Source organism: Catellatospora coxensis (assembly GCF_016862635.1).
GTDB lineage: Bacteria > Actinomycetota > Actinomycetes > Mycobacteriales > Micromonosporaceae > Catellatospora > Catellatospora coxensis.
The window spans coordinates 1-112,269 of sequence record NZ_BONI01000010.1 but is presented as its reverse complement, the minus strand read 5'-3'; the positions used below and the strand labels follow the sequence as shown (position 1 = coordinate 112,269).

The following is a 112,269-nucleotide window of genomic DNA, read 5'->3' as shown; positions in this document are numbered from 1 at the left end:
GGAGACGTACTCGATCAGCGTGTCATGGTCGCCGCCCTTGATGTGCACGGTGCCGCTGAGCGTGCCGCCCGGCTGCACGACGGGGGTGGCGAGCACGGTGTCCACTGACGGTCCGCCGACGCCGAACGCGGCGAGCATCTTCTTGAAAACCACTGAACTGCATCTCCTCTGGGGTGCGGGTCCACTCGACCGACGCTCCCACCTTCCTAGCAGACGAGGTCCAGTCGCGCCCCCTGCCAGTGGCGGCGCAGCCACCGGTCGTGGCTGGCGACCACGATCGCGCCCGGCGCGCGGCCGAGCGCGTCCTCCAGCTCGTCGGCGAGCGCGGGGGACAGGTGGTTGGTGGGCTCGTCGAGCAGCAGCAGGTGCGGCGGGTCGGCGATGAGCAGGGCCAGGGCGACGCGGCGGCGCTGCCCGACGCTGAGCGCGCCGACGGGCCGGTCCAGGTCGCGCGGGGCGACCAGGCCCAGCTCGACCAGCGGCACCTCGGCGTGGCAGCGGTCGTACAGCGCCCGTGGGGTGGCCGCCGGGTCGTCGAACCGGTCGTCCTGGGCGAGCAGGCCGACCCGCAGCCCGCGGCGGCGGGTGACGCTGCCCTCGGCGGGGCGCAGCCGCCCGGCGAGCACCGACAGCAGCGTGGACTTGCCCGCCCCGTTCGGCCCGGTGACCAGCAGCCGCCCGTCGGCGGGCAGGTCGAGGCGGTCCAGCCGCAGCCGGCCGGGCACGTGCACGTCGCGCAGCGTCAGTGCGGTGTCCTCGCCGGCCGTGGTCAGCGCGGGGGCCTGGAAGCTCAGCAGCGCGGGCGGTCTGCTGATCGCGTCGCGTTCGAGCACGGCCAGGCGCTGCTCGGCGTTGCGGACCCGCCGCGACACCTGGGCCTGGACCCGTGCGCCGTGGAACTTGTAGCCCATCTTGTCGGCGTCGCGCGGGGCCCGGCCGGGGGCGACCTGCCGGGCCGTGGTCGCCGCGGACAGCCGCAGCGCCGCGAGTTCGGTCTGCTGGTCGGCGTACGCGCGCTCCCAGCGGGCCCGCCGCGCCCGTTTGGCCTGTACGTACTCGGTGTACGCGCCGCCGTAGCGGACCAGGCCGCCGGGGGAGTCGTCGCTGGGGTCCAGGTCGACGATGTCGGTGCAGACCTCGTCGAGGAACACCCGGTCGTGGCTGGCGACGACGACCGCGCCGGGCAGCTGCCGCAGCTGCTGTTCGACGAACGCCACGGCCTGGTCGTCGAGGTGGTTGGTGGGCTCGTCGAGCAGCAGCGCCGCGGGGCGGCGTACCAGCAGGGCGGCCAGGGCGACCCGGGAGCGCTGCCCGCCGGACAGGGTGCCCAGGGTGCGCTCGCGGGCGACGTCGGCCAGGCCGAGGCCGTGCAGGACCAGCTCGGCCCGGCGTTCGGCGTCCCACGCGTCGAGCTGCTCGGCGCGGGCCAGCGCGTGGCCGTAGGCGTCCAGCCGGTCCGCGTCGCTCAGGTCGCGGGCCAGCTCGTCGAGCAGGCCGAGCAGCTCGCGGCTCTCCCGCAGCGCCTCGGCGAGCACGTCGCCGACGGTGTCGCCGGGGGAGTACGGCAGCTCCTGGTGCAGCAGGCCGAGGTCGTCGGGGCGGGTGACGGTGCCGGAGTCCGGGGTGTCGGCCCCGGCGAGCAGGCGCAGCAGCGTGGACTTGCCCGCGCCGTTCTCGCCGACGAGGCCGACGCGGCGCCCGGCAGACACGGTGAGGCTGACGCCGTCGAGCACTCGACGGTCGCCGAAGATCTTGACAAGGTCGGTCGCGATGAGGGTTTGCGCAGGCATGAACACCACCGAGGGGAACTCGATAACGAAGCCTGCCGGGCGTCGCGCGACGCCCCCGCGTTGCGGTCGGGTCGTCGCAGCCTCAGGTCACAGGCCGGTCGGTGATGTCACAGCTCCATAGTGGGGCCAGCCTAACGGCCGGCCCCACCGTGCTGCCAGTGATTTACGCCCGCTCGATCAGCGGCAGGTACCGCGGGTTGTCCTCGACCCAGCGGCGTACGAAGGAGCACTGGGGCACCACGTGCACGCCGTCCTCGGCGGCCCCGGCCAGCGCCGCCGCGCACAGCATCGCGCCGATGCCGCGCCCGCGGGCCTCCGGCTCGACGCCGGTGTGGTCGAACACGATCGACCCCGGCTTGCGGTGGTACGTCAGCACGCCCAGCAGGCGGCCGCCCTCGCGGGCCTCGTACCGGCTGCTCTCGGGTACTTCGACGACCTCGACCCCGGTCACGGACCCTTCCCCCTTCGTCACAGCGTCGGCAGCGGCGCGAGCTTGTCCAGCTCGGCCAGCTCCGCCGCGGTCGGCTCCCAGTCGGCGGCGGCCGCGTTCGCGGCGACCTGCGCGGGGCTGGTCGCCCCGGCGATGACCGACCCGCAGCCCGGCTGCGCCGCCAGCCAGCCGATCGCGACCTTGCCCAGCTCGTGGCCGTTGGCCTCGGCCCAGCCCGCGAGCGCCTCGACGGTGTCGAGGCGCTCGTCGGTGATGAACCCGGCCTGGTCCTTGGCCAGCCGGCTGTCCGACGGCGCGTCCTGGCCGCGGCGCACCTTGCCGGTCAGCAGGCCGTTGGCGAGCGGGAAGAACGGCAGCACCCCCAGCCCGAAGTGCCGGGCGGCGGGCACGACCTCGATCTCGCTGCCGCGCTCCAGCATCGACCAGTGGTTCTGCGCGCTGACGAACGGCGTCACGCCCATCTGCTCGGCCAGCCGGGCCGCGTCGGCGATCTGCCAGCCCGCGAACTGCGAGCTGCCGATGTAGCGCACCTTGCCCTCGACGACCAGCTCGTGCAGCGCGGCCAGGGTCTCCGCCAGCGGCGTCACCGGGTCCGGAGTGTGCAGCTGGTACAGGTCGATGTGGTCGGTGTTCAGCCGCCGCAGCGACTCCTCGACCGCCCGGCGGATGTATGCCCGCCCGCCCTTGGCGCCCGCGGCCGGGCCGTAGCCCATGTCCGCGCCCTGGTGGCCGAACTTGGTCGCCAGCACGACCTGGTCACGGCGTCCCTTGAGGACCTCGCCCAGCATCGACTCCGACGCCCCGATCGCGGTGGCCCGGCCGTAGATGTCCGCGGTGTCGAAGAACGTGATGCCCGCGTCGATCGCGGCGTCGACCACGGCACGCGTGCCGTTCAGGTCCAGCCGCCACCCGAAGTTGTTGCAGCCCAGCCCGACCGCCGAGACGACCAGCCCTGACTTTCCCAGTGCCCGATAACGCATGATCGCCACACTATCTCGCCCGGTCCGGCTCCCACCCCCGCGTCCTTCGTCAGGGGATGAAGCGGGCCAGCAGGTCCTGGGCGGCGCGGTCCACGGCGGCGTCGTCGCCCGGGTCGGGGACCTTGATCCGCGCGCCGGTGACGGTGTACCACTCCTCGGCGCCCTTGTACTGCGCCCGCAGCGTGACCGTGCCGTCCTTGCCGACCTTCGGCTCCAGGGTCAGTTCCCCGGTGATCGTGCCGACCTCGTCCGTCATCACCCCGCCAGGCGGCGCCACCACATCCTTCGTCATGCCGCCCCCATACCCCGCCCCGCTCCGCCAAACCGGCGACGTCGTCCCAGCAGCCACGACCCTGCTGGATCGGGTGTGGTTATGCTCCCGCGGTGCCGTTGACGTTCCCCTCGCACCTGGCGCCGGTGCTGCCGCTGAAACTGTGGCGGCCACGCTGGTTCGACGGCGTGGCACTGGCTGCCGGCGCGGTCGCGCCCGACGTGGCCTACCTGGCGCTGGACGACGACGGGCGGCTGTTCGCCGACACGCACGCCTGGCCCGCGCTGCTGTGGTGGTGCCTGCCGGTCGCGGCGGCCTACACCTGGGTCGCCCGGCGCTCGATCGGCACGATCGCAGCCCACCTGCCCGACAGCCGACGTTTCACCTGGCAGGCGTACGCCGCGCTGGCCGGCCACCGCCACCGCTGGTGGATCACCGTGCTGTCGTGCCTGCTCGGCGCGGCCAGTCACCTCGCCTGGGACCGGCTGACCCACACCGACGGCTGGATCCAGGCCGTGTTCGGCGTGCGCTGGGCCGACGTCAGCCCGATCGCCTGGTGGACGGTGTCCGACCTGGCCAGTACCGTCCTCGGCGCGGCCGTCGTGCTCGCCGTCGCGGCCCGCGCCGGCCGGCGATCCGGTCGCGAACGGGCCGCCACGGGCCCGACCACCGGCGCGGCCGCCCGCGGCGGTGCCCGGCCGGCCGAAACCCGGCCCCGGATCTTCTGGTCCGCGTTGGCAGTCGCGGCGCTGGTCGGACTGGCCGTGGTGCCGTCGCTGCCCGGTGCCGGGCTTCCGGCGGCCACGGGGGTGCGACTGCTGCACGTCGCCGCCGGGGCGCTGCTGGTGGGGGTCCTGTGCGTGCGCATCGCCGTCCGCCGGGCCGCCGGCGCGTAGTGCCGCTGAGCGGATCAGAACCCGGCGGGCCGCCGGCGCGTCGCACCGCTCAGCGGATCAGAACCCGGCCACCGTGGCACACGATGGTCGGACCACTTCGCAGGCGCGGGTGACGGTCGCTTCCGCCGCCTCGACGGCGGACACGGTCGCCCGCTCCGGATCTAGCAGCTTTATGGTCGCTGGAACGACCATAAAGCTGCTAGATCCGGAAGGCGGAGCCGGATCGCCGCCCAGCGGCGGGTCAGGTGACCTTGCAGACGCCGGTCGGTTTGCCGATCACCACGTCGACGGTGGAGCCCGCCGCGACGACCGTGCCGCCCGCCGGGGTCTGCTCCAGGACGTGGCACTGGTCGAGCGTCGACCGGTACTCGATGTTCACCACCAGCCCGAGCCGGTCCATGGCCTCCCGCACCTCGACCTCCCGCCAGCTGAACATGCCGGGCACGGTGCGACTGGTGGACTGCGGGCTCGGCGATCCGGCGGGATTCGCCGTCTCAGCGGCAGGCTCCGGCGAGACGGCCGGGGCGTCCGACGGCTCGGTCCCGGCGGGCGCGGCGGGCGACGCGCGATGCGTCGGCGTGGCGCCCGCGACGGGCGTCGGCGCCGCGGTGGTGGCCGCGACGACGGAACCGGACGCCGTCACCGACGGGGACGCCGCGGAGCCCTGCGGCGGCGACTCCGGTTCCCCGGGCCGGGACAGCACGAACGCGGCGAGCCCCACCAGCGACAGCACCGCCACGGCGCCCACCAGCACGGGCCGCCGCCGGGCGACCGCGCCCAGCCGCCCGGACGCCCGCCGACCGGATGCCGCGACCCCCGCCGACGCGCCGCCGGCACCTGACGGGGCAGCGCTCGCGGTGGCCGGTGTGCCCGGTCCGGCAGCCGCCGAGGCAGCCGCCGACAGGGCCGCCGCGCTCGGCCACCGCTCGGCCGGGTCCTTCGCCAGCGCTCGCATGACGACCGCCCGGACCGGCTCCGGAACGCTGCCGGGAAGATCCGGCGGCGGCTCGTTGACATGCTGGAGCGCCACCGCGAGCGGGGTGTCCCCGGCGAACGGGCGGCGCTGCGTCAGCATCTCGTACGCGACCACCCCGAGGGCGTACACGTCGGTCGCCGGACCGATGTCACCCCCGGTCACCTGCTCCGGGGCCAGGTACGACGCGGTGCCGAAGATCTCGCCCGCGGCGGTGAGCCGGTCCGCGGCGACGATCCGGGCGATGCCGAAATCGGTCAGCGCCAGCCGCCCGTCCTGGCGCAGCAGCAGGTTCGCCGGCTTCACGTCCCGGTGCACGATGCCCTGCAGGTGCGCGGCGTGGATCGCGTCCGCGGCCCGGGCCAGCAGCCGCATCGCCCGCGCGGGCTCCAGCGGGCCGACCCGGCGCACCAGCGACAGCAGCGACTCGCCCTCCACGAACTGCATCACCAGGTACGCGATGCCGTCGGCCTGGCCGTAGTCGTAGATCTCGACGATGCCCGGGTCGCTGAGCGCCGCCATCGCCTGCGCCTCCGCCCGGAACCGGGCCGCGAACCCGGGATCGACGGCCAGGTTCGGCAGCAGCACCTTCACCGCCACCCGGCGGCCCAGCACCGTGTCCTCGGCGCGCCACACCTCACCCATGCCGCCGCGGGCGATCAGCACCTGCAACGTGTACCGGCCGCCGAGCGTCAACCCCGGATCAAGCATGGCCGCCAGCCTTCGGTATCAGCCGCCGTCAGTCAAACACCCTGGTCACCGTCCACACGCGGGAGTGCGGCAGCGGGGTGGATACTGTCGACATGCCGGGAGAGGATCAGACGACCGTCCACGAGACGCCATCCTTCGCCATGCTGCCGGCTCCGGTGGGCCGCGAGCCGGAGTTCGCACAGTGCCTGCGCGACCTGATCGTGTTGACCGGCGTCCAGCCGCCGGACGAACCGTCGTGGTGCCGACCGGAGACCCTGGCGCGTGAGGCACTGCGCCAGGTGTTCAACACCCGCCCGGCCGAGCCCGAATGGTTCGAGGCGCTGCTGCGTGCGGCGATCCACGACCCGAACCCCAGCTCCAACCGAACTTTCGTCAAGCCCATGCTGGCCGGCTACGGACTGCGCCGCGTGCAGCACGCACTGATCGAACGGCTCGCACATGGCAGCAGCTCCGAGCGGGCCGGCGCGGCGAGCGCGTGGTACTGGGCGCGCGGGCTCGGATTCGGCGACGACGACTACACGGTCATGCCCCAGCGGCCCGACGACGACCGGTGCGCCGACCTGGCCGTCGTCTGGCGGCACACCGCGCTGCGGGTGTTCGTCACCGACCCCGACCTCGACGCGCGCCGCAGCATCCTGCCCATGCTGCCGCTCGCCGCCGACGCCTACCCGCCTGAGCTGCATCCGCTGGTAGACGAGGCGATCCGCATCGCCCGCACCAGCTCGGACGAATACCTGCGGCACCGGGTCGAACACCAGGTCGGCGGGTGCGGGTCGCACGGATGACCGCAGCGGGCCGGGCGGTTCACTCGGCCAGTGCGGCCAGCGCGTCGTCGGACACGCGGTACACGGTCCAGTCGTCCATCGGCTTCGCGCCGATCGAGCGGTAGAAGTCGATCGCGGGAGTGTTCCAGTTCAGCACCCACCACTGCAGGCGGGTGTAGCCGCGCTCGCGGCAGATCCGGGCCAGCTCGCGCAGCAGGGCCTTGCCGTGGCCCCGACCCCGGGCCGTCGGGCGCACGTACAGGTCCTCCAGGTAGATGCCGTGCACGCCGTGCCAGGTGGAGAAGTTCAGGAACCACATGGCCATGCCGACCGGCTCGCCGGACTCGTCGTCGACGGCCATGTGCGCGAACGCGGCCGGGTGCGGCCCGAACAGCGCCTCGTGCAGCTGCGCCGGGGTCGCCTTCGCCTCCTGCGGGGCCTTCTCGTACTCGGCCAGTTCGCGGATCAGGTCGATGAGCACCGGGACGTCGGCCGGCACAGCGGGGCGGATCATGGCGGCGACGATACTCGGTGGCCGTCCAGGTGAGGACGGCTAGGCTGGCCGGATGGGCACCGTACTCTCCGTGAACCTCGGCAGATCCAAGCGCTGTGACGCCGCCGACGTCGGCGTCACCGGGATCGACAAGCACCCGGTCGCCGGGTCGGTCGAGCTGCGCGCGCCCGGGCCGAAGGAGGGCGGGCTGGGCAGCGGCGTGGTCGGTGACGAGATCTGCGACCGGCGCCACCACGGCGGCGACGACCAGGCCGTTTACGCGTACGCCCGGGAGGACCTCGACGGCTGGGCGGCGGAGCTGGGCCGCGACATCGCCGGCGGTGTGTTCGGCGAGAACCTGACCACGGCCGGCGTCGACGTCAACGGGGCGCGCATCGGCGAGCGGTGGCAGGTCGGCGACGAGGTGGTGCTGGAGGTGTCGCTGCCGCGCATCCCGTGCCGTACGTTCGCCGACCAGATGCGCGAGCAGGGCTGGATCAAGACGTTCACGCAGCGCGCCCTGCCGGGGGCGTACCTGCGCGTGATCGTCCCGGGCCTGGTGAAGGAAGGCGACCCGGTGACCGTGCTGCATCGCCCGGACCACGACGTGACCGTGGCGCTGACGTTTCGTGCTTTGACTCTGGAGCCCGAGCTGCTGCCGAGCCTGCTGGTGGCCGACGCTCTGCCGGAGAAGATCCTCAACAAGGCCCGCCTGCGTACGGCTGGGTGATTGCCGATGCGGGTCATACCGCTATAGCCTAACTGGTATGACCGCCAAGTTCACCATCAGTCTGCCGGATGACCTCGCCGAGGCGGTGCGGGCCCATGGCAACGCCTCCGGATACATCGCGGAGGCCGTGCGGATGAGACAGCGGCTGGACGCGACGCGCAAGGCGCTCGCCGCCGTCGGCGTCGAAGAGGTGCCGCGCGAGGAGTACGAGCGGATCGCACGATCGGTCGCTGAAGCAGACGCGCGGCGCGCGGACCCGGAACGGCGGCGTCGGCTCGACGCGCGTCTGGCCGAACTGGCGCGGCGGGAGCGGTGACCCAGGCGATCCGCGTTCTCGACACAGGCGCGCTACTCGCCTACGCGGAGGGTACCGATATTCAGGTTGCTTACCAGCTGTCCTTCTGCGCCGACCTCGGCCGCAGCATGACGACGTCGGTCCTGTGCGTCGCCGAGGCCTACCAGGGCGCCGACAGCGATACCGCCGACCTGTTGGATGTGCTTCTGGACCTGCCGACAGTCGAAGTCGTCGAGTGCCGGCCGCAGGACGGTTTCATGGTCGGGACCATCGCGAAGCGCACCGGTCGGCTAAGCCTGGCGCACTCGTGCCTGCTGGTGCTGGCTGCGGACGTTCCGTTGATGACCAGGGACAAGGCCGGTGCCGGCACGGTGCTGGAGGAACCGATGATCTGGGCGGTGGGCTGATCAGGCGTGCAGGGTGCCGTCGAGGACGGTGACGGCGCGGCCGGTCAGTTCGACGCGGTCGCCGCGCAGGGCGGTGCGGACCAGCCCGGAGCGGGCCGACGCCTGCAGCCCGACCAGGTCGTCACGGCCCAGCCGGCCGGCCCACAGCGGGGACAGCGCGGTGTGGGCGCTGCCGGTCACCGGGTCCTCCGGCACGCCGACGGCCGGGCCGAAGAAGCGGGACACGAAGTCGTACCCGGACGACGGGTCGGCGGCGGCAGCCGTGACGATCACCCCGCGGGTGGCCAGCGCCGCGACCAGGCCGAGGTCCGGCCGCAGGGTGCGTACCGTCTGCTCGTCGGCGACCTCGACCAGCAGGTCGCCCAGCGCCGGCCCGGTCTCCCACGCGGCGAGCACCGGCGTGCCCAGCGCCTCGGCGACTCCCACGGGCTCGGTGGGCGTCAGCGGCGAAACCGGGAAGTCCAGGGTGATGGCCCCGTCGCCGGCGACGGCGGCGGTCAGCACCCCGCTGCGGCTGTCGAACGCGACCAGGTCGCCGATCAGCTGGTCCTCGACCAGGGCGTGGGCGGTGGCCAGGGTGGCGTGGCCGCACAGGTTCACCTCGCACAGCGGCGTGAACCAGCGCAGCGCCCAGTCCTGCCCGCCGCGCGGGTGCGCGAACGCGGTCTCGGCCAGGTTCATCTCGGCGGCGACGCGCTGCATCCACGCCTCGTCAGGGAACGTGTCCGTGTCCAGTACGACGACCCCGGCCGGGTTGCCGCCGAACGGCCGGTCGGTGAACGCGTCGATGATCCTGATCCGCATACCGGCACCCTAACCCGGTCGGCGGGGCCCGCGGCACGGCCAATCCCAGGCCGGTGGATCCGGATGCGTCAGAACTGCTGCCGCCACAGCTCGACGCCGTCGTGCCCGGCGTCGAGGCAGGACAGGTCCGGCGCGGGGCGGCCGGACCGGCGGGCGAACTCGGCCACGGCCGCGCCGAATCCCTCGTCGCTGTCGAGCACGGTCACGTAGTGGCCGTACACGAGGTCGATGGTCAGTTCGAGGTGGTCGACGCCGGCGATCTCGACCACGAACCGGGAGACCGTGGCGTAGTGGACGTCCTCCCACGGGATGGGTTCGACGACCGCGTCGCCGTGCACGACGTGCACACCGCGGTCGTCCACCACCACCGAGCGGCGCGGCGGCGGCACCGGGTCGGGGCGGGTGCCGGTGCGCAGCGGGCGGTAGTAGGAGTCGACGGCGGGCTGGCCGGTGTAGTTCGGGCCGGCCTGGTCGTCGGCTCCGGCGTACTCCAGCGGCAGGTCCAGCACCGTCGGGCCGGTGCGGGTGACGACGCGGCGGCGGGCGTCGTAGGCGACCCCGGCCTCGCGCAGCAGGCGGCGCACCAGCCGGGTCGCCGGGGTGCCGTCGGCCAGCTGGATGCTCGCCAGGTCCAGGTGCGCGGCGAACGTGCCGCCGGGCGACAGCCAGGTCAGCGCGCGGGCGAGCACGCCGAGCTTGTCGCCGACGTAGTGCAGCCCGTGCACGCAGGTGATCAGGTCGAAGGCGCGGTCCGGCCGCCACTGCGCGACCGAGGCGGTGACCAGGGTGAGCCCGTCCAGCGCGGACGCCCGCGAGTCGAAGTGGTCCACCAGGTCCACGCCGACGATCTCCAGTCCGTCCGGCGCCTGGCCGGCGGCCTCGGCCAGGGCCCGGCCCTGGCCGCAGCACAGGTCCAGCCACGCCGCCGCGCCGTGGTCGGCGAGCCTGGGCCGGAGCCGGTCCAGCGGATGCAGGCCCAGGTCGCGGGCATAGCTGTTGACGCCGTCGAGTCCGCGTTCGCGGTTCATCGCATTGTTCGCCACCACCGAGGACCGTTCGAGGGCCTCGTCGTCAAGAAGACGCACGACGCACCGCCGGTCAGCGCCAGCGGCGCATCAGCCAGCGGCGCAGCAGCGGCGGCACCACCCACGAGTAGACGCACAGCGCGAACCAGGCCACCGCGGCCACCGCCGACAGCGTCGGCAGGCCGAGGCTGCGCAGGCCGTAGATGACGACGATCGCCGCGATCCACGTCTTGACCGGCCCGAACCGGGTGAACGGGCGCAGCGGCACCAGCAGCGGGTGCAGCCCGATCCGCGCCTCGTACGCGGCCTGCGCGTAGTCGCGGTCGGTCGGGTCGTTGGCGACCGCCTGGCGCAGCCCCGAGTACGCCGACCGGACCTGCCCGCGGGCCGCGCTGGTGCCGCCGAGCAGCGCGTGCGCCTGCGCGTTCTCGGGGTGCGCGGCGACGAACTCGCGGCTGATCCGCTGGGCGAGCACGTCGTCGCCGCCGGCGTGGGCGAGCTGGACCCGGGTCGAGTACACGATCGGCGCGTCGGGGTCCTGCGCCGCGGCCAGCTCCACCAGGCGGCGGCCCTTGTCGAGCTGGCCGTGCTCCAGGCACAGCCGGGCGTACACGCACAGCAGGCTGACGTCCTCCGGTGCGATGGCCAGCCCGTCGAGCAGCGCCCGCTCGGCGGTCTCGGGCCGGCCGAGCCGGTGTTCGGCGAGGCCGAGCTGGCAGAGCAGGTCCGGGTCGGGGCCGCCCGCGGCCAGGCCCGCACGGGCCGCGTCGCCCGCCTCGGACCAGCGTTCGAGCTGGAGCAGCGCGGCCGCGCGCAGCTCGAACACGAGCGCCGACCCGGCGTCGGACTCGGGCAGCACGGCGAGTTCGCGCAGCGCGTCCTCGGGCCGGTCGGCGGACAGCAGCGCGTGCGCGCGCAGCAGCGCCGGGGCGTGGGCGTGCTCGGTCATCAGTCCACCACCACCGCGATCAGGATGTTCTCCAGCAGGCCGCAGCCGATGACGGCGGCCAGGCCGGGGCCGAACAGGCTTGCCGGTTCACCGGAGCCGTACTCGTACGCCCGGAATGCCTTCTTCTGGGTGGCGTTGACGACGCCCCAGACCAGCAGGCCGAATACCGTGCCCAGGATGCGGGCCTGAGTCTGCCCGAGCAGGGCCGTCATGGCCAGCCGCGCCGCGACGGCGGCGAGCCCGGCGGCGGCGACGGCCAGCTGCTGGTTCCGGCCCAGCGACAGCCGGCGCGCGTTGAGCACCCCGAGCACCGCCACGGCCAGCGGGCCGCCGAGGAACGCCGGGTAGACGATCGAGGAGGGCCGCCACGGGGGTGCGCCGGCGGCCACGGGCGCGGCGGTGATCGTCGGGCGGAACAGGTCGTCGTTCATGTGGTCCTCGGGGTGGGGGTGTCACGTCGGCGCGTGGCCGGGTCGGCACAGCATAGTGACTTCGCCGCTGCTCTGGGGGTCGATGTTCCAGCCGGCCCGAACCGGCGGGTAGGGGCACCACGACCTGGGACGAGCCAGCATAATGGCACGCCATGAGCTCCTCGCTGATCGAAAGTCTGCTCGCGGCCGTAGCCGCCCGCCCCGACGACCTGCCGCTGCGGTTGCACGTCGCCGAGCTGCTGGTCGCCGCGGACCGGCCCGGGGAGGCGATCGCTCAGCTCGCGGCGGTGCTGGCACTGCAGCCGCAGCACGAGCAGGCCCAGGCGCTGATGGCCCGCGCCCTCGGCGGCCCCGCCGCGGTGTCGCAGCCCGCGGACCCGCTGCCCGAGCAGCCGGCGGCGGCGACGCCGGAAGCCCCCGCCGCCGGGCAGCCCGCGGCGGGCGGCGAGCTGAACTGGCTGGCCCTGGAGGCGCAGTTCGCCGACTCGGTGCCGCTGCGCTTCGCCTCCGCCGACGACGAGCCCGAGGCCGTCAAGGGCGACGGCGACCGGGTCTTCGACGTGGAGAGCAGCGACGTGCGCCTGGCCGACGTCGGCGGCATGACCGACGTGAAGAAGCGCCTGGAGCTGTCGTTCCTCGCGCCGATGAAGAACAAGAAGCTGCGCGAGCTGTACGGCAAGAGCCTGCGCGGCGGCCTGCTGCTCTACGGCCCGCCCGGCTGCGGCAAGACGTTCCTGGCCCGCGCGGTCGCCGGGGAGATGGGCGCCAAGTTCACCACGATCTCGCTGGTCGACGTGCTGAACATGTGGATCGGCGAGTCCGAGCGCAACCTGCACGAGATCTTCGAGACCGCCCGGCGCAACGCCCCCTGCGTGATCTTCCTTGACGAGGTCGACGCGCTCGGGCACAAGCGCAGCCAGATGAAGTCCTCGGCGATGCGTACCCTCGGCAACCAGCTGCTGGCCGAGCTGGACGGCATGGAGGGCGCCAACGAGGGCGTGTTCGTGCTCGCCGCGACCAACGCCCCGTGGGACGTCGACCCGGCGCTGCGCCGCCCCGGCCGGCTGGACCGCACGGTGCTGGTCGCGCCGCCGGACGCCGCCGCCCGGCGCTCGATCATCGAGTACCACCTGCGGCAGCGCCCCATCGCGGGCATCGACCTGAAGAAGCTGGCCGGGTCGACTGAGCAGTTCTCCGGCGCGGACCTGGCGCACCTGTGCGAGACCGCCACCGAGTACGCCATGCACGACTCCATCACCAGCGGCGACCTGCGGATGATCGAGCAGCGTGACTTCGAGGCCGCGCTGCGCGAGGTGCGCCCGTCCACCGGGCCGTGGTTCACCACCGCCCGCAACGTGGCGATGTTCGCCAACGAGGGCGGCGCGTACGACGAACTGGTCTCCTACCTGAAGAAGCAGAAACTGCTCTGACCTCACCGCCTGGCGTGCTCCCGCCACCGTCTGCGTGATCATCGACATGACGGGGGCGTTCCTCACCCACCGCATGGCACGCCGGCTCTGCGATGATCCATCGCGCGAAGGAAGCCGCCGGACCGTCAGCCCGCGCGGGGTTTCGGCGGGCACAGCGCGTCGCCCGCCGGGCCGCCGCAGGGGCGCAGCCGGATCTCCGTGATGGCGTGCCGGTCCACCGAGGTCACCTGCGCCGTCCACCCGTCCAGGTGCACGATCTCGCCGGTCCGGGTCGGCACGTGCCCCAGCATCGCGATGACCAGCCCGGCGATGGTGATGTAGTCGCCGCCGGGCCGCTCGTCCAGGTTGACCCCGATGTCGGGCAGGTCGTGGATCGGGAACGTGCCCGGCAGCAGCATGTCGCCGTCGTCGCCCTGCTGCACGGCCATCACGTCCCGGTCGGTCTCGTCGTAGATCTCGCCGACGACCTCCTCCAGCAGGTCCTCCAGCGTCACGATGCCGTCGACCGCCCCGTGCTCGTCGACGACCAGCGCGAACTGCTGGTGTTCGAGCTTGAACCGGCGCAGCGCGTCCGCGGCGTGCAGGGAGTCGGGCAGCAGCAGGGCGGGGCGGACCAGGTCGGCCAGGCCGGCCGCGTCGTCTGCGAGCAGGTCGCGCAGGTGGACCACGCCGAGCGTGTCGTCGAGGTTGCGCCGCCGTACGACGGGGGCGCGGGAGTAACCCGAGCCGGCGAGCTCCTTGCGGGCCACCTCGACGGGCATGTCGGCGTCGAGGGTGAAGACATTGCGGCGCGGGATCAGCACCTCGCGCAGGACCCGCTCGGTGATCTCCACGGCCCCGGCGATGATCAGCCGCTGCTCGGCGGTGAAGCCGCGGTGCACGCTGACCATGTCGCGCACCTCGGCAGGGGTGATCTCGTCGCCGCGGTGCCGGTGCGGGTCGCCGCCCATCAGGCGTACGCCCAGGTCGGTGGCTTTGCTCAGCACCCAGACGAACGGCCGGGAGATGCTCGCGAGCACGGTCAGCGGGCGGCCCGCGACGCGGGCCCACCGCTCGGCGTGCTGCATGGCGACGCGTTTGGGCGCGAGCTCGCCGAAGACCAGGGTGAGGAACGTCAGCACCAGGGTCACGCCGACGACGGCGACGGGCCGCGCGGCGCGGCCGAGGAAGCCGAGCGCGGGCTGCAGCACCTCGGCGAGGGCGATGGCGGCGGTCGCCGAGGCCAGGAACCCGGCCAGGGTGATGCCGATCTGAATGGTGGCCAGGAACCGGTTCGGGTCCCGGGCCAGCGCCGCGGCGGCCGCGGCGCCGCCACCCTGCTGCTCCATCCGGCGCAGCTGGCCCTCACGCAGGGAGACCAGCGCCATCTCGCTGCCGGCGAACAGCGCGTTCAACACGATCAGTACGGCTACCAGAACCAGCTGTATCCAGTGGTCGCCCACCATCGATCACCTGGGGCCCGCCTGGAGTGACAGCCGGTACGCGCAGGCCGGGCGTCGGCCCGGCCTGGTATCACAGCCTTCCATTCGGTCAACGGTAGCAGCAGGTCACGGCCCTGGGGCCGGGTCTGCCGGACCGGTCAGCGGCCGCCGCGGGGCTGGTTGCCCTTCTTCAGGCGCATCACACCGGACTGGCCGACCGACATCTGCGTACGGGTGGCCTTCTCCCGCGCCGCCATGGCGCGCTGGCGCGACTGCTCCTGCGCGTGCTCGGACGCCCAGGCCGCGTGCTCGCCGGGCATGTGGTCGTGCTCGGCGTGCGGCGTTCCGGGCTGGTCCTGCTCGACGCGCGGCTTGTCCTGGCGCGGGTGCCGGCGGGACTGGTTGTTCTTGGGCATCGCTCCTCCTCGACGGATCACCTCCACGCTAAGGAGCGCGGACGGCGGGCGCAGGCGGTTGGCGAATCAGCACCCGATCAGGCGGGTCGCAGCAGGTCGGGCAGGGTTTCGAGGCCGTCGACGATGGTCGCGTGGCGGGCCGCCTCGGGCTTCTCCGAGCCGAGATAGCCCCACGGGCCGCGGCGGACCAGCACGGGCCGCATACCGGCGCGGGTGGCCGGCAGCACGTCGTTGTCGACCCGGTCGCCGACGTAGCAGATCGCCGCCGGGGCCAGCTCGGCGACCTCGGCGACCTTGGTGAAGAAGCTCGGGTGCGGCTTCTCGATGCCCCACTCGGCCGACGTGTAGATCGCGTCGACGGGCAGGTCCATGCGTTCCAGGGCGGCCTTGGCCTGCGGCGGCTGGTTGCCGGCGATGATCACGTTGAGGCCGCGGCGGCGCAGCTCGGCGAAGGCCGGGCGCACGTCGGGGTACAGGTCGGCCTCGTCGAAGTTCTCGCGCAGGCCGTCGGGGTCGTCGGCGGCCCAGGCGGCCATCTCGGCGTCCACGTCGAGGCCGGGGCGCAGCAGCGCGAACGCGTCGCCGTGCGGGCGGTCCATCGCAGCCATGCCACCGAGCAGCCCGAGCATGGCGAAGCGGGGCACGCCGAGGCGGTCGGCCCAGCGGCTCCAGATGCGGGTCTCGTCGATCAGCGTCTCGCCCACATCGAACACCACTGCCTTGATCATCTGCCCAGGATATCGGGCGCGGGGGCGCATACCCCGCACGGGTGCGACCCGGGTGCTGCCCGTCACCGGGGTGGGTGCGCCGGCCCGGGGAGGCCGTGCCGCCTAAGCCGCCAGGTTCGGGCGGCCGGCGCTCCCCGGACCGGCGCGAGGTGTCCGCGGAGCCCGGCACTACCCCAGTCACCGGGCTCCGCGGCGTATCAGCGCCGCCCGGCCAGGGCGGTCAGCGAGCGGCCCGCCGAGGCGGCCGCGGTGTTCACGAGGGTGTCCAGCAGGTCCGGGTAGGAGATCCCGGCGGCCTGCCAGATCCGCGGGTACTGCGACGCGGAGGTGAACCCGGGGAACGTGTTGACCTCGTTGAGGACCGGCTCGCCGCCGTCGGTGGGCAGGAAGAAGTCCACCCGCAGCAGGCCCCGGCACTCCAGCGCGGCGAACGCCTGCAGCGCCCGGCACTGCAGCAGCGCGATGACCCACGGGTCGAGCCGGGCCGGGATGTCGAACACCACCTCACCGGCGGTGTACTTGGCGTCGTAGTCGAAGAAGCCGTGCCCGTCGGCGACCCGGATCTCCAGCGGCGGCCCGGCCTGCAGCGTGCCGTCCGGGTGTTCGAGCACCGCCACGTCCACCTCGCGCCCGGCGACGCCGGCCTCGACGAGCACCTTGCCGTCGCATTCACGGGCCGCGGCCAGCGCCGCGGGCAGCTGCGCCCAGTCGTCGACGCGGGTGACCCCGATGCTCGACCCGGCGCGGGCCGGCTTGACGAAGACGGGCAGGCCCAGGCGCTCGCGGTCGGCCGGCGACACGTCGTCCTGGCCGGGCCGCAGCACGACGCCGTCGGCCACCCGCAGCCCGTCCGCGGCCAGGATCTTCTTCGTGAACTCCTTGTCCATGCCGGTGGCGCTGGCCAGCACGCCGCTGCCGACGTACGGCACGCCGACCAGCTCCAGCAGCGACTGCACCGTGCCGTCCTCGCCGTACGGCCCGTGCAGCGCCGGGAACACCACGTCGACGCCGCCCAGCGCCCGCAGCGCGTCCCCCATGCCCACCGCGACGCCGTCGACCTGCCAGCCCCCGTCGCGCCCGATGACCACCTCGGTGAGGTCGTACCGCCCCCGGTCCAGGTGGCTCAGGATGCTGCGCGCGCTCTTGCACGAGACCTCGTGCTCCCCGCTCCGCCCCCCGTAAACAACAGCGACCTTCATCAACGCTTCCCTTCCGTGGCGCAGGAAGGAAGGGCACCTTCTACACGGACGTCCGCTGTGAAGGTGCCCTTCCCATCGTGGTGGCGGGGCACGCGGGTGCCGATGCCGGTGAGGATCTCGTGCGGGTTGGTGGCCGCCCAGGCCGCCCAGTCGGCGGCGGTGGGTTCGCCGGCGTCGCCGGGGCCGAGCACGGTGACCGGGTCGCCGATGCGCACCTCCAGGTCGCCCGCGTCGACGACGCACTGGTCCATGGCGACGCGGCCGATGATCGGCGATCGCCGCCCCCCGAGCAGGACCTGTGCCCGGCCGTCGACGCCGCGCGGGATGCCGTCGGCGAAGCCGAGCGGGATCAGCGCGAGCGTGGTGGGCTGGTCGGTGACGTGGGTGTGCTGGTAGGAGACGCCGGTGCCGGCGGGCACCCGCTTGGTCATGATCACTTCGGTACGCAGCGTGAGTGCCGGTCGCAGCCCGAAGGCGCGACCGGGCACGGGCTCGACCCCGTACACCGCGATGCCGGCGCGGACCAGGTCGAAGTGGGTGTGCGGGGCGGTGAACGCGGCCGCCGAGTTCGCCAGATGCAGCAGTTCCGGCTCCAGCCCGGCGTCACGGGCGTACGCCACCGCCTCGCCGAACGCGGCCGTCTGCGCGCTCACGCCGGAAGGAGACGAGTCGGCGGTGGCCAGGTGCGACCACACGCCGCGCACGGCGAGCACGCCCTCCCGCTCGTACTTGCGGGCCCAGGCGACCAGCTCCGGCCAGCCCGCGGCGGTCGCGCCGTGCCGCGACATACCAGTATCGATCTTGAGGTGGACCCGCGCCGGGCGGCCGGCGGCGCGGGCTGCGGCGGCGACCGCGTCGAGCAGCTCCGGGGCGGCCACGGACACGTCGACGTCGGCGGCGGCCAGCGCGGCGAAGTCGGTGCGGGGGCCGTGCAGCCAGCTCAGCACCGGCGCGGTCAGCCCCGCCCGGCGCAGCTCCAGGGCCTCGGCGGCGCTGGTGACCCCGAGCCAGGCGGCGCCGCCGGCCAGCGCGGCCCGCGCCACCGGCACCGCGCCGTGGCCGAACCCGTCCGCCTTCACCACGGCCATCACCGCGGCGGTCGTGGCCCCGGCGATCCGTCCGACGTTGGCCTCGATCGCCGCGAGGTCGACGACCGCCTCAGCCAGCTCTCCAGTCACGGTGGGTAGCCAACCGCAGGGGGTGTGAGGGTGCCGAGAGGGATTTCACTAACACTGCGCTAACACCGCCCGTGCATACTTGGCGGTCGGTTCGTCGAGGAGGTGGCGGGGTGCGGGTCCTGGTCGTGGAGGACGAGGAACTGATGGCCGAGGCCGTCGCCGAGGGGCTGCGGCAGGAGGCGATCGCCGTCGACGTCGCCTACGACGGGGCGGCGGCGCTGGAGAAGCTCGCGGTCAACGCGTACGACGTGATGATCCTGGACCGGGACCTGCCGCGGGTGCACGGCGACGAGGTGTGCCGCCAGGTCGTGGCGCAGGGCCTGGACGTGCGGGTGCTGATGCTCACCGTGTCGGTGACGGTCGCCGAGCGGGTCGCCGGGCTGAGCCTGGGCGCCGACGACTACCTGCCCAAGCCGTTCGCGTTCGCCGAGCTGGTGGCCCGGGTGCGGGCGCTGGGCCGCCGGGCCCGCCCGGCCACGCCGCCGGTGCTGGAACGGGCCGGCATCCGGCTCGACCCGCACCACCGCGAGACCTACCGGGACGGGCGTTACGTGAGCCTGTCCCGCCGCGAGTTCGCGGTGCTGGAGGAGTTGCTGCGGGCCGAGGGCGCGGTGGTGTCGGCGGAGACGCTGCTGGAGAAGGTCTGGGACGAGAACATGGACCCGTTCACCACCATCGTCCGGGTCACCATCAGCGGCCTGCGCCGCAAGCTGGGCGAGCCGCAGCCGATCGAGACGGTCACCGCCGTCGGCTACCGGATCCGCTGATGGGCGAGTGGCGGGGCAATCTGCGGGTACGCCTGACCGTCGTGTTCAGCCTCGTGTTCGCCCTGGCGGGCGGTTCGGTGCTGGCCGGCGTGCTGATCCTGGTCGACAACGCCATGGAGTACAGCATGGGCATCCTGCTGTCCGACCAGCAGCGCGGCCCCGATCCGTTCGACTACACCAGCGTGGGGACGATCAAACCCGGCTCCATCGAGGCGTCCAAGCAGACGATCCTGGACTCGATGCAGGCCAACCTGCTGTTCAAGGGCGGTCTGACGCTGCTCGCGATGTGGGTGCTGGCCACCGCCGCGGGCTGGTTCGTGGCCGGGCGGCTGCTGCGCCCGCTCAGCATGATCACCGCGACCGCGCACCGGATCGCCGGTCGCACCCTGCACAAGCGCATCGACCTGGACGCCCCGCCCGGCGAGGTGAAGAGCCTCGCCGACTCGTTCGACAGCATGCTCGACCGCCTCGACGAGGCCTTCGCGGGCCAGGGCCGGTTCATCGCCAACGCCGCGCACGAGCTGAAGACCCCGATCGCGCTGAACCGCACCCTGGTCGAGGTCGCGATGAGCCGCCCGGACAGCCCGCCGCAGGTGCATCAGCTCGGCCAGAACCTGCTCGCCGTCAACCAGCGCCACGAGCGGCTCATCGACGCCCTGCTGACGCTCGCCCGCGCCGAGGACGCGGTGACCGAGCGCCGCCTGGTCGACATCGCCGAGCTGGCCACCATCGCCGCCGACACCACCGAGGCGCTGGCCGGGCGGCTGTCCGTGCAGATCGGCCGCGACCTGGCCCCGGCGCCGGTGACCGGCGACCCGATCCTGCTGGAGCAGCTGATCCGCAACCTGATCGACAACGCGACGCGGTACAACGTCGCGGGCGGCTGGGTGCGGGTGCAGACCATCGCCCGGCCCCGCCACGCCGAGATCGTGGTGAGCAACACCGGCGCGGTCATCTCGGCGTACGAGGTGCCGACGCTGTTCGAGCCGTTCCGGCGGCTCACCGACCGGGTCGGCTCCTCGCGCGGCAGCGGCCTCGGGCTGTCCATCGTGCGCGCGGTCGCGCAGGCCCACCGCGGCGACGCGGTCGCCGTGCCCCGCCCCGGCGGCGGCCTGGTGGTACGCGTGATCCTGCCCCGCTCCGCGCACCCGCTCGCCGAGCCGGTGATCGTGGCGCCGGGGCTGCCCGACGCCCACGACCCCGGCCACCCCTGACCGGCGCCCTCAGCGCAGCACGGGGCGGCCGGCCAGCACGGCGCGGTGGATCTCGTCCACGTCGACGTGGCCCTGCTCCGCCAGGAACTCCGCCCGCAGCGCCGCGGCGATGTCCTCGGCCGGGGCGTCGGCGGGACGCAGCGGGTTGTCGGGCGCGCCGAGGAAGCGGGTGCCGGGCTCCGGGTCGACGTAGATCGCGCCGCGGCCCCGGTCGTCCAGCCAGATCGGGCAGGTCAGCCGGTCCTTCACGACGAGGTGGCCCGCGTCGGTCAGCGAGGTCGCCAGCAGGCCGCCGACGTGCAGCGAACCGCCGACGAACAGGCAGCTGTCCCACAGGCAGACCAGGTCGTGCGCGGCGACGGTGCCGGTGACGTACAGCGACGTGTACACGTCGAGGTTGCGGAAGCCGAGCGGGCCGTGCACGGTGAGGTCGCCGTCGACGACGTACACGGTGTCCTCGTCCTCGCCGGGCATGTTGCCCAGGGCCAGCGGCCCGTCCACCACGAGGTCGCCGGAGTGGACGTGGAAGTGCTCCGGCTCGTCGCCGAACAGGTCCGCCAGGTGGACGCTGTCGTAGCTGGCCTCGCCGAGGTCGTAGCGCTGCGCCGCCTGGGCCAGCGGCAGGGGTCGCCAGTCGCCCGGCATGCCGTCGAAGAACATGAGGGGACGTTAGCCGCCCCCTCATGTTCTCCGGCCCGCGGTCCGGTGTGGTCAGACCAGGCCCAGGCCGAGCGTCAGGGTGCCCGCGGCCAGTGCTGCCCCGCCCAGCGGCACGAGCCAGATGAGCTTGTTCGGCCTGGTGTCGCTCGGGCGCACCACGGACAGGAAGAAGCCCAGCGACATCACGATCGGCGGGGCCACGAGCAGGGCGCGGACCAGGGTCTGCGTGCCCGCGCCGTAGCCGGTCTCGTCGAGGTAGGGCAGGGCGACCAGGGCGAAGATCACGAGCACGCCGGCGTGGGCGTGCCCGGCGGTCCACAGCGCCCGCCGGACCGGGTTGTCGAGGTAGCCGGGGATGCGCTTGACGATGCTCATCAGCAGCGACAGCCCGCCGAAGACGATGGTCGACACGGTGATGAGCAGGATGCCCGCGGTGAGCAGGGTGGCGTGGGACATGGCGAGCCTCTCTGGATAATGGACAGCGTCACTATCCGCCATGCTATGCGCCTTCGTCAATCGCCTTTCGCGCTGTGCTCCGGGCGGGTCAGCGGCCGCCGGAGACCTTGAGGGTCGCGCCGGTGGTGTACGAGGCCTCGTCGCTCAGCAGCCAGACGATGGCGTTCGCGACCTCCTCGGGCTGCCCCGAGCGGCCGAGCGGGGCGGCCGGGCCGAGCCGGTCCGCGCGGCCGGGCTCGCCGCTGCCGGCGTGGAACCCGGTGTGGATCACGCCGGGGGAGACCGTGTTGACCCTGATCCCGGCCGGGCCGAGTTCCTTGGACAGGCCGACGGTCAGCGTCTCGACGGCCGCCTTCGACGCGGCGTAGTGCACGTACTCGCCGGGGCTGCCCAGGGTCGCGGCGACCGAGGAGACGTTGACGATCGCGCCGCCGGGGCCCATCCGGCGGGCCGCCTCCTGCGCGCAGAGGATCGCGCCGATGACGTTGACCTCGACCACGCGGCGCAGGTCGGCTTCGGACAGCTCGGTGAACGGCCCGATGGCGCTGCTCACCGCCGCGTTGTTGACCAGGCCGGTGGGTGTGCCCAGCTCGGCCTGCGTACGGTCGAACAGCTCGCGCACCTGCGTGCCGTCGGACACGTCGACGCGGATCGCGAGCGCGCGCCGCCCCGCCGTGGCCACCTTCGCCACGACCTCGGCCGCCGCGTCGGCGTCCCCGCGGTAGCCGACCACGACGTCATGTCCCGCCGCGGCGAGCTTTACGCAGGTGGCAGCGCCGATGCCGCGGCTGCCGCCGGTCACGATGATGATCCCCATCGGTCCATTAGAACAACCGTCGTGCGACCGTGACAGACCGTGACACTGTCACCGCCGACACACCCGGTGCGCGGAGCGGGGCGGTACTGCGAAGATGTCCCCACTTTTCCGCATGGTGTCAGTGCCGTCGTTGTCGGTGGGCTCTGATAGAACATGCGTATCAAACATGTGTTCGGCGAGGGTATATGCGGTGGCCGTGCTGCCGCTGCTGGAGGGTGGGAGCGCGGTTATGACGGGACTGTCGACTCAGGAGTTGACGCAGATCCAGGAGACGCTTGCGTCCGGCAAGCGGCCCCGGGTCATGTTCACCGAGGCGGCCGGCCAGATCGCGGGCCAGCTGGGGCAGGTCGTGCAGCTCGACGACCCGGATACCCATGATGAGTGGATCATGGTGAAGTTCGGCAGCGACGTGCTGCCGTTCGCCCCCGGCGATCTCAGCATCCCGCCCAAGGGCGCCACGGGCCGCAAGCCCACGCCCGAGCCGGTGCCGGAGCCTGTCGCCCCGCCCGAGCCCGAGTTCATGATCATCCGCGAGAAGCCCGTCCGTCAGGAGCGACCAGTGTCCGTGAATCCCGAGGTGTCCGAACCGGAGACCCCCGCCGTGGCGCCCGCCCCGCGCAAACCCGCTGCCGGCAAGGGCCCCAAGGTCAAGCCGCCGGCCGGGCTGACCGTGACGCTGGCCTACACCGAGGGCGAGTGGACGGTCGGCGCGGTCCAGGGCACCAAGGCGCTCGCCAAGCCCTACATCATCAAGGCGCAGGAGGCGCTGAAGATGGTGTCGATGCTGGACGTGCCCGGTGTGCAGGAGGCCGTGGAGCACATCCTGGCCGCCGAGCGGGCCGAGGCCGAGGCGCACGCGCTCAAGCTGCGTGCCGAGCTGGCCGAGCTGGAGGCCAAGTTAGCCGAACTGGGCGCGGCGGGAGCCTGAGGTCAGACAGAAGCGGGGCGGCCGTCGACTCGGCCGCCCCGCTTCTTCGCGCCTGGTGCTTTCGCGGGTGGCGCGGCCCGCGATCCGGCGATGGGAGCCGGTCGCGGGCGGCCCGGTTGCCCGGCACCGCCCGCAACCGGCGATCAACGCCGGTGGAGAGCGGCGGCGCTCACAGCGCGGTGCACGAGACCGTGGTGCCCGTCGGCGCGCCGTTGGCCTGGAAGCCGAACTCCGCGTAGGCCCCCGCCGCCAGCTTGCCGTTGTAGCTCAGGTTGCTCACCTGGACCGTGCCGGTCGTCCCGGTGAACTGCCCGTTCCAGCCGTTGACGAGGCTCGCCCCGGACGGCAGCGCCAGCGCGACCCGCCAGCCGTTGACGCCGCCGCCGCCCGCGGTCACCCGCACCGCGGCGACGAACCCGCCGGTCCACGCGTTGCTCACGGTGAACACGGCCGTGCAGCCGCCGGGCGCCGGAGGCGAGCCGCTCGGCGACGGTGACGTGCTCGGCGACGGCGACGCGCTGGGCGACGGCGGGCGCGACGGCGAAGGCGACACCGACGGTGAGGCGCTCGGCGAAGCGGACGGGCTTGCCGACGGGCTGGCCGTGGTGTTCAGGCCGAAGAAGGCGACCGCGGCGCTGTACTGCACGGGCAGGTTGTGCGGGGTGTTGGCCATGCTGACCGCCTCGACCAGCACCTGGCCGGAGCCGTTGGCGTAGCGGGTGCGGGTCCAGCCCGACTGCGGGGTGTCGGTCGAGGTCGGCGTCTGGCTCAGGCCGTGCACGTCGGTCCACTGCTCGATCGCCTCGCCGAAGTTGACGTACGACAGGACCTCGTCGTTGACGCCGTGCCACAGCTGCATCCGCGGCCGCGCGCCGGTGTAGCCGGGGTACGCGTTGCGGACCAGGTCGCCCCACTGCTGCGGGGTCTTCACGACCTGCCCCTGGGCGCAGGCGCTGTTCCAGCTCTCGGTCCCGGCGAAGCAGCCGAACGGCACCCCGGCGAAGGCCGAGCCCGCCCGGTACACGTCCGGGTACGCGCCGAGCAGGACGTTGGTCATCATGCCGCCGGAGGAGACGCCGGTGACGTAGGTGCGGGCAGGGTCGGCGTTGAAGTTCTGCTGCACGTGCTTGGTCATCGAGACGATGCTCAGCGAGTCGCCGCCGCCGTTGTGGGTGAGCGTGGCGGCCGAGGCGACGTCGAAGCAGCCGTCGCTGCGGGTCACCGACGGGTAGACCACGATGAAGCCGTACTGGTCGGCGAGCCGGGCGTAGTCGGAGCCGTTGTACATCGCCTGCCCGTCGCCGTGGCACCAGTGCACCGCGACCAGCAGGGCCGGCCGCGGCGCGACGGTGTTCGGCACGTACAGGAACATGCGCAGGCTGCCGGGGTTCGCGCCGAAACCGGTGACCTCGGTGAGGGTCGCGGCTGCGGCCGGTGTGGCCACGGTGAGGATCACCGCGGCGATGAGCGGAACGACAGCGAGCCACAGGGCGTGCAGGGCTCTGCGTGGGGTCATGGAGCTTGCTCCTTGCCGAGGAATACGCGCAGATCCCGGCCATGGGCCGGAACGCGCGCGGGGTTCGCTGCCGCCACGCGGGCTCGGCCCGGTGCGCCCTCGGCAGTCGGATGCGGCCGCCCACCCGGGTGGACGGCGGTTGCTCCCGACCCGCGAGTCTAGTGGCGACGATGAATGCCTGTCAGCGCCGCATCGCCCAGCGGCACCCCCGCCGCGCCCAACGGCGAAGGAAGGGCACCTTCACATCGCTATCCGTTGTAGAAGGTGCCCTTCCCAACGCTGCGCGTGCGTGAGCTGGGCTTTCTTCAGACGGCACGGCCGCCGGAGGCCGGCGCCGGGGCCGGTTCCTCGGGGATGTGGCTCGTGCCGATGCGCCTGCGGAACACCCAGTACGTCCAGCCCTGGTAGAGCAGCACGAGCGGGGTGAACACCACCGCGACCCAGGTCATGATCTTCAGCGTGTACGGCGTTGACGACGCGTTGCCCACGGTCAGGCTGTTGGTCAGCGGATCCACCGTCGACGGCAGGACGAACGGGTACAGATCGGCGAACAGCGACGCCACGGCCAGCGCGATCGCCGCCGCGGTGCCCACGAAGGCCCAGCCCTCGCGGCGGCCCGCCGGGTCGGTGCGCGACGGCATCCGGTTCGCGATCAGGCCACCGATCAGGCACAGCGCGGCGAGCACGGCCAGCACCACGGCCGCCGGGGTGGCCCGCCGCAGCAGCGTCACCCCGAGGAACAGCGCCGCGGCGAGCACGGCGAACACGCCCAGGCGCTCGGCGAGCAGGTTGGCCCGGTGCCGGATGCCGCCGACGGTCTTCAGCGCGATGAAGATCGCACCGTGGGTCAGGAACAGCGCGACGGTGGTCAGGCCGCCGAGGACGGCGTACAGGTTGAGCAGGGTGAACAGGTTGCCGGTGTAGTCGTGCTCGGCGTTGAGCGGCACGCCGCGCACGATGTTGGCGAACGCGACGCCCCACAGGAACGCCGGCACCGCCGAGCCGAACACGATGCACCAGTCCCAGCGCCGCTTCCACGACGCGGCGGGGCGCTTGCCGCGGTACTCGAACGCCACCCCGCGCAGGATCAGCGCGAGCAGGATCAGCAGCAGCGGCAGGTAGAAGCCGGAGAACAGCGACGCGTACCACTCGGGGAACGCGGCGAACATCGCGCCGCCCGCGGTGATCAGCCAGACCTCGTTGCCGTCCCAGACCGGCCCGATCGTATTGATCATCACGCGGCGCTCGCGCTCGTCGCGGCCGAGCACGGGCAGCAGCATGCCGACGCCGAAGTCGAAGCCCTCCAGCACGAAGTACCCGATGAACAGCAGTGCGATCAGCAGGAACCACAGCGTCGACAACTCCATGGCGGTGCTCTCCTAGTACGCGAACGCCAGCGGCCGGTCCTCGTCGGACTCGGCCGGGGGCGGCGGGGTGACGTCGGGCAGCCCGGCACGGGCGTAGTGCAGCAGCAGGCCCACCTCGACGACCGCGAGCACGCCGTAGAGCACCGTGTACACGATCAGCGAAGTGATCACGTCACCGGAGGACGCGGCCGGGGACGCCGCGACCGCGGTCTTCATCTGCCCGAACACGATCCAGGGCTGCCGGCCCATCTCGGTGAAGATCCAGCCGAACGAGTTTGCGGCCAGCGGCATCAGCGGCAGCGTGATCATGGCCCACATCAGGAAACGGGTGCCGCGCCGCTCCGGAGCGGGGGAGCGGCCCTTGCGGATCGCCCACAGCGCCCACAGCGCGAACAGCGCGGCCAGCACCCCGAAACCGATCATGAGGCGGAACGACCAGTAGGTCACCGGGATGTTGGGCGCGTAGTTCCCCGGCCCGAACCGCGCCGCGTACTCGGCCTGCAGGTCGTTGACGCCCTGGACCCGGCCGTCGAAGGTGCCGGTGGCCAGGAACGACAGCACCCGCGGCACGTCCAGCGACCAGACCGGCCGGCTGCCGTCGAGCGTGCCGATGGTGAACAGGGAGAACGGGGCGGGCTGCTCGGTGGTGTAGAGGGCCTCGGCGGCGGCCATCTTCATCGGCTGCACCTCGGTCATGATCTTGCCCTGGACGTCGCCCGTGATGAGCAGCGCCGCCATCGCCACCAGCGTCGTCCACGAGCCGAGCTTGACCGCGCTGCGGAACGCGCCGGTGTCGCGCCCCGGACGCCGCACCAGGTGCCACATGGCCACGGCGGCGACCAGCGCGCCCGCGGTGAGGAACGCGCCCGCGACGGTGTGCGGGATGGTGATCAGAGCGACCTTGTTGGTCAGCACCGCCCCGAAGTCGGTCAGCTCGGCCCGCCCCCGCTCAGGATTGATCCGGAAGCCGACCGGGTTCTGCATCCACGAGTTCGCGGCCAGGATGAACGAGGCGCTGAGCACCGTGCCGACCGCGACGATCCAGATGCAGGCCAGATGGATCCTCTTGGGCAGCCGGTCCCAGCCGAAGATCCAGAGCCCCAGAAATGTCGACTCCAGGAAGAATGCGAGCAGCGCCTCCATCGCCAGGGGCGCGCCGAAGATGTCGCCGACGAAGCGCGAGTACCCACTCCAGTTCATGCCGAACTGGAACTCCTGCACCAGGCCGGTCACCACGCCCATCGCGAAGTTGATCAGCAGCAGCTTGCCGTAGAACTTCGTCAGCTTCAGCCACTTCTCGTCCCCGGTCCGCGACCAGGCCGTCTGGAACCCCGCGACGAGGAAGGACAGGCCGATCGTGATCGGGACGAACAGGAAGTGGTACACGGTGGTGATGCCGAACTGCCAGCGAGCCAGGTCAGTCGCGTCCATGGCGTGGAATCCCCGATCCGAAATCATCCCTTCCGCTGACGATAAGCACAGGTGGCGGGCCGGGAAGCCGACTTTGCGGACCCTGCGTCGAACAACTCCCCGGGACCTCGACGACGCATGGCAGGATCGTGGACCGTGAGCCCCTCCCAGACCTGGTCCCCGCCCCCGCTGCTGCGCTTCGCGATGCTGCTCGCCGAGGGCGCGGTGCGGCTGCTGACCCGCATGGAGGTCACCGGGGACATCCCCGCGGAGCTGCGCGGCCGCCCGCTGATCCTCGCGGCCAACCACATCAGCCCGTTCGACCCCGTCGCGGTCGCGGCGGCGTTCCGCAGGCTGGGCGTACACCCGCGGATCATGGCGAACGCGGGGCTGTTCCGCACGCCGGTGATCGGGCCGCTGATGCGCTGGCAGGGCCACATCCAGGTGGACCGGGGCGAGCCGACCGCGGGCAACGCCGTCACCGACAGCGTCACCGCGCTCAACGGCGGCGCACCGCTGATGATCTACCCCGAGGGCCGGATCGGCCTCGACCCCGGCATGTGGCCCGAGCGCGGCCGCACCGGCGTCGGCCGCCTCGTGCTGGCGACCGGCGCGCCCGTCGTGCCGATCGCGATCTGGGGCAGCCATGAGGTCATCCCGTACGCGGCGCCGACCGGCATGTGGCCGATGATCTGGCAGTCGCTGCGGCGCCGGCGGCGGGTGCGGGTGCACGTCGGCCCGCCGGTCGACCTGTCCGGCATCGACGCGGCCCGGCCGGGCGCGGCGCAGCGTATCGCCGACCGCATCATCGACGCGATCACGGCCGAGCTGGCCCCGCTGCGCGCCGACGAACCCGGCGCGCCCCGCTTCACCGACCCGTCCCGCCCCACCGAGACCCGCCGCGCGAGGCCGCGTACCGCGCGCTGAGCCGCGTCAACCCCGGCGCGAGCGGTAGGCGGCCACCAGTTCGCGGGTGGTGGCCAGGCCCAGCTCCTGGCGTAGGTCGGCGATGCGGCGGTTGGCCGTGCGCAGTGACAGGTACTCCGCGGCGGCCGCCGCGGCTATCGTCGCGCCGTCAGCCAGCCGGTCCAGCAGCGCACGCTGGACCGGGGACAGCTGCCGCAGCCAGTCCACTGGGTCGTCGTCGGCCACCTGAGCACCCCTTCATCACTTCAGACTCCGCTAGTGGCTCGTCCCGGCGATCGCCTGGACGGCGATTCGCCGTGGACTCCCCACCAGCGGTCCTGGATAGATCGATTTGTTTCGACGCGGTGGTGCGGACATTCTCACCGATGTCGCCCGTTGTTGGCGAGCGGTCAGTACGCGGGCCATCCATCCGCACCCGGCAGTGGCAAGCTTTCCCAGATGGAGACGCCGCAGGGTCACCCCCATCCGTATCTCGCCGCGCCGCCGCTCGCCTTCGCCCATCGGGGTGGCGCGGCGGAAGGCGACGAGAACACCGCCGACGCGTTCGACCGGGCGGTGAAAGCCGGCTACCGGTACGTCGAGACCGATGTGCACGCCACCCGCGACGGGGTGGCCGTCGTCCTGCACGACGCGAACCTGCGCCGCGTCGCCGGCGAGCCGCAGGCGGTCGCCACCATGACCTGGAAAGACCTGCAGACGGTGCGGGTCGCCGGGGCGGCCGCCGTGCCGCGGCTCGACGAGGTCCTCGACGCCTGGCCCGAGATCCGGTTCAACATCGACATCAAGGCCGACGCGGCCGTCGCGCCGACCGTCGCCGCGGTGCACGACCGGGCCACCCCGGAGCAGGTGCTGCTGGCGTCCTTCGCCGACGCCCGCCTGCAGCGGACCCGGCAACTCGCCGGTCCGGCGTACGCCACCTCGCTGGCGCAGCGGGAGACGGCCCGGCTGTGGCTGGCCTCGCGAATGCGGCGGCGCATCGTGCTGCCGCCGTCGGTCGTGGCTGCTCAGGTGCCGATCCGCTTCGGCGCGGTGCGCGTGGTGGACCGCCGGTTCGTGAACCACGCGCACGCGCTGGGGCTTCAGGTCCACGTGTGGACGGTCGACGATCCTGCCGTGATGGAGGGGTTACTTGATCTCGGTGTGGATGGCATCATGACCGATCGCATCGACGTGTTACGGGAAGTTTTCACACACCGGGGCCTCTGGAAGGACCTTGCATGAGGGAGCGCAGCGAACGAATCAGCGGGCTTAGCCATGCCGCCGACGAGCGAAGCGAGGAGAAGGCATGACCGCTGATGTCAGCGCACCTCCTGCTCCTGCAGAGGGCTATGGCGAGAGCACCAAACGGGAGCGGGTCGGCTGGTACTTCTACGACTGGGCGAACTCGGCGTTCTCCACGACCGTGGTCACGGCGTTCCTCGGGCCCTACCTGACCGCGATCGCCGAGAACGGGGCCGACGCCGCGGGTGATGTGCACCTGCTCGGCATGTCGTTCAAGGCGGGCTCGCTGTTCGCGTACACCACCTCTTTGTCGGTGGTTTTGCAGGTCCTGCTGCTGCCGGTGGTCGGCGCGATCGCCGACCGGGCGGCACGCAAGAAGATCTGGCTCGCGATCTTCGCGTACGTCGGCGCCGCGGCGACCTGCGGTCTGGTGTTCCTCACCGGTGACCGCTACCAGCTCGGCGCGGGGCTGTTCCTGGTGGCGAACCTGGCCTTCGGCGCGAGCATCGTGGTCTACAACTCGTTCCTGCCGCAGATCGCCGACGAGAACGAGCGCGACGGGGTGTCCAGCCGCGGCTGGGCCTTCGGCTACCTCGGCGGCGGCCTGCTGCTCCTGCTCAACGTGATCGTGGTGCTGATCGGCGGCGAGGAGAACCAGGGCGAGATCGCCCGCTGGTCGCTGGTGTCGGCGGGCGTGTGGTGGGCGGCGTTCACCACGCTGCCGCTGCTGTGGCTGCGCGACCGCCCGTCCCCGGCGGGCACCGCGCGCGGCTCGGTGCTGATCGACGGCTTCAAGCAGCTCGGGCACACGCTCAAGGAGATGCGGGCGTTCCCGCTGACACTGTTCTTCCTCGGCGCGTTCCTCATCTACAACGACGGCATCCAGACCGTCATCGCGATGGCCGGCACGTACGGCTCCAAGCAGCTCGGCTTCGACAACACCGTGCTCATGCCGACCATCCTGATGGTGCAGTTCCTGGCCTTCGCGGGCGCGATGCTGCTGGGCAGGCTGGCCAAGCGCTACGGCGCGTGGAAGACGGTGCTCGGCAGCCTGGTCGGCTGGACGGCGATCCTCATCGCCGCGTTCTTCCTGCCGTACGGCCAGGCGGTCCCGTTCGTGATCCTCGGCGGCGCGATCGGCATCGTGCTCGGCGGCAGCCAGGCGCTGAGTCGCTCGCTGTTCAGCCAGCTGATCCCGCGCGGCAAGGAGGGCGAGTACTTCGGCCTGTACGAGATCTCCGACAAGGGCACCAGCTGGCTCGGCCCGCTGCTGTTCGGCCTCGCGTACGACCTGACCGGTTCGTACCGGGTCGCGATCATCTCGCTGATCGTGTTCTTCGTCGCCGGGTTCATCATGCTGCTGATGGTGCCGATGGCGCGGGCCATCGCCGTGGTCGGCAACACGCCGCCCGAGAAGCTCTGACACGCCCGGCGATCAGCGAATCGCCGGGATGGATTCCCGGTTGCGGTGGGGCAGCCACTAGGCTGCCCCACCGTGACCGCTGCTGACGAACCCACCATCGCCCCGGCGCACTGCCAGTCCGCGGGGGACGGCCGACTGCGCCACGGCGCGGCCCTGAAGTTCTTCTGGGGCCCGATGGACTGCGGCAAGTCGACCCTGGCCCTGCAGATGGATCACAACCACGGCCGCCAGGGCCGCCGCGGCCTCGTGCTGACCCGCAACGACCGGTCGATGGGTCCGCAGGTCACCACGCGGATCGGGCTGGCCCACGCGGCCGTCGAGGTCACCGACGACCTGGACCTCATCGCGCTGGTGCGCAAGGAGTGGGGCGACGGAGCCCGCATCGACTACCTGATCTGCGACGAGGCGTGCTTCTACACCGTCGAGCAGATCGAGCAGCTGGCCGACCTGGTCGACTCGTACGACGTCGACGTGTACGCGTTCGGGCTGGCGTCGGACTTCCGGTCGTACCTGTTCCCGGCCGCGCAGCGGCTGTTCGAGCTGGCCGACGAGGTGAACCGGCTGCAGGTCGAGGTGCTGTGCTGGTGCGGCCGCGAGGGCCTGCTCAACGCCCGCATCGTCGGGGGCTCGGTGGCCCGCGAGGGCGAGCAGGTCGTCATCGGCGACACCGCCGCCGTCGACCAGTCCGAGATCCGCTACCAGGTGCTCTGCCGCCGCCACTACCGCTCGGGCGACCTGGGCCAGTAGCCGCCGGACCGCTGTCGGCGCTGCGCCGAGCCTCGGCCGCTGAGGCTGGGCCTCGGCTGACGCCTGCCGTGCTCCGGCAGTGCTGCCGCGATCTCCACGCCGGTTTCGGGAGGATCCGCAGTGACCTCCTCGTCGCCGTCCCGTACGGCGATCACGAGGACGCCGGCGGCGACCGCGGCGACGGCCGGGAAGGCGATCAGCGCGGGCAGCTGGTAGGAGATCTCGGCGTACTTGGCGGCGAACGCGGCGGTCCGGCCGGTGTGCGCGAGCGCGCTCCCGGCCACGGCGAGCGCGGCGGCCACGGCGGCGGACCGGTGCAGCCGTACGCAGGCCGCCACGGCGAGGCCCCACGGCAGCGAGTACAGCAGGGCGTGCGTCGCGATCTTCATCGTCAGGAAGTCCCGTTCGACGATGCCCAGCGCGGGCAGGACGGCGACCGCGACTGTCGCGGCGAGCAGCAGCCCGCGACGCCAGGGGCCGTCCAGGACGGCGGGGCGCCACACGCCGCTGCGGCGTACGACGGCCAGGCAGGCGAGCGTCGCGACGGCTGCGCTCGCGGCCATGACCAGGGCCAAGGCTTGGACCTGGCCGAGGTTGGCCTCGGGGTAGCCGACCATGCCGATCATCGGCCGCCAGTGCCGGGCTGCCCAGACCCCGATGGCGCACAGCTGCGCCCCGGTGATCGCGCCCGCCACTGCGGCCGCTCCCGCGAGCCGTTCCCGCCGCGCGGCCGCCAGTAGCAGTCCGCAGACCACCAGCAGACCCACCAGGATCTTGTGGTGTGCTGTGTACAGCGTGCCGGTGTTGCTCGGGCCGCCGCGACCCGGCACCGCCATGACGGCGGCGGCCGCCCCGGCCGCCGCGAGCGCGATCACGGCCATGGCGATGCGGAACACGTGCCGGGCGTGCGGGCCTTCGCGCCGTGCGCTATCGATCATGGCGACCTCCGTCGATGGGTGCGCTCATCCTCGCGGATCGCGAGGACTCCCGCGGCCCCCGCCCACCCCGACACCCGCACAGCGCGGTGCGGTGCCGTGCGGTGCGGTGCGGCACCGCACCAAGGTCCTCCGACTTGCCAGGCACCTGTGCGTATCTTGAGCAGCCATTCGCCCGGTTGCCTGGCAAGTCGGACGATCATGGGGGGCCGGGGTTCGGCGGCACGGGCCCCGGTCGGCGGGTATGCCGCCGTTTCGCCCCGCGGCGTGGCCGGGGCAGGTCACTATGGTGACGAAACGGACTTTGTGAGGTGACGCGGGATGTCCGAGCGCGAGCCGGCGGACGACGAGACGCCCGGCGACGCCCCGCAGGAGCGGCCCGGCCGCGCCGAGCGCGACGTGTACCGGATGAAGGTGCAGGAGCTGCGCGCCCTGCTGCGCGAGGCGGGCGTGCCCGGGACCTCGCACATGCACAAGGACGAGCTGGTCCGCGAGCTGGTCAAGACCATGCACTCCGATCAGCGGGCGCGCCCCATCGCGAAGGTCGCCACGGGCAAGAAGAGCGTGGTGCCGCCGGACGACGGCGCGCCGAGCTCGAAGGCGCCGAAGCCGCAGCGCCCGGCCAAGCGGGTGCCCCCGGCGGCCGAGCCGATGCCGCCCGACGAGCACGGCGACGTGATCGACATCTTGCTGGTGCAGCATCAGCAGCTCGGCGACCTGTTCGACGAGCTGGACGGCGCGCGCGGCGCGCGCCGCCGGGACCTGTTCGCCGAGCTGGTACGCCTGCTCGCGGTGCACGAGAGCATCGAGCAGTTGCTGGTCCACCCGCTGGCGCGGGCGCGGCTGTCCGACGGCGACGCCGTGGTGGACGCCCGCACCGAGGAGGAGGACCAGGCCGAGCAGGACCTGCTGGAGCTGTACGAGCTGGGCCTGGAGCACGACGACTTCGCCGACAAGCTGGCCAACCTGCGCGACGCCGTGATCGAGCACGGTGAACTGGAGGAGGAGGAAGAGTTCGACGCGCTGCGCGAGCAGGTGCCCGCCGAGGAGCTGACCCGCCTGGCGGCGATCGCGATGGCGGCCACCGACGCCGTCACCTCCGCCGACGACGCCGCCGCGCCCGACGAGATCTTCGCCCTCGCCCGCGAGTCCTTCCCCGAACCCTGACCCGCCGCGCCGCCCGCCGCTTGATCGCCCGACTTGCCGGGCACCTGTGCGTATCTTGACCGCGCTTACGCCCACGTGCCTGGCAGGTCGGGCGATCTCTGCGCGCCGGGTGGCGTGCGCGGCACGCAGAGTAATTCATCGGCATCTATTGACTTCGGAAGGGTCCACAGTAAAGTCTGTTTCTTGAGAGCGCTCTCACGCCCTGAACCGTCCCACCCCCGAAGGACTCGACGTGAGACTCACTGCGCTGACCAGCGCGGCGGTGCTCGCCGTGGCGCTGATCGCCCCCGCACCCGCCTCCGCCGCCCCCACCACCGACCCCGCTCCCGGCATGGAGCAGGCACTGCAACGCGACCTGGGCCTGACCGCCACCCAGGCCCGGGTCCGCCAGGCGCACGAAGCCGGCGCGCCCGTCGTCGAGCGCGCCGTGCGCGCCCGGCTCGGCAGCCGCTTCGCCGGCGCCTGGTACTCGCCCGAGGACGGCCGGCTCAAGGTCGGCGTGCTCGACGAGGCCGCCGCCGCGCAGGCCCGCGCCGCGGGCGCGCTGCCCGTACGGGTGGCCCGCACCGAGCGGCAGCTCGACACCAGCAAGGCGGCACTGGACCGCAAGGCCGCCGCGGCCGGCTCCGACGTGCACGGCTGGTACGTCGACGTCGCCGCCAACACCGTGACCGTCAGCGCGACGAGCGAGGCCGCCGCGCGCCGCTTCGTCGCCGCGAGCGGCGTGCCCGCCGCCGAGGTGCGGATCGTCACCGGCCAGGCCCCCCGCCCGCTGTACGACATCCGCGGCGGCGACCAGTACGTCATCAACGGCAACACGCTGTGCTCGGTCGGCTTCTCCGTCAACAACGGCGGCTTCGTCACCGCCGGGCACTGCGGCGGCGCGGGCAGCCCCACGCTCGGCTACAACAACGTCAGCCAGGGCACCTTCGCCGGGTCGTCGTTCCCGAACAACGACTACGCCTGGGTGCGCACCAACGCCAACTGGACCCCGCGCCCCTGGGTCAACAACTACGCGGGCGGCAACGCCGCCGTCGCCGGGTCGCAGGAGGCCGCGATCGGCGCGTCGATCTGCCGTTCCGGGCGCACCACCGGCTGGCGCTGCGGCGTCATCCAGGCCAAGAACGTGACCGTCAACTACTCCGGCGGCCGGACCGTGTACGGCCTCACCCAGACCACGGCCTGCGCCGAGGGCGGCGACTCCGGCGGCGCGTGGCTGAGCGGCAACCAGGCCCAGGGCGTCACCTCCGGCGGCTCGGGCAACTGCTCCACCGGCGGCACCACCTTCTACCAGCCCGTCAACGAGATCCTCGGCGCGTACGGGCTCACGCTCACCACGACCGGGGGCGGCGGCTCGACCAGCCGCATCATCGGCTGGCAGGACAAGTGCATCGACGTGCCGAACTCGAACTTCGTCGACGGCCAGCGCCTGCAGCTGTGGGACTGCAACGGCACCAACGCGCAGAACTGGACCTTCCCCGGTGACGGCACCATCCGCACCGTCAACGGGCTGTGCATGGACGTCGCCTGGGGTTCGACCGCGGCCGGCGCGGCCATCCAGATCGTCGGCTGCAGCGGCAACCCGGCCCAGCAGTTCGTGCTCACCGGCGCGGGCGACCTGGTGAACCCGCAGGCCAACAAGTGCGTGGACGTCACCGCCTGGGGCGGCACCGGAACCCCGCTGCAGACCTGGGACTGCACGGGCGGCGCCAACCAGAAGTGGCGTCGCGGCTGATGCGCTGACCGGCCCGCGCGCTTCACCGCGGCGCGCGGGCCGGTGCTCACCGGCGCGGGACTCCCGCCGCGTCCAGCAGCCCGTGCAGGGTGGCGGCGTCGAGGGCAGGATTCAAGGCGGCGTACGGCACCTGTGCGCCGTCGAGCAGTTCCCGCAGGCGTTCGGCGGGCAGCCGGGGATGGGCGATGGCAGCCTTCGCCACCTGATCGTCCGGATCGGACAAGAACCCCTCGACCACGTCTTCGGGCACCTCGGGATCGAGCAGCGCCAGCAGCCGCACCGCGGGATCCGGGTCGCGGGCGAAGCGGGCCAGGCCGATGACCGGGAAGCCGGGCCGTGTCGTCAGGTGGAGCCGGTCCGGCCGGTCGTACTCCAGGTAGCAGCGCAGTAGCAGGGCCGGTGGCGGAGCCGGATGGCAGAGCGCGAGCCGCACGCGTACCCCCGGGTCGGGATCTTCGGCGAGCCGGGCCGCGACGGCCTGCGGCAGCCCGGGTTCGCGCGCGGCGCTACGGCGCAGCAGCGGATTCACCGAGTACGCGTGGGCGATGCTGACGGCGGGTTCCGGCATCGGCCCCGGATTGAGGCGGTCGAAGGAGTCGCGAGGCCAGCAGTCGACGGCGATCGCCGCGCGTTCGGACTCGCTCAGCGCGGGGTGCGTGGACACCGAGATCCGCACCGACTCCGCAGGGTCGGCGGCCAGCCGGGCCAGCTGGTCGGCGGTCAGGTCGTCGCGCTGGGCGGCCGCGCCGCGCACGCCCTCGTCCGGATGGGACACCAGCAGCTCCACCACATCCGGTGGCAGGTAGGGGTTGAGCGCCAGGAAGGCCAGGTCGTTCAGGTCGTTTCCGGTCGTCAGCTGATCGAGCACCGCCCGCGACAGCCGCCGGGCCTGCAGCAGCTGCCAGTGGTAGTGACCGCGGTAAGGGGCCATCTCGGACGGTTGGACCAGGTGGGCGTCGTGGGCGATCACCTCGGCCGCGGCGGCCCGCACCTCCGGGTCGGGATCGTGCTGGAGGGCGGACCACAGCTGGTCGGGGAGTATGCGGTGGTATCCGCAGGCTCTGGCGCGTACCTCGGGCAGCGGGTGGCCGGCCGCGACCTTGACCGTATGCCTGGCGAAACGGGTGAAGGTCAGCTCGTCGAGCAATTCCCCGGGCGTCATGAACACCACCGGGGGAGCGGCGAGCAGCCGCCGGAGCGCGTCGTCGGGCAGCGGGCGCGGGCTGGTGCCGACTGGCCAGTTCCGGGGGCCACGGACCAGGGAGGCGGCGGTCTTCGGCTCGGGGTCGTCGAGCAGACGGGCCCGCTGCGCCGGGTCGAGGTACGGGTTGAAGCCGATGCGGCGGCGCACCTTGGAATCGGGATGGGCCAGGACGGCGTCGACGAGTTCCGGGGGCAGGTCGCGTTCCGTGCACAGGGCCTCCCAGCAGGCCTGCGCCTCGACCGCCAGCAACCGCAGCAGGACGTCGACCGGCGCCCCGGCGTTCATCGCCACCCCGCACAGGATCTGCTCGTGCACCTGGCCGCCTCCCCGCTGGTTCCAGCGGGCAAGTGTCGCATCCAGGCCGTTTCGCCGCTGCCCGCAGGAGCGGTAAAGGCAAGCGGGGTGTCGCGCGTAGTCCATGCGAGAGTTCCTTTCCCCGGCCACAGGTGGTGTCGATGGACGATTTCGGCGAGTTCTACGCGGCGCGCAAGGACGCCGTCTACCGGGCGGTCCTGGTCGCCACGCGCGGGCAGCCCGGTGCCGAGGATGCCGTCGCGGAGGCTTTCACCAGGGCGTACGCCCGCTGGGACGCGGTGCGGACGCATCCGAACCCGACGGCGTGGGTGCTGCGCACCGCGCTGAACGAGCAGCGGTCCTGGTGGCGGCGGCTGCGCCGGGAGCTGCCGGGCGACCCACCGGACGTCGGCACCGTGGCCGACCGCGCTCCGGGCGGGCTCGACGCGCGGCTGCGTGCCCTGGTCATGGCGCTGCCCACCCGGCAGCGCGAGGTGGTGGCGCTGCGGCTGCTGGCCGACCTGTCGGCCGAGGAGACCGGGCGCACGCTGCGTATCGGCGCGGCGACCGTGCACGTCCACCTGCACCGTGCGCTGGCGACCCTGCGCACCCGACTCGCCGCCGTGCCGGGCGACGGCCCGCTGGTCCGGGAGAAGCTGTGATGACGGAACTCGACGATGAGCGACTGGCCGACCTGATCCGCGAGGCGCACCGGGACACGTTTCTGGCCGTGCCGCTGACCCGGGTGACCGGCGCGCGGGCCCGGCGACCGTTTCCGCTGCTGCTGGCGGCGACGGCCGTGGTGGCGGCACTGGTCACCGTGATCATGCTCGGTGCGGCCTGGGTGATGCTGGGCGGCGCGCCGCTGCCGGTGGAACCCGCGGTGCCCTCGGAGTCCGCGCTGCCCATGGGCAAGCCGCCGCGGCCCAGCAGCAGCGCGACCACGGCGCGGGGGCGCTGCGCTGACTTCGCCGTGCCGGAGCTGGCCCAGGAGGGCTTGACCGAGCTGCCGCCGCTCCGCTTCGAGGTGGAGCCGGTGCCGGGGCGGCTGAAGCTGCTCGTGTACGCCGACGACCGGGGCAGCACGGCGTGCTGGCTGGGGGAGGAGCAGCACTCGGTGCAGGTCGGCGCCTCCGACCTGACGACGGCGATGCGGACCTCGTTCCCGCCGGGCCGGTTGAGCAACGCCTCGTCGGCGTACGGGTCCAACCCTGCGGCGGCGTACACCTTCGGGCGCGCGCCGGCGGGCGCGACCCGGGTCGAGGTGCACTTCCCGGGCGGGGTGGTGCGCGAGGCGCAGGTCGACGGCGAGTGGTATCTGCTGACCGGCGCGGGCCAGGAGTCCCACGAATTCTCCGAGATCACGAAGATCGTCGCGGTCACCCCCGGCGGCCGGGAGGAGCTGCCGGTGGAGCACGGCTGACCGCGCCCCCGGCTGTGCAGCGGGCCTGGTGCTCTCATGGCACACTGTCGCCTCGCGGACAGTTCATGTTTCGCGTTCATCCCCGGACGAAGGACCCCCTCGTGGATCTGGCCACCCTGCAAGCGCAGCAGACGCTGTTCATCAAGCAGCGCTTCACCATGATGATCAACCGGTACGAGGTCACCTCGGTGCAGCCCGACGGCACCCCCGGCACGCAGCTGGCGTTCGTCGAGCAGAAGCGCATGGCCTTCAAGGAGCAGGTCACGCTGTACCGCGACGACAGCAAGACCGGCGTGTTCGCCGCGTTCAAGGCCCGCAGCGTGATCGACCTCGGCGCGACGTACGACGTCACCGACGAGAACGGCGCTCCGATCGGTCTGTTCAAGAAGGACTTCGCCAAGTCGCTGCTGCGCTCGACCTGGCACGTGGAGCCCGCCGGCGGCGCGCGTTTCACCGGCCAGGAGCGCAGCCTGCCCATCGCGCTGCTGCGCCGCTTCGCGGACCTGACCTTCTGGCCCTACCACTTCGACTTCGTGCGCGACGGCCAGCCCGTGTTCTCCGTCGTGAAGAAGTTCGCGCTGGTGCGCGACAAGTACACCGTCCAGATCCACGACCCGGCCATCGACCGCCGCCTGGTCGTGGCGATGGCGGTGGCGCTCGACGCGCTCCAGGCGCGCTGACCCCGGACCGCTCCCGTGGGGGCGTCGGCTGCGGCCGGCGTCCCCACGCCCGTATGCAGGGTGTTTCGGCGGTGCCCGAATAGCCTCGACCGCGGCGGCGCGGTCCAGCATCATCCCTGCGGGGAACCGGCGCATGGTCGGGCGCCGCAGGGTCCCGCCGCGGCGCTCGATCCGCGCGGGCTTGGCCGCAACGGGGGAGGCCAATCCCGCGCGCCGGTTCGCGCCGCGGCCGCACTCGCCCCCCGCTCGACGCCATCACGTTCGGTGACCAGGTGCCATTGGTGCGGTGAAGATCGCATGTCAGGTCAAGGTTCGGTAACGCAGCCCGGCATATCCGACATATCAGTCGGCGACCTGTTGAGTAACCGGGCACGGCGTCCTACTTTTGATCGCCAACGACCCGTTGAGCTGCGCCCCGAGCGGCTCGTCATGCGGCGTTGTCGATGCGAGGGGTCCCGCATGCTCAACGATGAGGCGCTCGTCGAGCGCTGGCTCGTGCCCGGCGGGCCGGAGTTGCAGTCCGAGGTCATCCGGCGGTTGCGGGCGGGGGAGCGCCTCGACGGCCTGGCCCTGGACCGCATCGACGGCCGCTGGGACCTGCGCGGGCTCGGTGCGCCCGAGCCGCGCCCCGCCGACCTGGACAGCACCACCCGGCAGGCCGGCGGGATGTCGTTCACCTTCGAGTTCTCCGACGTCGCGGCGACCCTGGAGTTCCAGCGGGCCCGCCTTGTCGACCTCGACCTGCGTGGCGCGCACCTGCCGCGGCTGCGGCTGTTCGGCTGCGTCATCGACAACAGCCTGTTCGACGGCGCGCACTGCGTCGGCCTGCGCATGTGGGCCACCGACGTCGGCGACACCTCGTTCCTCGCCGCGGACCTTGCCCGCTCGTCGGTCGGCGGCTGGTACGCCGGGCGCGGCAACCGGCTGCGCAACGTCGACTTCCGCCACGCCGACCTGTCCCGCCTCGGCTGCGGCGTCGCCTCGTTCACCGACGTCGACTTCGCCCACGCGCAGCTCGAATGCACCAACTTCTGGCAGGCCAGCCTGGTCCGCTGCCGGTTCGCCGGGGTGCTGCGCGAGGTCGTGTTCGACGGCCGGGTGCTCGAACCCGAGCGCGACCTCGGCCCCAACCCGATGCAGGACGTCGACATGCGCGGCGTGACCGCGTTCGACGACGTCGACTTCCGCGGCGTCAACTTCGACCGGGTCACCCTGCCCGACCACCCGGCCCTGGTCGTGGTCCGCGGCGTAGCCCGGGTCGAGGCAGGCCTGCAGCGCCTGGCCGACCGCGACGACCACGCCGCCCAGGAGGCCCGCGGCCGCCTGCAGCACCTGCGCAAGTTCATGGGTGTCGCCGGCGGCGCCGACCAGGCCCTCATCGACATGCGCACCCTCATCGACCCCGAAGCCGCCCTCCTCCTCCGCGTCCTCCTGACCTGAGCCCTCCCGCCCGGCCCTCCCGGCCCGGCCCCCTGGCGAGGAGGGCGGGTCAGCCGTCGAGGCGGCGGATCATGTTCATGAGGGATTCGAGTTGAAGGCCGCCCTTGATGGGGTAGTTGGTGTAGCCGAGGTAGCCCCACCAGTCCCAGCAGCCGTACGGGTTCACGCCGGAGGCGGTGGCCTGGGGGTACAGGACGACGGTGTTGTTGGTGTCGGCGTACTGGTTGAGGTTGGCGCGGTCGACGAACGCCGTGCCGACCGCGTCGTAGCCCTGCGAGCAGCCGTGCAGCGCGACGAGCAGGCGGCAGCTCTGCCCGGCCGCGCAGCTGCTCGGCACGTACGCGAAGCCGCTGCCGCCCATGCTCAGCCCGGCCGCGAACCCGTTGATGGCGAACGTGTTCTGGTCGAAGCGGATCAGCGAACCGGTGAGCGGGCCGGTGTTGCGGGGGTTCACCGCGCCGTACAGCTTGGCGAACATGGCGTTCTGCGGATCCGTGCCGCAGTCGTTGAGGTACGGCGACGCGGTGGCCGTGCAGCCGCCCGTGCCGTACGGCGTGACCCAGGCGTGCCCGGCCGAGCTGCCCGAGCTGTAGGACACGCTCGCGCCGAAGTGCTGGTAGTAGCGCACCAGGTCGTCGGTGACGGACTTCTTCACGGTGCTGTCGTTGTCGCCGTGGAAGACGTACACCGGGTCGCCGGACAGCTGCGACGGCGGGTCGATCCAGCCGTAGCCGGACCACAGCGAGGTGTACGACTTCAGGCTGCTCAGCTGCGTCGACCACAGGTTGTCGCCGCACGCGTAGAGCGCCCGGCTCGCGTTGTACTGCGCGCAGTAGTAGGGCCCGGCGGCGAACACGGCCGCGCCCTTGATCCGGCCCGAGTAGGCCACGTGCAGCTGGGTCGCCAGGTAGCCGCCGGAGGAGACGCCGGCGACGTACACGCTGGAGATGTTGTAGGTCTGCAGGGTGCCCGCGACGGGCGGCACCGTGTAGGGGGTCGCGGCGGTGGCGGGTGCGGCGGATCCGAAAACGACCAGCAGCGTGGCGAGGACCGCGACGCCGGCGCGGACACGTGGTGACATGCCGACTCCTTCCGGTAACGGGGGTGGCGTCACCGTAGGCGCGGCTCACGGCCGCCTCCAGCCGCGCCGTCCACATGTTTCGATGTCGCAGGGTGGCGGCCTTCGCCATGCCGCTATATCGCTGGCCCGGTCGGCGCGTGGCCGGGCATCCTGTGGCCCATGGGAATGCTCGACAGTGTCGCCGCGCGGGTGGCCGCGGGGGCGACGGTGCGGTTCCGGCCCACCGGCAACTCGATGATCCCGCTGGTCCGCAGCCGCGACCTGGTGACCGTCGCGCCGGTGGACCCCGCGGCGGTCCAGGTCGGCGACATCGTGCTGGCCCGCGTCGCGGGCACCGTCTACCTGCACCTGGTGTCGGCGGTGGACGCCGCGGGCGGGCGGGTGCAGATCAGCAACAACCGCGGCCGGGTCAACGGCTGGACCGGCCAGGCCCGCGTCTTCGGCATCTGCACCGAGGTCGAGGGGGTGGCGCGACCGCGGCTGGACGGAAAGCTCAGGTAGCCACGAGGAAGCCATAGACAAATGCAAGTATGGCATTGACCGCGCCGAACCCTCGGGTCCAGTATTAGGAAAGTTTCCTAATAACAGGAGGGCACATGCGCAAGATCCGCTCCCTTGCCGCGATCCTCGCCATAGCCGTCACCGCCCTGGCGCTGCCCGGGGTCGCGGCAGCCGCCCCGGCCGGGCTCACCGCCACCTTCTCCAGCACCGACAACGGTTCGTGGTTCATGGACAAGTTCGTCGTCGCGAACCCCACCAGCGCCGCGATCACCGGCTGGACCCTGGAGTTCGACCTGCCCGCGGGCGTGACCATGAGCAACTTCTACAACGGCACGGCCAGCCAGTCCGGCAGCCACGTCACCGTCGTCAACGCGCACTACAACGGCACGGTCGCCGCCGAGGCGAGCACCGAGCCCTACAGCCCCTGGTTCATCGCGTACGGCTCCGGCGCGGCCCCGCTGAACTGCCGGATCAACGGCAACAAGTGCGACGGCACCCCCGACCGCGCCCCGGGCGCGCCCACCGGCGTGACCGTCACCGGCCGCACCACCCGCACCGTCTCGCTGACCTGGACCGCCGCCGCGGTGACGGACTTCCCGATCGCGGGCTACGACGTGCTGTCCGGCAGCACGGTCGTGGCCACGAGCACCACCACGAGCGCGACCGTCACCGGCCTGACCCCGAACACCGGGTACACCTTCACCGTGCGGGCCCGGGACACCCGGGGCAACCTGTCCGCGCTCAGCACGCCGGTCAGCGCCACGACCCTGAACCCGGCCAACGACACCACGCCGCCGACCGTGCCCGGCAACCTGCGCTCGACCGCGAAGTCGGCCACCTCGGTCACCCTGGCCTGGAACGCGGCCACCGACGCCAGCGGCATCGCGGGCTACGACGTGTACACCGGAACGACCCTGCGGGCCAGCGTCACCGGCCTGACGGCGGTGGTCGGCGGGCTGTCGCCGATGACCGGGTACACCTTCACGGTCAAGGCCCGCGACACCTACGACAACGCCTCCGCCGCCTCGAACGCCGTCACCGTCACCACCGACGACGTCGTGGGCTCGGGCAGCTACGCGAAGGTCGGCTACTTCGTGCAGTGGGGCATCTACGGCCGCCAGTACTTCGTCCGCAACCTCGACACCAGCGGCTCGGCGGCCAAGCTGACCCACCTCAACTACGCGTTCGCCAACATCGACCCGGTCAACCTGACCTGCCTGCAGGGGGTCACCCGGGGCACCACCGCCAACCCGCAGGACCCCGACCAGGGCACCGGCGCCGGTGACGCCGACGCCGACTACGGCCGCCCGATGGCCGCGTCGCAGTCCGTCGACGGGGTCGGCGACACCGGCTGGGAGCCGCTGCGCGGCAACTTCAACCAGCTGCGCAAGCTCAAGGCCAAGCACCCGCACCTGAAGGTGCTGATCTCGATCGGCGGCTGGACGTACTCGAAGTACTTCTCCGACGTCGCGGCCACGCCGGCGGCCCGGGAGAAGTTCGTCCGGTCCTGCATCGACATCTACATCAAGGGCAACCTGCCGACCTACAACGGCGCGGGCGGGCCGGGCAGCGCCGCGAACATCTTCGACGGCATCGACCTGGACTGGGAGTGGCCGGGCGCGGAGGGCCACCCGGGCAACCACGTCAGCCCGGCGGACAAGGCCAACAACACGGCGCTGACCGCCGAGTTCCGCCGCCAGCTCGACGCGCTGACCACGACCACCGGCAAGCGCTACCTGATCACCGCGTTCACCCCGGCCGACCCGGCGAAGATCGCGGCGGGCTGGGACATCGGGCCGAACGGCGTGTTCAACTACATGGACTTCGCCAACGTGCAGGGCTACGACTTCCACGGGTCCGGCTCGGACAACTCGTGGGAGCCGAACCGCACCGGCCACCAGGCCAACCTGTACCGCGACACGCAGGACCCGTACGCGTTCGAGTTCAGCGTGGACAAGGCGATCCAGACGTACCTCGACGCCGGGGTCAGCCCGCGGCGGCTCACCGTCGGCGTGGCCTTCTACGGGCGCGGCTGGCAGGGTGTCGCGGCGGGCGGGGTCAACGGCGAGTGGCAGACCGCGACCGGCGCGGCCCCGGGCCAGTTCGCCGAGGAGGCCGGCACCCGGGGGTACGCCAACCTGCTGTCCGGTGTGCCGGGCTGCACGGTGTACCACGACGTGCAGTCGGTCTCCACGTACTGCTACACCGGGACCGGCGGGCAGTGGTGGAGCTTCGACGATGCCTGGTCGATCGGCCAGAAGACCGCCTGGATCAAGCAGAAGGGCCTGCTCGGCGGCATGATCTGGGAGATGTCCGGGGACACCGCGGCGGGCACCCTGATGTCGGCGGTGCACTCGGGCCTGTGACGGACCGCCGCGCGGCGCGCCCCCGCCCGGACGCGCGCCGCGCGGCCTCCTGTCGCATCGATGTCTGTTGTGCCCGTTGCGGAGGGAAGCCGGGTGATCTGGTTAACATAAGTCGTTTTCGACGGTCTGTTGTGGAAACATGTCGGCCCCGACCGATGCGCGATCTTCGCGCTGAACCATTGGAGGACCGCATGCGCGTTTGGGCGCGACGGCTGGCGATCTCGGCTCTGACGGTGACGATGGCGGTGACGGCGCTCGGCTCGCCCGCGCAGGCCGCGACCAACCCCTACAGCGCTGCCGGGGCCTGCGCCACCGACTTCGGCGGCTCCTGGGCGTACGCGTCCGACGGCCACCGCACGATCTACGCCGACGGCACCAAGGTCGGCGACGTTTACCTGATGTACAACGGCGCGACCGCGTACAACTGCGTCGTCACGCTCAAGGCGGTCGCCGTCGGCTCGTACAGCGGGGTGGCCGCCTGGATCCGCGTCGAGGGCGGCTCGTGGGTCGCCGACTCCGGCAACTACAAGTACTACGCCGCCATCCAGCGCTCCGCGCGGGACAAGTGCGTCATGTACAGCGGTGAGGTTCTCAACGGCACCATGTGGGCCGAGAACGGCCGCTCCAGCTGGGGCAACTGCGGCTGACCATCCGTGACCGGCGCATCGGCCCGCAAGATGGGGCCGATGCGCCGTGGCGTTTCTCAGCGGCCGGCGCGGCGGCGCATGCCCGCGGCCAGCGGGGCCTGGTCCAGGTCGCCCGCAGCGACGCGCTTGGCGATGGTGCGCCGCACGATCGCGCCGGTCACCGAAGGCAGGTGCCGGGCCAGGAACAGCTCGAACCGGCCGCGCCCGGTAGTGGCGACGTCGCGCGGGGCCTTACGGGCGGTCGCGGCGCGCAGGATCGCGGCCACCACACCCTCGACGGGCTCGTACCGGGACACGCCCTGCAGCGACAGGCCGGCCTGGGCGGAGGCGTCGTGGATCGGGGACGCGACCATGCTCGGGTAGACGACGCTGACGCCGATGTGCGTGCCGACCTCCAGCCGCAGCGCGTCGGCGTACGCGACCAGGGCGCGCTTGCTGACGCCGTACGCTGCGGCCAGCGGCAGCGGCAGCAGCGCCATGCGGCTGGACACGAACACCACCCGGCCCCGGCTGCGCTCCAGGGCGGGCACGGCCGCGGCGGTGGTGTGCCAGGCGGCCATCAGGTTCACGTCGAGCTGCCGCCGGGCGGCGTCGCCGGGGGCCAGCTCGGCCGGGGCGGGCCCGCCGACGCCGGCGTTGTTGATGAGCAGGTCGAGACCGCCGAGCGTCTCCACCGCCTGCGCCACCGCGCCGGGGACCGCGGAGCCGTCGGTCAGGTCGCAGGCGATGACCGGCGACGTGCCGACGGTGTCGGCGCGCAGGTCGAGGCCGACGACCCGGGCCCCGGCCAGCTCGAGCCGCGCGCACAGCAGCCGGCCGAAGGTGCCGTTCGCGCCGGTGACGATGACGCGTTTGCCGTCAAGGGTGCTCATCGGGCGGTCTCCTCGGTGTCGTGCGGTGTGCGTGCCAGGCGGCCGGTGGGCGTGCTCATCGGACGGTCGCCGGACTGGTCCAGGTGACGCCCTGGCCGCGGCGGGCGCGGGTCGCCCCGTTGGTCAGCTCCTTCGCGGCGAGCGCGAGGTAGGCGTCGAAGTCGATGCGCATGGCCGGGCGGCGCTCGCCCCAGCGGTCGCGGGCCGCGCGGTGCTCGGCGGCGATGTCGGCGGCCTGGCCGGCGGCGTCGGGCAGGGCGTACTGCCCGGCCACGTGCGCGGCGGCGAGCCTGGCCTGGGCCTCGACGACGGGCAGTGCCGAGCCGGTGGACTGCATCAGGCCGACGAACATCAGCCCGGGGGCCTGCTGGTGGAACACGTGCCGGAACAGCGGCAGCCGGTCCGCGCCGTCGCCGAGCAGCGCCGGGTCGAGGAACGGCAGGTCGATGTCGTAGCCGGTGCACCAGACGACGAGGTCGATCTCGTCGGCGGCCCCGTCGGTGAAGTGCACCCGGTCGCCGTCGAACCGGGCGATGGCGGGCCGTACGCCGATCTCACCGTGGGTGATGCGCGACAGCAGCGAGTCCGACAGGGTCGGGTGGTCCTGCAGGAAGCCGTGCTCCGGGGCGGGCAGGCCGTACGCGGCGGGGCGGCCGACGGCGAAGCGCAGCATGGTCTGGCTGATGCGCTGGCGCAGCCGCCACGGCAGGCGCTTGGCCAGCGCCCCGTTGAGGGTGTCGGACGGCTTGCCGAGCAGGTGCTTGGGCACGATCCAGACGCCGCGGCGCAGCGACAGCAGGGTGCGCGGGGCGACGTACGAGGCGTCGACGGCGATGTCCATGGCCGAGTTGCCGCCGCCGACGACCAGCACCCGCCGCCCGGCGAGCTGCTCCGGGCCGCGGTAGTCGTGACTGTGCAGCTGCTCGACGCCCAGCTCGCCGGGGTAGGCGGGCGACGGCAGCTTGGGGCGGCTGTTGTGCCCGTTGGCGACCACGACGGCCTCGACGTGCACGGTGGTGGTGCCGTCCGGGCCGAGCGCGGTGACCCGCCAGCCTGCGCCGTCGCGCACGACCTCGGTGACCGTGTGCCGCAGCTGAACGGATTCCAGCAGGCCGAAGCGCTGGGCGTAGTCGTGCAGGTAACCGGCGATGCGGCCGTGGTCGGGGTAGTCGGGCCAGTCGGTGGGCATGGGCAGGTCGGCGAACTCGGTGCGGGTCCGCGAGGTGTTCAGGTGCAGCGTGCGGTACGCCGACGAGTGCGGTGCGCCGTACACCCACAGGCCGCCGACCTGCGCCGCGGCGTCGAAGGCGACGGCGGGCACGCCCCGGTCGGCCAGTGCCTTGAGCGTGGCCAGCCCGGCCGGCCCGGCTCCGATCACGGCGACCCGTGGCGTCATGCGTACCCTCCCGAATATCCAACGTCCGTTGGATATTGCGTCGGCCGGGGCCCCCGCGTCAAGCGGCCGGGGGCCCGAGATCGCTCGACTTGCCCGGCAGGTGTGCGAATCATGGACGCGCATTCGCCCAGTCGCCTGGCAAGTCGGGTGATCACGGCGGTCAGGCGGGTGGCGGGTACATGCGGTCCAGCCAGCGGTGGGCGAAGGCGCGGAACTCGCGGCGCTGGCGGGCGCCGTTCGCGCCGGAGAGCAGGCCGACGACGTGCGCGTGCACGGACCAGACCAGGCTGCGTACGGCCAGGTGCGGTTGCGGTTCGCTGAGCACGCCGGCCGCGTCGGCCTCGGCCAGCACCTGCTCGACGGCCCGGTAGAGCGGCTCGCTGTAGCGCTGGTCGAGTTCGGCGTGCCGGTCGGGCTCCAGCCAGCGGCGCAGCCACAGGCCGGTGACCTCGGGCCGGTCCTCCAGGAAGTCGATGAACACGTCGACCAGCTCGTGCAGCGCGGCCATGGCCGGGCCGGGTCCGGCGGCGAGACCGTCCCGGGCCGTGGCGACGGCCCTGGTCAGCGCCTCGCTCTCGGCGGCGAAGACGCGCGCGAAGCAGCACTCGTACAGCGCGGCCTTGGTGCCGACGTGGTGGTGCACCGTGGCCACGTCCACGCCGCATGCCGCGGCGACCTCGCGCATGCCGACCGCGTCGAAGCCGCGCCGCGCGAACAGGCCCGCCGCCGCCTCGATGATCACGTCGGGGGTGGCGCGCTGGTCCGCGCGCCGGGGGCGGCCCGGTCCCCGTCGGGGTGTAGTCATGCGCTCCATCGTGCCCTACTATCCAGCAAACGTTGGATTACATGCGCGTAAGAGCGAGGAGAGGGTGTGACTCCACCCACGCGTGAACGCGCGGGCTTCCTGCGTCGGTGGCTAGCCGCCGGCGCAGAGGACCAGCCCGGTCCTGTAGAGAACGTTGAGCGCGCCTACCCGGTCGGCGTGTTCGACCAGACCGCAGTTGACGCACTCGAACTCGGCTTGGTTGACGCGGTTTTCCTTCGCGACGTGCCCGCAGCCGCCGATCTGGGGCGGGCAGGTGCGGGAGGTGTTGCGGGCGTCCACTGGAATCGTTCGGCGACCGGCGCTCTCAGCCTTGTTCGCGAGGATTGCCAGGAACTGTCCCCAACCTGCGTCGAGGATGGCGTGGTTGAGCCCGGACTTGGCGGCGGCCTGGTTGGGCAGGAACACGCCGTCGTTTCCGGGATCGGGCTTGGGCGCGGGCTTGCTGGTCATACCCGCGATGTTCAGGTTCTCGTGCCCGATCACGTCGTGCCGGCGCACCAGCCTCAAGGCCGTCTTGTGGTGATGGTCGAGCCGCCTGCGCGCGATCTTGCGGTGCAGGTCGGCGACCTTGCGGGCGGCGGCCCGGTGCTTTCTCGTGCGGCGTCTGGTGCGCTGCGGATACGTCGAAAGGTGCTGCTGGGCTGCGGCCAGCTCGCCGGCCGTCGTGCGCAGGAACTTCGGGTTCGGCTCGTGCGTACCGTTGGAGTCGGTGAGAAAGTGCACGGTGCCGACGTCGACTCCGACGATGCTGCCCGTGGGTGGCAGCGGCTGCGCAGCGACGTTGTCGCAGGACAGGACCAGGTACCAGCGGCGGCCTTCACGTTTGACCGATACGGTCTTCACACGGCCGTCGACCGGCCGGTGCTGGTGCACCCGAACGTGCCCCACACCCTGCAGACGGACCCTGCTCTGGGTGTCGTCTGGGGTGCTGTTCCAGCGGCAGCCGTCGCCGTCTTTCGGGAAGGTCACGGTGTTGAAGTGCCCGGCTCCTTTGAAGCGGGGGTAGCCGGGGGTCTTTCCGGCTTTGACGCGGCCGAAGAACGCGGCGAACGCCTTGTCCAGCCGCCGCAGGGTGGCCTGCTGGGAGGAGAACGACCAGCGGCCCTGCCGTTCGGGGTCGAACGCACGGATGTGTTTCAACTGGGCGGACTGATCGCCGTAGCGGATCGTGGTCTTCGACGCGTGCCGGTAGGCGTCACGACGTTCCTGCAGGGCGGCGTTGTACAGCGACCGGTGGTCGGCCAGCATCTCGGCCAAGGCCTGCTCCTGGCGCACGGTAGGTCGCAGGAGGAACTTGTAGGCGCGGATCACGACACGTCGCCCCGAATTTTCCTCCAGAGCCGCTCCCACTGGGCGCCGCTCACGGCGTCAACCGACGCGGCGAAGTGCGACGACGACCACAAGGTGGGCAGCTTCGAGCGCAGATGTAGGAACTCCTCGCGCAGGATGCGGGAAGAAAAGCCCTTGAACCGGTTCGCGACGTATGACGCGGAGTCCTTCGGGTGGTGCTTGACGAACAGGTGGACGTGGTCTGGCATCACCTCCAGCGCCACGATCTCCCACCCCCGTCCGTCTGCCTCGGCTCGGACCAACTCGTCCAGGCGTTACGCGACCCGGCCACCGAGGACCGGACGGCGGAACTTCGGGAACCACACGACGTGCAGCCCGGAGGTTCATACACACCGGAGAATCGGCAGACCTTCCTGGCCGCAGAAACACACCGAGTATACGAGCAATGTCCATTCACGAGTGAAGCCGACTTCGAAGCCTCACGCACGCATGGATGCGGCCGCCCCGCAGCGGCCTTCGATTCCCCCACCGGCTAAAGCCGGTGATCCCCTCAAGGAGGACTGATGGACGAGGCGGCGCGGCTGTCCCGCGGCGGCATGCTGGCCTTCGCGAGCGGGTCACTGGGCATGGGCACCTGGGTCACCGTACCGGGCCTGCTGCTGCTCTACTTCCTCACCGACGTGCTCGCCGTCGCTCCGCTGGTCGCCGGGTTCGTGCTGCTGCTGCCGAAGATCGCCGACGTGCTGCTGCACCCGTGGGTCGGCCACCTCTCCGACACCGACCTGGCCCGGCGCGGGCACCGCCGCGTCCTGATGATGCTCGGCTGCGGCTTGCCGCTCGCCTTCGCCGCCCTGTTCCTGGTGCCCGGCGGCCTGCTCGGCAACTCCGCCGCCGCCTGGGTCGCCGTCGCGTTCATCGCGGGCAACCTGCTCTTCGCCGCGTACCAGGTGCCCTACCTGTCCACGCCCGCCGACCTGGCCATCGGCTACCACGAGCGCACCCGCCTGATGGGCTTCCGGATGGTCGTGCTGACCGTCGGCATCCTGCTCAGCGGCGTGCTCGCGCCGATGCTCGCGGGCAAGGAGGACCCTACCCGCTCCGGGTACGCCCTGATGGGCCTGGTGCTCGGCGCGTCGATGCTGGTCACCATGCTGATCGGCATCGGCGGCGTGCGGCGGCTGACCGCGGCCGCCCCGAGCCCGGTGACCGCCGGGCACGGCAAGGCGGGGCTGCGTACCCTCCTGGTGGCGCTGCGCGACCCGCAGTTCCGCTGGCTCGTCGGCTCCTACCTGGCCATGTCCACCACCAGCCACCTGGTGCTGGCCGCCGTGCCCTACTTCGCCGAGTACGAACTCGGCCGCCCCGGCCTGACCACCGTGCTGGTCGCCGCGTTCGTCGCCCCGGCGCTGATCGCCACCCCGGTCTGGGTCGTGGTGGCCCGCCGCATCGGCAAGCAGCCCGGCCTGCTCATCGCCCAGGGCGCGTTCGTCGTCGGCTCGATCGTGCTCGCGTTCGGCAGCGCGGCGGGTCTGCCGGTGCTGATCGGTGCGGTCGCCGTGCTCGGCATCGCGTTCGCGGCGATGCAGCTGCTGCCGTTCTCGATGATGCCCGACGTGATCCGGGCGAGCGGCGCGGACGGCACCACCCGCGCCGGCACCTACACCGGCGTGTGGACCGCGGCCGAGGCCACCGGCGGCGCGCTCGGGCCGTACGTGTACGCGGCCTGCCTGGCCATCGGCGGCTTCGTCGCCAGCAGCGCGGGCACGGAGGTCGTGCAGTCCGATACCGCGCACACGATGATCCGCCTCGGCTTCGGCGTCGTCCCGGCGGTCCTGATGGTCGTCGCCATGCTGCTGCAGCGCCGCTACACCCTGGACCGCACGCTGCGCTGATCGGCGGGCGCTCATCGGATCACGCCGGACGAAGAGGCCGGCGGCGCCCGCCGGGCCGGCCGGGTTAGCATCCGGATCATGGGTCAGATCGCCGTCCGCGCCAGCCGTCCGCTGGCCTTCGCCGTCGCGCCGATCCTGCTCACGCAGGGTGTCCGGGTGCGCCGCCGGACGCCCGTGCTGCCTGAGGCGGCCGGGGAACGCCACGGCGTCGAGGGCGGACCGGGCCCGGACCCCTTGGCTGTGCTGGTGCTGGGAGAGTCGACGGCAGCCGGAGTCGGCGTGCCCAGCCAGGCCGACGGGCTCGCACCCGCGCTCGCGGCGGGACTCGCCCGGCACCGCGGCCGTCCCGTGGCCTGGCGGGTCACCGCCAACACCGGGTTCAGCGCGCGCAAGACCCTGACCCGGCTGGTCCCGCAGCTGCCCGACGAGACCTACGACGCCGTCGTGGTCGCGCTCGGCGTCAACGACGTGCTGGAGATGCGCTCCGGCCGCGCCTGGCAGGCCGACATCGGCGCGCTGATCACCGCGCTGCGGCCGCGGCTGCGCCCCAGTGGGCGCATCGTGCTCGCGGGCGTGCCGGACGTTGCGGGCTTCCCGACCCTGCCCCAGCCGACCCGGGCCCTGCTCGCACTGCACGCCCGGCACCTCGACCGCCGCCTGGCCCGCGCCGCCGCGAGCTCGCCGTCCGCGCTGCACGTGCCCAGCCCGCGCATCGACGAGCCCGGCCTGTACGCCGAGGACGGCTTCCACCCCAGCGCCGCCGGTTACCGGATGTGGGCGGCGCTGCTCGCGGACGCCCTCACGGCAGACGCCGCTGCCTGACCGCCGGGGTAGCGCGGTCGTGTCCGACCTCCGCGTTAGCCTGTGGTCGTGCGGCAGACGGCAGTGGGAAGGCGGATCGGTGGCTGACGCGGACGACGTACGCCGTCTGGCGCTCGGCCTGCCCGAGGTGGTCGAGATCGACAGCGAGGGCTTCGACTTCCGGGTCGCGAACAAGGGTTTCGTCTGGTCCTACCCCGAGCGCCGGCCGGGCAGGCCGCGCGTCATCCGCACCGACATCGCGGTGCTGTACGTCGGCGACGAGGCGGAGAAGCAGGCCCTGCTGCTCGGCGAGCCCGACCTGTTCTTCACCACACCGGGCTACGACGGGTTCCCGCTGGTCATGCTGCGGCTGCCCCGGGTCGACGTCGCCCGGCTCACGGAACTGGTCACCGACGCGTGGCGCATGCGCGCCCCGGACGACCTCGCCCGGCAACTCGACTAGTTCGGTGGGCCTACCGGGGCAGCGCGTCGTCGACCGCCGCGGCCCCGGCGACGTGGTGCACCGCGACCACGGCGCTGCGCGGCAGTGGACCGTACACGTGCGGGAAAACGCCGCGGTCGCGGGATTCCTCCCAGCGCAGCGACTCCTCGACCGCCTGCGTGTCCACGGCGACCACGACAAGCTCCGGCTCGTCGCCGAACACCCGCAGCGCGGTGGCCGCGACCTGCTTGCGCGAGGACAGGTGCACGAACCCGGACTCATGATCGAACGGCGAACCGTCGAACCGCCCCGCCCGCTCGAACGCCGCCCACTCCGCCGGCAGCAGGATCTTGTAGATCAGCACCGCACCACCATGCCAGACAGCTCCCGCAGCGCCACGGTCAGGCGCTCGCGGACCAGCTTCGGTACAGGGCCAGGGCGAGGCGTCGCTGCCAGGTCTCGCCGTCGCCGGTGACGGTCGGGTATTCGCGGGTGAAGTTCTCCCAGTCGACGGTCCAGTCCAGCACCGACTCGGCGGTGAAGGCGTCGGCCTGCTCGCCGGGTATCTCGAGCCGGAGCAGGTCGCGGACGAGTTCCAGGTCCACCGCCGTGTGCTCGGCGAGCAGGGCCGCGTCGTAGAGGTCCTTGCCCTGCGGATGTGTGTCGGTGGCCAGCCACATCAGCTTCCAGGCCAGCGACAGGGCGGGTGAGGCGGCCCGCATCGCCGTGTCGACGCCGTCGAGCGCGACCGCGACCGGCTCGGTCGGCAGGTGCTCGTTGAAAACGAAGTCGACCTGCACCGAGCCGTCGGGCACGCCCGGCGCGGTGAACGGGATCACCAGGCGGCGCCCGTCGGCGCGTTCGTAGGTCCAGATCTCGGCGTGGGCGGCCCGGCTCGGGTCGAGGCTCACGCCGGGCCGGGCGCGCAGCTCGTCGAGGATCGCGTCGAGCATCGCGGTGGCCTCGGCGCTCTTGCTGCTCATCCAGAACGGCTCGACGACGAAGTCGACGTCGCCGGGCTCGCGGGCCTCCGCGCCGAACCAGGCGGCCAGGACGGCGCTGCCCCGCAGCACGAGCTGCCCGGCGTACGGGGTGCGTTGCACCGCGTTCAGCAACTCGGTCATGGCCTGCCGGCGGGCGCGCGTCCACTGCCGGGCCGCGCCCGGGTCGTCGAACACGGGCTCGCTCGGCCGGTAGGCGCTGGTGTGCTGCATGTGTGCCGGGTCGAAGGCCACGCCCTGGGACACCCCGGGGGTGTCGGGCAGTGGTTGATAGGTGACCGGGTAGCCGGGCCCGCGGGGCGGTGCCGTACGCCGCTGGTCGTCTCGCCGTCGCGGTGCCGGAGCAGGCGCGAGCCAGCCCGCGTCAAGGGGGAGGTGGTTGTCGTACACGACGTACTCCTGCTCCACGGACGCGATCTCCCAGGAGGCCTCGCGCAGCGCGGCGACGAGCCGGTCGAGCCGGTCGCGGGCGGAGGTGAGGCCGACGCCGCGGCAGCGCTGGGTGAGGAAGCGCTCCTGCCGCCCGTCGTCGCGGACGCGGCGCGCGTTGCGGGACAGCCGCGCGTCGTGCTGCTCGGCCAGCGTGGCGACGGCCACCAGGGACGCCACGTCCCCGGCGGGCAGCACCAGCTTCACGTGGTGCTCGAAGTAGCGGCCGGGCGGCTCGGCAGCGGCGTCGGCGTCGGTGGCCGGCAGCCCCGTGCACCACGGCGCGGCCTCGATCTTCGTGCGTACCGGGTGCACCCTGGCGTCGCGCAGCCGCTTTCCCCACTCCGCGGCAAGGACGCGCTGGTCGGCCAGCGTTCCGCTGCCGGCCAGGGTCAGCATCGGCTGGGAGCGGGTCGTCCCGCGGTCCAGGACCACGTGCACGAACTTGACCTGGTGCCGCTCGGCGAAATCGGCCAGGGCGCGTGTCTCGTGTTCCGACACGGTCACATGGATCTCGAAGTCGCCGGTGATCTCGGGGTGCGCGGGCATGGGGGACACCATACAAGCGAAAGATCTTGTCTTGGCGGGGTGTTTTCGCGGACGGGCGTCCGTTACCACCGACGGAGATCGGGCGACCTCCCAGGGGGCTGCACGCACTGTCGGACCAGGCATGCATGATGCCGCGGTGAACGCGGACGGCGCGTTCGCCGCAAGGGAGGCGACATGGGCGGATCGGCCGCAACGGCGCAAGCGGACGCGTACGAGGAACTGACGGAGTTCCTGCTGCGCCCGGAGGACGACGCCCACCCCGTGCACGAGGTGCGCGAGTGCGTGTGCCGGTCCTGCGGCGGGCGGGTCTTCGAGGTCGCCGCCATGGCCGACGACACGGGTGCGGTACGCCGGACCTGCGTGGCCTGCGGAGTCCACGGGTTCATCGCCGACAGCGCGGAGTACTGGGACGACGAGGACGACGCCGAGGTCTGCGCGTGCAACTGCGGGCACGAGGAGTTCGCCGCCGCGGTCGGCTTCTCCCTGTACGACGACGAATCGGACGACGTGCGCTGGCTCTACGTCGCGCTGCGCTGCCAGTCCTGCGCGGAGATCGGCGTCTACGACGACTGGAAGATCGGCTACGGCCCGAGCGGGATGCTGCTCGACCAGGTCTGACCTGGACAGCGGGAGGGGGCGTGCCGCGGCACGCCCCCCTGGTCACCGGGTCCGGGTTCAGACGCGGCCGAAGAACCAGTTGCCGGGGGCGGTCTCGTCGGCTCCGATGTAGAACTGGCGTACGCCGAGCATCAGCTCCTCGATGGTGAGGTAGCCGTCCTCGTCGGCGTCGAGCTTGTCGAAGGCCAGGTTGATCTCGCCGACCGGGGTGCCGAAGGCGCGCTGCATGGTGGCGAACTCGTCCCGGCTGACCCGCCCGTCGTCGTCGGTGTCGGCCAGGTGCAGCACGGCCAGCGCGCCGGGGCGGAAGCTGCGGTCGAAGGCGTCGCCGTGCACGAACGCCTCGGTGAAGCCCTGGCGCCACTCCTGCGGGCTGAGCCGCTGGTCGTGGTCGACGTCCAGGGCCTTGGCCAGCTCCTGCCAGAAGGTGGCGAAGTCCTCGGCGATCCGCAGCGCCTTCGGCGCGTCGTGCGCGGTGCCGAACTCGGCCAGCAGGCGTACGCCCAGGTTGGTCAGGTCCTGCTGCTCGACGAAACCGCTGCGGTCGTTGTCGAGGTGGCCGAAGGCCTTGTCCAGCTTGCGGAGCTGCATCTCAGTAGCCATACCCGAAATCTATGGTGCACCAGCACATAAAGTCGATATCGGGCAAACACACTTCATTCGGAAGGGTGGCGGGCGGAAAGCCGGTTGCCAAGGCCCGCGGACGGCGTCGATGATCGTGCGATGCGAAGCGGTGTCCAGGTTGGGCGAGCAGCGGTGACGTGGTGGTGATCCGCCTGGCCGAGCAGTCCTGGCCGGTGCTCGTGAGCGCGGTCCGGCTCGGGAGCCGCTCCTACCGTGTCGTCCGCCCGGCCCGACCGCCCGCGTTCGCGGGTCTGCGCGAGGGCCGCCTCGGTCTGCAGTTCTGCGTGGACAAACACTCGGCCGCGATGTTCGCCCTGGCCTGGGGATTGGCCGCTCGGTCGCCGCACACCATCGTCCACCTGCCGCTGCGAGCGGCGGCCGCCGCCGATCCGTGCGACTGGGGCCGGCCGCTGGACCTGGTGCTGCTGCACCACAGCCTGGCGTTCCCGCCCTCGCGGTGGAAGGAGGTCCGCGCCCGGCTGGGCGCGGGCAGGCCGCACACCGTCACCCTGCCGCCCGGAACCTGGCCGAGCCGGCCGGTCGCCGACCATCGCCGGACCTGGCACCGGGAGTTCCGTGACCACCTGCTGTGGTCGGTCGCCGCTGACACGCTCGTGCTGACCGGCAGCCGGGAGGCGTACGAGCTGCGCGCCGAGCAGATTCGCGAACTCGCCGAGGACGGCCCGGCCCACCTCGCGCGGACGCCGGACGGGCACCGCTGCGCCGAGCTCCCGATCGGGAACAGCCGGTTCACGCAGCCGCACCGTCCCTACGCGGAACTGCACGTCCAGTACTGCCGGTGACCTCGCTCGCGCCGGGCCGTCACGCCTGCTGTCGGGGACTGATCGAGGGACAAGCGACCCGGGCCGCGCCGGCAGGACCGCCGACAGGTCACCGCGGTGTCTCGTGACCGGTACCGGCGATCCGGTCGATACGACATCGTCCACACCGGAGATTTCCAGAATGAGTCCGCTCGGCTACGCTCCGGGGGACAGGCACGGGAGAGCGCTCTCTCCGGCATTCGCTTTGGCGTGCCGGGCCTACCTCGCACAGGCGAGAGCGCGGTCATCCGTGCCGACCAGTCCCAGCAGAGAGGACCTGCACGCAATGATGAGCACGAGTCCCGGCAGTGCCACGGCACCGTCCGCGGGCCGCCGCGTACGCCGGAAGGTGACGCTCGGCCTGACGTCGGCGCTCGCCGCCGCCGTCGTGGTCGCCGGCAGCACCGGCCCGGCTGCCGCCGCGACCCCGTCGTCGTCCGGCACGCCGAACTTCGGCGCGAACGTCACCGTCTTCGACCCGAGCATGCCGGTCAGCCAGATCCAGGCCACCCTGGACGCGACGCACGCGGCTCAGGTCGACAACGAGATGGCTCCCAACCGGTACGCGTTCCTGTTCAAGCCGGGCACCTACGGCACCGCCGAGCAGCCGCTCCAGATCAAGGTGGGCTATTACACCGAGATCGCCGGCCTGGGCGCGTCGCCGACCGACGTGGTGATCAACGGCAAGATCGAGGTGTACAACCGCTGCCTGGCCGACGGCGGCACCAGCAACTGCCTCGCGCTGGTCAACTTCTGGCGCACCCTGTCCAACCTGACGGTCAACGTCAACGCCGCCGGGCAGGACGGCTGCCGCGCCTCGGCGAACTTCTGGGGTGTGTCGCAGGCGGTCTCGATGCGCCGGCTCAACATCACCGGTGCGAACCTGTCCCTGATGGACTACTGCACCGCGGGTCCGCAGTACGCCAGCGGCGGTTTCATCGCGGACTCGAAGCTGCCGTTCGTGGTCAGCGGCTCGCAGCAGCAGTGGCTGACCCGTAACAGCCAGGTCGACGGCTGGTCCAACGGCGTGTGGAACCAGGTGTTCACGGGAGTGGTCGGCGCGCCGACCGACGAGGCGTTCCCGAACCCGCCGTACACCACGCTGGACACCACCCCGGTCAGCCGGGAGAAGCCGTTCCTGTTCGTGGACGCCCAGGGTAGGTATCAGGTGCGGGTGCCCTCGGCGCGGTTCGACACCAAGGGCGTCTCGTGGGCCGACGGGATGACCCCCGGCCGCACCGTGCCGCTGAGCGACTTCTACATCGCGAAGCCGGGCGACTCCGTTGCCAAGATCAATGTTGCGCTCGCGCTGGGCAAGCACCTGCTGCTGACCCCGGGCGTGTACGACATCGCCCGCAGCATCGAGGTGTGGCGCCCCGACACCGTGGTGCTGGGACTGGGCCAGGCGACGCTGACGGCGGTCAACGGCTCCGTGCCGCTGGACGTCGCCGACGTGCCGGGCGTCATCATCGCCGGCGTCACCATCGACGCGGGCCTGCAGGAGTCGCCGGTGCTGCTGCGCGTCGGCCGCAAGCACAACCTGCTGCGCTGGTCCACGCCGAGCAACCCGACCACGCTGTCGGACGTGTACTTCCGCGTCGGCGGCCCGCACATCGGCAAGACCGACACCGCGCTGCAGGTCAACAGCAACGACGTGCTCATCGACCACACCTGGGTGTGGCGCGGCGACCACGGCGTGGAGGGCTTCACCGACACCGAGCGGTGGAACACCAACACCGGCCGGTTCGGCGCGGTCATCAACGGTGACCGGGTCAACGCCAACGGCCTGTTCGTCGAGCACTTCCAGAAGTACAACACCGTCTGGAACGGCGAGAACGGCCGCACCATCCTGTACCAGAACGAGCTGCCCTACGACCCGCCGACGCAGGCCGACTGGATGAACGGCGACGTCGAAGGCTACGCGGGTTACAAGGTCGGCGACCACGTGCGCACGCACACCCTGTACGGCGGCGGCGTGTACGTGTTCAACCAGAACAACCCGTCGATCCACACCGAGAACGGCTTCGAGGCGCCGAACCGGCCCGGTGTGAAGCTGCACCACATCATGACCGTCAACCTGAGCGCCGGCACGATCGACCACGTGGTCAACGGGCTCGGCGACCCGGCTGACACGACCCGCATCGGCGCGCCGGTGTACGTCGTGGACTACCCGGCTCCGTAGTCCAGGTGCCGCACGCTGTGGCCGGTCCGGGCACGTCCGGACCGGCCACAGCCGTGCCCGGCCGAGGCGAGGAACATTATGATCATCGGGTGCCCGACTCGATCCCCTTGACGATCCGTTCCGGCGGCCTGGACGATGTCGCCGCCGTGCTCGCCTTGATGGACCAGGCGACCGAGTGGCTGGTGTCGATCGGGCGGGAGGACCAGTGGGGCTCGGAGCCGCACTCCACCAACCCCAAGCGCATCGCCCAGATCGAGGGATTCGCCAGCGGCGGCGGACTGTGGATCGCCGAGCGCGACGCGGCCGTGGTCGGCGCGCTCTCGGTCGGCGAAGCCCTGCCGTACGTGCCCCCTGCCGAGGAGCCCGAACTCTACGTCCAGCTGCTGATCTCAAGTCGGTCCGTGTCGGGCCGGGGCGCCGGCGCCGTGCTGCTGGCACATGCGCGTGAACTGGCGGTCGCCCAGGGCGTCGCGCTGATCCGACTGGACTGCTTCGCCGGGGGCCAAGGGGCACTGGTGCGCTACTACGAGAAGCAGGGTTTCACCAGGGGAGACACCTTCTCCGTCGAGCAGCCCGGCCGTGAATGGCCGGGGCAGCTGCTGACCCTGCGCTGGTGAGCGCGGTTCTGCCTGCTCGGCTGGCGTGACCTGCTCAGGACTGCTCGCCGAGCGCATTTGCTCTGCACCCATTCGCTTGCTCTGCACCCACCCGCGCAACAGGGGTGTGGGCCTGTTGCGCCGACGGGTGCAGAGCAAGGCTTTGGGTGCAGAGCAAATGCGTTTCGCATGAGCACAGGTGCCGGCAAGTCGGGCAAACGTGCGGTGCATGGGCGGGTGGCCGAACATTTCTCCGACAAATGTTGGTGAAGTGCCGCTGAGCTGGCTAGTGTGGCGTGGTGGGAACAGGAGCTGAGGTCAGGGGGACGCACAGTCGCGACCCTCGGGCCGTACGCACCCGGGCCAGGCTCGCTGAGGCGTTCACCGCCGTGGCGGGACGGCACCCTGGTGCCCCGGTGTCGGTGAGCGAGATCGTGGCGGAGGCGGGCCTGAACCGGTCCTCCTTCTACGCGCACTTCGACACCACGGGCAGCCTGGCGGTGTACGTCCTGGAGCAGGCCCTGCGGGCGATCTCCGAGCAGGACGTGCAGGTGCGGCTGATCGGCGAGGCCACCGGGCGGCACGCCTCCCGGATCGTGCTCGGGCACATCCTCGACCAGGTCGAGGGCCAGCGCGTCGAGTTGCTGGCCGTGTTCGGCTCGGCCGAGGGCGGGGCCGCGACGGCCCGGTTCGGGCAGCAGCTCGCCGACAACATCGGGTACTACTTCCAGCGGTTGCGGATCGCGCCGGCGCGGCCGCCGGGTGAACTGGCGACGACCGCCGTGTTCCTCGGCCACGGCCTGGCCGCCGCGATCGTGCACTGGCTCACCGAGCCGAGCCCATGCCCGCGCGGCGACCTGGTCGACGTGCTCGTCGGCCTGGTCCCGGCCTGGGTGGACGACCCGGACCCACGCTGACGAAGAACCGCCTTGAACAGATCAACAGGGGGACTCATGGCGAAGAACTGGCTCATCACCGGGACCTCCAGCGGTTTCGGCTACGAACTCACCCGGGCCGTGCTTGAGCACGGCGACAACGTCGTCGCCACCGCCCGTCGGCCCGAAACCCTCGACGACCTGGTGCGCAAGTACGGCGACCAGATCCGGGCGGTGACCCTGGACGTCACCGACCCCGCGGCGTCCCGCGCCGCCGTGCAGGCCACCGTCGAGGCGTTCGGAAGTCTCGACATCCTGGTCAACAACGCCGGCTACGCGGTGTCCGGCTCGCTGGAGGAGACGCCGGACGAGGACTTCCGCGCCCAGATCGAGACGAACCTCTTCGGCGTCGTGAACGTCACCAAGGCCGCGCTGCCGGTGCTGCGTGCGCAGCGGCACGGCCACGTCATCCAGTTCTCGTCCATCGGCGGGCGGGCCGGCGGCACGCCGGGGCTGGGGGCGTACCAGACCGCGAAGTTCGGTGTCGAGGGCTACTCCGAGGTGCTCGCGAACGAGGTGAGGCCGTTCGGGGTGAAGGTCACCATCGTGGAGCCTGGCGGGTTCCGCACCAAGTGGAGCGGCGGGGCGTCCCAGCTCGCGGCCCCGGTCGGGCCGGACTACGAGCCGTCCGTCGGCGCGATGCTGAAATATCGGGCGGAGTACGTCGAACCCGGCGACCCGGTCCGGGCCGCCAAGGTGATCATCGACCTCGCCGACGCCGCCGATCCGCCGCTGCGGCTGCTGCTCGGCTCCGACGCACTGAACCGGGCCCGCGAGTCCGCGGCGTCCCGCGCCGCCGAGACGGAGAAGTGGGCCGACGTCACCGTCTCCACCGACTACCCGCCCCAGTCCTGACCGGGTCCGGTGGGCGCGCCGGCCTGCGCCGGTCGCAGGTTCGGGGAAACTGCGGCAATGCAGCGCCCGATTGCTGCAGTCTCCCCGAAACTGCGTTGCGCCCACCGGGCCGACCCGGTGGTCAGGCTGCGGCGTGGCCGGTTCGGGCCATGGCCGCGGCGAGCTGGTCTGCGGTGATCAGCTCCTCGTGGGTGCCGGCCGCGCCGCAGGCGAACGCGCCCGACACCGATCCGGCCAGTACGCACTCCTCGATCGGACGGCCGGTCAGCCAGCGGCTCATGAACGCGGTGCTGAACCCGTCGCCCGCCCCGTTGCTGTCGATCACGGGCCGTTCGGGTGCGACGGCCGGGAACCGGCGTACCCCCGGGGTGTCCCTGGTGGCGACGCGGCAGCCGGCCGCGCCGTCGGTCGCGACGACCACCTGCGCCCGGCCGGTGCCGAGCACCGCGAGCAGGATGTCGTCGATACGCTCCGGGGCCGCCTGGGCGCTGAGGAACACCAGGTCGGCGGCGCGGGCCAGCGGCCATACCCAGTCGAGTTCGCCGTCCCAGGAGTGCAGGTCGGTGGAGGTGGTCACGCCCAGCCGGTGGGCGTCGGCGAACGCGCCCGCGGCCCGCGGCGCGGCGATGTGCGCGTGCCGCGCCTGCCGCAGGTAGGGCAGGTAGAAGTCCTGCGGCAGCACCAGATCGGCGGGGTGGCGGTGGTCCATGAACGAGAACCGGTGGCCGGCCTTGTCGACGAGGTTCACGGCGCGCGGGGTGCCGTTCGGGGCGGTGACGTGGCTGAAGTCCAGGCCGAGTTCGGCGTAGCGGGCCAGCACCATCGCGCCGAGCATGTCGTCGCCGAGGAAGTCGATCAGTTTGGTACGCAGGCCCAGCGCGTGAAAGCCCAGCGCGACACCGTTGCCGGAGTGTGCGACGTAGTCGCGGATCGGCGACGCCGGCAGGAAGTCGCCCGGCGGGACCGCCAGCTCGGGCACCGGCACGATGGTGTCGACGCCGACACCGCCGAGCACCAGCACGTCATACGTGGACATGGCAGACCGCCTCCCCCGATGGATGATCGTGTACCCGGAGCGGCGGGCCTGCCCACCCTAACCGCACCTTGATCCTCTCGCAGCCCCTACGCCATGATGCCGCGGATCACGCATATCGAACGCTCCGTCCATGCCGTAGGCGGTGGCCTGCTCGGCGGCCGCGCAGGCTGGGCGCGATCGTGGCGTCGTGGGAGGCTGGGCGCATGACAGGACGGGTGCTCGGAGTCGATGCGTGCAAGGCGGGCTGGGTCGGGATCGTCCTCGCCGGCGACGAGGTCGCCGCGATATTCGCGCCGACGATCGCAGAACTGGTGCTGCTGGCAGATGCGGACGGCGTGGCACAGGTCGTTGCGATCGACATCCCGATCGGGTTGCCTGATCAGGGCGTTCGCGCCGCGGACGAACTCGCACGCCAGGCCGCGGGGCCCCGCTGGAAGTCGGTCTTTTCGACGCCGGCCCGGCAGGCGCTGCGGGCAGAGAACCACGCGACCGCGAACGCGCTGCACCGCGAAGCCGGAGCGAAGGGCATCTCGCAGCAGGCCTACGGGCTGCGCAAGAAGATCTTCGACGTTGACGATTGGGTACGCGGACAGCAGCGCCGCGTCGTCGAGGTGCACCCGGAGTTGTCGTTTGCGGCCATGGCGTCCGCGCCGCTGACCGACCGCAAGACGACGTGGGCGGGAGTGGAACGCCGCCGGGCCCTGCTGGCCGCCGAGGGTGTCCTGCCTGCCGGTGACCTCGGCGCGGCGGGCCATGTCGCAGGCGTCGACGACGTGTTGGACGCGGCAGCCGCTGCCTGGTCGGCCCGGCGGGTGTTGTGCGGCACGGCTGTCTGCCGCCCGGAGGAGCCCGAGGTCTTCAGCGATGGGCTGCGGTGTGCGATCTGGACCTGAGCAGGCGATTCCGCGGAGCCGCATAGGATCACGCGGGTAGTGCTCGGACCGAGGGGGCGATGTGGACGCTGTTCGGATGATCGTGCAGGTGGCGGCAACGGTGACGATGGGGATCATGGCGGGGGTGTTCGGCCTGTACGCCCACACCGTGATGCCCGGGCTCCGGCGTACCGACGACCGGACGTTCGTCGGCGCGTTCCAGGCCCTCGACCGGGCGATCATCAACCCGTGGTTCATGCTCGGCGGCTTCCTCGGCGCTTTTGTGTTCACGGCGGCGTCCGTCGTCCTGCTGCTGACAGGACCGGGCGGCGCGGCACTGGCTTGGGCGTTCGCCGCGCTGGTGCTGTACCTGCTGGTCTTGGTCATCACCGTCGCGGTCAACGTGCCGATGAACAATGCGATCAAGGCGGCCGGAGACCCCGACCGGATCACCGACCTGGCCGGCGTGCGGGCGAGGTTCGACGAGGCGAAGTGGGCGCGATGGAATCTCGTGCGCACGGTGGCGACCACCGCCGCCGTGGTCTGCCTGGCCGTCATGCTCGTGCAGAACGGCCGCTGAGCTGCTCCGTTTCCGGTGCCGGAGCGGCCCCCGGCCGGTCGGGCACCCGATGAGCGATCATGGTGACCATGGCACGAGCACGCAGGAAGCCCGACCCGCAGCCCGCCGTCTGCCCCTGCGGGACCGGCCGGCCGTATGAGGAGTGCTGCGGGCGCTGGCACCACGGCGGCGAAGCCCCGACCGCGGAGCAGCTGATGCGCTCGCGGTACAGCGCGTTCGCGCTCGGGGACGTGGCGTACCTGCTGCGCACCTGGCATTCCAGCACCCGGCCGACCGAGCTGGACCTGGCCGGCGGCCCGCGCTACACCGCGTTGGAGGTGCTCGCCACCGACCGAGGCTCGATGTTCGACACCGAGGGCGCGGTGCTGTTCCGGGCCCACTACCGCGACGGCGGCCGACCCGGCGTGCTGGAGGAGCACAGCCGCTTCCTGCGCGAAGCCGGCCACTGGCGGTACGTGAACCCCCTTTGATCGGGTCTGGCCCCGAACGGGGACCATCAGCGCGCAGAATAAATCAAGCACGCTTGACTTTTTTGTGGCCCGCAGGAAGGGTGGAACCGACTGGAGGGAGCACCCCGCATGGCGGAACTCGAGGCGCTGCTGGCCGATCTCGACGCCGAGAGCGCCGACGCCGACCGGCTCGTCGCGGATCTGGCACCGGACCGGTGGGCGGCGCCGACCCCGGCCGCCGGCTGGACCGTGGCGCACCAGATCGGCCATCTGCTGTGGACCGACGAGCGCTCCCTTCTCGCCGCGACCGATCCCGCCGGCTTCGCCGACGCGCTGCAGGAGATCGCCGACTCGCCGGACCCGCTGCGGTTCGTCGACGCCGGAGCCGACCGGCTCGCCGTGCTGCCACCCGAGCAGCTGCTCGGCCGCTGGCGGGAGACCCGGGGCAGGCTGCGGGCCGCGCTCGCCACCGTGCCGCCGGGCACCCGGCTGCCCTGGTACGGGCCGCCGATGAGCGCCGCGTCCATGGCCACCGCCCGCATCATGGAGACCTGGGCGCACGGCCAGGACCTCGCCGACACCTTCGGCGTCACCCGGACCCCGACCGGCCGGCTGCGCCACGTCGCCCACATCGGCGTACGCGCCCGCGACTTCGCCTACGCCGCCCACGGCCTCGACGCGCCGATCGCGCCGTTCCACGTCCGGCTCACCGGCCCGGACGGCGACGACTGGACCTGGGGACCGGAGGAGGCCGCGCAGCGGGTCACCGGCCCCGCCCTCGACTTCTGCCTGCTGGTCACGCAGCGGCGGCACCGCGCCGACCTCGCCGTACGCGCCGAGGGAGCCGACGCGGACCGCTGGCTCGACATCGCCCAGGCCTTCGCCGGCCCACCCGGCACGGGCCGCGCACCCGGCCAGTTCGCGGCGGAGGGCGTCGCATGAGCGGGCACGGGAACACCGAGGCCGATCGCGACGAACGGCCGGCGAGCGCGCCGCTGCGGATCGCGAACGTCTCGGGCTTCTACGGGGACCGGGCCTCGGCGATGCGGGAGATGCTCGAAGGCGGTCCGGTCGACGTGCTCACCGGCGACTACCTCGCCGAGCTGACCATGCTGATCCTGGCCCGCGACCGGATGAAGGACCCGGCCACCGGATACGCCAAGACGTTCCTGCGGCAGCTGGAGCAGTGCCTCGGCCCGGCCCTCGACCGGGGCGTCACGATCGTCGCCAACGCGGGCGGGCTCAACCCGGCCGGGCTCGCCCAGGCGCTCGGCGCGCTCGCCGGGCGGCTCGGGCTGAGCCCGCGCATCGCGTACGTGACCGGTGACGACCTGCTGGAACGCGCCGACGAGCTGGGGTTGGGCGCGCCGATCGCCGCGAACGCCTACCTCGGCGCGTGGGGCATAGCCCATGCCCTGCGGCAGGGAGCCGACATCGTGGTCACCGGGCGGGTGACCGACGCCTCGCTGGTCGTCGGCCCGGCGGCGGCCCACTTCGGCTGGGCGCGCGACGACTTCGACGCCCTCGCCGGTGCCGTCGCCGCCGGGCACGTGATCGAGTGCGGCGCGCAGGCCACCGGCGGCAACTACGCGTTCTTCACCGAGCACGCCATCGGCCTGCCCGGGTTCCCGATCGCCGAGGTGCACGCCGACGGCACCAGTGTGATCACCAAGCACCCGGGCACCGGCGGCGTCGTGAACACGGGCACGGTCACCGCGCAGCTGCTGTACGAGGTGGACGGCCCGCGCTACCTCGGCCCCGACGTCACCACGCGGCTGGACACGGTCGTGCTGGCCGAGGACGGCCCCGACCGGGTGCGCATCAGCGGGGTACGCGGTGAGGCGCCGCCGGCGACGCTGAAGGTCGGGCTGAACTCGCTCGGCGGGTTCCGCAACGACGTCACCTTCCTGATCACCGGACTCGACGTCGAGGCGAAGGCGGCGCTGGCCCGCGAGCAGCTCGCAGCGTCGCTGAAGCGCAAGCCTGCCGAGCTGGTGTGGCGGCTGGCCCGCACCGACCACGCTGACGCGGACGGGCAGGAGGAGGCCAGCGCGCTGCTGCACGCCGCCGTCAAGGACCCCGACCCGTCCCTGGCCGGGCGCGCCTTCAGCGGGGCGGCCGTCGAGCTGGCACTGTCCAGCTACCCGGGCTTCACGCTGCTCGCCCCGCCCGGTGACGCGACCCCGTTCGGGGTGTTCACCTCGGCGGCCGTCCCGGCCGAGCAGGTCCCGCACGTGGTGGTCCTGCCTGACGGCACCGGGCACACGATCGAGCCGCTCGGCTCCGACGCGCCGTCGTCGGCCGGTGTTCCGGCCGGCGGTGTGGCACAACGCGCCGTCGACGGCACCGGATCCGGGCCGACCGCCGCCGAACCGGTTGTCGCGGCGGCGGTGCCGGTGTGGACCGGCGGCGGGCCGACCCGGCGCGGGCCGCTGGGGCTGGTCGCCGGGGCGCGCAGCGGGGACAAGGGCGGCAGCGCCAACATCGGCGTCTGGGCGGGCGGCGAGGCCGCGTACGCGTGGCTGGCGGCGACGCTGACCGAGGACGCGCTGGTGAAGCTGCTGCCGGAGGCGGCGGGGCGGCCCGTCACCCGGCACCTGCTGCCGAATCTGCGGGCGCTGAACTTCGTCGTCGACGGGCTGCTCGGCGACGGCGTGTCCGCGGGCACCCGGTTCGATCCGCAGGGCAAGGGCCTGGGCGAGTGGCTGCGTTCGCGGTATGTCGACATCCCGGAGGAACTGCTGTGATCCTGAGATCCACCCTGGACACCGGCGCGGCCGCGTACGCGGGCAACCGCGACGCGCTGCTGGACAAACTCGCCGCGCTCGACGCCGAGCACGCCAAGGCGCTGGGCGGGGGTGGGCCGAAGTACGTCAAGCGGCATCACGACCGGGGCAAGCTGCTGCCGCGCGAGCGCATCGAGCTGCTGGTGGACCGGGACTCGCCGCTGCTGGAGCTGTCGGCGCTGGCGGCGTACGGCACCGACTACCCGGTCGGGGCGAGCGTGGTCACCGCGATCGGCGTCGTCGAGAACACCGAATGCATGATCATCGCGAACGATCCGACGGTGCGCGGAGGGGCGTCCAATCCGTACACCCTGCGCAAGACCCTGCGGGCGATGGACATCGCGCGGGAGAACCGGCTGCCGCTGGTGAACCTGGTCGAGTCGGGCGGGGCCGACCTGCAGAGCCAGAAGGACATCTTCATCCCCGGCGGGCGGCTGTTCCGCGACTTGACGCGCCTGTCCGCGGCAGGTGTCCCGACGGTGACGCTGGTGTTCGGCAACTCCACCGCGGGCGGGGCGTACGTGCCGGGCATGAGCGACCACGTCGTCATGATCAAAGAGCGGTCGCAGGTGTTCCTGGCCGGCCCGCCGCTGGTCAAGATGGCCACGGGCGAGGACGCCGACGAGGAGTCGCTGGGCGGCGCGGCGATGCACGCCCGCGTCTCGGGCCTGGCCGACTACCTGGCCGACGACGAGGTGCAGGCGATCGGCATGGGGCGGCGCATCGTCGCGTCGCTGCGCTGGCGCAAGCTCGGCGCGGCTCCGTCGCCGGACGCCGACGAGCCTGTCTTCGACGCCGAGGAGCTGCTCGGCATCGTGCCACCGGACCTGCGCACCCCGTTCGACCCGCGTGAGGTGATCGCCCGGGTCGTCGACGGCTCCCGCTTCGACGAGTTCAAACCGGAGTACGGCGCGAGCCTGGCCACCGGCTGGGCCAGCGTGCACGGCTTCCCGGTCGGCGTCCTGGCCAACGCGCGCGGGGTGCTGTTCAGCGCGGAGTCGCAGAAGGCGGCGCAGTTCATCCAGCTCGCCAACCAGACCCGCACCCCGCTGCTGTTCCTGCACAACACGACCGGCTACATGGTCGGCAAGGACTACGAGCAGGGCGGCATCATCAAACACGGCGCGATGATGATCAACGCGGTGTCCAACAGCACCGTGCCGCACATCTCGGTGCTGATCGGCGCGTCCTACGGCGCGGGGCACTACGGCATGTGCGGGCGGGCGTACGACCCGCGCTTCCTGTTCGCGTGGCCGAGCGCGAAGTCCGCGGTGATGGGCGGCGCGCAGCTCGCGGGCGTGCTGTCGATCGTCTCGCGGCAGTCGGCCGCCGCGGCCGGGCGGCCCTACGACGAGGACACCGACCAGGTCGTCCGCACCATGGTCGAGAACCAGATCGAGGCGGAGTCGCTGCCGATGGTGCTGTCCGGGCTCGGCTACGACGACGGCGTCATCGACCCCCGCGACACCCGCACCGTGCTCGGCCTGTGCCTGTCCGCGGTGCAATCGGCCCCCGACCCCGGCCCGGGTCCCTACGGCGTCTTCCGGATGTGACGAGATGATCTCCCGACTGCTGGTCGCCAACCGGGGCGAGATCGCCCGCCGCGTCTTCCGCACCTGCCGCGAACGCGGCATCACCACCGTCGCCGTGCACTCCGACGCCGACACCCGGGCCCTGCACGCCACAGAAGCAGACATCGCGGTACGGCTGCCCGGCGTCACCGCCGCCGACACCTACCTGCGCGCCGACCTCGTCATCGAGGCCGCGCTCGCGGCCGGCGCGGACGCCGTGCACCCCGGCTACGGCTTCCTGTCCGAGAACGCCGCGTTCGCCCAGGCGGTCATCGACGCCGGGCTGACCTGGATCGGGCCCTCGCCGGACGCCATCGACGCGATGGGCTCGAAGATCGCGTCGAAGAAGCTGATGGCCGCCGCGGGCGTGCCCGTGCTGCCCGAACTCGACCCCGCCACGGTCACCGAGGCCGATTTGCCCGTGCTCATCAAGGCGTCGGCCGGTGGCGGCGGCCGCGGCATGCGCGTCGTGCACGACCTCGCCGCGCTGCCCGAACAGGTCGAGGCCGCCCGCGCCGAGGCCGCCGCCGCGTTCGGTGACCCGACCGTGTTCTGCGAGCCCTACCTGGCCACCGGGCGGCACATCGAGGTGCAGGTCATGGCCGACGCGCACGGCACGATCTGGGCGGTCGGCGAGCGCGAGTGCTCCATCCAGCGCCGCCACCAGAAGGTCGTCGAGGAGGCCCCCTCACCGATGGTCGACCCGGCCATGCGCGAACGCCTGCACGCCGCCGCCACCGCCGCCGCGGCCGCGATCGGCTACCGCGGCGCGGGCACCGTCGAATTCCTGGCCGCGCCCGACGGCTCGTTCCACTTCCTGGAGATGAACACTCGCCTCCAGGTCGAACACCCCGTCACCGAACTCGTCACCGGCCTGGACCTGGTCGCCCTCCAACTGGACATCGCCGAAGGCCACCCCCTCCCGCCCACCCCGCCCGCAATCCACGGCCACGCCATCGAGGTCCGCCTCTACGCCGAGGACCCCGCCCACACCTGGCGCCCCCAAACCGGCCCCCTCCATACCTTCACCCTCCCCACCACCACCGAATTCGGCGTGCCCGCGCCGGTGGCGGCCGGCGCGGTGGTGGTGCGCGTGGACAGTGGGTTTGCGGGTGGGGATGTGGTTACGCCGCATTACGATCCGATGCTGGCGAAGGTGATCGTGTGGGCGCCGACGCGGTCGCAGGCCGCGCGGGCCCTGGCGGGAGCGCTGGCGCAGGCGCGGATCCACGGGCTCGTCACGAACCGGGATCTGCTCGTCAACGTGCTGCGGCATCCGGCGTTCCTGGCCGGGCGGATCGACACCGCGTTCTTCGAGCAGCACGGGCTCGACATGCTCGCCCGGCCGCTGGCCGGCGAGGACGCGCAGCGGCTGTCGGCGTACGCCGCGGCGCTGGCCGCGTCGGCTGCCGAGCGGGCGAGCGCGACCGTCGTGACCGGACTGCCGGGCGGCTGGCGCAACGTCGCCTCCGCCCCGCAGACCCGCGCCTACCAGGCCCCGGCCGGGCGGATCGACGTCGGCTACCGGCGCACCCGCGACGGCGTACGGGTCGAGGACGAGCCCGAGGTCGTCGTCGGCGAGGTCACGGCGACCCGGGTGGAGCTGGGGCGCGGCAACGTGCGGCACGTGTTCACCGTCGCGACGTACCCGGAGATGGTCTGTGTCGACTCGGTGCTCGGGCCGGTCAGCCTGCGCCCGGTCGAACGGTTCCCGGTGGCGCAGGTCCAGGTCGCCAGCGGGTCGCTGCTCGCACCGCTGCCCGGGGCCGTCATCCGCGTCGCCGTCGCCGAGGGCGACCAGGTCACCGCCGGCCAGCCGCTGCTGTGGCTGGAGGCCATGAAGATGCAGCACGAGATCACCGCCCCGACCGGCGGCACCGTGACCCACCTGCCCGTGGCCGTCGGCCACCAGGTCGAGGTCGGCGCGGTGCTCGCGGTCGTCACCCCCGCCGACCCGGAGGCCCAACCGTGATCCTCGAGAGCGACGAGCGCCAGGCCCTGCGCCGCGCCGTGTCCGACCTGGCCGGCAAGTACGGCCACGACTACTACCTGCGCTGCACCCGCGCCGGGGAGAAGACCACCGAGCTGTGGCAGGAGGCCGGCCGGCTCGGCTACCTGGGCGTGCACGTGCCCGAGGAGTACGGCGGCGGAGGCGGCGGCATCGGCGACCTCGCCGCGGTCTGCGAGGAACTCGGCGCGGCGGGCTGCCCGCTGCTGATGATGGTCGTCTCCCCGGCGATCTGCGCCACGGTGATCTCCCGCTTCGGCACCCCGGAGCAGAAGCGGCGCTGGCTGCCGGGGCTGGCCGACGGGACGAAGATCTTCGCGTTCGCGATCACCGAACCCGACGCCGGTTCGAACTCGCACAAGCTCACCACCACCGCGACCCGCGACGGCGACGGCTGGCTGCTGTCCGGCCGCAAGACCTACATCTCCGGTATCGACGAAGCCGAGGCCGTGCTGGTCGTGGGGCGTACCGCCGACGAGCGCACCGGGCGGCTCAAGCCCGTGCTGTTCGTGGTGCCGACCGACGCGCCCGGGTTCACCGCGCAGCAGATCCCGACCGAGCTGGTCGCGCCGGAGAAGCAGTACAACCTGTTCCTCGACGAGGTACGGCTGCCCGACGACGCCCTGGTCGGCAGCGCGGACGCGGGGCTGCTGCAGCTGTTCGCGGGGCTGAACCCCGAGCGCATCATGGCCTCGGCGTTCGCGCTAGGCATGGCCCGGTACGCGCTCGGGCGGGCCGTCGAGTACGCCAAGAACCGCACCGTGTGGGGGCCGCCGATCGGCGCGCACCAGGCGATCAGCCACCCGCTCGCGGCCTGCCACATCGAGGTCGAGCTGGCCCGGCTGATGACCCGCGAGGCGGCGTTCCTCTACGACAGCGGCGACGACCAGGCGGCGGGCGAGGCGGCGAACATGGCCAAGTACGCGGCCGGGGAGGCCACCGTGAAGACCGTCGACCAGGCCATCCAGACCCACGGCGGCAACGGGCTGGCCACCGAGTACGGGCTGGCCACGCTGCTGGTCGCGTCGCGGCTCGGGCGGATCGCCCCGGTCAGCCGGGAGATGATCCTCAACTTCGTCGCCCAGCACAGCCTGGGCCTGCCCCGGTCCTACTGAGCCCAGGTAGCGTGATCGCCGTGCCGACCACCCCCGTACGTGAACCGCAGCAGGACCGCAGCCGCGCCACCCGCCGGCGGCTGCTGGAGGCCTCGGTGCAGTGCATGGCGGAACTCGGGTGGTCGGGCACGACGGTCGCCGTCGTCGCCGAGCGCGCCGGGGTCTCCCGCGGCGCGGCCCAGCACCACTTCCCGACCCGGGAGGACCTGGTCACCGGGCTGATCGAGCACATGACCGAGGTGCGCGCCACCGAGATCGAGGGCGCCGTCGCGGGCCTGCGCAGCGGTCCCCGGCGTACGGAGCAGGTGCTGGCCGTGCTGGTGGGGCTGTATCGCGGACCGCTGTTCCGGGCAGCGCTGCACGTGTGGACCGCGGCGGCGGTGGACGCGTCGCTGCGGGATCAGGTGCGACCGCTGGAGGCGGCGCTCGGGCGCACCGCGCACGGCATGGCGGTCGAGCTGCTGCGCGTCGACGAGCAGACTCCGGGCGCGCGGGAGACCGTGCAGGCGACCCTGGACCTGGCGCGCGGCCTCGGCCTGGGCGAGCTGCTGCACGACGACACGGCCCGCCGGGCCCGGGTGCTGCGGCAGTGGGCCGCCACCCTGGACGTGGTCCTGCCGCCGGTGTGACCGACGGCCGGGACCAGGTGTCGCGTCGGCAGGCCACATCTTTTATTGATGTGGCACATCACCAATGATGTGGCCCGCGAGCGACACCTCGCCTGGCCGGATCAGACGGTGACCTGATCGTCGCTGCGCACCGGCGTCGGAGTGTCGTCCTGCGTAGTGGGGCGGGGCCTGAGCCGCCGGGCGATCCACAGCCCGGCCGCGAAGATCGCGGCGAGGATGAACACGCCGACGTACTCCGCCGCGGGCACCCGGGGCAGCGTGGCCAGCTTCGCCGTGCCGAGGATCGAGACAACGACGCCGACCGAGCCGACGTAGGCCAGGCCGATCAGCCACCGCACCCGGCGGGACAGGCCCAGCCCGTGCATCTGGGTGACGACGAAGATCGTGGCGAAGCCCCAGCCGAACTGGAACCACAGCTGCTTCGGGCTGTTCAGGGCGACGATCGCGCCGTGGAACAGCACCATGACCTCCAACGTCACCGTCCACCAGCGGTTCACGTGCGCGCGGGTCAGGAACAGGCTGCCCTGCACCAGGATCAGGAACATGTACAGGAACCCGATCAGGTGCCCGGTGGTGGTCTCCATCGGGTGGTACCAGAACGTGTACACGGCCGCCCACGCGAAGTAGTAGCCGTGGTACTTGCGCGCCCACTCGCGTACGCCCGCGCCGCCCGGCGTCGGGATCGTCCTGCCGAAGAGCAGGCCGCGCCGGTCGTTCTCCATGAGCAGCACCCAGACCAGCAGGATGATGACGGAGAACTGCGACGACCAGATCGACACGTCCTGGGCGAGGCCGTCGTACCAGAGCTGGGTCTGTGCGAAGTGGAGCAGCACGAAGGCCGTGTTGAACGCGAGCGCGGCGACGTTGACCAGGTGCAGCCGGCCGGTGTACCTGCCGACGCGCTGCTGGCCGTACCAGATCAGGGCCCAGAAGCCGACCTGGTGCAGGGCGTACAGGGACCAGACGCCGGCCATGATCAGCGTGGAGCGTTCGGGGCGCTGCCACACGTACCAGGAGGGGCCGGTGTCGGGCAGCAGGTCCGGCCGGGCCAGCCAGCCGGCGCTCAGCGCGATGAGGCCCGTCATGAGCAGGCCGGCGACGATCGCGCCGAGCAGCGCCCGGCTCGCCCGCAGGTCGGTAACCTTCATCGCGAGCGCCTCCAGCCCGATAGCCCGTCGCCGATTGCGCGGGTTCAGGACAGCTTCTTACCCGTCCGGCTCGGATGCAACCGTTTCGGTGGAGGAAACTCTGTTCTCCTGGTGGTGACCGGTCCCGGCTGAGGGTGCGCTCAGAAGGTCACGGCGATGCCGACGACCGGCTTCTTCGGCAGGTGCAGGACACGCGCCGCCCAGTTGCCCACCCGCGACATCCAGTACTTGCGGGCGATCAGCTGCCGAACCCGCTGCGAGCCGGTGTCGTCGAGGACCCGGGCGGTGCCCTCCACGGGCACGGCGTCGGGGGCGACCCGGCCCCGGACGTCGCACGCGGCCACCGTCACGCGGCTCGTGCGCCGGACGCGCTTGACCTTCCACGCGTCGGAGTCGGAGATGACGAACAGCTCGCCGCCGTCGACCGCCAGCCACACCGGCGTGGCGACGGGCGTGCCGTCCTTGCGGTAGGTCGTCAGGCTGACGTACTTGGCGCGGGCGAACTGATCGGCGGTGGTCACGGCGACCAGCTTAGCCACCGCGCGGAACCGCGCCCGACGGACGTGCCTTCGCCCCGGTCACGGAGCAGGGGCCGGCCGCGCTCAGGCATCCGGCCCCTGCTCCACCCCCCACCCGTCAGCAGGCGCCCTGGTCGGACCAGACCGCCCACGAGCCGGGCGCGCCCGGCTCGGCGCCGGTCGACCACCAGGTGGCCTTCCAACGGCGGCCGTTGTGCGACACGACGTCGTCCGGCGAGTACGGCGTCGTGGAACTCCACGCCGGCAGGCCGCCGCAGCCGCCGCCCCCGGTCACCGTCAGCGTGAACACGGCCGTGTGCGTGGCCGACGTGCCCGCCGCCGTGACCGTCAGCGGGTACATGCCCGCCGGGGTGCCCGCCGCGACCGACACCGACAGCGTCGCGCCGCCGCCCGAGGTCACCGACCCCGGGCTCACCGACGCCGTGACCCCGGTCGGCGCGCCGGTCACCGACAGGTTCACCGCCTGCGCGCTGCCCGACGTGGTCGCCGTGGCGACGGTCGCGCTGGTCGAACTGCCCGCCGCGACGCTCGCGGACGACGGCGACAGCGAGACGCTGAAGTCGTCGCCGCTCGGCACGCTGGTGACCGTCACCGTGTACGTCGCGCTGTGCGTCGCCGAGCCGGTCCCGGTGACGGTGACCCCCGCCGAGCCGGTCGCCGCGCTCGCGCTCGCGGTCAGGGTGAGCGTGCTGGAGCCGCCGGAGGTGACCGACGCCGGGCTGAAGCTCGCCGTGACACCCGAGGGCAGGCCGTTCGCGGTGAGGTTCACCGTCTGCGCGCTGCCCGAGGTGGTGGCCGTGACCACGGTCGTGGTGACGGTCGAGCCGCGCTGCACGGTGCCGCTGCCCGGGGATACCGACAGCGAGAAGTCGTTGCCGGGCGCGGTGCTGCACTGCGCCTCACCGGACTGCGCGGGCACGCTGACCGCGTCCCAGGCCGCCTTGACGGTGCGGCACTCGGCCGAGGACGCGCCGAACAGGTTGACCGCCGCGCGCAGCGTCGCCGTACGCACGTTGACGTAACGCCAGGACGACGTTTTCATGTTCAGCGCGGCCATGTAGATCTGCCCGGCCTTCTGCAGGCCGATGCCGGTGACCGTGGAGCCGTTGCAGGTCGGGCTGGCCGGGTTGCCGCCACCGCCGGCCGAGCCGACCGCGGTCAGGTAGAACCAGTGGTTGTTCGGGCCGGCCGCGGCGTGCACCTCGGTGCTCGGGATCGCCGAGGAGTAGCAGTTCGGGTCGCCGAGCGCCGACGGGTTGTACATGTTGCGGATCGGGCCCGAGCCGGTGAGGTTGACCTCCTCGCCGACGAGGTAGTCCGGCGGGTCGTTGGGGTTGTTGGCGTACGCCTCGGTCAGCGCGCCGAAGATGTCGCCGGTGGACTCGTTGAGGCCGCCGTTCTCGTTGCCGGACCCGGCCCCGCCCGGCGTGGTCTGGAAGATCGCGTGGCCGTACTCGTGCGCGACCACGTCGATCGGCGTGGCCTGCCCGGTGCCCGCCTGGTTGCGGCCGAAGTTGGTGTAGCTGCCGTTCCAGTACGCGTTGACCTCGGCCAGCCCGACCCGGGCCGGGAAGCCGCCGCCGGAGCCGTTGATGCCGTTGCGGCCCAGCCACGAGCTGAGCATGTCCCACTCGCGCTGCACCGCGTAGAGGGCGTCGACGCAGGCGGTCTCCAGGTTGGTGCCGGAGCCGTTGCCCCAGGTGTCGTCGGTGCCGGTGTACGCGGTGCCGCCCTGGCCGCCGCAGCGGATGCCCGGACGGCTGTTGTCCGTCATGGACCAGGAACTGCCGGAACCGCTGGTGGTGATCGAGACCTGGCCGTTGTAGTAGCCGTTGCCGGTGCCCATGCGCACGTCGTCGCGCACGTCGAGGAGCGCGCCGGTGCGGGCGTCGACCACGACGTGCAGGCGGCTCGGCGCGTTCTTGCGCACGCCTTCGAGCACGATCTCGTACGCCAGCCGGTCGCGCGCCGGGGTGGCGAAGACGGCCAGCCGTGGCGGAGTCGCCTGGCCGACGGTGTCGAGCTGCCGCCGGGCGACGGACGCGGCCTGCGCGGCCGAGACCGTCGGGATGATCGAGGCCAGGCGCACGCCCCGGCCGAGCGCGGAGCTGGTGCCGCGTACCGTGCCGGTGCGGTCGGTCGCCACGACGGCGTCGCCGCCGAGCACAGGCAGGCCGCGGTGGGTGCGCTCGTAGGAGACGTACCGGAATCCGCCGGAACCGGCGACGACGTCGCGGCGTACGAAGGATTCGTGCGGGCCCTTGGCCAGCGCGTCGTAGCCGCCGTCGGCGGCCCGGTCGGCGGCGGCGACGGCGAGCGCGGCCGGGTCGGCGGCGGGCGCGGGGGTGTCGGCGGGTCTGGCGCCGGAAACTCCTGGGATCACCAGGGCGAGGCCCACGGCCGCGGCGGTGGCCGCGAGCGTGATCCGGATGCCGGTGGACTTCACGGGATGGACTCCTTCTGCGGGGTGGAGGGCGGTGGCCTGGGCGTCTCTCCGGGACGCCCAGGCCACCTGAGGGGAGGGTCGTGCGTTCAGCAGGCGCCGCGGTCGGCCCAGACGGCCCACGAGCCGGGGTCGCTCGGCACCGCGCCGGTGGACCACCAGGTCGACTCGTAGCGGCGGCCGTTGTGGGCGACGTTCACGCCGGGGGCGTACGCCGTCGTCGAACTCCAGCCGGGCAGCCCGCCGCAGCCCGGCGGCGGCCCGCTCGGCCCGGCGGTCGGGCTCGGCGGGTTCGTCGGCGGCGTGCCGCCGCTGACCGTCAGGGTCAGGCCGTAGGTCTGCAGGATCTCGTTGACCGGCTGGAAGTACGTCGTGCCGCCCGAGCTGCAGTTGCCGGAGCCGCCGGACGTCACGCCCTGCGCCTGGTCACCGGCGATGAGCGAGCCGCCCGAGTCGCCGGGTTCGGCGCAGACGTTGGTGCGGATCAGGCCGGTCACCGTGCCCTGCGGGTACGTCACCGAGCTGTTGAGGGCGTTGATGGTGCCGCAGTGCCAACCCGTGGTGGAACCCGAGCGGCACACCGACGCGCCGACCCCGGCGGCCTGCGAACCGGCGACGGGCACCGTGCCCGGGTACCGGTTGACCTGCGCCCGCGGCGTGTTGCCGGCCGCGGTACGCACCCAGGCGTAGTCGTTGCCGGGGAAGCTCGATCCGGCGAACGATCCGCTGGGCTGGGTGGTGCTCGCCCCGGTGCTGCCGCAGTGTCCTGCGGTGACGAAGCCGCCGGTGACCGCGAAGCCGACCGAGCAGCGGGTGCCGCTGCCGATGTAGTACGCGTTGCCGCCGACGATGTCGATCAGCGGCCGCGGCTGCTCGGCGCTGGCCTCGAAGCGGACCACGGCGGTGTCGAGGCCGCTCGCCGCGGCCCACGTGCGGGCGGTGTTCAGCGCGCCGTCCCGGTAGAGGACGACGACGCGGTTGCTGCGCACGTCCGGGTACCAGCCGGGGACCTGCTTCGGCGCGGCGGCGGCCCGCAGGTCGAGCCGGGCCGTCTCGTGGACCAGCCGGGCCTCGCTGTGCGCGACGGTGACCGGGACTGCCCCGGCCGCCCGCACCCTGGCGCTGTCGGCGGCGCTGGTCACGGCCACGGTCAGGGTCGCGGCGTCCGGGTCGAGGTAGGCCCCGCCGAAGCGGTCGCCGAGCGTACGGCGCAGGTTCTGCTCGGCGCGGGCGAACGCCGCCTCGCGGCCCAGCCGGGCCAGCGCCTGGTCGGGGCTGATACGCAGGGTGCGGGCCAGCTCGTAGACCATGCCGCGGTCCGCGGCGACGGGCAGGGGAGCGGGCGCGGGATGGGAGCCGGCGCTGGCCGCCGACGTGATCACCATGGCGGATGAGAGGGCCGCCACGGCGATCAGTGCAGTGAAGAGTCTGGATTTCGGTGTCACACCGGGGAATCTAGGAACCCCACTGGAAACCTTGTATTTCCAAACAGGTCATATTGTTTACGGTAGGAAAACGCCTGACCTGGGTCAGTCCTCGTAGAGCGGGTAGTCGTTCGGGTCGGGTCCGGTGACGTCGACCCCGAGCGCCCGCAGATCGTCGGCGGAGAAGGTCGCCTCGGCGCGGTCGCCCAACATCGCGGCGACGAGCGCGTCCAGCATGTCCAGGTGGACCTGGTGCGACTCGTCAGTGAGCCGCACGATGCGCTCGGTCGCCGCCATGACGCGCTGCCCGTTCGCGCCCGCCTCCTCGATCTTCTTGACCAGCAGGCTCGACTCCAGGAAGCCCGACCACGGGGTGCGGAGCGCGAGCAACGACCGGGTCGTCGAGGTGAACAGCATGAACAGCACGCGGTTGTCGAACGATGCGACGCCGTTCATGCTCAGGCGCAGGCCGAAGAGCTGCTCCAGCCCGCCGAGCATCGCCTCGTAGTGGGCCTTCAGCGCCGCGTTGAACGTCGCGGAGTCGGCGTAGTAGCCGCCGAAGCCCTCGCCCTGCGCACCGAGATAGACGCGCACCAGGTCACCACGGTCGTACATCGTTCCTCCCCCGTTCGGAAGGTGGACCTTACCCCGGCGATCTTCGGTCGCGGCGGGTGCCCATCAGGGCGTGATAGGACCGGGCTGACATCTGCCGTGCGGTGGATCGAGGCCGCAGGCTCGGGGGATGTCCCTGCCACTGCACCGGCTCACGGTGCCGCAGCCGCTGTCGGTGCCGTTCGCGATCGACACGTTCGACGCGCTCGGCCCCCTGTCGCACGCCCCGTTCCCGCACCGGCACACCTTCTACGAGGTGGTGCTGGTCCGTGCGGGCACCGGCGCGCACGTGGTGGACCTCGAGGCGTACCCGCTGGAGCCGCCGCAGCTCGCCGTGGTGCTGCCCGGCCGCGCCCACCACTGGCAGGACGCCGCCGACCTGGACGGTTCTCTGATCCTGTTCGGCGAGGAGTTCCTCGCCGGGTGCCCCCGCGTCCGGGAACTGCTGCACCTGCTCGGCCACCAGCCGTGCCGCACCCTCGCCCCCGACGTCGCGGACGAGGCGTTCACGCTGGTCGGCCGGATGCGCCGGGAGTACGACGAGCCTGCCGCGGACTCGCTCGGGGTGGTGCAGGCATACCTGCGCGTCCTGCTGACCAAGGCGGCCCGCGCCACGGGTCTGTCTGCCCCGCCCGCGGCGACGGGGCAGCGCGCCGAGCTGGCGGCACGGTTCCTCGACCTGCTGACCGGGCCGCGCGGCGGGGCTCTCTCGGTCCGCGAATGCGCCGCGGCGCTGGGCGTCTCGCAGGGTTACCTGGGTGAGGCGGTCCGCGACGTGACCGGGCGCTCGCCCGGCGAGCTGATCCGCCACGCCCGCACCGTGGAGGCGATGCGGCTGCTGGCGGGCACCCGGCTGAGCATCGCGCAGATCGCCCGCGAGCTGGGCTTCGCCGACCAGGCGTACTTCTGCCGGTTCTTCCGCAGGGAGACCGGGTCGAGCGCGGGGGAGTTCCGGCGGGCGGCGTCCTGGACGTGGGGACCCGCCGAAAACACCACGAACACCCGATCACGTCCATCGAATGGTGGCTATGCGCCGCTCTAGCGTTTCCGGCGACGTCCCACGAAGGAGACCTGCCATGAGTGATCGAGAAGAAGACCGCACCCCGCGCATCACCCGCAAGTCCCTGCTGCGCGCGGCGCTGGTGGTGCCGGCCGTGCCGCTGCTGGCCGGAGTGCCCGCGCTGGCGAGCACGCCCTCCGGGCAGCCGCTCGCGGTCACGCCCGAGTCCTGCGACGACGACGATCTCACCCCGCCGCAGATGGAGGGGCCGTACTTCAAACCCGGCTCGCCGCTGCGCACCGCCATGGTCGACGGCGCGGGCACCCGGCTGACCGTGACCGGCTACGTCGTCGGCCTGGCCTGCCAGCCCATCGCCGGGGCGCTGCTGGACTTCTGGCAGGCCGACAACGCCGGCGCGTACGACAACGTCGGCAACCGCTTCCGCGGCCATCAGTTCAGCGACGCCCAGGGCCGGTTCACCCTGTCCACCATCGTGCCCGGCCTCTACCCCGGCCGCACCCGGCACATCCACGTCAAGGTGCAGGCGCCGGGCCGCCCGATCCTGACCACGCAGCTGTACTTCCCGAACGAGCCCCGCAACAGCACCGACTCCCTGTTCGACCCGGCCCTGCTGATGAACGTGCAGCAGGTCGGCTCGGCCCGCCAGGCCACGTTCGACTTCGTGCTGAACGTGCCAGGCACCCCGCCCTCGCCGTCCCCGACGGCGACGGCGTCACCGAGCCCCACCCCGCCCGGCGGTGGCGGCACCTGGCAGCCCTACCAGCCGTACGCCGTCGGCGCCCAGGTCACCTACAGCGGCCTGGCATACACCTGCCAGATTGCCCACACCTCCCTCCCCGGCTGGGAACCCCCGAACACCCCCGCCCTCTGGCGCCGCCGCTGACCCGCCCGCCGCGTCCCCGCTGTTTCGGGGGAAGTGCACGAATCATCGAACCGATTCGTGCACTTCCCCCGAAACTGGTGACGGGCGCGCGGGCGGCGGCCCGTGGTGGCGACGGCGCGGAAAGCGCCGCCACCACCGGGTTCACCTACTGCTTCAGGAACTGCTGGGCGGGGCTGCCGTTGCAGTCCCACAGTTGCAGCCGCGCGCCGTTGGCGGTGGAGCCGTTCGGCGAGTCGAGGCAGCGGCCGGACTGCGGGTTGCGCAGCGAGCCGTTGGCCTGCGGAATCCACTGCTGGGCACCGCCGCCGTTGCAGTCCCACAGCTGGATGAGCGTGCCGTTTGCGGTGCCGTTGCCGGTGGCGTCCATGCAGCGGTTCAGGGTGCGCAGGGCGGTGACGTCCCAGGCCCACTTCTGGTCCACGGCGACGGCCTGGCAGTCCCACAGCTGGACCGCCGCGCCGTTGCCGCCGGTGTCGTCGGCGGCGACGTCGACGCACTTGCCGCCGGGGCCGATGATGTTGCTCGCCGCGGTGGAGCCGCCGCCGACCCGGAACACCTGAGCCGCGCTGCCGTTGCAGTCCCACAGTCGCAGCCGCGCGCCGTTGGCGGTGGAGCCGTTCGGCGAGTCGAGGCAGCGGCCGGACTGCGGGTTGCGCAGCGAGCCGTTGGCCTGCTGCACCCACTGCTGCGCGCCGCCGCCGTTGCAGTCCCACAGCTGGATGAGCGTGCCGTTGGCGGTGCCGTTGCCGGTGGCGTCCATGCACCGGCCCAGCGTGCGCAGCGTGTTGCCGTTCCAGGTCCAGCGCTGGTCGCCGGAGGTCGCCTGGCAGTCCCACAGCTGCACGGCCGCGCCGTTGCCGCCGGTGTCGTCGGCGGCGACGTCGACGCACTTGCCGCCGGGACCGATGATGCGCTGGCCGGGCGGCGGGCCCGTGTTCAGCGCCTTCGACGCGGCGATGATGGCCTGGTTGGCGGCCCGCACCCGGGCCGCGTCGAACTTCAGCACCTGCCGGTCGTACGTCCAGAAGCCGTTGACCTCGCCCTCGACGTCGAACGGCTGCGTGTAGACCAATCCGGACAGGCCCCGGGTGTACATCAGGTTCGTCGACGAGTTGATCAGCCCGACGAAGCGGTCCGTGATGGACTGGGTGCTGGTGTGCATCTCGTACGCCCCGAAGTTGCCGTTCGGGCTGTACTCGTGGCCGGGCGTGCGCAGGCCCATGCCGCCGTACTCGCCGAGGGTGGCGACGCGGGTGGCCGTCGGGGTCGGGGAGTCCGGGCCGACGTACACGTGCCAGTCCATGATGTCGCCGTTGCCGGGGTCGCCTTTGGAGTTGCAGCAGTTGTAGCCGCTGTGCGGGTTGACCAGGCGGGTCGGGTCCTGGTTCTTGACGTTCTGCGCGATGCGGGACGTGTCGGCGAGGTTCCACTCGCCCCAGCCCTCGTTGAACGGCACGTACACCACCACGGCGGGCGAGGAGCGGTGCTCGTCGACCAGCTCGCGCAGCTCGGTCTCCCACTGCGCCTGCTGGGCGGCGGTGCCCGGGTCGCCCTTGCTCGGCATGTCCTGCCAGACCAGCAGCCCGAGGCGGTCGGCGTGGTAGAACCAGCGCTGCGGTTCGACCTTGATGTGCTTGCGGACCATGTTGAAGCCCAGGTCCTTGATCTTCTGCAGGTCGCCGGCGAGCGCCGCGTCGGTGGGCGCGGTGTACAGGCCGTCGGGCCAGAAGCCCTGGTCGAGGGTGCCGTTGTGCATGACGAACTGGCCGTTGAGGGTCGGCATCAGCTTGCCGTTGAGCACGGCCTTGCCGACCTCGCGCATACCGAAGTAGTGCGTGGTCTGGTCGACGGTCGCGCCCGAGCTGTTGCGCAGCGACAGCCGCAGGTTGTACAGGAACGGGTCGTCCGGCGACCAGCGGCGCGCGCTCGGCACCGGCACGGTGAACTCGGTGAAACCGCCGGTGGCGGTGCCGACGACGGTGGTGCCGTTGAGCGCCTCCGCGTACACCGAGTGCCCGGTCACGTCGCCGCGGGTGAACACCTTGATCCGCAGGGTGTTGTTGCTCAGGTTGGCGTACAGGTCGGCGCTGTAGATCGACGCGGTCGGCGTCGGCTCCATCCACACCGTCTGCCAGATGCCGGACGTGGGGATGTAGAAGATGCCGCCGGGGTTGCGGACCTGCTTGCCGCGGGCCGGGTTGCTGCCCTCGGCACCCGAGTCGGTCGGGTCGAACACCCGCACGACGAGCTCGTTGGTGCCGCCGTTGAGCTGTGCCGTGACGTCGAACTCGAACCGGTCGTAGCCGCCGGTGTGCGTGCCGACCTGCACGCCGTTGACCCATACCGTGGTGCGCCAGTCGACCGCGCCGAAGTGCAGCTGCACCCGGCGGCCGGCCCAGCCGGCGGGCACGGTGAAGGTGCGCCGGTAGGTCAGGTAGTAGCGGTTGTCGTTGGCGGGCCGCTTGATGCCCGACAGCGCCGACTCGACCGGGAACGGCACGTTGACCCGCTCGGGCAGGTTCTGGCCGAACACGGGCGCGCTGTTGGTGGTGGACTGGCTCAACTGCCACTCGCCGTTGAGGTTCAGCCAGTCGGGGCGGGTCATCTGCGGGCGGGGGTACTCCGGCAGCGGGGTGCCGTTGAGCGCCTGACCGGTCCACGGGGTGGTCAGCGGGGAGGGCTGGGCGGGGGCGGCCGTGGCCGGAGCCGCGGCGGCGAGGCTGCCGAGGACGGTGAGGATGCCGATGGCGCCATGGAGGACGGCAGTGAGCAGGCGCCGTCGATGACGTGCTGGGTGCATGGGGTCTCCCAGGATCGTTACCGGGCCTGACGAGGCGTCGCCGAAGGCCTCATCGTGGTCGTGGAGGGGCGAGAGGGACGGCTCTATAACGTTATTTGCAGCTAATTGATACTCGTATAGATATACGACTGTCAAGGTCTGGCCATCGCCTGGACACATCCGGCTGGCGGGCAGCGGGTATCAAACGGGACATTAATCTTCTAATGGCTCTGATACGCTTAAATGGAGATAATGAGGCTAAAAGGCCTGAACGGCCGATATACCTCAGACATGCAGACAACTCGGATGCGCGGCATCGTCGCCGCCACGGCATTGCTGAGCGCGGCAGCCTCCGCGATGCTGGTCATGGTCGCCCCTGATCCGGCCCGAGCGGTGAGCCCCGCCTCACCGACGGCCGCCGCTCTGGGCTTCAACGTCTTCGCCGAAGGCGACGCCACCCTCACCGGCAACGAGACCGAAGGTCCGGTGGCGCTGGGCGGCACCCTCACCATCGGCGGCAGCTACGAGGTCGCCGGGGCGTCACCGGGCACGTACGAGGCTCCCCTCGACGACGTGCCCAGCGCCCTGGTCATCGGCGGTGCCATCAACTTCACCGCCAGCAGCGCGACCATCCTGGACGTGCAGCAGGGCTACGCCAAGCTGGGCGACCCGACCGGGGCCGATGTGCGCGACACCGACGACGGCGGCAACTCGGGGAACACCCACATCGTTGCCGAGGGCGCCTCCTACGGCTCGACGCCACGCGTGGAACTCCGGGTCGAGCAGCCGGTCGACTCCGTCCTGCGCGACTCCGGCATCGACTTCGCCACCGCCTTCGCCGACTTCCGCAGCTCGTCGACCGACCTCGCCGGCTGCACCAACACCGTCGTCCTCAAGAACGCCAACGGCGACGACCTGCCGCAGAACCTGCCGCCCATGACCAACGCCTACATCAACCTCGGCGCGGGCACCAACGTCCTGAACATCACGGCCGCCAACCTGGCCAACATCTCCACGCTCACCTTCGTGACCCCGCCGACCTCCGGCACGCCCCTGCTGATCAACGTCGACACCGCACCCGGCAACACGTTCAACTGGACCGTGCCCACCCCGGCCGGCATCGGCGGCACCGACGCGCCCTTCCTGCTGTGGAACTTCCCGACGGCGACCGCGATCACCCTGACGGGCTCTTCGGTGCTGGAGGGCACGCTGTACGCCCCCAACGCCGACGTGACCGACTTGAACTCCAACAACATCGAGGGCCAGGTCATCGTGGCCAGCCTCATCCACGGCACCGCCGCGGCCGACGGCGGCGAGATGCACTACTTCCCGTTCACCGCCCCCCTGAACTGCGTCGCACGGGCCACGCCGGACCTGACCACCGTCGCGTCGGCGGACATCACGTTCGGCGGGCAGATCCACGACGTCGCGAGGCTGGCGGGCGGCAACAACCCGACCGGCACGATCACGTTCCAGGCGTACGGCCCGGACAACGCCATGTGCACCGGCACGGCCGCGTTCACCACGACACGGACCGTGACCCGGGACGGTCTCTACCAGTCCGACGACTTCACCCCCCTGGCTGCGGGAACGTACCGGTGGATCGCCACCTACAGCGGTGACCGGTTCAATCAGCCGGCAGCGACCTCGTGCGCCGACGAACTCGAATGGGTGGTGGTCAACCCGGCGGTGGTGACGCCGGCGCTGGACACGGTCGCGTCGGACGACGTGGCCCTCGGTGGGGAGATCTGGGACACCGCGACGCTGACCGGCGGAGACAGCCCGACGGGCACGATCACGTTCCGCCTGTACGGTCCGGACAACGCCATGTGCACCGGTCCGGCCGTGTTCACCTCCACGGTGACCCTCACCGACGCCACCTCCTACGATTCCGAACGGACCAGGCCGACAGCGCCGGGCACCTACCGGTGGGTTGCCACGTACAACGGTGACGAGAACAACGCGCAGGTCACCACGCCGTGCACCGATCGGGACGAGTGGGTGGTGGTCGGCTCGGGCACGGTCACCCCGACGCTGAGCACCGAGGCCTCGCGTGACACCTACCTCGGCAAGGAGATCTACGACCGGGCCTTCCTGTCCGGCGGCGTCGCGCCGACCGGGACGATCACCTTCGAGCTGTACGGCCCCGGCGACGAGACCTGCTCCGGGCGGCCGGTGTTCACCTCGACCGTCGACGTCGACGGCAACGGCCGGTACCGCTCGGAGGAGTTCCGGCCGCGCGTGCCCGGCACCTACCGGTGGGTCGCCTCCTACAGCGGCGACGACGGCAACCAGGAAGTCCGGACCCGCTGTGACGACCCGGCCGAGCGGGTGGTGGTCAAGAAGAAGAAGCCATACGGCGGCAAGCCGCGCCCGTAGCCTTCCGCAGCGAAGTCATGCACGCCGGGAGACCACCGGCGTGCATGACTTCGTCATCGGTCCCACCAGGCGAGCACCCGCATCGCGCGCAGGGTCACCCAGCGCGACGGCTTGCCCGGCCCGTCGTCCAGGTCGAACCAGACCCGGCCGCGCAGCCTGCTGTCGAGGGGCCACGTGCCGTCCGGCAGCCGTCGCGAGCGCAGGTAGGCGACCGCGTCGCCCAGCCTCGGATCGCGGGTCGCGCCGGTCAGCGCGGCCGCGGCACGGAAATGGTCCAGCCCGCGCAGCACGTCGTAGTGCCAGCGGTGCGGATACATGAGGCTCAGGAACTGCTCGTCGGCTGGTTCACCGGTGCTCAGGCGGCGGAACAGGCCGCGTGCCAGCAGATACTCCTCGCCCGAGGCGCGCGCCGACCGGGTCTGCGGGGTGCCGCCGGTGGCCCGCTCGAACTCCAGCAGCCCTTCCAGCACGTTGATGGTGCTGTGGAAGGACGAGCGGAGCGAGCCGTACTGCCGCGAGCAGTTCCACCCGCCGTCGGCGAGGCGCTCGCCGCTGAGCCGCTCGGCGAGGGGCGAGACGTCGACGCCGAAGTACGCGCCGTCGGCGAGGGTCCGGCCGTTGATGCACTCCTCGACCTCGCCCTCCCAGTAGGGCTGGCCGTCGTGGTCCCAGCGCGAGTGGGTACCGACCAGCGCGACGGTGCGGGCGGCCGACTCCGAGCCGGGGTCGAGACCGAACTCGCGCAGCTGCTGCAGCGTGAACGAGGTGGCCGTCCACGGCTGCCCGACCTCGTGCCACTCCTGCGGTTCGAACCCGCGCGGGGCGAACGCGCCGCCCGCCCACTGCCCGTCTTCGTCGGCCAGGCCGAGCAGTCGGGCACCCCAGCCGCTCGTCTCGACCGCGGCCCGCTCGGCCGACCACTGCGGCTGCGGGGCGTCGAGCAGGTCGCGCATCACCTGCCAGCGGATCGCGGGATCCGCGTCGAGCAGCCAGTCGAGCACCGAATCGCCACCGGTCATGCCCGCCAGCGTAGGAAGGGCGGTCCGGTCTGTCCAAGCAACCGTGCCCGGGGCCTCGGCGTGGTTCCCAGCATCTGCCCAGCGTGGCTGGCTACCGTGGGCGCATGGACGAGAACCGTGCCCGGCGAGTGGTGGACCGTCTGCGTGACCGCGGGGTCCCCGCGCACCTGTCCCTCGGCGGTGGGCACCGCAAGGTCGGTGTCCGGATCGCCCTGCCCGACGGCCGCGAGGCGCTGTGGGACACCGACGGCACCGCGGGCCTGGAGGCGCAGGTGCTGCGCGACGGGATGCTCGTCGGGTTCGTCCCGCACATCCCCGGCTCCGAGGACTTCACCGAGGAGCAGGTCATCGACGCCATCGCGCGCACCGACTACGACCAGCCGATCGCCCGCCAGCGCCGGGAGGCCCCGCCGCCGGCCGCCCCGCTGCCGATGGAGGGCGGCTTCTTCCGCCGGCTCCGCGACGGGTTCCGCTGATCCTGCGGCTGAGCGGTGCGGTCGGCGGCGGGTGAGGGTCCTCGGCGCGATGCAGCCGCGGCCGACGCGCGATGTGCCGACGGGTGGCTACCTCCGCCTATCCATGCCAGCCTGTCTCCGGGCTGGTCTCGGCGACGATTCGCTCGGCCAATTCGCGCATCGTCAGGCGGTGGTCCATGGCAGTGCGTTGGATCCACTTGAAGGCCTGCGGCTCTGTCATGCCATAACCTGACATCAACGCACCCTTTGCCCGTTCCACGACCTTGCGGGTCTCCAGCCGATCGGCAAGCCCGGCGACCTCGGCCTCGAGCGCGGTGATCTCGGCGAAGCGCGAGATCGCGATCTCGATGGCCGGGACCAGATCACTGCGCTGGAATGGTTTGACCAGATATGCCATGGCACCCGCCGCGCGCGCCCGCTCGACCAGATCGCGCTGACTGAACGCGGTCAGAATGATCACGGGTGCGATCTTCGAACCTGCGATCTTCTCGGCTGCTGCCAGACCGTCCATGATCGGCATCTTGAGATCGAGGATGCACAGATCGGGGCGCAACTCCTCGGCCAGGCGCACGGCCGTCTCGCCGTCGCCCGCCTCCCCGACCACGTCGTAGCCCTCCTCGGTGAGCATCTCCGCGAGGTCGAGCCGGATCAGCGCCTCATCCTCCGCGATCAGCACGCGTCTGGCGGCACGCGATGGCGTCGATGGGCCTGGAACGGACGCGGTCAGTTCGGCCGAAGCCAGCAACGCCCGCACGCCACCGGTTCTCGGATCGGCGTTGCCCACGACCGCCCCGAGTCGCTGCGCGGCCGTCTCCAGCACCTCGATCGCCGTCTGCACGCCTTCCGAGTCACCGTGGGTGCGCGCCCGTTCGATCTGCGTGTGTGCGCGCCGCGCCAGCAGTTCCAGCACCACGGCCAGAACCGCCTCCGCGCGCGTCCTCACCCGTGGGTCGGAAGCCCGGCGGAGTACCAGTTCGGCCGTTTCCCCCGCCCCGACGTGTTCTCCGGCTTGGAGCAGTGCGGTTGCGAGGTTGACCAGAATCCGAGACGCGAGGCCGGGGTCTGCGGGCTCGGCCATCGCCGCCCGCAGGGCACGCAGCGCGGCGTGCGGCTCTCCACGGCGCAGCGCGAGGATGCCGCGCACGTTCTCGATCTGCGCCGTCGACTCCGGGAATGCGCCACGCGACAGGTCGAGGACCCGGTCGACACCCGAGGTGAGCTGCAGCGCGTTCATCAGGCCCGCGAGATAGAGCGCCGAGTCGACTGATTCCGCGATGTCACGAGCGTCGAGGGAGCCGGTGAGCAGAATGACTTCCTCACGTCCGGTGGACGATTGCAGCGCGGCCTCGGCGGCGGCGACGGACTCAGCGAGCCGACTCATGACCGCCTGCCCAATCGATGGTCCGCTGTCCGGCCATGCGCAGCAGCGCTTTCGTCTGCTCGGTCAGCTCCATGTCGGACACGAGCCCCTCGTCGACCATCGCCTTGATCTCGGCGATCGACGCACGGGCACCGGCGAAGTGCCTCCCGGCTGCCTCGGACACCGTCTCCGCCACCGGCGGCGGGCCGAGCCTGGAGAACTGCGCGGGCAGTTGCAGGTCCTCGAACGCGCCTATGGCCTCGGCGACGGTGATCGCGAACAGGACGTTGGTGGCCTCAGCCCGCCGGACCCGGTGCAGATCCTGCTCGATCAACATCCCGATCACGGCCACGGGCGCGCCCAAGCCGGGTCCGCCGTGTCGCTCCAGCTGCACGGGGCTTCCGCTGTAGCCCGAATAGTCGCCCAGCATCTGCCGCACCTGAAGTTCCAGCGCTTCGATGGTCGCGCCGCCACTGGACTCGAACCCGGTCGCGTTGGTCAACACCCAGCCCTTGAGCTCCGGGTCGGCAGGCTCAGGCCGGTACGGCGACATCCACTCGTCGCCTTTCTCTCCGCGATCCGTGACGACCGGCTGCACAGCCCAGCCGAGTTTGGCATTGACTCGGATCAGCGCGACGTCGCGGCCCGGGTCGACCTCCAGTACGGTGCCCTCCACCGACTGGCCGCTGTCGCGCGACACGACGACGCCGTCGCTCTGCTTGACCCCGCGTCGGCGCAGGCAGTGCGCGGCGGTCAGCACATGCCTGCGGGTCAGCAGGAAACCGGCACCGCACGGCATGCCGCGAAACGAGATCTCCACCCAGTAGTCCTGCTTGCCCACGCGCTATTCCCGCCGCTGCACAGTAAGCGTGATCTCGAAGCATGCCTCGGTCGACGCCTTGCCGACGATGACGCCCGCCTCGGCGGTGAGCGTCAGGCCGAAGCGCGCCTCCAAGCTGGTTACCTGCCAGTCGCCATGCTGATGCGAGCTGACCAGTCCGGTGCCGGCTATCCGAGCGGCCTCGGCGATTGCCGCCTCGATGTCGAGCGCGCGTTCCCGCAGCAACTCGGTGACGCGATCCTGCCGCGATATCTGGCGGCCACCGCCCGGCTCCAGGGCGACGACCTCAACCCGGATCATTGGATCGACCATGTGCCGATGCTTTCAGGCGCGTCAAGCGCTCGCCAGCGATCAGCATGGAAGCTGACGCAGGCGTTGCGCGGCGGGAGTTCCCACCACCTCGCCGACCGATGAGGACAGCAAGTCGACATCGTCCGATCCTGGACATGGTGTGCACGGCCGGATGCCTAGGCTGGTGGTAGTCGTCGATCTGGGGGAGAACGATGCCGGCCGTCGGCGGTGCCCGTGAACTCATGACCCGGCTCTGCGACGATCTGCGTCGTCTGCGCGAGGAGGCGGGCGGGCCGAGTCTGCGGGTGCTGGCGGCCGAGGTCGGGCTGGGCAAGAGCCAGCTCGGGGCGATCCTGAACGGCCGCGTCGAGCGGCTGCCCGACTGGCGGGTCGTCCGTGCCATCGCGGCCCACTGCCACGCGTACGCCCGGCAGCAGGGCCGGTCCGCGAGCCTGTCAGCCAGGTTCGGTGTGGAGGAGTACTGGCGGCGGCGGCACGCGGCGGTGGAACAGCTCCTCAGCGAGGAGCCTGTGTCCGTCGTGCTGGAAGCCGCCCAGGCGGATCAGGTCCGGCCGCAGGGTCTGCCGCACCGTGCGCGGCACTTCGTCGGGCGGAAGCCCGAGCTGGCGGTACTGACGGCGGCAGCCGGTCCTGTGATCGTCACGGGGCCACCGGGCATCGGCAAGACGTCGCTGGCCGTCGACTGGGCGCACCAGGCCGCCACTCGGTTCCCCGATGGTCAGCTCTATGTCGACCTGCGTGGATTCGAGCCCTCCGGGGCCGTCATGTCGGCCGTCGAGGCGACCCGCGGCTTCCTGGAGGCGCTCGGGGTGCCGCCCGACCGGATGCCGACCAGCCCCGACGCGCAGCTCGTGCTGTACCGCAGCCTGCTCGCGAAGCGACGGATGCTGGTGGTGCTGGACAACGCCCGGGACGCCGAGCAGGTGCGGCCGCTGCTGCCGAGCGGGCCGGGCTGCCGAGCGGTGGTGACCAGCCGCAGCCGCCTGGCGGGGCTGGTCGTGGCGCAGGCCGCGCAGGTGCTGCACCTGGACCCGCTCAGCCCGGGGGAGTCCGCGGACCTGCTCGCCTCCCGTATCGGCGAGCAGCGGCTGCACGCCGAACGCGACGCCGCCGACCGGATCGTGCGGGCGTGTGCCCGGCTGCCGCTGGCGCTGAGCGTCGCGGCCTGCCGGGTCGCCCTGCAGCCCGCGCTGTCGCTGGCGGAGCTGGCCCGGGAGCTGCGCGACGAGCCGGGGGAGCTGGAGGCGCTGCGGACCGGCGACGAGTCCACCGACGTGCGCGCCGTGTTCTCCTGGTCGTACCGCACTCTCGACGCGGCGGCGGCGCGCACGCTGCGGCTGCTGGGCCTGGCCGCGGGTGGTGACATCACGCCGGTGGCGGCGGCGAGCCTGGTGGACGTGCCGGTCGGCTCGGCGCGGCGGCTGCTGGCCGGACTGGGCGACGCGGGCCTGCTCACCGAGCATCGTCCGGGCCGGTACGCGATGCACGACCTGGTGCGGGCGTACGCCCGCGAGCTGGCGCACGAGACCGACAGCGCCGCCGACCGCCGTGCCGCCGGCAAGCGGCTGCTCGACCACTACCTGCACACGGCCCACCGCGCCGCGGTCCTGCTGCACCCGCCGTTCAGCGACATCACCCTCGCGCCGCCGGGCGACGGCGTGACGGCCGTGGCTCTCGCCGACAGCCGGGCGGCCCAGACCTGGTTCGACGCCGAGCTGGCCGTGCTGGCGGCCGAGATCCGGCAGGCCTGCGGCACGGGGTTCGGCCGGCACGCCTGGCAGCTCGCCTGGTCCCTGTCCGGTCACCTGGACCGGCGGGCGAGGTGGGCGCAGTGGCACGAGCTCCAGGAGCTGGTGCTGGGCGCGGCCGAGCGGGACGGCGATCTCGCCGGGCAGGCGCACGCGCACCGCGACCTGGCCCGGGCCTGCTCCCGGCTGGGCCGCCACGACGAGTCCCACGGGCAGCTCAAGCAGGCCCTGGACGACTTCGCCGACCTCGGTGACACCGCCGGGCTGGCCCAGACGTTCCTGAATCTCGGCCAGACCCTGGAGCGGGCGGACCGGCACCGGGAGGCGCTGGAGCACTCGCGGCGGGCGCTGGAACTGTTCACCGCTTCGGGCAACGCGGCGGGGGAGGCGTACACGCTCAACGCGGTGGGCTGGCAGCTCGGCCTGCTCGGCGACTACCGCCAGGCCGTCGCCCACTGCCGCCGGGCGCTGGAGCGGCTGCAGCGGATCACCGACCCGCAGGGCGTCGCCGACACCCTGGACAGCCTCGGGTACGCGCACCACCATCTCGGGGAGCTTGCCGCGGCCGTGTCGTGCTACGAGCGGGCGCTGGAGATGTTCCGGGCCGACGGCGACCGGTTCGGCACGGCGGCCACGCTGCGGAACCTCGCCGAGACCCGGCTCGCCGCCGGGGACCGGGCCGCCGCGCGGGCGGCGCTGGCGGAGGCGTGGGAGATCCTCGACCGGATCGGCCACGACGACGCGCACGCGGTGCGCGCCCGGCTGGACGCCGCCTGAGGCGACGCCCCGCCGGGCGGGACCGTTCTCACTGGTAGTAGAACTGCTGCGCGGGCTCGTACAGCTTGCACTCGATGACCTGCAGCGGGACGTCGTTGCCGGTGGAGCGGCCCAGCACGTCCAGGCACAGGCCCTTGACCTTGTTCTGGTACAGGTAGCGCCCGGTGCCGAAGTACGAGATCGGGGTCCACTCCTCGCTGGTGTACGCCGCGTTGCAGGTGAACTGCTGCACCCGGGTGCCGATCTGCACCTCGTCCTCGCTGTTGGCCAGGAGGTCGAGGCACAGGCCGCTGCCCTGGTTGACGATCCAGTAGTAGCCGTTGCCGGTCGGGAACAGCGCCCAGCGGTGGTGCGGCCGGTTCTCGCAGCTGCGCTGCACGATCGGGGCGTTGTGGTTGCTGGAATTGCCCTTCGGGATCAGGCACTTGTACGAGTACTCGTTGCGGATCTGCTCGAAGACCCCGACCCCCATGGTCTGGTTGTCCTGCGCCGTGGGCGCCGCGTTCGCGGGCCCCGCGGCCGCCAGACCGGTCACCGCCGCGACTGCCGCGGCCAGGACCAGGGTTGCCAGCCTGTGCCGGATGCTCATCCGTGACTCCTTCTGTTCGGCTCGGATGTCGTGGGATGACCGTGTCACCGTGGCGGCGGCCGGACCCGAGCGTCCGGACAGGACGGTCGCGCCTTGCGGTGAAAGTGCTGCTCGTCGGGGTGCGTCCGGGCGCGGGAGACCGGACACGGCCGGACGGTCCGCGGTTCGCCGGGCGGCAGGGGCCGGACGGCCGTCGTGAGCACCCTTCGCGTATCGCCGCGTACAGTTGGCCGGGATCGTCGAGGCCTGCCCGCGCCACCCACGGGCCGGTGTCGGTCCGTACTAGCCGGTGAGGAACGCATGCCCTCCTTCCCCCGCCCCGACCTGGGTCCGCTGACGCGCCGTTCCGCCCTGGCCGCCCTGGGCCTGACGGGCGCCGCGATCGGCCTGGCCGCGTGCACCGGCCGCAAGGCCCCGTCGGGAACCGGGTCGCCCGGAGGCCAGAGCCCGGACGCCCCGCCACCCAAGGCCAAGGTCGTCGTCACCGAACCGGCCGCCGAGGCGATCGAGGTGCCCGCCTCCGCCGAGATCGTGTTCACCGCGACCGACGCCGTCTCCACGCAGGTCGTGCTCAAGGACGCGGCCGGTGCGGACGTGCCGGGTGAGATGCACCCCGACGGCAGGGGCTGGCTGCCCGCCAAGGCCCTGGCGTACGGGACGGCCTACACGGTCACGGTCACCGCGACCGGTGACGACGGCAGGCCCGCCACGGCCACGTCGACCTTCACGACGATGGCCCAGCCGACCCAGACCGTCCGGGTCGTCAGCTTCCTGCCCGACGGCGCGGTTGTCGGCGTCGGCATGCCGTTGATCTTCCGGATCAGCCGCAAGATTCCCGTGGCGCAGCGCGCGGCGTTGCAGCGGCGGCTGCTGGTGGAGACGACTCCGGCGCAGGAGGGCATCTGGACCTGGTACACCGATGACGAGCTGCACTGGCGGCCCCGGGAGTTCTGGCAGGCGGGCACGAAGGTGTTCGTCGACGTGCGCGCGGGCGGGCTGCCCCTGGGCGACGGGTGGTTCGGGGCCCGCAACTCGACGCTGACCTGCTCCATCGGCCGCTCGCTGGTCATGACGATCGACGACAAGGCCAAGCCGAAGGTGATGAAGGTCGTCAAGGACGGCGTCACCGTGCGGACCATCAAGGTCAGCCTGGGCCGGGCGAGCATGCCGTCGTCGAGCGGCACCACAGTGATCATCGAGCGGCTCGCCAAGACGGTGTTCGACACGACCAGCGACCCCGACCCGAACAACCGCTACCGGACGAACATCGTCTACGCGCAGCGGCTGACCTGGGGCGGGGAGTTCATCCACGCGGCCCCGTGGTCGGTGAAGGACCAGGGCGTGCGCAACGTCTCGCACGGCTGCGTGAACATGTCCACGGCCGACGCGAAGTGGCTGTTCGAGCAGACGATGATCGGCGATCCCGTGATCACCAAGGGCACGCCGCGCAGGCTGCAGTACGGCAACGGCTGGACCGACTTCGACAAGCCCTGGGACGAGTACGTCAAGGGCAGCGCGATCCCGTACACGCCGTCGCCGGACGCGCCTTCGCCTTCGCCCTCGCCGGCCGCCTGACGGTCGTTCTCCCTCCTCCCGTAGGCCCGGACCAGGGCCTGCGGGTTGCGAGCGTGCCCGCGGCGGCCGTCCACGACGGACGGACGCCGCCGGGAGCGGGCGGGGGTGCCGCTCTCACCGCATGAAGTGCCACCCCCGCCCGCCGTCGAGCTGCCGCCGCCACCGGGCGAACGGCAAGTCCGCGGACTCGATCCGGCTGTGTTCCGGACTCGATTTGCAGCGATAGTGTTAACGCACACATCGGTTGCCGTCAAGGGATGCCGGAAAGCGGCTGGACCCGGGCGTGCCGTCTGAACCCCGGAGTTGCGTAATTTCTTGGGTCGCTCAGCGCAAGCGGCCGTTACGTATCTGTTGCGATGGCATGTCTTGACGCCCCTTGATGTGAGCGCTAACACTGTGTGCCAGCAACCGAGCGGAGGAAGACATGAGCGACCGGTACGTCGTCGGTGTCGACTACGGCACGCTGTCCGGCCGGGCCCTGGTGGTCCGCGTCAGCGACGGTGCCGAGGTCGGCACGGCGGTGCACGAGTACCGCCACGGCGTCATGGACGGCGTGCTCGCCGCGTCCGGCGCGCCGCTGCCGCCGGACTGGGCGCTGCAGGACCCCGACGACTACCGCGACGTGCTGCGCAACGCGGTCCCGGCGGCGCTGGCCGCGGCGGGCGTCGACCCGGCCGACGTGATCGGCATCGGCACCGACTTCACCGCGTGCACGGTGCTGCCGGCGCTGGCCGACGGCACGCCGCTGTGCGAGCTGCCCGAGCTGCGCCACCGCCCGCACGCGTGGGTGAAGCTGTGGAAGCACCACGCCGCGCAGCCGCACGCCGACCGCATCAACGCCCTGGCCCACGAGCGCGGCGAGCCGTGGATCGGCCGCTACGGCGGCAAGATCTCCGCGGAATGGCAGTACGCCAAGGGCCTGCAGCTGCTCGAAGAGGACCCGGAGGTCTACGACCGGGCCGAGCGCTGGATCGAGGCCGCGGACTGGATCATCTGGCAGCTGTGCGGGGTCGAGACCCGCAACGTCTGCACCGCCGGCTACAAGGGCATCTTCCAGGACGGGGCGTACCCGTCGAAGGACTACCTCGCCGCGCTGAACCCCGGGTTCGCGGGCTTCACGGCCAAGTTGGACGGTCCGCTGCTGCCGCTGGGCGGCCGCGCCGGCTCGCTGACCGCCGAGGCCGCCGCGTGGACGGGTCTGCCGGAGGGCATCGCGGTCGCGGTCGGCAACGTCGACGCGCACGTCACCGCCGCCGCCGCGCAGGCCCTCGACCCGGGCCGCCTGGTCGCCATCATGGGCACCTCGACCTGCCACGTCGTCAACGGCACCGTGCCGGCCGAGGTGTCGGGCATGTGCGGCGTCGTCGACGGCGGCATCAGCGCGGGCGCCTGGGGCTACGAGGCCGGGCAGAGCGGCGTCGGCGACATCTTCGGCTGGTTCGTCGACCACGCGGCCCCGGCGGGCTTCGACTCGCACGAGCGGCTGTCCGAGCTCGCCGCGGCGCAGCCGGTCGGCGCGCACGGGCTGATCGCGCTGGACTGGTGGAACGGCAACCGCTCGCTGCTGGTCAACCACGACCTGAGCGGCCTGATCGTCGGCCTGACCCTGGCCACCCGCCCGGCGGACATCTACCGGGCGCTGCTGGAGTCGACCGCGTACGGCACCCGCATGATCATCGAGGCGTTCGCGGCGGCGGGGGTGCCGGTCACCGAGCTGGTCGTCGCAGGCGGCCTGACCACGAACCGGCTGCTGATGCAGATCTACGCCGACGTGACCGGGCGGCCGCTGAGCATCATCGGCTCGGCTCAGGGCCCGGCGCTGGGCTCGGCGATCCACGCCGCGGTCGCCGCCGGGGCGTACGCCGACGTGCACGAGGCGTCGGAGGCGATGGGCCGCGTCGAGCGGGGCGTCTACCAGCCCGACCCGGACCGGGCTCGCGCCTACGACGCGCTCTACGCCGAGTACGAGCTGCTGCACGACCACTTCGGGCGCGGCGCGAACGACGTCATGACGCGCCTGCGCGCCATCCGCAACGCCGCCCACCACCACTCGGCCGACAAGCCGACGGTCACGTTGGGGGTGGCGGCATGAGCGAGCTTCGCGAGCGAATCATGGGGCAGGCCGACGCCGGCGAGGAGCGGGCATGAGCGTCATCGCCGAGCTGCGGAAGACCGTGGCGGCTCTGCACGCCGAGCTGACCCGATACCAGCTGGTGGCCTGGACCTCCGGGAACGTGTCGGCGCGGGTGCCGGGGCAGGAGCTGATGGTCATCAAGCCCAGCGGGGTGTCCTACGACGACCTCGCCGCGGAGAACATGATCGTCTGTGATCTGGACGGCGTGGTCGTCGAGGGTGACCTGTCGCCGTCGAGCGACACCGCCGCGCACGCCTACGTCTACCGGGCCATGCCGGAGGTGGGCGGCGTGGTGCACACGCACAGCACGTACGCCACCGCCTGGGCGGCACGGGGCGAGGCCATCGCGTGCCACCTGACCGCGCAGGCCGACGAGTTCGGCGGGGAGATCCCGATCGGGCCGTTCGCGCTGATCGGCGGTGACGACATCGGCAAGGGCATCGTCGAGACGCTGACCGGGCACCGCTCGCCGGCGGTGCTGATGCGCAACCACGGGGTGTTCACCATCGGCAAGGACGCCCGCGCCGCGGTCAAGGCCGCGGTGATGTGCGAGGACGTCGCGCGCACCGCGCACCTGGCCAGGGTGCTCGGGCAGCCGCTGCCGATGGCGCAGGCCGACGTGGACTCCCTGTACGACCGCTACCAGAACGTGTACGGCCAGGCCGGCCGCTAGACCACCGCCGGTTCGGCGCCGGCGGTCGCACCACCCGATCCTCTCACCGCACCATCACCGCTCCACCCGCACCACAGCGAAAGCCGCGCGCCGGCGTCCCACACGGCGCGCGGGGGTAGGCCCATCCTCATCCAAGGAGATCGCATGCTCACCATGGGCAAGGCCATCACGCGACGCCGCGCCGTCGCGGTGCTGACCGCAACTCTGCTCGCGACCGGTATGGCCGCGTGCGGCAACAGCGACACCGGCGAGCAGCCGGCCGACGACGGCAAGCTGACGCTCGGCTTCTCGCAGGTCGGCGCCGAGAGCGGCTGGCGCACCGCGAACACCAACTCGATCAAGGAGTCGGCGAAGGAAGCCGGCATCGAGCTGAAGTTCGACGACGCGCAGGGCAAGCAGGAGAACCAGATCACCGCGATCCGCAACTACATCCAGCAGAAGGTCGACGTCATCGCCTTCTCGCCGGTGGTGGAGTCGGGTTGGGACACCGTGCTCAAGGAGGCCAAGGACGCCGGCATTCCGGTCATCCTGACCGACCGCTCGGTGGACTCGGCGGACAAGTCGCTGTACAAGACGTTCATCGGCTCGGACTTCGTCAAGGAGGGCCGCCTGTCCGGTGAGTGGCTGGTCGAGCAGACCAAGACGGCCACCGGCCCGGTGAACATCGTGGAGCTGCAGGGCACCACGGGTTCGGCTCCGGCCAACGACCGCAAGAAGGGCTTCGGCGAGGCCATCGCCGCCAACCCGAACCTGAAGATCATCGCGTCGCAGACCGGCGAGTTCACCCGCGCCGGCGGCAAGGCCGTCATGGAGCAGTTCCTGAAGGCCAACCCGAAGATCGACGTGCTGTTCGCGCACAACGACGACATGGGTCTGGGCGCGCTCGAGGCGATCACCGCCGCCGGCAAGGTGCCGGGCAAGGACATCAAGATCATCACGATCGACGCGGTCAAGGACGGCATGCAGGCCCTGGCCGACGGCAAGTTCAACTTCATCGCGGAGTGCAGCCCGCTGCTCGGGCCCCAGCTGATGGACCTGGTCAAGAAGGTCAAGGCCGGGGAGACCATCCCCCAGCGCATCGAGACCCAGGAGACCACCTTCACGCCGGAGCAGGCCAAGGCCGCGCTGCCGACCCGCAAGTACTGATCCACCCTCGGGGCCGCCGCACGCCGTGCGGCGGCCCCGTCCTCCATCACCGCAGACGGAGCCGGCTCCGCGGGGCACACCGTGACCGGCCGACGTCCTCGCCGCCGTGCCGGCCCTCGACCGGCCGGCCGCGGCGACCCCTTGCCCAAGTCTTCAGCGAAAGGTCGGATGGGATGTCGGGTAGGCAACCGGTCCTGACGATGACCGAAATCAGCAAGTCCTTCCCGGGGGTGCGCGCGCTCGACGGCGTCGACTTCCGGCTGTTCCCCGGCGAGGTGCACGCCCTCATGGGCGAGAACGGCGCCGGCAAGTCCACCCTGATCAAGGTGCTGACCGGCGTGTACTCGCATGACGCGGGCACGATCGAGCTGGCCGGGCAGCAGGTGTCGTTCACCGGCCCGATGCAGGCCGCGGCCGCCGGGGTGAGCACCGTCTACCAGGAGGTCAACCTCTGCGCCAACCTGTCGGTGGCGGAGAACATCTTCATCGGGCGCGAGCCGCGCACGCTCGGGGCGATCCGCTGGGGCGAGATGCGCCGCCGGGCCCGCGACCTGCTGGCACAGCTCGACCTGCACATCGACGTGAGCCAGCTGCTCGGCACGTACTCGCTGGCCGTGCAGCAGATGGTCGCCATCGCCCGTGCCATCGACATCCAGGCCCGGGTGCTCATCCTTGACGAGCCGACGTCCAGCCTCGACGCGACGGAGGTCGAGCAGCTGTTCCGCATCATGCGGCAGCTGCGCGAGCAGGGCATCGCGATCATCTTCGTGACCCACTTCCTCGACCAGGTCTACGGCATCGCCGACCGGATCACGGTGCTGCGCAACGGCCGCCTGGTGGGGGAGTACCCGACCGCCGAGCTGCCGCAGCTCGCCCTGGTCGAGAAGATGATCGGCAAGGAACTCGACGTGCTGGAGAGCCTGGACGAGCAGTCCAAGCGCGACCTGGCCGCCCTGGAGGCGAGCACGCCGTTCCTGCAGGCCGAGGAGCTGGGCCGCAAGGGTTCGGTGGCGCCGTTCAGCCTCACCATCCACGCCGGCGAGGTCGTCGGCCTGGCCGGGCTGCTCGGCTCCGGCCGCACCGAGGTGGCCCGCCTGCTGTTCGGCGCGGACCGGGCCGACCACGGCCGGACCTCCGTCGACGGCAAGCCCGCCGCGCTGCGCAACCCGATCGCCGCGATCGGCCACGACATCGCGTTCTGCTCCGAGAACCGGCGCACCGAGGGCCTGGTCGGCGAGCTGAGCGTGCGCGAGAACATCATCCTCGCCATGCAGGCCGCCCGCGGCTGGCTGCGGCCCATTCCGCGCCGCCGCCAGGACGAGCTGGTCGACAAGTACGTCAAGGCGCTGAGCATCCGCCCCGCCGACCCCGAGATCCCGGTGCGCAACCTGTCCGGCGGCAACCAGCAGAAGGTGCTGCTGGCCCGCTGGCTGATCACCGAACCACGGCTGCTGATCCTCGACGAGCCCACCCGCGGCATCGACGTCGGCGCGAAGGCCGAGATCCAGAAGCTGGTGGTGCAGCTGTCCGACGGCGGCATGGCGGTGCTGTTCATCTCCGCCGAGCTGGAGGAGGTGCTGCGGCTCAGCCACAAGATCGCCGTCATGCGGGACCGGCAACTGGTCACCGAGCTGGCCAACGACCACACCGTGGACGCCGACCGCGTCATGCAGACCATCGCCAGCGGCACGCACCACGAAGGGGCCCGCGCATGAGCGAGCACAGCGAGGAGAAGGCATGAGCACCTCGAAGGCGCGGTGGGCCGCCGTCACCGCCCACTCGCTGTTCTGGCCCGCGGTCGCGCTGGTGGCGCTGCTGGTGGCCAACACGATCTACCGGCCCGGCTTCCTGACGGTCGAGATGAAGGACGGGCACCTCTACGGCAGCCTCGTCGACATCCTGCGGCTGGCCGCCCCGCTGATCCTGGTCGGGCTCGGCATGACGCTGGTCATCGCCACCGGCGGCATCGACCTGTCGGTCGGCTCCATGTGCGCGATCAGCGGCGCGATCGCCTGCCTGCACATCAGCCAACAACCGGACCAGAACGCCCTGAGCGGGGTGCTGGTCGCGCTGGCGCTGGGCATCGGGCTGTCGCTGGTGCTCGGCGCGTGGAACGGGGCGCTCGTCTCGATCATCGGCATCCAGCCGATCATCGCCACGCTGATCCTGATGGTGGCCGGCCGCGGCCTGGCCCAGCTGATCACCGAGGGTCAGATCATCACCATCAACTCTGAGCCGTACAAGTCCGTCGGCGTCGGCTACCTGCTCACCCTGCCGCTGGCCATCTTCATCGCGGCGGGTGTCGCGCTGCTGGTCGCCGCGGTGACCAGGCGCACCGCGCTCGGCATGATCATCGAGGCGGTGGGCGGCAACGCCGAGGCCAGCCGGCTGGCCGGCATCCGCTCGGCCCGCATCACCTTCCTGGTGTACGTCATCAGCGCCGTGTGCGCCGGCATCGCCGGGTTCATGGTCACCGCGAACGTGTCCAGCGCCGACGGCAACGCCGCCGGCCTGTGGATCGAGCTCGACGCGATCCTCGCCGTCGTGATCGGCGGCACGTCGCTGGCCGGCGGGCGGTTCTCGCTCAGCGGCACCATCCTCGGCGCGCTGCTCATCCAGACCCTGACCACCACCGTGTACGCGATGAACATCTCGCCGCAGACGTCACTGCTGTTCAAGGCCGTGGTCGTGATCATCGTCTGCCTCGTCCAGGCCCCCGCGTTCCGGGCCAGGTTCGCGCGCCGGCGACCCGTCGCGCCGGCCGCGCCGACGGCGGCCGACCAGAGCAAGGAGCAGGTGCCGGCATGACCACGAGCTCGCTCACCCCCACCCGCGACTGGTGGCGTATCCCGCAGCGGTACGTGCCGGTGCTGGCCACGCTCACCCTGCTGCTGGTCATGTACGGCGTCGGCGTCTCGCAGTACCGCGCCTTCTCCAACATCCAGGTCGTCTTCAACGTCTTCATCGACAACGGCTTCCTGCTGGTCGTCGCGGTCGGCATGACGTTCGTGATCCTCACGGGCGGCATCGACCTGTCCGTCGGCTCGGTCGTGGCGATGACCGCGATGATGTCGGCGTCGCTGCTGCAGGGCGGTGTGCACCCGGCGGCGGTGCTGGTCGTCGCGCTGCTCGTCGGGCCGACGCTGGGTTTCCTGATGGGCTGCGTCATCCACTTCTTCGACATCCAGCCGTTCATCGTGACCCTGGCCGGCATGTTCTTCGCCCGCGGCATGTGCACGTTCATCAGCAAGTCGTCGATCCCGATCACGGATCCGTTCTGGACCTCGATGGCCCAGGAGCGCATCGGCGACCCGAAGGGCAACTTCGTGTCGATCAGCGTGCTGGTGGCGTTCGCGGTCGTGCTCGTGGGCGCGTTCGTGCTCGCGTACACCCGGCTGGGCCGCAACGTGCACGCCATCGGCGGCAACCAGCAGTCGGCGCTGCTGATGGGCCTGCCCGTCGGCCAGACGAAGATCGCGGTGTACGTCATCAGCGGCCTGTGCTCGGCGATCGGCGGCATCCTGCTGTCGTTCTACACGCTGTCCGGCGCCCCGCTGATCGCCGTCGGCATGGAGCTCGACGTCATCGCGGCGGTCGTCATCGGCGGCACGGTGCTCACCGGCGGCTCCGGGTACGTCTTCGGGACCGTGCTCGGGGTGCTCGTCCTCGGCGTGATCAAGACCCTCATCACCTTCGACGGCAGCCTCAACTCGTGGTGGACCAAGATCGTGATCGGTGGGTTGCTGTTCGCGTTCATCCTGCTCCAACGCCTCATCGGCATCCGCAAGAAGTAACCCCGACCCGTATCGCGGAAGGCACGCACATGACAACGCATCCCCAGCCCGAGGTCTGGTTCCTCACCGGAAGCCAGGGCATGTACGGCGAAGAGACCCTGCGCCAGGTCGCCGGCCAGTCCCGGGAGATCGCCCGCATCCTCGACGAGTCGCCGGGCATCCCGGCGCGGGTGGTCTGGAAGCCCGTCCTGACCTCCAGCGGCGAGATCCTGCAGGTGTGCCGCGAGGCCGCCGCGCAGGGCGCCGTCGGGGTGATCGCCTGGATGCACACCTTCTCCCCGGCGAAGATGTGGATCTCAGGGCTGGATGCGTTGACGACGCCGCTGCTGCACCTGCACACCCAGGCGAACGTGCTGCTGCCCTGGGACGAGATCGACATGGACTTCATGAATCTCAACCAGGCCGCGCACGGCGACCGCGAGTTCGGGTACATCCAGACCAGGCTCGGGGTCGCCCGCAAGACCGTCGCCGGCCACGTGTCCGACCCGCGGGTGGTCGCCCGGGTCGGCGCGTGGACCCGCGCGGCGATCGGCTGGTCGGCGATGCGCTCGCTGCGCCTGGCCCGCTTCGGCGACAACATGCGCGACGTGGCGGTGACCGAGGGCGACAAGGTCGAGGCCGAGCTGCGCTTCGGCGTCTCGGTCAACACCTACGGCGTCAACGACCTGGTCGACGCCGTCGCGGCGGTCGCCGACGCGCAGATCGACGAGCTGGTCAAGGTGTACGACGACACCTTCCGCGTCGCCGCCGAGCTGCGTCCCGGCGGTGACCGCCACGACTCGCTGCGCTACGCCGCCCGGATCGAGGCCGGCCTGCGCAACTTCCTGGAGGCGGGCGGCTTCCGCGCCTTCACCACCAACTTCGAGGACCTCGGCGGCCTGCGCCAGCTGCCCGGCATCGCGGTGCAGCGGCTGATGGCCGACGGCTACGGCTTCGGCGGCGAGGGCGACTGGAAGACCTCGGTCCTGGTCCGCACCCTCAAGGCGATGTCGGTCGGCACCACCGGCGGCACCTCGTTCATGGAGGACTACACGTACGACCTCACTCCCGGCAACGAGCTGGTGCTCGGCGCGCACATGCTGGAGGTCTGCCCGACCATCGCCGCCGGCACCCCGAACGTGGAGATCCACCCGCTGAGCATCGGCGGCCGGGAGGACCCGGTCCGGCTGGTCTTCGACGCCCAGCCCGGCCCCGCCGTGGTCATGGGCCTGGCCGACATGGGCGAGCGGTTCCGGCTGGTCGCCAACGAGATCGACGTCGTGGCCCCGCCGCAGCCGCTGCCCAAGCTGCCGGTCGCCCGCGCGGTATGGCGTCCCCGGCCGTCGCTGGCCGGCTCCGCCGAGGCGTGGATCACCGCCGGGGCCCCGCACCACACCGTGCTGTCCCAGGCCGTCGGCGTCGAGGAGCTGCACGACCTGGCCGAGATGGCGCGCACCGAGCTGGTCGTGATCGATGCGGACACCACCACCCGCCGCTTCGCCGACGAGATCCGCTGGAACCAGGCCTACTACCGGCTGGCCCGAGGATTCTGATCCCTGCCGCCCCGCAGACGACGGATGCGCCCACCCCGAAGGTGCGCGCATCCGTCGAGCTGTATGCCGCCCGCGACGAAAGTTGATCAACATGCGATACGATGTGCCGTCAGGGGAGCAGCGATGAGCCAGCAGCAGGCCGCCCGCGCGGCGGTGATGAACGACGTCGCCCGCCTCGCCGGGGTCTCGCACCAGACCGTGTCCCGGGTGCTCAACAACCACCCGAGCGTGCGCGACGAGACCCGCGAACGGGTGCTCGTGGCCGTCCGGCAGCTCAACTACCGGCCCAACGCGCTGGCCCGCGGGCTGGCCGGGCGGCGCTCGCGGGTCATCGGCGTGGTCAGCTTCGACACCATCCTGTACGGCCCCGCCGCGACCCTGCTCGGCGTCGAACGGGCGGCCCGGCACGCGGGATACGGCATCAGCATCGTGGCGCTGGAGAAACTCGACCGCGCCGGGGTCACCGAGGCGGTCAACCGGCTCACCGAGCAGTCCGTGGCCGGGGTCGTCATCATCGCGCCGCTGATGACCGCGGCCGCGGCGGCGCACAGCCTGCCGACCGGCGTACCCGCCGTGGTCGTCGAGTCCGACACCGCCGGGGACCTGCCGACCATCTCCGTCGACCAGGTCGCCGGGGCCCGGCTGGCCGTGGAGCACCTGCTCGAACTCGGCCACGAGACCGTGTGGCACCTGACCGGGCCGAAGGACTGGCTGGAAGCCCGCGACCGCGTCGACGGCTGGCGGCAGGCCCTGGAGGCCGCGGGCCGCCGTGTCCCGGCGGCGATCGTGGGCGACTGGAGCCCGCGCTCGGGCTACGAGGCCGGGCACCGGATCGGCTCCGACGTCACCGCCGTGTTCTGCGCCAACGACCAGCAGGCTCTGGGCATGCTGCGGGCGCTGCACGAACGCGGCATCCGCGTGCCGGAGGACGTCAGCATCGTCGGCTTCGACGACATCCCCGAGGCCGAATACCTGTCCCCGCCGCTGACCACGGTCCGCCAGGACTTCGACGAGGTCGGCCGCCGCTGCCTGGCCGCATTGCTGGACCTGCTCGACGCCCAGGACGCCCCGGACGCGCCCCCGCACCCCCGCGTCGCGCCCACCCTCATGGTCCGCGCCAGCAGCGGCCCACCCGCCTGACCGGGCCTGCCCTGCCCGCCCGGCCCGTAGCGACAACGCTCACCCGCCTCGCCGCCCGCCCACCGCACCCGCTTTACGTCGACGTTGGCCTATCTCATCGAATCCGAGCCGCGAATTTTCGATGAGATAGGCCAACGTTTATGAAAGACGGGCGGGTGGGGCGTCAGAGGAAGCGCCAGAGGCGGTCGGTGGCGGTGGAGTCGTCGGCGGTGACGATCTGGGCGCCCTGGGCGGTGGAGGCGCCGGAGACGGCGAGGACCTTGCCGCCGTTGGCGCACTGGATGCGGAAGCAGCCGTTGGACGCGTGGCGCAGGCGCCAGCGGTGGTCGGCGGTGCCGTTGTCGGCCCACTGCATGATCCGTGCGCCGGTCGCCGTGGACATGTTCTCGACGCCGAGCACCTTGGCGCTGTTGCCGTTGCGCAGGCGCAGGTAGCCGCCCGTGTCTACGAGCGCGGTCCACAGGTGATCGGCGGTGCCGGTGTCGCCCCACTGCAGCACCAGGCCGCCGTCGGCGGTGGACATGTTCTGCACGCCGAGCACGAGCCCGGAGGCGACGTTCTGGATCCGCCGCGCGCCTTCGGGTACGAAACGCCAGAGGTTGTCGGCCGTGCCGTTGTCGGGGTCCTGCACGGCCTGCGCGCCCTGGGCGGTGGAGCCGCTCAGGATCGCCAGCAGCTTGCCGGTGTGCACGTTGCGCAGCTTGTGGGAGCCGTCGCCGTTGTCGACGACCGTCCAGCGGTGGTCGGCGGTGCCGTTGTCGGCCCACTGCATGACGCGGGCGTTGTCGGCGGTGGACATGTTCTCCACACCGAGCACCTTGCCGCTGTTGGCGTTGCGCAGCCGCAGCGCCGAGCCGTCGACGATGAACTCCCAGTTGTGGTCGGCGGTGCCGTTGTCGGCCCACTGCACGGCGAGCCCGCCGTCGGCCGTGGACATGTTCTGCACCCCGAGGACCAGCCCGCTGGCCGCGTTGGCGAGCCGGAACACCGCGCCGCCGGTGCCGCCGCCCTGGCCGGAGGCGTTCCAGTAGACGGTGTAGTTGTAGCCGTGGGCGTCGTGGAAGGGCGCGAGGTTGACCGTGGCCCCGTTCGCGGTGGCGGTGAACGCCAGCGAGCTGGTGCTGCTCCGGGTCACCGTGCTCGGGGTGAGGCTGGGCAGCGCGGACAGGGTCGTGTTGCCGTAGTTGCCGGCGAGCACGACCGGGCCGTACGTGATCGCGGAGACGTTGGCGTTGTCGTTGGCCGCCTTCATGACCACGCGCATGGGCAGCTTGACGGTCACGGTGTCGCCCGAGGTCCAGGACCGGGTCAGGGTGGCGTACGTGCCCGGTGTCGTGGTGATGCTCTGCACGGCGCCGTTGACGCTGACGGTCGCCCCGGTGGTCCAGGACGGGATGCGCAGCCGCATCGACCACGATCCGCTCACGCTGCCGGTCACCGTCAGGGTGGTGGTGTCGCCGACCGGGTACGCCGTGGTCTGGGTGACCGTGATGCCGCGGGAGGTCCAGGTCAGCACCGACGGCGTGTACAGGTTCACGGTCAGCGTGGTGCCGTTGTAGAAGTAGATCGAGTCCATGAGTTTCGTGTTGGTCTCGATGCCGGTGCCCTGGCAGCACCAGAACGTGGTGTAGTCGGTGCTCCACGTGCCGCCGCCCCAGGCCGGGCCGACGCCGCGGCGGCCGCCCGGGTTCAGCGGGGTGAAGTACGTGAAGTGCCCGTGGCTGTCGGCCGGGTTTTGCTGGCCGATGAGGTGGTTGAGCAGCGCGCGCTCGTAGAAGTCGAAGTACGCGGCGTTGTCGGGGTAGAGCAGCCACAGCTCGCGAGTCAGCTTGAGCATGTTGTACGTGTTGCACGCCTCGGCCGTGTCGGTGTTGAGGTACGCCGCGATGGCGTTCGGGGCGCGGAAGTGCTCGGCCTGGCTGTTGCCGCCGATGGCGTACGTGTGCGCGTTGACGCAGATGTTCCACGCGTTGCTCGCGATGTCGCGGTAGCGGGTGGTGCCGGTCGCCTTGTACTCGCGGGCCGCGCCGATCCACTTGGGCACCTGGGTGTTGGCGTGCAGCCCGGCGAGCTGGTCGGAGTTGGCGGCCAGCGGGTTGAAGACGGCGGCGTGGTCGAAGCGTTGCGCGGCGGTCAGCCAGCGGGCGTCGCCGGTCTGCTGGTAGAGGTCGGTCAGCACGGCGTTCATGCCGCCGAACTCGGTGCCCAGCATGGCCTGCATCTGCGAGCTGCTCAGCCGCGCCGTGCGCCAGTCGACCCAGCCGGCCAGCGCCAGCAGCACGTCGCGGGCCTGAGTGCTGCCGATCAGCCGCCACACGTCGAGCAGGCCGGCCAGGGTCTTGTGGACGGCGTAGTACGGGACGTTGCCGTTGGACAGGGTGCGCGCCTCCAGGGCGGTGAAGTCGGACTCGGGGAAGCCGGACAGGTACCCGGCGGTGAACCCGGCCGCGTTGTTGTTGGCCTGGCAGGCGGCCAGCGCGGCGACCATCTGGTCGGCCTTGTCGCGGCAGGTGGTGTCGCCGAGCACGGCCCAGGCCTGCGCCCACGCGGTGAGGAAGTGGCCCTGGCTGTGGCTGCGGAACGGGAAGGTCGGGGCCTCCCAGCCGCCGGTGGCCGCGGCCCCGTTGGTGGACAGGCGGTGGTTGGCGCGGAACACGTAGAGCAGCCGGTCGACGTTGACGTCACGCAGGTAGCTCAGGGTGCGGTTCTGGTTGTCCAGCCAGCGGCCGGAGGTGAGCCGCACCTGCGAGAGATCGAAGGCGTACGCCGACACCCCGACGTCGGCGCGGGCCGGCGGGATCGCCGCGGCGGCGGCTTCGGTGGCGACGAGGGCGGGCGCGGCCGTGGCCGCGGTGGCGACGCCGGCGGCCTGCAACAGGCGACGGCGGCTGAGGGGCGGTGACCACATAGGAACTCCTTGACAGGGGTGGGCGGGGCGACGGCGGAGTTACCGATCACACGGCTTCCGTCGGAAATCTCGGCAAGGCAACATAAGGTCCTGGTTAGAGCGTTATATCGGATGCCCTCGATCCCGCCCCATGAATGTGACCGATAACAATGCGGGCGTCAAGACGTTCCGAAAATGTTTCCATCGGGTTGCTGGTGGGCGGTGGGTTCGAGGCTGAAAACCGAAGATCGTGGGTGGGGTACGATGCGCCGACAGGGGGTCACGATGAGTCAGCAGCCGGCCGCCCGAGTGGCGGTGATCAAGGATGTCGCGCGCCTCGCCGGCGTGTCGCACCAGACCGTGTCGCGGGTGCTGAACGATCACCCGAGCGTGCGCGACGAGACCCGCGAGCGGGTGCTGCGCGCGGTGCAGCAGCTCAACTACCGCCCGAACGCGCTGGCCCGTGGGCTGGCCGGGCGGCGCTCCCGGGTCATCGGCGTGGTCAGCTTCGACACCATCCTGCACGGGCCCGCCGCCACCCTGCTCGGCATCGAGCGGGCTGCCCGGCACGCCGGGTACGGCATCAGCATCGTGGCCCTGGAGCGGCTCGACCGCAGCGGCGTCATCGACGCGGTGAACCGGCTGGCCGAGCAGTCCGTGGCGGGAGTCGTGATCATCGCGCCGCTGCTGACCGCGGCCGCGGCGGCGGGCAGCCTGCCCAGCGGCGTGCCGGCGGTCGTCGCCGAGTCGGACATGGCCGGCGACCTGCCGACCGTCTCCGTCGACCAGGTCGCGGGCGCCCGGCTGGCCGTCGAGCACCTGCTGGACCTGGGGCACGAGACGGTGTGGCACCTGTCCGGCCCGAAGGACTGGCTGGAGGCCCGCGACCGGGTCGACGGCTGGCGTGCGGCCCTGGAGGCGGCCGGCCGCCGCGTTCCGCCGGTGCTCGCCGGTGACTGGAGCCCGCGCTCGGGCTACGAGGCGGGCCGCCGGCTCGCCGATCGTGGCGACGTGACCGCGGTGTTCTGCGCCAACGACCAGCAGGCGCTGGGCATGCTGCGGGCGCTGCACGAGCGCGGCGTACGCGTGCCGGAGGACGTCAGCGTCGTCGGCTTCGACGACATCCCCGAGGCCGCGTACCTGTCGCCGCCGCTGACCACCGTACGGCAGGACTTCGACGAGGTCGGCCGCCGCTGCCTCGCGGCGCTGCTGGAACTGCTGGGCGTCGACCGGCCGCCGGGCGTCGCGCGCCACCCGCGGGTGCCGCCCTCGCTGGTCGTGCGGGCCAGCAGCGGCCCGCCGCCGGCGGCCTAGGCGACCAGCCGGACCTCGCGTACCCCGATCGGGTCGTCGTCGTCCAGGCGGGTCACGCCGTCGAGCGAGAAACCGGCCCGCTGGTAGAAGCGCACCGCGCTCTCATTCGGCTGGTACGCGTACACGCACACCGGGCGGAAGTCCCGGGCGCGCAGGTCGGCGACCGCGTGCGCGAACAGCCCTCTGCCGATCCCCGCGCCCACACGGTCGGGGTCGACGTACAGCCCGTATACCTCGGCGGCGCGGGAACCGAGATCCGGGTCGTCGCCCGCCGGCCCGGTCCGGCAGAACCCGACGACGCCGCCGCCGTCCACGGCCACCCAGAGCCGGTGCTCGCCGGGGACGGCGGCGAGGTAACCGGCCCAGTCCGCGGCCTCCTGGTCCGGGTCGAGCGCATCGAGCACCGCGGCGGGCAGGTAGTCCGCGTACGCCGACCGCCACGACCGGACCTTGAGCCGGCCGATGGCAGCGGCGTCCTCGACAGCAGCGGAACGGATCATCAGCACAGGGTACGGACTCGCCGGAGGCGCGGCTGCCCCTCGACTCAGTCGCCGAGGCGACATGCCGCTCTGCGCGCTTACATCTATTTTGATGTGCCCACATCCAAGATGATGTAAGCGGCATGGAAGGCACGTGCGCGAGCGCGGCCTGAGCCGGACGCGTCACAGACTCCGTACGATCCCGATGCGAAACTCGGCTTCGACAACCTCTCAGGGCAGCATCGGACACTGCCGGCGCGGTGGCTTCCGGGTGCCGAACCCGTGAAAGACCACAGTAGGTGTCTGGTGGAGACGGCCGTCCTCGAAGTGGTGCACGCAGGTTCACGGTTCATCGTCAAGGCCCGTGGTCCCGCTTTCTTCGCAGGTCCCTGACGAGGGATGACCGAATAATGACAGTTGTCGAGGACCGTGATGACGGAGGGCTATATTGACCGACTGGGTTCGTGGGCCTGTGTCGCATGGAATCGGGTGGTTTCGGGTGGACGACGTATCGACAGTGGTGACGGCGATCGTGGTGGGCGGGACGGCTGGTGTGTCGGCTACCGCATCCGCGATGGTGACGGACGCCTACCAGGGCTTGAAGAAGTTGGTCGTTGGCCGGCTGCGGTCGGGTGGTGTGGATGACAGCCATGCGGACCTGATGGTGGATCAGGCGCATGACGCTGCTGACGGCCGTGCGAAACTGACCGAGGGACTGATTCGCTCCGGTGTCGACGAGCCGACCGTTGCGGCGGCGCTGAAGCTCATGGAACTGTTGAAGGAAAAGGGTAAGTATCAAGTGACCCTGCATGATGCCAAGGGCGTCTTGATCGGCGATCACAGCGTCCAGCACGTCACTTTCAACTAGGGGCCGCCGTCGTGCACCATGATCCGGCACGGCATGTCGACGCCTCGGGCGCGTACGGAGTTTCCGTAGGCGACGGCGCGCAACAGATCATCATCATGCCGCCGCGGTCGCCGGAACCGTCACCGGCTGCGCCCCTGGGCCGGTCAGCATCGGATCAACGCGAGCGGCCCGCCGTGGTGTCGAACTTGGGTGCCGCCAATGTGGGATTTGTCGGCCGAGAGACCGCGCTGACGCAGATTCATGAGGGTCTGTGCCGTGCGGGTCGTGTCGTGACCCGGCCGCAGGATCCTGTGGGAGGGATCGGGAAGACCCAGCTGGCGTTGGAATATGCCCGCCAGCATGCGGATGACTACGATGTGTTGTGGTTGGTCGCATCACAGAACCCTGAGCTGATCGGCGGGCACCTCGCCGAACTCGCCGTCAGGTCTGGTCTTGTCGAGCCTGACGTGACCACCCCCGCTGCCGTTGAAGCCCTCCACGTCGCCGTCAGCGGCAGCAGGCGCTGGCTGCTGATCTTCGACAATGCGGAAGATCCACGGCAGCTCAACCAGTGGCTGCCGCCCCGCGGGGGGCACGTCATCATCACCTCCCGACAACCGGGCTGGGACGAGGTGGCGATCCCGGTAGAGGTCCGGCTGTTCGACCGCAGTGAGTCGGTCAGCCTGTTGCAGGCGCGGTTACCCCATCTGTCCAGCCAAGACGCCGACCGTCTTGCGGCTGAGCTGGGTGATCTGCCGCTCGCCGTCGCGCAAGCCGCCATGGTTCTCAACCGAACCGGAATGTCCACTGACGACTATCTCGATGCCCTGACCCGCTTCGCGCACGAGATCCTCGACGATGGCACACCCTTGAACTATCCGCGTTCGCTGGCGGCCACCGTGCACCTGTCGGCCCAGCGGCTGGCAGCTGACAACCCGGCGGCGATGCAACTCCTGGCTCTCTGCTCGTTCCTGGCGCCCGAAGCGATCCCGTTGAACATGTTCGCCCGTGCCGCAGAGAGTCTGCATGAACCCTTGTCGAGCGTCGCTCAGCAACGTCGCCTGCTGCCGAACCTGGCCACCGCCATCGGCGAGCACGGCCTGGCGGCAACCGGTCCCCACGGAATCCAGGTTCACCGTCTGGTACAGGCGATCATCCGTCACCACACCACCCCGGAGTCGGTAGGCGACCTCCGTCGCCAGGCGACCGCGGTCGTCTTGGCGGCAGTACCCGCGGACACGGACGACCCGGCGACCTGGCCCGCCTGGTCCGCGGCAGCCCCGCACCTGATCGCCGCGGATCCGGCCACCAACGACGACGCCCAGCTGCGCACCGCCGCCTGCCTGCTGGTTCTTCAGCTTCTCCGACGCGCCGAGACACCAGCCGCGCTGAACCTTGCCAGACACCTTTACCAGCAATGGCGTGACCATCTGGGCCCGAACGACATTCACACGCTCAAAGCCGCCACCGAACTCGCCCACGCCACCGCCATGCTCGGCGACTTTCGCGCCGCCAACACCATGATCGAAGACAATCTCACGCGATACCGCAACACCTTCGGCCCCGACCATCTGGACACCCTGAGATCAGCTCAAGACTATGCGGTCACCATGCACAGCCTCGGTGACTACGGTCAGGCCCGTACCATCGAAGAAGACGTCCTGAGTCGTCGGAGGCGGCTGCTCGGTGACGATCACCTGGATACGATCAGCGCGTCCGCGAATCTGGCCAGCACTCTGCACAGCCTCGGTGACTACCGTCAGGCCCGCGCTATGAAGGAAGACGTTCTGAGTCGTCGTGGGCGGCTGCTCGGTGATGACCATCCGGACACCATCAGCGCGTCCGGGATTCTGGCCTTCACTCTGCACAGCCTCGGTGATTATGGTCAGGCCCGCGCCATCGAAGAGGACGTTCTGGGTCGTCTGAGGCGGCTGCTCGGTGACGACCATCCGCAT

105 protein-coding genes (1 of these 105 only partly in view) are annotated in these 112,269 nt (G+C 71.8%); 57 read left to right on the top strand and 48 right to left on the bottom strand.

From position 1 onward, the window contains the following. The 5 genes from Cco03nite_RS08420 to Cco03nite_RS08400 all read right to left on the bottom strand — a co-directional run. Positions 1–153, bottom strand: the 5' portion of a protein-coding gene (locus tag Cco03nite_RS08420; RefSeq protein WP_203690698.1) for a sporulation protein. Its footprint begins 816 nt before the window's first position; only the first 153 of its 969 coding nucleotides appear in the window; it begins with the start codon at positions 151–153; its stop codon lies off the left edge, out of view. A 53-nt stretch (positions 154–206) separates the two neighbouring features. After that, on the bottom strand, positions 207–1,790 hold the full coding sequence (locus Cco03nite_RS08415) for an ABC-F family ATP-binding cassette domain-containing protein (protein WP_203690696.1): 1,584 nt from the start codon (positions 1,788–1,790) through the stop codon (positions 207–209). 163 nt (positions 1,791–1,953) lie between these two features. Beyond that, positions 1,954–2,241: a GNAT family N-acetyltransferase gene (locus Cco03nite_RS08410; RefSeq protein ID WP_203690694.1), complete on the bottom strand. Its 288-nt coding sequence runs from the start codon at positions 2,239–2,241 to the stop codon at positions 1,954–1,956. 17 nt (positions 2,242–2,258) lie between these two features. Beyond that, complete coding sequence (locus tag Cco03nite_RS08405) at positions 2,259–3,221, bottom strand: aldo/keto reductase (RefSeq protein ID WP_203690692.1); 963 nt, start codon at positions 3,219–3,221, stop codon at positions 2,259–2,261. Between the two features lie 49 nt (positions 3,222–3,270). Further along, positions 3,271–3,513: a hypothetical protein gene (locus Cco03nite_RS08400; protein ID WP_203690681.1), complete on the bottom strand. Its 243-nt coding sequence runs from the start codon at positions 3,511–3,513 to the stop codon at positions 3,271–3,273. Between the two features lie 92 nt (positions 3,514–3,605). Between Cco03nite_RS08400 and Cco03nite_RS08395 the strand changes: the two genes are divergently transcribed. After that, on the top strand, positions 3,606–4,388 hold the full coding sequence (locus Cco03nite_RS08395) for a DUF4184 family protein (RefSeq protein ID WP_203690679.1): 783 nt from the start codon (positions 3,606–3,608) through the stop codon (positions 4,386–4,388). Positions 4,389–4,629: 241 nt separating this feature from the next. Here the strand turns inward: Cco03nite_RS08395 and Cco03nite_RS08390 are convergent, their stop codons facing one another. Beyond that, positions 4,630–6,072, bottom strand: a complete 1,443-nt coding sequence (locus tag Cco03nite_RS08390) for a protein kinase domain-containing protein (RefSeq protein ID WP_203690677.1) — start codon at positions 6,070–6,072, stop codon at positions 4,630–4,632. 92 nt (positions 6,073–6,164) lie between these two features. Between Cco03nite_RS08390 and Cco03nite_RS08385 the strand changes: the two genes are divergently transcribed. Continuing rightward, positions 6,165–6,857 carry a hypothetical protein gene (locus Cco03nite_RS08385; protein ID WP_203690668.1) on the top strand — a complete coding sequence of 231 codons (693 nt, stop codon included), beginning with the start codon at positions 6,165–6,167 and terminating at the stop codon, positions 6,855–6,857. Positions 6,858–6,876: 19 nt separating this feature from the next. Here Cco03nite_RS08385 and Cco03nite_RS08380 read toward each other — a convergent pair whose 3' ends face one another. Next, positions 6,877–7,350: a GNAT family N-acetyltransferase gene (locus tag Cco03nite_RS08380; protein WP_203690666.1), complete on the bottom strand. Its 474-nt coding sequence runs from the start codon at positions 7,348–7,350 to the stop codon at positions 6,877–6,879. Positions 7,351–7,402: 52 nt separating this feature from the next. Here Cco03nite_RS08380 and Cco03nite_RS08375 point away from each other — a divergent pair, with 52 nt between their 5' ends. The 3 genes from Cco03nite_RS08375 to Cco03nite_RS08365 are packed head-to-tail and all read left to right on the top strand — an operon-like array spanning position 7,403 to position 8,761. Beyond that, positions 7,403–8,059: an MOSC domain-containing protein gene (locus Cco03nite_RS08375; RefSeq protein ID WP_203690664.1), complete on the top strand. Its 657-nt coding sequence runs from the start codon at positions 7,403–7,405 to the stop codon at positions 8,057–8,059. A gap of 37 nt (positions 8,060–8,096) precedes the next feature. After that, positions 8,097–8,375 (top strand): hypothetical protein, encoded by a 279-nt coding sequence (locus Cco03nite_RS08370; protein WP_203690662.1) that lies wholly within the window; start codon positions 8,097–8,099, stop codon positions 8,373–8,375. Further along, complete coding sequence (locus Cco03nite_RS08365; RefSeq protein ID WP_203690660.1) at positions 8,372–8,761, top strand: hypothetical protein; 390 nt, start codon at positions 8,372–8,374, stop codon at positions 8,759–8,761. The genes Cco03nite_RS08370 and Cco03nite_RS08365 overlap by 4 nt, the downstream gene beginning before the upstream one ends. Here Cco03nite_RS08365 and Cco03nite_RS08360 read toward each other — a convergent pair whose 3' ends face one another. From Cco03nite_RS08360 to Cco03nite_RS08345, 4 genes are all read right to left on the bottom strand, one after another. Then, positions 8,762–9,565 (bottom strand): PhzF family phenazine biosynthesis protein, encoded by an 804-nt coding sequence (locus Cco03nite_RS08360; protein WP_203690658.1) that lies wholly within the window; start codon positions 9,563–9,565, stop codon positions 8,762–8,764. Between the two features lie 68 nt (positions 9,566–9,633). After that, on the bottom strand, positions 9,634–10,650 hold the full coding sequence (locus Cco03nite_RS08355) for a class I SAM-dependent methyltransferase (protein ID WP_239167208.1): 1,017 nt from the start codon (positions 10,648–10,650) through the stop codon (positions 9,634–9,636). Positions 10,651–10,663: 13 nt separating this feature from the next. After that, positions 10,664–11,539 carry a tetratricopeptide repeat protein gene (locus Cco03nite_RS08350; protein WP_203690656.1) on the bottom strand — a complete coding sequence of 292 codons (876 nt, stop codon included), beginning with the start codon at positions 11,537–11,539 and terminating at the stop codon, positions 10,664–10,666. Then, the gene (locus tag Cco03nite_RS08345; RefSeq protein WP_203690654.1) at positions 11,539–11,970 is read right to left on the bottom strand and encodes a hypothetical protein; all 432 of its coding nucleotides are present in this window, start codon (positions 11,968–11,970) and stop codon (positions 11,539–11,541) included. The genes Cco03nite_RS08350 and Cco03nite_RS08345 overlap by 1 nt, the downstream gene beginning before the upstream one ends. Before the next feature lie 152 nt (positions 11,971–12,122). Between Cco03nite_RS08345 and Cco03nite_RS08340 the strand changes: the two genes are divergently transcribed. Then, positions 12,123–13,400 carry an ATP-binding protein gene (locus Cco03nite_RS08340; protein ID WP_203690652.1) on the top strand — a complete coding sequence of 426 codons (1,278 nt, stop codon included), beginning with the start codon at positions 12,123–12,125 and terminating at the stop codon, positions 13,398–13,400. Positions 13,401–13,525: 125 nt separating this feature from the next. Here the strand turns inward: Cco03nite_RS08340 and Cco03nite_RS08335 are convergent, their stop codons facing one another. The 5 genes from Cco03nite_RS08335 to alr form a co-directional block, all read right to left on the bottom strand. Continuing rightward, positions 13,526–14,842: a hemolysin family protein gene (locus Cco03nite_RS08335; protein ID WP_203690779.1), complete on the bottom strand. Its 1,317-nt coding sequence runs from the start codon at positions 14,840–14,842 to the stop codon at positions 13,526–13,528. Between the two features lie 137 nt (positions 14,843–14,979). Beyond that, a complete protein-coding gene (locus tag Cco03nite_RS08330) occupies positions 14,980–15,237 on the bottom strand; it encodes a hypothetical protein (protein WP_203690644.1) in 258 nt (85 codons plus the stop codon). Between the two features lie 77 nt (positions 15,238–15,314). Next, the gene (locus tag Cco03nite_RS08325) at positions 15,315–15,965 is read right to left on the bottom strand and encodes an HAD family hydrolase (RefSeq protein WP_239167207.1); all 651 of its coding nucleotides are present in this window, start codon (positions 15,963–15,965) and stop codon (positions 15,315–15,317) included. A gap of 197 nt (positions 15,966–16,162) precedes the next feature. Further along, positions 16,163–17,164, bottom strand: coding sequence for a D-alanine--D-alanine ligase family protein (locus tag Cco03nite_RS08320; protein ID WP_203690642.1), 1,002 nt, complete (start codon positions 17,162–17,164; stop codon positions 16,163–16,165). Then, a complete protein-coding gene (gene alr, locus Cco03nite_RS08315) occupies positions 17,164–18,342 on the bottom strand; it encodes an alanine racemase (RefSeq protein WP_203690640.1) in 1,179 nt (392 codons plus the stop codon). Before alr ends, Cco03nite_RS08320 begins: the two co-directional genes overlap by 1 nt. Before the next feature lie 110 nt (positions 18,343–18,452). On the opposite strand from alr, the gene Cco03nite_RS08310 reads away from it, so the two are divergent. Further along, positions 18,453–19,109, top strand: a complete 657-nt coding sequence (locus Cco03nite_RS08310) for a response regulator transcription factor (protein WP_203690638.1) — start codon at positions 18,453–18,455, stop codon at positions 19,107–19,109. Then, the gene (locus Cco03nite_RS08305) at positions 19,109–20,323 is read left to right on the top strand and encodes a sensor histidine kinase (RefSeq protein WP_203690636.1); all 1,215 of its coding nucleotides are present in this window, start codon (positions 19,109–19,111) and stop codon (positions 20,321–20,323) included. Before Cco03nite_RS08310 ends, Cco03nite_RS08305 begins: the two co-directional genes overlap by 1 nt. A gap of 9 nt (positions 20,324–20,332) precedes the next feature. Here the strand turns inward: Cco03nite_RS08305 and Cco03nite_RS08300 are convergent, their stop codons facing one another. The 3 genes from Cco03nite_RS08300 to Cco03nite_RS08290 all read right to left on the bottom strand — a co-directional run bounded on the left by Cco03nite_RS08300 (position 20,333) and on the right by Cco03nite_RS08290 (position 22,256). After that, positions 20,333–20,983 (bottom strand): hypothetical protein, encoded by a 651-nt coding sequence (locus Cco03nite_RS08300; protein WP_203690627.1) that lies wholly within the window; start codon positions 20,981–20,983, stop codon positions 20,333–20,335. A 51-nt stretch (positions 20,984–21,034) separates the two neighbouring features. Next, positions 21,035–21,439: a hypothetical protein gene (locus tag Cco03nite_RS08295; RefSeq protein WP_203690625.1), complete on the bottom strand. Its 405-nt coding sequence runs from the start codon at positions 21,437–21,439 to the stop codon at positions 21,035–21,037. Positions 21,440–21,527: 88 nt separating this feature from the next. Next, positions 21,528–22,256, bottom strand: a complete 729-nt coding sequence (locus tag Cco03nite_RS08290; protein ID WP_203690623.1) for an SDR family oxidoreductase — start codon at positions 22,254–22,256, stop codon at positions 21,528–21,530. Between the two features lie 229 nt (positions 22,257–22,485). Between Cco03nite_RS08290 and Cco03nite_RS08285 the strand changes: the two genes are divergently transcribed. Further along, positions 22,486–23,184, top strand: a complete 699-nt coding sequence (locus tag Cco03nite_RS08285) for a hypothetical protein (protein ID WP_203690621.1) — start codon at positions 22,486–22,488, stop codon at positions 23,182–23,184. Between the two features lie 169 nt (positions 23,185–23,353). Here Cco03nite_RS08285 and Cco03nite_RS42785 read toward each other — a convergent pair whose 3' ends face one another. The 3 genes from Cco03nite_RS42785 to Cco03nite_RS08270 form a co-directional block, all read right to left on the bottom strand. Then, complete coding sequence (locus Cco03nite_RS42785; RefSeq protein WP_203690619.1) at positions 23,354–24,700, bottom strand: extracellular catalytic domain type 1 short-chain-length polyhydroxyalkanoate depolymerase; 1,347 nt, start codon at positions 24,698–24,700, stop codon at positions 23,354–23,356. Between the two features lie 305 nt (positions 24,701–25,005). Continuing rightward, on the bottom strand, positions 25,006–26,067 hold the full coding sequence (cydB, locus tag Cco03nite_RS08275) for a cytochrome d ubiquinol oxidase subunit II (protein WP_203690617.1): 1,062 nt from the start codon (positions 26,065–26,067) through the stop codon (positions 25,006–25,008). 12 nt (positions 26,068–26,079) lie between these two features. Beyond that, entirely contained in the window at positions 26,080–27,498 is a 1,419-nt protein-coding gene (locus Cco03nite_RS08270) for a cytochrome ubiquinol oxidase subunit I (RefSeq protein ID WP_203690615.1), read from the bottom strand. 183 nt (positions 27,499–27,681) lie between these two features. On the opposite strand from Cco03nite_RS08270, the gene Cco03nite_RS08265 reads away from it, so the two are divergent. Beyond that, a complete protein-coding gene (locus tag Cco03nite_RS08265) occupies positions 27,682–28,404 on the top strand; it encodes a lysophospholipid acyltransferase family protein (protein WP_373314222.1) in 723 nt (240 codons plus the stop codon). A gap of 6 nt (positions 28,405–28,410) precedes the next feature. Here Cco03nite_RS08265 and Cco03nite_RS08260 read toward each other — a convergent pair whose 3' ends face one another. After that, a complete protein-coding gene (locus Cco03nite_RS08260) occupies positions 28,411–28,629 on the bottom strand; it encodes a hypothetical protein (RefSeq protein WP_230686784.1) in 219 nt (72 codons plus the stop codon). 213 nt (positions 28,630–28,842) lie between these two features. Between Cco03nite_RS08260 and Cco03nite_RS08255 the strand changes: the two genes are divergently transcribed. The 3 genes from Cco03nite_RS08255 to Cco03nite_RS08245 all read left to right on the top strand — a co-directional run bounded on the left by Cco03nite_RS08255 (position 28,843) and on the right by Cco03nite_RS08245 (position 31,795). After that, a complete protein-coding gene (locus Cco03nite_RS08255; RefSeq protein ID WP_203690775.1) occupies positions 28,843–29,625 on the top strand; it encodes a glycerophosphodiester phosphodiesterase family protein in 783 nt (260 codons plus the stop codon). A 64-nt stretch (positions 29,626–29,689) separates the two neighbouring features. Further along, a complete protein-coding gene (locus tag Cco03nite_RS08250; protein ID WP_203690612.1) occupies positions 29,690–31,048 on the top strand; it encodes an MFS transporter in 1,359 nt (452 codons plus the stop codon). Between the two features lie 72 nt (positions 31,049–31,120). Next, positions 31,121–31,795, top strand: coding sequence for a thymidine kinase (locus tag Cco03nite_RS08245; protein WP_203690610.1), 675 nt, complete (start codon positions 31,121–31,123; stop codon positions 31,793–31,795). Here the strand turns inward: Cco03nite_RS08245 and Cco03nite_RS08240 are convergent. Beyond that, positions 31,768–32,733, bottom strand: a complete 966-nt coding sequence (locus Cco03nite_RS08240) for a hypothetical protein (RefSeq protein WP_203690608.1) — start codon at positions 32,731–32,733, stop codon at positions 31,768–31,770. The two genes, Cco03nite_RS08245 and Cco03nite_RS08240, sit on opposite strands and share 28 nt — an antisense overlap. Positions 32,734–33,051: 318 nt before the next feature. Here Cco03nite_RS08240 and Cco03nite_RS08235 point away from each other — a divergent pair, with 318 nt between their 5' ends. Then, entirely contained in the window at positions 33,052–33,897 is an 846-nt protein-coding gene (locus Cco03nite_RS08235) for a hemerythrin domain-containing protein (protein ID WP_203690606.1), read from the top strand. Positions 33,898–34,129: 232 nt separating this feature from the next. Then, positions 34,130–35,632 carry a ricin-type beta-trefoil lectin domain protein gene (locus tag Cco03nite_RS08230; RefSeq protein ID WP_239167205.1) on the top strand — a complete coding sequence of 501 codons (1,503 nt, stop codon included), beginning with the start codon at positions 34,130–34,132 and terminating at the stop codon, positions 35,630–35,632. Between the two features lie 46 nt (positions 35,633–35,678). On the opposite strand, the gene Cco03nite_RS08225 is transcribed toward Cco03nite_RS08230, so the two are convergent. Next, the gene (locus Cco03nite_RS08225; protein WP_203690598.1) at positions 35,679–37,256 is read right to left on the bottom strand and encodes a hypothetical protein; all 1,578 of its coding nucleotides are present in this window, start codon (positions 37,254–37,256) and stop codon (positions 35,679–35,681) included. A gap of 35 nt (positions 37,257–37,291) precedes the next feature. Here Cco03nite_RS08225 and Cco03nite_RS08220 point away from each other — a divergent pair, with 35 nt between their 5' ends. The 4 genes from Cco03nite_RS08220 to Cco03nite_RS08205 all read left to right on the top strand — a co-directional run bounded on the left by Cco03nite_RS08220 (position 37,292) and on the right by Cco03nite_RS08205 (position 40,673). Next, positions 37,292–37,792 carry a sigma-70 family RNA polymerase sigma factor gene (locus Cco03nite_RS08220; RefSeq protein WP_203690596.1) on the top strand — a complete coding sequence of 167 codons (501 nt, stop codon included), beginning with the start codon at positions 37,292–37,294 and terminating at the stop codon, positions 37,790–37,792. Beyond that, the gene (locus Cco03nite_RS08215; protein WP_203690594.1) at positions 37,792–38,553 is read left to right on the top strand and encodes a hypothetical protein; all 762 of its coding nucleotides are present in this window, start codon (positions 37,792–37,794) and stop codon (positions 38,551–38,553) included. Before Cco03nite_RS08220 ends, Cco03nite_RS08215 begins: the two co-directional genes overlap by 1 nt. A gap of 158 nt (positions 38,554–38,711) precedes the next feature. Next, positions 38,712–39,233 (top strand): LURP-one-related family protein, encoded by a 522-nt coding sequence (locus Cco03nite_RS08210; protein ID WP_239167217.1) that lies wholly within the window; start codon positions 38,712–38,714, stop codon positions 39,231–39,233. 459 nt (positions 39,234–39,692) lie between these two features. Further along, the gene (locus Cco03nite_RS08205) at positions 39,693–40,673 is read left to right on the top strand and encodes a pentapeptide repeat-containing protein (RefSeq protein ID WP_203690590.1); all 981 of its coding nucleotides are present in this window, start codon (positions 39,693–39,695) and stop codon (positions 40,671–40,673) included. Positions 40,674–40,722: 49 nt separating this feature from the next. On the opposite strand, the gene Cco03nite_RS08200 is transcribed toward Cco03nite_RS08205, so the two are convergent. Then, positions 40,723–41,754: an extracellular catalytic domain type 2 short-chain-length polyhydroxyalkanoate depolymerase gene (locus tag Cco03nite_RS08200; protein ID WP_203690588.1), complete on the bottom strand. Its 1,032-nt coding sequence runs from the start codon at positions 41,752–41,754 to the stop codon at positions 40,723–40,725. Positions 41,755–41,913: 159 nt separating this feature from the next. On the opposite strand from Cco03nite_RS08200, the gene Cco03nite_RS08195 reads away from it, so the two are divergent. From Cco03nite_RS08195 to Cco03nite_RS08185, 3 genes are all read left to right on the top strand, one after another. Continuing rightward, entirely contained in the window at positions 41,914–42,255 is a 342-nt protein-coding gene (locus Cco03nite_RS08195) for a S24 family peptidase (RefSeq protein WP_203690586.1), read from the top strand. A gap of 95 nt (positions 42,256–42,350) precedes the next feature. Next, a complete protein-coding gene (locus Cco03nite_RS08190; RefSeq protein WP_203690584.1) occupies positions 42,351–44,621 on the top strand; it encodes a glycosyl hydrolase family 18 protein in 2,271 nt (756 codons plus the stop codon). A 191-nt stretch (positions 44,622–44,812) separates the two neighbouring features. Further along, a complete protein-coding gene (locus Cco03nite_RS08185; protein WP_203690577.1) occupies positions 44,813–45,268 on the top strand; it encodes a hypothetical protein in 456 nt (151 codons plus the stop codon). A gap of 56 nt (positions 45,269–45,324) precedes the next feature. Here the strand turns inward: Cco03nite_RS08185 and Cco03nite_RS08180 are convergent, their stop codons facing one another. The 5 genes from Cco03nite_RS08180 to tnpA form a co-directional block, all read right to left on the bottom strand. Continuing rightward, complete coding sequence (locus Cco03nite_RS08180) at positions 45,325–46,140, bottom strand: SDR family NAD(P)-dependent oxidoreductase (RefSeq protein WP_203690575.1); 816 nt, start codon at positions 46,138–46,140, stop codon at positions 45,325–45,327. Positions 46,141–46,195: 55 nt separating this feature from the next. Then, on the bottom strand, positions 46,196–47,536 hold the full coding sequence (locus Cco03nite_RS08175; RefSeq protein WP_203690568.1) for a flavin-containing monooxygenase: 1,341 nt from the start codon (positions 47,534–47,536) through the stop codon (positions 46,196–46,198). A gap of 160 nt (positions 47,537–47,696) precedes the next feature. Then, positions 47,697–48,341 (bottom strand): TetR/AcrR family transcriptional regulator, encoded by a 645-nt coding sequence (locus Cco03nite_RS08170; protein ID WP_203690566.1) that lies wholly within the window; start codon positions 48,339–48,341, stop codon positions 47,697–47,699. Positions 48,342–48,452: 111 nt separating this feature from the next. Then, entirely contained in the window at positions 48,453–49,673 is a 1,221-nt protein-coding gene (locus Cco03nite_RS08165; protein ID WP_203690564.1) for an RNA-guided endonuclease InsQ/TnpB family protein, read from the bottom strand. After that, entirely contained in the window at positions 49,670–49,954 is a 285-nt protein-coding gene (tnpA, locus tag Cco03nite_RS08160; protein ID WP_373314221.1) for an IS200/IS605 family transposase, read from the bottom strand. The genes Cco03nite_RS08165 and tnpA overlap by 4 nt, the downstream gene beginning before the upstream one ends. 261 nt (positions 49,955–50,215) lie before the next feature. Here tnpA and Cco03nite_RS08155 point away from each other — a divergent pair, with 261 nt between their 5' ends. The 3 genes from Cco03nite_RS08155 to Cco03nite_RS08145 all read left to right on the top strand — a co-directional run bounded on the left by Cco03nite_RS08155 (position 50,216) and on the right by Cco03nite_RS08145 (position 52,808). Then, the gene (locus tag Cco03nite_RS08155) at positions 50,216–51,544 is read left to right on the top strand and encodes an MFS transporter (protein ID WP_203690562.1); all 1,329 of its coding nucleotides are present in this window, start codon (positions 50,216–50,218) and stop codon (positions 51,542–51,544) included. Between the two features lie 78 nt (positions 51,545–51,622). Then, entirely contained in the window at positions 51,623–52,366 is a 744-nt protein-coding gene (locus tag Cco03nite_RS08150; protein ID WP_203690560.1) for an SGNH/GDSL hydrolase family protein, read from the top strand. Between the two features lie 79 nt (positions 52,367–52,445). Beyond that, the gene (locus Cco03nite_RS08145; protein ID WP_203690558.1) at positions 52,446–52,808 is read left to right on the top strand and encodes an MmcQ/YjbR family DNA-binding protein; all 363 of its coding nucleotides are present in this window, start codon (positions 52,446–52,448) and stop codon (positions 52,806–52,808) included. A gap of 10 nt (positions 52,809–52,818) precedes the next feature. On the opposite strand, the gene Cco03nite_RS08140 is transcribed toward Cco03nite_RS08145, so the two are convergent. Then, complete coding sequence (locus Cco03nite_RS08140; protein WP_203690556.1) at positions 52,819–53,151, bottom strand: DUF952 domain-containing protein; 333 nt, start codon at positions 53,149–53,151, stop codon at positions 52,819–52,821. A 37-nt stretch (positions 53,152–53,188) separates the two neighbouring features. Next, the gene (locus Cco03nite_RS08135) at positions 53,189–54,766 is read right to left on the bottom strand and encodes a nucleotidyl transferase AbiEii/AbiGii toxin family protein (RefSeq protein WP_203690554.1); all 1,578 of its coding nucleotides are present in this window, start codon (positions 54,764–54,766) and stop codon (positions 53,189–53,191) included. Positions 54,767–54,940: 174 nt separating this feature from the next. Here Cco03nite_RS08135 and Cco03nite_RS08130 point away from each other — a divergent pair, with 174 nt between their 5' ends. After that, entirely contained in the window at positions 54,941–55,384 is a 444-nt protein-coding gene (locus tag Cco03nite_RS08130; RefSeq protein WP_203690552.1) for a hypothetical protein, read from the top strand. Between the two features lie 57 nt (positions 55,385–55,441). On the opposite strand, the gene Cco03nite_RS08125 is transcribed toward Cco03nite_RS08130, so the two are convergent. Continuing rightward, positions 55,442–55,987 (bottom strand): EF-hand domain-containing protein, encoded by a 546-nt coding sequence (locus Cco03nite_RS08125; RefSeq protein ID WP_203690550.1) that lies wholly within the window; start codon positions 55,985–55,987, stop codon positions 55,442–55,444. A 158-nt stretch (positions 55,988–56,145) separates the two neighbouring features. Here Cco03nite_RS08125 and Cco03nite_RS08120 point away from each other — a divergent pair, with 158 nt between their 5' ends. From Cco03nite_RS08120 to Cco03nite_RS08100, 5 genes are all read left to right on the top strand, one after another. Beyond that, positions 56,146–56,811 carry a hypothetical protein gene (locus Cco03nite_RS08120; protein ID WP_203690547.1) on the top strand — a complete coding sequence of 222 codons (666 nt, stop codon included), beginning with the start codon at positions 56,146–56,148 and terminating at the stop codon, positions 56,809–56,811. A gap of 307 nt (positions 56,812–57,118) precedes the next feature. Beyond that, positions 57,119–59,011 (top strand): pectate lyase-like domain-containing protein, encoded by a 1,893-nt coding sequence (locus Cco03nite_RS08115; protein ID WP_203690545.1) that lies wholly within the window; start codon positions 57,119–57,121, stop codon positions 59,009–59,011. Positions 59,012–59,100: 89 nt separating this feature from the next. After that, a complete protein-coding gene (locus Cco03nite_RS08110; protein WP_239167204.1) occupies positions 59,101–59,628 on the top strand; it encodes a GNAT family N-acetyltransferase in 528 nt (175 codons plus the stop codon). Between the two features lie 401 nt (positions 59,629–60,029). Next, on the top strand, positions 60,030–60,524 hold the full coding sequence (locus Cco03nite_RS08105) for a TetR/AcrR family transcriptional regulator (protein WP_203690543.1): 495 nt from the start codon (positions 60,030–60,032) through the stop codon (positions 60,522–60,524). 36 nt (positions 60,525–60,560) lie between these two features. After that, the gene (locus Cco03nite_RS08100) at positions 60,561–61,397 is read left to right on the top strand and encodes an oxidoreductase (RefSeq protein ID WP_203690541.1); all 837 of its coding nucleotides are present in this window, start codon (positions 60,561–60,563) and stop codon (positions 61,395–61,397) included. A 121-nt stretch (positions 61,398–61,518) separates the two neighbouring features. On the opposite strand, the gene Cco03nite_RS08095 is transcribed toward Cco03nite_RS08100, so the two are convergent. Next, complete coding sequence (locus Cco03nite_RS08095; protein WP_203690534.1) at positions 61,519–62,433, bottom strand: carbohydrate kinase family protein; 915 nt, start codon at positions 62,431–62,433, stop codon at positions 61,519–61,521. Between the two features lie 203 nt (positions 62,434–62,636). On the opposite strand from Cco03nite_RS08095, the gene Cco03nite_RS08090 reads away from it, so the two are divergent. The 9 genes from Cco03nite_RS08090 (at position 62,637) to Cco03nite_RS08050 (ending at position 72,443) form a co-directional block, all read left to right on the top strand. Beyond that, complete coding sequence (locus tag Cco03nite_RS08090; RefSeq protein ID WP_203690532.1) at positions 62,637–63,326, top strand: DUF429 domain-containing protein; 690 nt, start codon at positions 62,637–62,639, stop codon at positions 63,324–63,326. Between the two features lie 76 nt (positions 63,327–63,402). Beyond that, positions 63,403–63,885, top strand: a complete 483-nt coding sequence (locus tag Cco03nite_RS08085) for an anthrone oxygenase family protein (protein WP_203690530.1) — start codon at positions 63,403–63,405, stop codon at positions 63,883–63,885. A 68-nt stretch (positions 63,886–63,953) separates the two neighbouring features. After that, positions 63,954–64,355 (top strand): YchJ family protein, encoded by a 402-nt coding sequence (locus tag Cco03nite_RS08080; RefSeq protein ID WP_203690528.1) that lies wholly within the window; start codon positions 63,954–63,956, stop codon positions 64,353–64,355. A gap of 108 nt (positions 64,356–64,463) precedes the next feature. Then, positions 64,464–65,276: a TIGR03084 family metal-binding protein gene (locus Cco03nite_RS08075; protein WP_203690526.1), complete on the top strand. Its 813-nt coding sequence runs from the start codon at positions 64,464–64,466 to the stop codon at positions 65,274–65,276. Continuing rightward, positions 65,273–67,081, top strand: a complete 1,809-nt coding sequence (locus Cco03nite_RS08070) for an acyclic terpene utilization AtuA family protein (protein ID WP_203690524.1) — start codon at positions 65,273–65,275, stop codon at positions 67,079–67,081. The genes Cco03nite_RS08075 and Cco03nite_RS08070 overlap by 4 nt, the downstream gene beginning before the upstream one ends. Next, a complete protein-coding gene (locus tag Cco03nite_RS08065; protein ID WP_203690516.1) occupies positions 67,078–68,673 on the top strand; it encodes an acyl-CoA carboxylase subunit beta in 1,596 nt (531 codons plus the stop codon). The genes Cco03nite_RS08070 and Cco03nite_RS08065 overlap by 4 nt, the downstream gene beginning before the upstream one ends. A 4-nt stretch (positions 68,674–68,677) precedes the next feature. Beyond that, entirely contained in the window at positions 68,678–70,663 is a 1,986-nt protein-coding gene (locus tag Cco03nite_RS08060) for an acetyl/propionyl/methylcrotonyl-CoA carboxylase subunit alpha (protein ID WP_203690514.1), read from the top strand. After that, positions 70,660–71,814, top strand: a complete 1,155-nt coding sequence (locus Cco03nite_RS08055) for an acyl-CoA dehydrogenase family protein (protein WP_203690512.1) — start codon at positions 70,660–70,662, stop codon at positions 71,812–71,814. The genes Cco03nite_RS08060 and Cco03nite_RS08055 overlap by 4 nt, the downstream gene beginning before the upstream one ends. 20 nt (positions 71,815–71,834) lie before the next feature. Beyond that, a complete protein-coding gene (locus tag Cco03nite_RS08050; protein ID WP_203690510.1) occupies positions 71,835–72,443 on the top strand; it encodes a TetR/AcrR family transcriptional regulator in 609 nt (202 codons plus the stop codon). Between the two features lie 101 nt (positions 72,444–72,544). Here the strand turns inward: Cco03nite_RS08050 and Cco03nite_RS08045 are convergent, their stop codons facing one another. From Cco03nite_RS08045 to Cco03nite_RS08025, 5 genes are all read right to left on the bottom strand, one after another. Next, entirely contained in the window at positions 72,545–73,591 is a 1,047-nt protein-coding gene (locus tag Cco03nite_RS08045) for a hypothetical protein (RefSeq protein ID WP_203690508.1), read from the bottom strand. Between the two features lie 140 nt (positions 73,592–73,731). Then, complete coding sequence (locus Cco03nite_RS08040; RefSeq protein ID WP_203690506.1) at positions 73,732–74,112, bottom strand: PPOX class F420-dependent oxidoreductase; 381 nt, start codon at positions 74,110–74,112, stop codon at positions 73,732–73,734. Positions 74,113–74,227: 115 nt separating this feature from the next. Continuing rightward, positions 74,228–76,576: a M4 family metallopeptidase gene (locus Cco03nite_RS08035; protein WP_239167203.1), complete on the bottom strand. Its 2,349-nt coding sequence runs from the start codon at positions 76,574–76,576 to the stop codon at positions 74,228–74,230. An 86-nt stretch (positions 76,577–76,662) separates the two neighbouring features. Further along, the gene (locus Cco03nite_RS08030) at positions 76,663–77,979 is read right to left on the bottom strand and encodes a trypsin-like serine protease (protein ID WP_239167202.1); all 1,317 of its coding nucleotides are present in this window, start codon (positions 77,977–77,979) and stop codon (positions 76,663–76,665) included. A 123-nt stretch (positions 77,980–78,102) separates the two neighbouring features. Next, the gene (locus Cco03nite_RS08025; RefSeq protein ID WP_203690498.1) at positions 78,103–78,612 is read right to left on the bottom strand and encodes a hypothetical protein; all 510 of its coding nucleotides are present in this window, start codon (positions 78,610–78,612) and stop codon (positions 78,103–78,105) included. A gap of 127 nt (positions 78,613–78,739) precedes the next feature. Here Cco03nite_RS08025 and Cco03nite_RS08020 point away from each other — a divergent pair, with 127 nt between their 5' ends. Continuing rightward, complete coding sequence (locus Cco03nite_RS08020) at positions 78,740–79,651, top strand: helix-turn-helix domain-containing protein (RefSeq protein WP_203690496.1); 912 nt, start codon at positions 78,740–78,742, stop codon at positions 79,649–79,651. A 34-nt stretch (positions 79,652–79,685) separates the two neighbouring features. Then, the gene (locus tag Cco03nite_RS08015; RefSeq protein ID WP_203690495.1) at positions 79,686–80,513 is read left to right on the top strand and encodes a dioxygenase family protein; all 828 of its coding nucleotides are present in this window, start codon (positions 79,686–79,688) and stop codon (positions 80,511–80,513) included. 145 nt (positions 80,514–80,658) lie between these two features. Here Cco03nite_RS08015 and Cco03nite_RS08010 read toward each other — a convergent pair whose 3' ends face one another. Then, positions 80,659–83,313, bottom strand: coding sequence for a ricin-type beta-trefoil lectin domain protein (locus tag Cco03nite_RS08010; RefSeq protein WP_239167201.1), 2,655 nt, complete (start codon positions 83,311–83,313; stop codon positions 80,659–80,661). A gap of 270 nt (positions 83,314–83,583) precedes the next feature. On the opposite strand from Cco03nite_RS08010, the gene Cco03nite_RS08005 reads away from it, so the two are divergent. Beyond that, positions 83,584–85,671, top strand: coding sequence for a choice-of-anchor A family protein (locus Cco03nite_RS08005; protein WP_203690493.1), 2,088 nt, complete (start codon positions 83,584–83,586; stop codon positions 85,669–85,671). A 53-nt stretch (positions 85,672–85,724) separates the two neighbouring features. Here Cco03nite_RS08005 and Cco03nite_RS08000 read toward each other — a convergent pair whose 3' ends face one another. Beyond that, entirely contained in the window at positions 85,725–86,690 is a 966-nt protein-coding gene (locus Cco03nite_RS08000) for a hypothetical protein (protein ID WP_203690491.1), read from the bottom strand. 104 nt (positions 86,691–86,794) lie between these two features. On the opposite strand from Cco03nite_RS08000, the gene Cco03nite_RS07995 reads away from it, so the two are divergent. Further along, complete coding sequence (locus Cco03nite_RS07995) at positions 86,795–87,166, top strand: hypothetical protein (RefSeq protein ID WP_203690483.1); 372 nt, start codon at positions 86,795–86,797, stop codon at positions 87,164–87,166. Positions 87,167–87,263: 97 nt separating this feature from the next. Here the strand turns inward: Cco03nite_RS07995 and Cco03nite_RS07990 are convergent, their stop codons facing one another. From Cco03nite_RS07990 to Cco03nite_RS07980, 3 genes are all read right to left on the bottom strand, one after another. Beyond that, entirely contained in the window at positions 87,264–87,893 is a 630-nt protein-coding gene (locus Cco03nite_RS07990; RefSeq protein ID WP_239167216.1) for an ANTAR domain-containing response regulator, read from the bottom strand. Positions 87,894–88,530: 637 nt separating this feature from the next. Further along, complete coding sequence (locus Cco03nite_RS07985; RefSeq protein ID WP_203690481.1) at positions 88,531–89,367, bottom strand: trypsin-like peptidase domain-containing protein; 837 nt, start codon at positions 89,365–89,367, stop codon at positions 88,531–88,533. Positions 89,368–89,370: 3 nt separating this feature from the next. Beyond that, complete coding sequence (locus tag Cco03nite_RS07980) at positions 89,371–89,667, bottom strand: CU044_2847 family protein (protein WP_203690479.1); 297 nt, start codon at positions 89,665–89,667, stop codon at positions 89,371–89,373. Between the two features lie 203 nt (positions 89,668–89,870). Here Cco03nite_RS07980 and Cco03nite_RS07975 point away from each other — a divergent pair, with 203 nt between their 5' ends. Continuing rightward, a complete protein-coding gene (locus tag Cco03nite_RS07975) occupies positions 89,871–92,204 on the top strand; it encodes an ATP-binding protein (RefSeq protein WP_203690477.1) in 2,334 nt (777 codons plus the stop codon). Positions 92,205–92,232: 28 nt separating this feature from the next. On the opposite strand, the gene Cco03nite_RS07970 is transcribed toward Cco03nite_RS07975, so the two are convergent. Beyond that, complete coding sequence (locus Cco03nite_RS07970; RefSeq protein ID WP_203690475.1) at positions 92,233–92,793, bottom strand: RICIN domain-containing protein; 561 nt, start codon at positions 92,791–92,793, stop codon at positions 92,233–92,235. A 300-nt stretch (positions 92,794–93,093) separates the two neighbouring features. On the opposite strand from Cco03nite_RS07970, the gene Cco03nite_RS07965 reads away from it, so the two are divergent. The 9 genes from Cco03nite_RS07965 to Cco03nite_RS07925 all read left to right on the top strand — a co-directional run bounded on the left by Cco03nite_RS07965 (position 93,094) and on the right by Cco03nite_RS07925 (position 104,787). Next, positions 93,094–94,368, top strand: a complete 1,275-nt coding sequence (locus Cco03nite_RS07965) for a L,D-transpeptidase (RefSeq protein ID WP_203690473.1) — start codon at positions 93,094–93,096, stop codon at positions 94,366–94,368. 424 nt (positions 94,369–94,792) lie between these two features. Further along, the gene (araB, locus tag Cco03nite_RS07960; RefSeq protein WP_203690471.1) at positions 94,793–96,460 is read left to right on the top strand and encodes a ribulokinase; all 1,668 of its coding nucleotides are present in this window, start codon (positions 94,793–94,795) and stop codon (positions 96,458–96,460) included. 52 nt (positions 96,461–96,512) lie between these two features. Then, positions 96,513–97,175, top strand: coding sequence for an L-ribulose-5-phosphate 4-epimerase (locus tag Cco03nite_RS07955; RefSeq protein WP_203690469.1), 663 nt, complete (start codon positions 96,513–96,515; stop codon positions 97,173–97,175). Positions 97,176–97,319: 144 nt separating this feature from the next. Next, a complete protein-coding gene (locus tag Cco03nite_RS07950; RefSeq protein WP_203690467.1) occupies positions 97,320–98,321 on the top strand; it encodes an ABC transporter substrate-binding protein in 1,002 nt (333 codons plus the stop codon). Between the two features lie 173 nt (positions 98,322–98,494). Continuing rightward, the gene (locus Cco03nite_RS07945) at positions 98,495–100,036 is read left to right on the top strand and encodes a sugar ABC transporter ATP-binding protein (protein ID WP_203690465.1); all 1,542 of its coding nucleotides are present in this window, start codon (positions 98,495–98,497) and stop codon (positions 100,034–100,036) included. 22 nt (positions 100,037–100,058) lie between these two features. Continuing rightward, entirely contained in the window at positions 100,059–101,129 is a 1,071-nt protein-coding gene (locus Cco03nite_RS07940; protein WP_203690463.1) for an ABC transporter permease, read from the top strand. Then, positions 101,126–102,115 (top strand): galactofuranose ABC transporter, permease protein YjfF, encoded by a 990-nt coding sequence (gene yjfF / locus Cco03nite_RS07935; RefSeq protein WP_203690461.1) that lies wholly within the window; start codon positions 101,126–101,128, stop codon positions 102,113–102,115. The genes Cco03nite_RS07940 and yjfF overlap by 4 nt, the downstream gene beginning before the upstream one ends. Positions 102,116–102,144: 29 nt before the next feature. Further along, positions 102,145–103,647, top strand: a complete 1,503-nt coding sequence (gene araA / locus Cco03nite_RS07930; protein WP_203690459.1) for an L-arabinose isomerase — start codon at positions 102,145–102,147, stop codon at positions 103,645–103,647. Positions 103,648–103,770: 123 nt separating this feature from the next. Then, positions 103,771–104,787, top strand: coding sequence for a LacI family DNA-binding transcriptional regulator (locus Cco03nite_RS07925; RefSeq protein ID WP_239167200.1), 1,017 nt, complete (start codon positions 103,771–103,773; stop codon positions 104,785–104,787). A 163-nt stretch (positions 104,788–104,950) separates the two neighbouring features. On the opposite strand, the gene Cco03nite_RS07920 is transcribed toward Cco03nite_RS07925, so the two are convergent. Next, positions 104,951–107,695: a beta-L-arabinofuranosidase domain-containing protein gene (locus Cco03nite_RS07920; RefSeq protein WP_203690457.1), complete on the bottom strand. Its 2,745-nt coding sequence runs from the start codon at positions 107,693–107,695 to the stop codon at positions 104,951–104,953. A gap of 264 nt (positions 107,696–107,959) precedes the next feature. Between Cco03nite_RS07920 and Cco03nite_RS07915 the strand changes: the two genes are divergently transcribed. Beyond that, positions 107,960–108,988 carry a LacI family DNA-binding transcriptional regulator gene (locus Cco03nite_RS07915; RefSeq protein WP_203690450.1) on the top strand — a complete coding sequence of 343 codons (1,029 nt, stop codon included), beginning with the start codon at positions 107,960–107,962 and terminating at the stop codon, positions 108,986–108,988. Here Cco03nite_RS07915 and Cco03nite_RS07910 read toward each other — a convergent pair. Further along, positions 108,985–109,488 carry a GNAT family N-acetyltransferase gene (locus tag Cco03nite_RS07910; protein ID WP_203690448.1) on the bottom strand — a complete coding sequence of 168 codons (504 nt, stop codon included), beginning with the start codon at positions 109,486–109,488 and terminating at the stop codon, positions 108,985–108,987. The two genes, Cco03nite_RS07915 and Cco03nite_RS07910, sit on opposite strands and share 4 nt — an antisense overlap. Positions 109,489–109,966: 478 nt before the next feature. Here Cco03nite_RS07910 and Cco03nite_RS07905 point away from each other — a divergent pair, with 478 nt between their 5' ends. Further along, a complete protein-coding gene (locus tag Cco03nite_RS07905) occupies positions 109,967–110,335 on the top strand; it encodes a hypothetical protein (protein ID WP_203690446.1) in 369 nt (122 codons plus the stop codon). Between the two features lie 11 nt (positions 110,336–110,346). After that, positions 110,347–112,269, top strand: a 1,923-nt coding sequence (fxsT, locus tag Cco03nite_RS07900) for an FxSxx-COOH system tetratricopeptide repeat protein (protein WP_203690444.1), incomplete at its 3' end; no start/stop codon positions are given.

Excerpts from the sequence above, each read along its gene's own strand:
- Cco03nite_RS08000 (WP_203690491.1), bottom strand. The coding sequence starts at position 86,690 with ATGACCGGTGGCGATTCGGTGCTCGACTGGCTGCTCGACGCGGATCCC.
- Cco03nite_RS08360 (WP_203690658.1), bottom strand. The coding sequence starts at position 9,565 with ATGCGGATCAGGATCATCGACGCGTTCACCGACCGGCCGTTCGGCGGC.
- Cco03nite_RS08295 (WP_203690625.1), bottom strand. The coding sequence starts at position 21,439 with ATGTCCCACGCCACCCTGCTCACCGCGGGCATCCTGCTCATCACCGTG.
- Cco03nite_RS08195 (WP_203690586.1), top strand. The coding sequence starts at position 41,914 with ATGGGAATGCTCGACAGTGTCGCCGCGCGGGTGGCCGCGGGGGCGACG.
- Cco03nite_RS08045 (WP_203690508.1), bottom strand. The coding sequence starts at position 73,591 with ATGAAGGTTACCGACCTGCGGGCGAGCCGGGCGCTGCTCGGCGCGATC.
- Cco03nite_RS08095 (WP_203690534.1), bottom strand. The coding sequence starts at position 62,433 with ATGTCCACGTATGACGTGCTGGTGCTCGGCGGTGTCGGCGTCGACACC.
- Cco03nite_RS08415 (WP_203690696.1), bottom strand. The coding sequence starts at position 1,790 with ATGCCTGCGCAAACCCTCATCGCGACCGACCTTGTCAAGATCTTCGGC.
- Cco03nite_RS08210 (WP_239167217.1), top strand. The coding sequence starts at position 38,712 with ATGATGATCAACCGGTACGAGGTCACCTCGGTGCAGCCCGACGGCACC.
- Cco03nite_RS08265 (WP_373314222.1), top strand. The coding sequence starts at position 27,682 with ATGCTGCTCGCCGAGGGCGCGGTGCGGCTGCTGACCCGCATGGAGGTC.
- Cco03nite_RS08385 (WP_203690668.1), top strand. The coding sequence starts at position 6,165 with ATGCCGGGAGAGGATCAGACGACCGTCCACGAGACGCCATCCTTCGCC.
- Cco03nite_RS08150 (WP_203690560.1), top strand. The coding sequence starts at position 51,623 with ATGGGTCAGATCGCCGTCCGCGCCAGCCGTCCGCTGGCCTTCGCCGTC.
- Cco03nite_RS08370 (WP_203690662.1), top strand. The coding sequence starts at position 8,097 with ATGACCGCCAAGTTCACCATCAGTCTGCCGGATGACCTCGCCGAGGCG.
- Cco03nite_RS07945 (WP_203690465.1), top strand. The coding sequence starts at position 98,495 with ATGTCGGGTAGGCAACCGGTCCTGACGATGACCGAAATCAGCAAGTCC.
- Cco03nite_RS07975 (WP_203690477.1), top strand. The coding sequence starts at position 89,871 with ATGCCGGCCGTCGGCGGTGCCCGTGAACTCATGACCCGGCTCTGCGAC.
- Cco03nite_RS08400 (WP_203690681.1), bottom strand. The coding sequence starts at position 3,513 with ATGACGAAGGATGTGGTGGCGCCGCCTGGCGGGGTGATGACGGACGAG.
- Cco03nite_RS08115 (WP_203690545.1), top strand. The coding sequence starts at position 57,119 with ATGAGCACGAGTCCCGGCAGTGCCACGGCACCGTCCGCGGGCCGCCGC.
- Cco03nite_RS08185 (WP_203690577.1), top strand. The coding sequence starts at position 44,813 with ATGCGCGTTTGGGCGCGACGGCTGGCGATCTCGGCTCTGACGGTGACG.
- Cco03nite_RS08250 (WP_203690612.1), top strand. The coding sequence starts at position 29,690 with ATGACCGCTGATGTCAGCGCACCTCCTGCTCCTGCAGAGGGCTATGGC.
- Cco03nite_RS08125 (WP_203690550.1), bottom strand. The coding sequence starts at position 55,987 with ATGGCTACTGAGATGCAGCTCCGCAAGCTGGACAAGGCCTTCGGCCAC.
- Cco03nite_RS08130 (WP_203690552.1), top strand. The coding sequence starts at position 54,941 with ATGGGCGGATCGGCCGCAACGGCGCAAGCGGACGCGTACGAGGAACTG.
- Cco03nite_RS08225 (WP_203690598.1), bottom strand. The coding sequence starts at position 37,256 with ATGGACTACGCGCGACACCCCGCTTGCCTTTACCGCTCCTGCGGGCAG.
- Cco03nite_RS08155 (WP_203690562.1), top strand. The coding sequence starts at position 50,216 with ATGGACGAGGCGGCGCGGCTGTCCCGCGGCGGCATGCTGGCCTTCGCG.
- Cco03nite_RS08375 (WP_203690664.1), top strand. The coding sequence starts at position 7,403 with ATGGGCACCGTACTCTCCGTGAACCTCGGCAGATCCAAGCGCTGTGAC.
- Cco03nite_RS08320 (WP_203690642.1), bottom strand. The coding sequence starts at position 17,164 with ATGAAGGTCGCTGTTGTTTACGGGGGGCGGAGCGGGGAGCACGAGGTC.
- Cco03nite_RS08005 (WP_203690493.1), top strand. The coding sequence starts at position 83,584 with ATGCAGACAACTCGGATGCGCGGCATCGTCGCCGCCACGGCATTGCTG.
- Cco03nite_RS08085 (WP_203690530.1), top strand. The coding sequence starts at position 63,403 with ATGATCGTGCAGGTGGCGGCAACGGTGACGATGGGGATCATGGCGGGG.
- Cco03nite_RS07940 (WP_203690463.1), top strand. The coding sequence starts at position 100,059 with ATGAGCACCTCGAAGGCGCGGTGGGCCGCCGTCACCGCCCACTCGCTG.
- Cco03nite_RS08300 (WP_203690627.1), bottom strand. The coding sequence starts at position 20,983 with ATGTTCTTCGACGGCATGCCGGGCGACTGGCGACCCCTGCCGCTGGCC.
- Cco03nite_RS08070 (WP_203690524.1), top strand. The coding sequence starts at position 65,273 with ATGAGCGGGCACGGGAACACCGAGGCCGATCGCGACGAACGGCCGGCG.
- Cco03nite_RS07925 (WP_239167200.1), top strand. The coding sequence starts at position 103,771 with ATGAGCCAGCAGCAGGCCGCCCGCGCGGCGGTGATGAACGACGTCGCC.
- Cco03nite_RS08190 (WP_203690584.1), top strand. The coding sequence starts at position 42,351 with ATGCGCAAGATCCGCTCCCTTGCCGCGATCCTCGCCATAGCCGTCACC.
- Cco03nite_RS08240 (WP_203690608.1), bottom strand. The coding sequence starts at position 32,733 with ATGATCGATAGCGCACGGCGCGAAGGCCCGCACGCCCGGCACGTGTTC.
- Cco03nite_RS08010 (WP_239167201.1), bottom strand. The coding sequence starts at position 83,313 with ATGCACCCAGCACGTCATCGACGGCGCCTGCTCACTGCCGTCCTCCAT.
- Cco03nite_RS08215 (WP_203690594.1), top strand. The coding sequence starts at position 37,792 with ATGACGGAACTCGACGATGAGCGACTGGCCGACCTGATCCGCGAGGCG.
- Cco03nite_RS07950 (WP_203690467.1), top strand. The coding sequence starts at position 97,320 with ATGCTCACCATGGGCAAGGCCATCACGCGACGCCGCGCCGTCGCGGTG.
- Cco03nite_RS07970 (WP_203690475.1), bottom strand. The coding sequence starts at position 92,793 with ATGAGCATCCGGCACAGGCTGGCAACCCTGGTCCTGGCCGCGGCAGTC.
- Cco03nite_RS08345 (WP_203690654.1), bottom strand. The coding sequence starts at position 11,970 with ATGAACGACGACCTGTTCCGCCCGACGATCACCGCCGCGCCCGTGGCC.
- Cco03nite_RS08170 (WP_203690566.1), bottom strand. The coding sequence starts at position 48,341 with ATGACTACACCCCGACGGGGACCGGGCCGCCCCCGGCGCGCGGACCAG.
- Cco03nite_RS08330 (WP_203690644.1), bottom strand. The coding sequence starts at position 15,237 with ATGCCCAAGAACAACCAGTCCCGCCGGCACCCGCGCCAGGACAAGCCG.
- Cco03nite_RS07920 (WP_203690457.1), bottom strand. The coding sequence starts at position 107,695 with ATGTGGTCACCGCCCCTCAGCCGCCGTCGCCTGTTGCAGGCCGCCGGC.
- Cco03nite_RS08135 (WP_203690554.1), bottom strand. The coding sequence starts at position 54,766 with ATGCCCGCGCACCCCGAGATCACCGGCGACTTCGAGATCCATGTGACC.
- Cco03nite_RS08015 (WP_203690495.1), top strand. The coding sequence starts at position 79,686 with ATGAGTGATCGAGAAGAAGACCGCACCCCGCGCATCACCCGCAAGTCC.
- araB (WP_203690471.1), top strand. The coding sequence starts at position 94,793 with ATGAGCGACCGGTACGTCGTCGGTGTCGACTACGGCACGCTGTCCGGC.
- Cco03nite_RS08090 (WP_203690532.1), top strand. The coding sequence starts at position 62,637 with ATGACAGGACGGGTGCTCGGAGTCGATGCGTGCAAGGCGGGCTGGGTC.
- Cco03nite_RS07965 (WP_203690473.1), top strand. The coding sequence starts at position 93,094 with ATGCCCTCCTTCCCCCGCCCCGACCTGGGTCCGCTGACGCGCCGTTCC.
- yjfF (WP_203690461.1), top strand. The coding sequence starts at position 101,126 with ATGACCACGAGCTCGCTCACCCCCACCCGCGACTGGTGGCGTATCCCG.
- Cco03nite_RS08220 (WP_203690596.1), top strand. The coding sequence starts at position 37,292 with ATGGACGATTTCGGCGAGTTCTACGCGGCGCGCAAGGACGCCGTCTAC.
- Cco03nite_RS08075 (WP_203690526.1), top strand. The coding sequence starts at position 64,464 with ATGGCGGAACTCGAGGCGCTGCTGGCCGATCTCGACGCCGAGAGCGCC.
- Cco03nite_RS07955 (WP_203690469.1), top strand. The coding sequence starts at position 96,513 with ATGAGCGTCATCGCCGAGCTGCGGAAGACCGTGGCGGCTCTGCACGCC.
- cydB (WP_203690617.1), bottom strand. The coding sequence starts at position 26,067 with ATGGAGTTGTCGACGCTGTGGTTCCTGCTGATCGCACTGCTGTTCATC.
- Cco03nite_RS08235 (WP_203690606.1), top strand. The coding sequence starts at position 33,052 with ATGTCCGAGCGCGAGCCGGCGGACGACGAGACGCCCGGCGACGCCCCG.
- Cco03nite_RS08175 (WP_203690568.1), bottom strand. The coding sequence starts at position 47,536 with ATGACGCCACGGGTCGCCGTGATCGGAGCCGGGCCGGCCGGGCTGGCC.
- Cco03nite_RS08200 (WP_203690588.1), bottom strand. The coding sequence starts at position 41,754 with ATGTCACCACGTGTCCGCGCCGGCGTCGCGGTCCTCGCCACGCTGCTG.
- Cco03nite_RS07915 (WP_203690450.1), top strand. The coding sequence starts at position 107,960 with ATGAGTCAGCAGCCGGCCGCCCGAGTGGCGGTGATCAAGGATGTCGCG.
- Cco03nite_RS08340 (WP_203690652.1), top strand. The coding sequence starts at position 12,123 with ATGAGCTCCTCGCTGATCGAAAGTCTGCTCGCGGCCGTAGCCGCCCGC.
- Cco03nite_RS07980 (WP_203690479.1), bottom strand. The coding sequence starts at position 89,667 with ATGATCCGGGTTGAGGTCGTCGCCCTGGAGCCGGGCGGTGGCCGCCAG.
- Cco03nite_RS08380 (WP_203690666.1), bottom strand. The coding sequence starts at position 7,350 with ATGATCCGCCCCGCTGTGCCGGCCGACGTCCCGGTGCTCATCGACCTG.
- Cco03nite_RS08405 (WP_203690692.1), bottom strand. The coding sequence starts at position 3,221 with ATGCGTTATCGGGCACTGGGAAAGTCAGGGCTGGTCGTCTCGGCGGTC.
- araA (WP_203690459.1), top strand. The coding sequence starts at position 102,145 with ATGACAACGCATCCCCAGCCCGAGGTCTGGTTCCTCACCGGAAGCCAG.
- Cco03nite_RS08020 (WP_203690496.1), top strand. The coding sequence starts at position 78,740 with ATGTCCCTGCCACTGCACCGGCTCACGGTGCCGCAGCCGCTGTCGGTG.
- Cco03nite_RS08270 (WP_203690615.1), bottom strand. The coding sequence starts at position 27,498 with ATGGACGCGACTGACCTGGCTCGCTGGCAGTTCGGCATCACCACCGTG.
- Cco03nite_RS08205 (WP_203690590.1), top strand. The coding sequence starts at position 39,693 with ATGCTCAACGATGAGGCGCTCGTCGAGCGCTGGCTCGTGCCCGGCGGG.
- Cco03nite_RS08060 (WP_203690514.1), top strand. The coding sequence starts at position 68,678 with ATGATCTCCCGACTGCTGGTCGCCAACCGGGGCGAGATCGCCCGCCGC.
- Cco03nite_RS08305 (WP_203690636.1), top strand. The coding sequence starts at position 19,109 with ATGGGCGAGTGGCGGGGCAATCTGCGGGTACGCCTGACCGTCGTGTTC.
- Cco03nite_RS08325 (WP_239167207.1), bottom strand. The coding sequence starts at position 15,965 with ATGATCAAGGCAGTGGTGTTCGATGTGGGCGAGACGCTGATCGACGAG.
- Cco03nite_RS08350 (WP_203690656.1), bottom strand. The coding sequence starts at position 11,539 with ATGACCGAGCACGCCCACGCCCCGGCGCTGCTGCGCGCGCACGCGCTG.
- Cco03nite_RS07910 (WP_203690448.1), bottom strand. The coding sequence starts at position 109,488 with ATGATCCGTTCCGCTGCTGTCGAGGACGCCGCTGCCATCGGCCGGCTC.
- Cco03nite_RS08255 (WP_203690775.1), top strand. The coding sequence starts at position 28,843 with ATGGAGACGCCGCAGGGTCACCCCCATCCGTATCTCGCCGCGCCGCCG.
- Cco03nite_RS42785 (WP_203690619.1), bottom strand. The coding sequence starts at position 24,700 with ATGACCCCACGCAGAGCCCTGCACGCCCTGTGGCTCGCTGTCGTTCCG.
- Cco03nite_RS08285 (WP_203690621.1), top strand. The coding sequence starts at position 22,486 with ATGACGGGACTGTCGACTCAGGAGTTGACGCAGATCCAGGAGACGCTT.
- Cco03nite_RS08290 (WP_203690623.1), bottom strand. The coding sequence starts at position 22,256 with ATGGGGATCATCATCGTGACCGGCGGCAGCCGCGGCATCGGCGCTGCC.
- Cco03nite_RS07995 (WP_203690483.1), top strand. The coding sequence starts at position 86,795 with ATGGACGAGAACCGTGCCCGGCGAGTGGTGGACCGTCTGCGTGACCGC.
- Cco03nite_RS08100 (WP_203690541.1), top strand. The coding sequence starts at position 60,561 with ATGGCGAAGAACTGGCTCATCACCGGGACCTCCAGCGGTTTCGGCTAC.
- Cco03nite_RS08180 (WP_203690575.1), bottom strand. The coding sequence starts at position 46,140 with ATGAGCACCCTTGACGGCAAACGCGTCATCGTCACCGGCGCGAACGGC.
- Cco03nite_RS08025 (WP_203690498.1), bottom strand. The coding sequence starts at position 78,612 with ATGTACGACCGTGGTGACCTGGTGCGCGTCTATCTCGGTGCGCAGGGC.
- Cco03nite_RS08390 (WP_203690677.1), bottom strand. The coding sequence starts at position 6,072 with ATGCTTGATCCGGGGTTGACGCTCGGCGGCCGGTACACGTTGCAGGTG.
- Cco03nite_RS08080 (WP_203690528.1), top strand. The coding sequence starts at position 63,954 with ATGGCACGAGCACGCAGGAAGCCCGACCCGCAGCCCGCCGTCTGCCCC.